The organism is Streptomyces sp. NPDC049541 (genome assembly GCF_044465725.1).
Lineage (GTDB): Bacteria > Actinomycetota > Actinomycetes > Streptomycetales > Streptomycetaceae > Streptomyces.
The window spans coordinates 1-95,848 of the sequence record NZ_JBITLY010000020.1; the positions used below are offsets into that span (position 1 = coordinate 1).

Genomic DNA, 95,848 nt, shown 5'->3' on the forward strand with positions numbered 1-95,848 from the left:
GGGGGCGCCCGCCCCCCCCGCCCGCCCCCCCCCCCCCCCCCCCCCCCCCCCCCCCCGCCCCGGCGGGCGCGGCGGGGGGGGGGGGGGGGGGGCGCCCCCCCCCCCCCCCCCCCCCCCCCCCCCCCCCCCCGCGCTCGTACCACCCCAGATGCCGTGCGGGCACCGTCAGTGGCCTCTGCCCCCGCTCCGTCGGTCCATCGCTCGTAGGGCCTCGGAGACGCGCGTATAGACGCCGGGGCTGCCCGCACGACCGCAGCCACTCCCCCAGGACACGAGTCCGATGAGCTTGCCCTGGGCGACAAGGGGCCCACCGCTGTCCCCCTGGCAGGCGTCGTGGCCACCTCCCGCCTCCCCGGCGCACAGCATGCTCTTGGCCTGGTACATGCCGTCGGCGCTGCCCGGATACGCCTCCTGGCACCGGGCGTCGGGCAGCACGTGCACGCGTGTCGCCCGCAGACTGTGTGCGTAGTCGCCACCGCCGGTGAGATCGCCCCACCCGGAGACGGTCGCGCTGGTACCCGGCTTGTACGCAGGATCGCCGGCGGCCGCCATGGCGATGACCGACCTGCGCGGCAGTGGCTGGGCGAGGGTGAGCACGGCGAAGTCCTCGGCGTTGCTGTCGCTGTCGAAGGCCGGACTCACCTGGACGTCACGTACCGGGATCTCCCGCCCGCGGTCCGAGAGCAGGTCCGTGCGGTTCGCGATGACCTTGAGGTCGTGGACGCGCTCCGGCGGCGCCCCCAGGACGTCCTCGCCCATGCAGTGGGCCGCGGTGAGCACGGTCGTACGGCTGATGGCCACACCGCCGCAGAACTGCCCCGCACGCGTACCCCCGAACCGGTCACGGCTGGAGAGCGCCACCGTCCACGGGCTCTCGGACACATCGATCGGGAAACTCCCTATGACAACGCTGTCGGCGGCCACCGGGGCAGTGGAAAGCAACGGTATTGCGGTCGCCGCGGCCGCAAGGGCCAGCGGCCGGGCCAGCGCCCGGACAAGGGGACGACGCATACGAGCTCCTCACTCTGGGATGTCGTGGGAGCCCCAGAGTGATCCAGCCCGTCACACCCCGCACCTGCGCGACAGCACGAGAAGGCCCGGTCCCCCCGCGCGGGAGGACCGGGCCTTCGATGTCGTACGACGGCGACCTAGTCGAGGTAGTCGCGCAGCACCTGAGAACGCGACGGGTGGCGCAGCTTCGACATGGTCTTGGACTCGATCTGGCGGATGCGCTCGCGCGTGACGCCGTACACCTTGCCGATCTCGTCGAGGGTCTTCGGCTGACCGTCGGTGAGACCGAAGCGCATCGAGACGACGCCCGCCTCGCGCTCGGACAGGGTGTCGAGGACGGAGTGCAGCTGCTCCTGCAGGAGCGTGAAACTGACCGCGTCGGCCGGAACGACCGCCTCGGAGTCCTCGATGAGGTCACCGAACTCGCTGTCGCCGTCCTCGCCCAGCGGGGTGTGCAGGGAGATGGGCTCGCGGCCGTACTTCTGGACCTCGATGACCTTCTCGGGGGTCATGTCGAGTTCCTTGGCCAGCTCCTCCGGGGTGGGCTCACGGCCCAGGTCCTGGAGCATCTGGCGCTGCACGCGCGCGAGCTTGTTGATGACCTCGACCATGTGCACCGGGATACGGATGGTGCGGGCCTGGTCGGCCATGGCGCGGGTGATCGCCTGGCGGATCCACCAGGTGGCGTACGTGGAGAACTTGTAGCCCTTGGTGTAGTCGAACTTCTCGACCGCGCGGATCAGACCGAGGTTGCCCTCCTGGATGAGGTCCAGGAAGAGCATGCCGCGGCCGGTGTAGCGCTTGGCCAGGGAGACCACCAGACGGAGGTTGGCCTCCAGGAGGTGGTTCTTGGCGCGGCGGCCGTCCTCGGCGATGATCTCCAGCTCGCGCTTGAGCTTCGGGGCCAGCTTGTCGGCGTTGGACAGCTTGTCCTCGGCGAACAGGCCCGCCTCGATGCGCTTGGCGAGCTCGACCTCCTGCTCGGCGTTGAGCAGGGGTACCTTGCCGATCTGCTTGAGGTAGTCCTTGACCGGGTCGGCGGTGGCGCCGGCCGCGGCGACCTGCTGGGCCGGCGCGTCGTCCTCGTCCTCGTCGGAGAGCACGAAGCCCGCGCTCTCGGCGCCCTCGGGCTCGTCGGCACCCTTGGGGGTGTCCTCGAGCACCTCGTCCTCGAGGACCTCGGCGTCGTCCTTCTTGGCGCTGGTCTTCTTGGCCGCCGTCTTCTTGGCGACGGTCTTCTTAGCGGGCGCCGTCTTCTTGGCGACCGCCTTCTTCGCAGCGACCTGCTTGGCGTCGTCCTCGACGGGCGTGTCGGCGGCGGGCGCCTCGGGGGCGGCGGTGGCGGTGGCCTTCTTGGCGGTCACCGTCTTCGCCGCGACCGTCTTGGTGGCGGTGCGCTTGGCCGGACTCTTCGCTGCGACGCTCTTTCGGGTGCGCTTGGGCTCCGCGGCACTGACCATCAGCGTCACACCCTCTTCCTCGAGGATCTGGTTGAGGCTGCGCAGTACGTTCTTCCACTGAGTGGCCGGAATCTGGTCAGCTTCGAAGGCCCGACGCACATCGTCGCCGGCGATCTGCCCCTCAGCCTTTCCCCGCTCAATCAGAGCCATGACAGAGACGGACTCGGCGATCTCCGGCGGGAGCGTACGGGATGTGCTGGCCGACACGAACAACCTCTCGGAACGTTGGAAAACGGCTTCCGGCCCCGTCCAGGACGGACAGGAGCCGACCGCCGGCTTGGGGATTGGGCCGACGGCGCGGGCGGGACCGGGAAGATGCACAGCGCCGCAAACGGCGTCCGTATTCCCTCCTCGGCTGTCACCTCTTAGGTCATCGCGCTGTTTCCCCGAGTGTTACGCCTAATCTGCGTGGTCCGAATCACACCCTGTAAGCACTCAAAGGCGATCAGACAGGGACATACAGGGTCACCCGGGGGCGGGATCGGGGCTTTCCCAAGGTCTCCGCGACCCGTGGCGCCGTCGGACCCCGCAGGATCCCGGAGATCCTGCGGGGTCCGACGGAGGCGGTGCGGCGGCCGGGCCATGCCCCAGGAGGGGGAGGCACCTCCCGGCCGCGCCGCCCGCGGGGTGCGGTCAGTGTTCGCGCGGCGCGGGCACCACGCGCTCCACCTCGGGGTGGACGGTCAGCAGTTGGCGCATGGCCGACTCGGCCGCCGCGCCGTCCCCGGTACCGAGGGCGTCGACGATCCTGCCGTGGTGCGCCAGCGACGTCTCGTTCGGCCGGTCGCAGCCGGTCACCGGGCCGCCGGAGACCTGGAGGGCGGCCGAGACGATCCCGGAGAGGTGCTCCAGCATCCGATTGCCCGCAACCTGGATCAGCAGGGAGTGGAACTCGGCGTCGGCGCGGGAGAAGGTGATGGCATCACCCTGCCCCATGGCGTGGCCCATGATCTCCACCATGTCGGCGAGCCGCTGCTGGACGTCCTCGCGCCCGTGCCCGGCGGCGAGGCGGGCGGCGAGCGGTTCGATGGTCCAGCGCAGTTCGCTCAGCTCGCGACGCTGATCGTCGCGCTGCGGCCCGAAGGCGCGCCATTCGATGATGTCGGGATCGAGCAGGTTCCAGTCACTGACCGGGCGCACACGCGTACCGACGTTCGGGCGAGCGCTGACCAGGCCCTTGGCCTCCAGGACCCGGAGCGACTCACGGACGACGGTGCGGGAGACCTCGAAACGCTGGCCGATCTCCTCGGGCACCAGCGGACGGTCGGCGCCCAGATCGCCGGAGACGATCATCTGGCCCAGCTGCTGGACGAGTTGGCCGTGCAGCCCGCGTCCGCGGCTGCCCGCGGCGCGCCGGCCCACGCGGCCCAGCTCCGGGTCCGCGCTCTCCCAGGCGGGGGCTCCGACGCGGTCGACCACATGGGCCTCGGCGTAGGGGTAGCGGTCGAGATCGCCCGGGCCGGCCAGACCGGAGTCGGCGGAGCGGGCGGCGGTCATCATGGTGTGCGCAAGGGTACTCACGGATCCTTTGTCGGCGCCGTCTCCAACTCCCTTGAGGTCTTTGGTGAAAAGCACACGAAAGGGTGATCGCTCACCCCGTCGCAATTGACGCCTTATCGGAAAGAAATGGGCTTTCCCCAGGGAGTTGCGCACAGGGGAGGACGAAAGCGCGCGGACGGCTGTCATCGGACCCTGCTGCGCAGGGTGGTGAGCAGATACGCGCAGAGCAGAGCGGTCAGCGACAACGTCAGGGCGCCGCCGACGGGTTGGGCGATCACCCTCGCCGCGGCCCACAGATAGCGCTCTCCCCCGAAGGGCCACTGCAGCAGGAACACCTCGTGCAACCGCAACGGAAGCCCGGCCGCCATCCGCACGGACGATCCCGCCAAGGCCTTCTGTACGAGCGGAACGACGACGACCGGTACGGAGATCACGGCCGCGAGTCCTGCCGTGGTGGACCGGAAGACGCCCGCGGCCAGTACTCCGGCCCAGGCACATCCGACGACGAGACCGAGCCAACTCGCGCTCAGCGAGAGCCAGTCCATGGGAACTTGCATGAGCTCCCGTCCGTAGACGATGTAGAGCACCTCGGCGTCGCAGCCGACCGTGAGGAAGGCCAGCATCAGGGCGGTGACCGTGGCGACGAGGAGTTTCGCGGCGAGCAGCCCCAGCCGACGGGGCACGGTGCCGCGATCCGCCGCGAGCGCGGGATGGCGGAACTCGTCGCCGAAGGCCAGCGCGCCGAGGAGTCCCGCACCGAGCGCGGCGGGCGGCAGCGGCAGCTCGCGCGGCCACGCGGCCAGCAGGCGCGCCTGTGGGGTGTGCCCGAACCGGGCCAGGAGGACGGCGGCGAGGGCGGAGACGACGAGTACGACGGCCCCGGTGACGAACCCGGTGCCGATGCCGGCGGCGCGACGGATTTCGTAGCGCAGGGGACGCAGGGGGCTGGGAGCAGGACGGACGGAGATGGGGGGCGGCAGGGAGGGCGGGCTGTCGAGGGCGCCTGCTTCAGCGGGGCGCACGGCCGGCGCCGGGGCGCGCCCCGGCGTCACAGATGACTGGGGCGCGTGGACGGGTGCCTTCAGCACGGCGACCTCACCGGGCGCGTCAGCCGGGGACCGCGGTTCGGGGGCTTCGCAGGACGCATCGGCCGGAGTCGGGGAGGCCGGTTCGGCGCCTCCCTGCCCGGGCGCGTCGGCCGGGGTCGAGCGGTGCGCTGCCGCGTCGGGCCCGAGGGCCCCGTCCGGGGCGGGTGGCTCGTCCGGCACCAGCGGCTCGTCGGCGGATTCCGGCCCGTCGACCGGGGATTCCACCGCTCCGGGCCCCATGTCACCGATCTCGTCGGCGAGTTGGTGTACGAGGATGCCGTGGCGGAACGCGGTCTCTCCGACCTCGGCACAACTACTGCCGTAGACGGAGAGACGGTTGCCGCCCTCGTGCACGACTTCGACGGAGCGATGGCCGGTGCGGGCTTCCTTGGTGAGCAGGGCAGCGAGGCGCACGACGTGCGGGCTGCGGACGGCGACGCGGGGGCGCAGCCGGGTGCGGGAGAAGTCCTCCGCGTCCTGGTCGGCGACAATCTTGCCCCGCTCCAGCGTGACGACCCGGTGGGCGCTGCGCGCGGCCTCCTTGGGGTCGGCCGTGGTGAGCAGGACGGTACCGCCCTGAGCGGCGTGCGCGTGCAGCATGCCGTACAGCCAGCGGGCCTCGCGGGGGGAGAGACCGCCGGCGGGTTCGTCGAGCACGAGCGTGTGCGGGTCGGACAGCAGGGCGCAGGCGAGGCCGAGGCGGAGGTCCATGCCGCGCGAGAGGGTGCCGAGGCGTTCGTCACGCAGGCTGACGAGGCCGACCACCTCGAGGACCTCGTCGGCGCGGCGGGCCGGAACTCCTGCCGCGGCGCACAGCATGCGGAGATGGCCACGGACGGTACGGGCCGGATGCCCGGGTACATCACCCAGGAGCACGCCGACTTCGCGCGCCGGATGGGCGATGCGGTGCAAGGGGCGGCCCTTGAAGTAGGTGATGCCACGGCCCTGTTGGAGTTCGAGCATGAGTTTGAGTGCGGTCGTCTTGCCCGCCCCCGGCGCGCCGAGCAGCGCGGTGACACGGCCTGCGCGCACGTCGAAGGAGACGTCGTCGACCGCGGGCGGAAGCTCCTTGCGGGGATTGCTGGTCAATCCGTAGGCCTGGATCACCTGAAGCAAGATAGCGCGCTATGTCCGATTTTTCGGGTATAGCGCGGCCCGCTCCGCAGGCCGTGACCATCCGCCCGGCACCGTGCCGTCACACTTCGGGGCGCAGCATCGGGGGGTTGAGCAGTGTGGCGCCGCCGGCCCGGAACAACTGGGCGGGGCGGCCGCCCTGGCGTGTGGTGGTCCCGCCGGTGGGGACGAGGAACCCGGGTGTGCCCGTCACCTTGCGGTGGAAGTTGCGCGGGTCGAGGGCCACGCCCCACACCGCCTCGTAGACGCGGCGCAGCTCGCCGACGGTGAACTCGGTGGGGCAGAACGCCGTGGCGAGGGACGAGTACTCGATCTTGGAGCGGGCACGCTCCACGCCGTCGGACAAAATCTGGGCGTGGTCGAAGGCGAGCGGGGCCACCGGTTCGCCGTCCCGGCCGTAACCGCCCTGCTGCAGCAGTTCCTCGACCGGCGCCCAGCGCGCATTGCTGGCGTCGCCGCCCGCTCGGGGTGCGGGCAGGTCGGGGGCGAGTGCCAGGTGCGCGACGCTGACCACGCGCATCCGCGGGTCCCGCTTGGGGTCTCCGTAAGTCGCGAGTTGTTCCAGGTGGGCGCCGTTGTCCTGGGCGGGAGCGGCCGGGTCGTGGGCGCGCAGCCCGGTCTCCTCGGCCAGCTCGCGTGCGGCTGCCTGTGCCAGATCCTCGTCGGCCCGTACGAAGCCGCCGGGGAGCGCCCAGCGCCCCTGGAACGGTGGTTCGCCCCTGCGTACCGCCAGCGCGCACAGGGCATGCCGACGCACGGTCAGCACGACCAGGTCCACGGTGACGGCGAAGGGCGGAAATGCTGACGGGTCGTAGGGCATGCGGCGATCATAGTCGTCTGCCTGACGATAAACACTCCTTTCGTCGGCCGCTTCGACGGCTGATCCACTTCGGTCCGGTATGAGCCGCACCCCCTGGTTCCGGCTGCTGTGCGGTGGTACGTCGCCCCAGGTCACACTCCCAATTGCAGCCCGTCGGCAGCCTCCTCGACCATGGCGAGGCCGAGGCGGCTGACCCGTACGGAGAAGGGAGCCCCGGCGATGCGAAGTCCCCTCAGGACGATCTCGCCCAGGGGGGCGCTGTGCATGGGCCGCAGCGTGATCGTCCCGGCCGGAGCGTCCGGACGGATACCCGCGGGAGTCACCAGCAGCAGCACACCGGCGGCCGCCGCGGTGGCGGCCGGACGACAGGCCGCCGGGTGCGGGAGGGGAGCGCTCCCGGCGGTGCGCTGCTCCCCCGCGTACATCTCGGGCAGCCGGTACCCGAAGCTCTCGGCCGCCGCCAGGGCACCCCTCAGCAGCGAACCCGCCTCCTTCTCGTAGCCAGCGGCGGCCAGGCCTGCGACGGCGATCGCTGTCTCGTGGACCCGCACGGCACCGCTGCGATGGCCGAACGGGTTGTAGCCGGCTTCCTTCACGCCCAGTCCGCGCAGCCCCCAGCCCGAGTCCATCCCCGGCCCGCCGAGCAAGCGGGCGAGCTGTTCGGTCTGCACCTTGTCGAGCAGCCCGGGGGCCTGCTCGCCCCCGCCGAGCAGGCCGGTGTCGAGGAGGTGGGCGGCGGCAGCCCCCAGGTACGGCAGCGGGGTGCCGTCGGGGGCGCGAGCGGCGGCCGGCCTGCCGCCACCGCGGTCGTCGACCCAGAAGTCCTCCCTGAACTCCGCCCGCAGCATCTGGGCCCACTGCCGCAGCTCGGCGCCGCCCGGCCTCCCGCAGCCATCGAGCAGATCGGCGCCCAGCAGGGCCGCACGGTGGGCGTGGGCCTGCGTCTCGCAGCGGACGGGACCGCCGGGATGCGGGTCACTCAGGTAGGTGCCCTCGCCGACGGTCGTCCGCAGCCAGGCCAGACAGCGCTCGGCCGCCGGCAGCAGTTCCTCCGTCTCGGCCTCGGGAAGGCCCCAGTGGCGGGCCTCCGCGAGGAGCGCGGGGAAGAGCAGCGTGGCTTCCGCGCCGGTACAGCCGGGTGGCAGATGGATGCCCGCGTCCCGTCGCGGCCCGGGGATCATGCCCGACTGCGGCCCGGCGCCCCGCAGTTGGGTGCGCGCGAGGGTACGCAGCGTGCCTGCGGCGAGCCGGGTACCGAGAGGCAGCGTCATCCGTGCCGCCGCCAGTGCCTCGGCCGGGGCCGGACCGCAGCGCCAGGGGGCTCCTGCCGCGAGTTGCATGTCCAAAGGGTGGTCGGGGTCGCGCAGCAGAAGGGCATGGAGGTCCTCGACGCTCGTCCTCAGCAGCGGCTGGACCCTGGGGTCGTCACCGGACCCCCTGGCGGCGGCAAGAGGGCTCGTGGCCGTGCGGCGCACGGCCCGGACAGGGCCCGCACCGTCCGGCCGTACCCGCAGCTCCACGCTGGTGCTGCCGCCGGGGGACAGCTCGAACTCCCAGCGCAGCAACCCTGCGGAGGCCAGTGCGTCCGCGGGCGGCGGATCTGCCGTGACCGAGGAGTGCCCGGTGGTGCCGGACCAGCGCAGGCCCGAGTCGTGGACACTGGCGGGCAGTTCGGGCCCAGCGGTGCCGGACGCGATGGCCCCCAGGTCGGCCAGGTCCGTGCCGAGGGCGACTTCGAGAGGCACACGCAGGGGGCGCCGGGCCGCACTGTGCAAGGTGATGCGCTCCGTCCCGTCCGCGTGGCGAATCCGCTCGACGACGAGGTCCGGGTCCGGACCGGAGTGCGGCGAGGCGCGCAGCGTGCCCACGAAGCGGGCCCGGTCGGCCGAGGTCATCCGGGCCTGCACCGCCAGCGGTTCGCGCCCGGCCACGCGGACCTGGCAACGGGAGAGCACGCGTCGGCCCGCCCGGTAGAACCCTTCCAGCCCCTGACCGGTCATCTGCCCGTCCTCGGACGAGATGGCGAGGCCCGGGAGTGCGACGCAGATCATGGCGGTGTGCGTGGACGGCAGTTCGGCGGACCGGCGGGGCGTAGGCGGCGTTGCGGTTCGGGACGGTGGGGTCGCTCCTGGGTGCGAGAAGGTGGATGGGCGGGGCGTCTGACCGGGGGGTGGGGGCAGGATCCGGCCCTGGCCCGGGGGTGACGGCAGTGCGTGTGACCGGCCGGTGAGTGGCTCGGAGGGCCGGGTCGGGTCGGCCGACCCGGGTGGGGGCTGATCCGGGGTCGTCGGCCCGGGCGCACAATGGTCCGGCTCGGTCGGCTCGGGTGCCCAGCGCCCGGGGTCGTGCGGGCGCACGCCGGTGAGGCCCTGCTCGGTCGAACTGCCAGGGAGTCGGTCCTGACAGGTCGCCCCGATGGCGGGCCCGGGTCGTTCCGTCGCCCCGGGCGGGTACCAGTCCTGTCCGCCCGGGGCAGAGGCGTGCGTGCTGCCGGCCGCGGACCAGGCGTCGTACCGGGCGGCACGGTCCGCGTGGGTCGGCAGGGGGGCGCCCGCCCCGGGAGACCGCGTGGTCCGGCTTGCGCCGGAAGAGTCGTCGCCGGCAGCGGAGGGCGGAGTCGGCTGATGCATGGGGCGGCTTCTTCTGCGCTCGGTGCACCTCGGGCGTATGCGGCGCCGGGTGAGAGGATCCGGACGGACGTTCACTGTGTGGCGGCCCCACCCATCCGGGCGTTCCGCCACTCAGGTGAACGGAAGGGCAGTCCTCCGGGTCACGCCCGCGACGGGCCCGCCCGGATGGTCGGCGGCGACGCTGATCAACACCGGCGAAGTCTGGCTGCGGCGTGCGGAGCGTCCCACAGTCGGCGTCGGTCCGCACGCTCCGACCATCGCTCGCCTCACACCTGCTCACGGCTGCTCCTCTGTGCCGTCGCTTCCGGGACGCAGGCCTTCGGGACACTGGTCCCGGCGCGTGGCGCCCTTCCCTGGGGTACGCGGGCGGGTGCGACCAGTCCGTGCGGAGCCGGGGCGGGTGCCGCTTGCCACTGCCGTCCGCGGGCGGGACGCTCGTGCCACTCCCCCGGCCTTCCGCGCTCGCCGAGCGGGAGTGGCTGCGGACCGTGCCGCTGGAGCGGACACGGCGTCGCGGGCGGGAAGTCTCTTCCGACACCGGATCCGGCACCGATTGCGACACAGGTTCCGACTCCGATCCCGAGACCGATTGCGCTCCCGAGACCGATTGCGCTCCCGAGACCGATTGCGAGACCGATTGCGACACCGGCTCCGACTCGACGTCCTGGACCGTCACCGGCTCTGCGGTTCCCGCTTTGCCGTGCGACTGCTCGACTGCCGTCCGCCCCCGGTCCTGTCGCTCCGCTCGCAGGCAGCGGCGGATCGACTCCGGGTCCAGCCCTTCGTTGCAGGCCTGGTGCAGCAGGCGGGCGAAGAGGTAATCCGGGTCCGCGCCCAGGGCCATGGCAAGGGCTTCCCGGGCCTCCAGGTCGTCACCCGTGGACCAGGCGACCCAACCGGCCAGTGTCAGCGGTGCCGCCGCGTGTTCGCCGTAGGGGCCGACGCACCTGCGGGCCAGGGCCCGCCAGAGCCGGAGTGCGAGCGCGGCCTCCTCGCCCTCCATCCACTCGGCCGCGCGGTCCCGGGTCGCACGGTCCTGCAGGCCGAGAATCAGGGTCGCGGCTTCGTCGTGTGCGAGCAGTTCGTCGTCGCGGAGGTCCGCCGTGAGGGTGCCGGACACGGGCGGTGCGCCCGCAAGCCGGCGCATGATCTGCGCGGACAGCTCCAGTGTCTCCTCGGCGACACCCTCGCGACCGGCGCCGTCGAGGATCCTGGGGACCAACGCCATGCTCGCGGCATCCAGGGCACTCTCCTGCTCCAGGGCGGCAACAGTCTCCCAGGGCAGCAGCCTGGCCCGCAGCTCCCGCAGAGTGCCCCGCACCTGCAGGCCGGCGTACGTGGCAGCGGCGGCCAGCACTGAGGTGCCGGGCAGGCCCATGGGGAGGCCTTCGGGCGGACAGCACGCCTCGTTCCCACAGCAGTACGACCAGAAGCGGCCGTCCGAGATGCACAGCGCCTCGATCACCGGCACATCGAGCTGTCCGCACTCGACGCGCAGTTTCTGGGCCAGCGGGCGCAACCGCTTCATGACCTGCCGACCCGTTTCGCCCTTCGCCGGTTCCTGGCAGAGGTACGCGACCATCTGTTCGGGCCGGGCGCCCCTGCGCTCGCTGCCGGTGACCAGCCCGTGGGCCAACTGCTGGGCGACGGAAGCCCAGTCGTCCGCACTCGCCGGAATGCCGAGCCGGGCACGGCCGCCGAAACGGCCGCGGCCGTCCCGGTCGTGCAGGGCGACCAGGACGATGCTGTCCTCGGGCCGGTACCCCAGCAGATAGGGCAGGGCATCGGCCAGTTCGGCCGGGGTGCGCAGCGTGACCTGGTGCTCGGGGCCATGGCTGTCGTAGGCGGTGCAGTCGACGTGGTCCGGGCGGCCCGGGCGCTCCTCGTGCGCGTCTTGTGCACCGTGCTCGACCTGCGCGTCGCGCCCGCGGCGGTCGTCCGAAGCGGCCGGGCCGACGTGCTTGTCCCGTCGGCCGGGTTCGCCGGGTCCGTCGTTGCGCTCGGCGCCTTCACGTCCGGTGGCCTTGCCGTTTTCAGGGGATCCAGTGGTTTCGCCGTGGTTCGTCATGCGCCGACGATCTCGCGGATGGCGAGATTCCGGTTTGCCCTGTGGATAAGTCGGGCCAGGGACACGTCAAGAGCCTCTCTCCTCCACAGGCCTGGCCGGGCTTGTCGGTGGCGTCCTGTTTGATGGGATGCATGGAGCACACGAGCAACGCGGAACTCCGGGCGGCCGCGGACGCGGTCCTCGCCCGCCTCGTCGGGGACGCCACGGGCGCGGCCCGGCTGCGCGAGGACCAGTGGCTGGCGATCGAGGCGCTGGTCGCCGACAGACGCCGGGCGCTCGTCGTGCAGCGCACGGGCTGGGGCAAGTCCGCGGTCTACTTCGTGGCGACGTCGCTGCTGCGGGCCAGGGGCAGCGGGCCCACCGTCATCGTCTCCCCGTTGCTCGCGCTGATGCGCAACCAGGTCGAGGCGGCAGCCCGGGCCGGCATCCACGCACGGACGATCAACTCCTCGAACACCGAGGAATGGGACACCGTTCAGGACGAGATCGCCGCGGGTGAGGTCGACGTCCTGCTGGTCAGCCCGGAGCGCCTCAACAACCCGGACTTCCGGGATCAGGTGCTGCCCCGGCTCGCCGCCGCCACCGGGCTCCTGGTGGTGGACGAGGCCCACTGCATCTCCGACTGGGGGCACGATTTCCGTCCGGACTACCGGCGGCTGCGCACGATGCTCGGTGATCTGCCGCCGGGTGTCCCGGTGCTCGCGACCACTGCCACCGCCAACGCGCGCGTGACCGCCGACGTCGCCGAGCAGCTCGGCACCGGGGGTTCGTCGGACGCCCTGGTACTGCGGGGCCCGTTGGACCGGGAGAGCCTGAGCCTGGGCGTGCTGCGGCTGCCGGACGCCGCACATCGCATGGCCTGGCTCGCCGACCACCTCGGCGAGTTGCCGGGATCCGGGATCATCTACACGCTCACCGTGGCCGCCGCTGAGGAGGTCACCGCTTTCCTGCGGCACCGCGGTCACACGGTCGCCTCCTACACGGGCCGGACCGAGAACGCCGACCGGCAGCAGGCTGAGGACGATCTCCTCGCCAACAGGGTGAAGGCCCTGGTCGCCACGTCCGCGCTCGGCATGGGGTACGACAAGCCGGATCTCGGATTCGTGGTGCACCTCGGCTCGCCGTCCTCGCCCATCGCCTACTACCAGCAGGTGGGCCGCGCCGGACGCGGGGTCGAACACGCCGAGGTGCTCCTGCTGCCGGGGAAGGAGGACGAGGCCATCTGGGAGTACTTCGCATCGCTCGCCTTCCCGCCGGAAGACCTGGTGCGCCGCGCTCTCGACGTCATCGCGCGCGCGGACAAGCCCTTGTCGCTGCCCGCCCTGGAGCCCTTGGTGGAGCTGCGCCGCTCCCGTCTGGAGACCATGCTCAAGGTGCTCGACGTGGACGGGGCGGTCAAGCGGGTCAAGGGCGGCTGGATCGCAACGGGGCAGCCGTGGACGTACGAGGCGGAGCGGTACGAGTGGGTCGCGCGGCAGCGCAGGGCCGAGCAGCAGGCGATGCGGGAGTACTCCTCGACGACCGACTGCCGCATGGAGTTCCTGCAGCGCCAGCTGGACGACGAGGGCGCCAAGCCCTGTGGCCGCTGCGACAACTGCGCGGGCGCGCGTTTCACCACGGACATGTCCACGACCGCACTGGACGCGGCACGTGTCGATCTCGGCCGGGCGGGCGTCGAGGTGGAGCCACGCCGTATGTGGCCGACCGGCCTGCCGGCGATCGGCGTCGACCTCAAGGGACGCATCCCGGTCGGTGAACAGGCCGCTCCCGGGCGGGCCTTGGGGCGGCTGTCGGACATCGGCTGGGGCAACCGGCTGCGGCCGATGCTGACGCCCCAGGCCGCCGACGGTCCCGTGCCGGACGACGTGGCGAAGGCCGTTGTGGGCGTGCTCGCCGACTGGGCCAAGGGGCCAGAGGGATGGGCCCCGGGGGTGGCCGACCCGCAGCCGCGCCCGGTGGGTGTGGTCACCGTCTCCTCGCGCACGCGCCCCGAGTTGATCAACTCCCTGGGCGCGCGTATCGCGGAGGTCGGCAGGCTGCCCTTGCTCGGCTCCGTGGACTACGCGAGCGACGCGGCCCATGTCGCCCGGAGCAACAGTGCACAGCGCCTGAAGGCATTGGCCGGCACGCTGACCGTGCCGCCCGCCCTCGCCGCCGCTCTCGCCGAGACGGCGGGTCCGGTCCTCCTCGTGGACGACTTCACCGAGACCGGCTGGACGCTCGCGGTCGCGGCCCGCCTGCTCCGACGTGCCGGTGCACAGGGGGTGTTGCCCCTCGTCCTGGCCGTCCAGGGCTGACCGCGGCACGGCACGCCGCCAAGCAGCCGCGCCTTGAACCCCGCCATCCCAACGGTGCTCGAACTCGAGGTGAACGGTCGGCACATGCGTCGTGACGCAACGTACTGGGTAGGGATATAAACCGCACACCACCGTGTTTCGGTCAGTGGCCCCAATTGCTCGTTGCCGCATCCAAGTTCGACAGGAAGAATTGAACTCCGCTCCCCGCACGGCTCGTCCGTGGTCCGGTAGGGCTCTGCTGCGGCGTGCGCTCCCCTGAACATGACCCCGCCCCCAGTGTGGGCGCGTAGCCGAAGGGAGGACCGTGACCTTCGGATTCGCTCCGTCCTCGGCGGCATCCACGTCGACGTCTGCCGACCTGTCCGCCGCATCCGCCAGCCCTCTCACCCGCATGCTCGAACCCGCGGAGTGGGCCGCCGCCGGAATTCCTCTGCTGCGCAATCCCCGCGAGGTCGTCAGCGGACTCCATTCCCGGCATCACCCAAGGCCCGCGACCGCGGTGGTGGCCGTCCTCGACCCGGACGAACGCGTGTGCGCGAGCGCCTCGTTCACTCGCCGCCCGGCTCCCGCCGACGGCTGGATGTTCCGCAACACGCTGCTTGCGCAGCTTCGCCGGGTCATCCCGCACGACCTGCGGCGCCGCACACCGGTGCGTACCGCGGTTCTGCTCTACTGCCGTGAGGGCGACGCGCGTTGGACAGAGGAGGACGGCGCATGGATGTGGGGCCTGCGTGACGCGTGCACTCTGCACGGGCTGCGCTGCGGGGCGTACATCACGCTGACCCGGGACGGCTGGCAGGTGCTCGGGGAGGGCCGTGGCGGGCGCCGCCCCAACGCGGACTCCTCACCGGAACCCTTCGGCATATCCGAGGCGCCGCCTCCGCTGCCCCGCACCGGTGGTGCCGCCTCGGAGGTCCTGCGCCGCGCCGCGGCCCGCTGAGAACACCGACGGGTCACGCCCGACCGACCAGCAAGCTCCCTTCGTACGCCGGCTACGCAGCGCACCGAACGAGGGGAGTTGCACACACGCCGGTCAGGACTGCCCGTCGGTACTCCGAGCAATCACCGCCGCATGCCTTGGGAGACGTTCGCTCCCAGCACGGCAAGAGCCTGCCCAGTGCGCCGACACTACCCCCGTCCGTCACACCACAGGAGCAGGAGGAAGCGCGCGCACCGGGCGTCCCGGCCGTATCTGCGCACGCGGAGACGCCCGCTGTGCCGATGCCCCCACAGCGGCGTCCTCGTCGCTCCGGTGTACCCGTGGACGTACCGGAACAGGCTCAGACGCCCGCGCCCAGCACCGAGTTGATCTGCTGCGGGTCGCCGCAGACGATCAACAGGGCTCCGGCCCGGGTGAGGGCCAGCGGAAGGGCGGAGGCGGCTGCCGCGTCGGAGCCGCCGTTGACGGCGACCACGACCACGGGGCGTGAGGCTGCGCGACCGGCGACAGAGGCGTCCGCGTAGAAGACGTCGTCGCCCGCGTCGTGCTGCGCCCAGTAGGAGGCTTCGCCGAAGGACAGCTCGTGGGCGGCCCACGGGTGCTGTTCACCGGTGGTGATCACCAGTACCTCACCGGGGGCGCGACCCGAGTCCAGAAGCAGGTCCACGGCTTCCTCGGCGGCGTCGAGTGCGCCCTCCGCCGAGGCCGGGATCAGCTGGATCTGCGGGGTGGCCGAAGCAGTGGCGGCAGGGGCGGCCGGGACCGAGGGTCCGGGCGTGGCCACGGCCACGTCACGCGACGCGCGCTGCACCGGCGGCGTGGGCCGGAGCGGACCAGGACGACCGGGACGCGGCGGAGCCGCGGGACGGGGACCGGGTACGGGACGGGGGGTCGGCGCGATGCGGCCGCTGGCCGGCGTGGCGCGGGGACCCTGGGCACTCTCGTGAATCTGAGGCTCCTCGGGAATGAGAGGCATGGGCTGATATTTATCAAACGTTGGTGCGGCTCGCGTCGGCGGGTGGCACATGAGCGCGAGCGGATTCGTCAGAAGTCGAAGCCGAGCTGACCCTCGATTTCCGGAACGCCTCCGTCCGCCCAACTGCGGACCTTCTTGAGATGTCGCCACTGGGGCAGCGCATCAAGATACGCCCACGACAACCGGTGGTACGGGGTGGGGCCCCGCTCCGCCAGTGCGGCCTTGTGCACGGGCGACGGATACCCGGCGTTGTCCGCAAAACCGAAGTCTGCATGGTCGATACCCAGTTCGGCCATCATTTTGTCGCGCTGAACCTTGGCGATCACCGAGGCCGCCGCAACCGCCACGCACGACCGGTCACCCTTGATGACCGTACGGACCTGCCAGGGCGAGCCCAGATAGTCGTGCTTGCCGTCGAGGATCACCGCGTCGGGACGGACCGGCAGAGCCTCCAGGGCGCGGCCCGCCGCCAGGCGCAGTGCCGCGGTCATACCCAGCTCGTCGATCTCCTCCGGCGAGGCGTGCCCCAGTGCGTAGGAGGTCACCCACTTCTGCAGTTCCACGGCAAGAACGGTGCGCCGCTTGACGGTGAGCAGCTTGGAGTCGGTGAGGCCCTCGGGAGGCCGACGCAGTCCCGTGATCGCCGCGCAGACGGTGACGGGGCCGGCCCACGCACCGCGCCCCACCTCGTCGACACCGGCAATGATCTTCGCTCCGGTCGTGGCGCGAAGGGAGCGCTCGATGGTGTGAGTAGGTGGTTCGTACGGCATGGCGCCCTCAGCCTACGCCCCGCGGATCATCCGGCGACACCCCGGCTCCCCCTCCCGCTCCAGGACGGCGGCTCCCCGCACTCAGTCGACGCCCGGTCGCAGCAGCGGAACCATCAACTGGTCGATCATCTCCTCGAGATCACGATCCTCCCATTCGCTTCCGCGTAGCTTGGAGCGGTACATCATCATGGCCGGGATGGCATCGAAGACATAGCTGTTCGCCGCGTCGGGCCGCACCTCATTCCGGTCTATTCCACGCGTGATGACCTCGCGAAGCAGCTTGATGGTGGGCTCCACGATCCCGTCGAAGATCACGCCATGAAAGCGCACGGCCTGAATGGGGTCGCATTCGTGAATCACGGAGCGGACCGCGAAACCGGATCGCGAGAACATCGCCTCACGCGCCTGCCGGCACAGCGCGAGCAGATCTTCACGCACGCTGCCGAGATCGGGCGCCTCCTCTATGCGCGGGAGCCCGGCCTGCAGTGCGTCAGCGACGAGATCCTCCTTGGACGGCCAGCGCCGGTAGACGGCGGCCTTGCCGGTCTGAGCGCCGGCGGCGACGCCCTCCATGGTGAGGCCGCTCCAGCCGACAGTGCTGAGCTGTTCCAGGGCGGCATCGAGGATCGCGCGTTCGAGCACGGCGCCACGCCGACGGAGGGAGGCCGCCTGAGCGGGGGCGGCCGTCCAGCGCGAAGTAACCATCTGCGTATCTCCAGCGAGCAGGGGGAGCGGAGTTTTCGGGGAAGGGAAGAGCGCCAGGTGGCAGGAGCGGGGGATTCGCCACACGACACCAATTTAAGTGAACGCTTGCGTTCACTATCGGGGACTCACTACGGTTGGCGCGACAGTGAACGCGAGCGTTCACTAACGCATTTGTGGGGGACCCATAGTGACAACCTCTCAGTTGATCAAGGAACAGAAGCCAGGTGCGGCTCGCCGGGAAGGGCATCCCGGCATTGCGCTCGCAGTCATCGCGGCCTGCCAACTCATGGTGGTACTCGACGCGACGATTGTGAACATCGCGCTCCCGCACATTCAAGACGCTCTGAAGTTCAGCACGACCGACCTCACCTGGGTCGTCAGCGCCTACACGCTCACCTTCGGCGGCCTGCTGCTGCTGGGCGGCCGCGCCGGTGACATCCTCGGCCGCCGCCGGGTCTTCATGACCGGCATCGTGCTGTTCACCGTCGCCTCGCTGCTCGGCGGACTCGCCCAGGAGCCCTGGCAGTTGCTGGCCGCGCGCGTCCTGCAGGGCATGGGTGGCGCGATTGCGTCGCCCACCGCGTTGGCGCTCATCACCACCACGTTCCCCGAAGGCCCCGAGCGCAACCGGGCGTTCGGCGTCTTCGCCGCGGTCTCCGCGGGTGGCGGCGCGATCGGTCTGCTGGCCGGCGGCATGCTCACCGAGTGGCTCAACTGGCGCTGGGTGTTCTTCGTCAACCTGCCGATCGGCATTCTGATCACCCTGCTCGCGCCGCTCTACATCAGCGAGTCCGAACGGCATACGGGCCGCTTCGACATCGCCGGTGCCGTGACCTCGACGGCGGGCATGGCCTCCCTCGTCTACGGCTTCATCCGCGCAGCGGACGACGGCTGGCGGGACGGGCTGGCCATCGGCTCCTTCGGCGCCGCCGTGGTCCTGCTGGTGGCCTTCGCGCTCATCGAGTCCCGGGCCAAGGAGCCGATCACTCCGCTGCGGATGTTCGCCGACCGCAACCGCTCCGGAACATACGTGATCATGTTGAGCCTGGCCGCGGCGATGTTCGGGATGTTCTTCTACATCGTTCTCTTCGTGCAGAACGTGCTGGGGTACAGCCCGATCCGGGCCGGTCTCGCGTTTCTGCCGGTGACCGTCGTGATCGCGCTCGGCGCAGGGCTGTCCCAGCGGTTCCTGCCGGTGCTCGGGCCCAAGCCGTTCATGCTCACCGGCTCGGCTCTCGCGGTGATCGGACTGGCCTGGCAGACCCTCATCAGCTCCGGCAGCTCGTATGCCGGCGGAGTGCTCGGTCCGATGCTGGTCTTCGGCTTCGGCATGGGTCTGAACTTCGTGACGCTGACGGTCACAGCGGTCTCCGGTGTCGCCCAGCACGAGGCGGGTGCGGCCTCCGGACTGCTCAACGCCACGCAGCAGGTGGGTGGTTCGCTCGGCCTGTCCATTCTGACGACGGTGTTCGGGTCGGCCAGCAAGGACGAGGCACAGAAGCAGCTGCCGAAGTTCCTCGCGGGCGGTTCGGCGCAGCAGAAGGCGGAGTTCGCCAAGACGCACCAGCTGCCCGGAACCTGGGGACACGAGGTGCTCGCCCGAGGAATTTCCATGGGCTTCGTGGCGGCCGCGGCCATGGCCGTACTCGCCTTCGGCACCGCCTGGTTCGTGATCCGGGTCCGCAAGAGCGACCTGGAAGCACTCGCCGGCACGGCGGGAGCGACGGTCGGCTGACACAACCGCTCCCGCATGGGGCCGCGGAGGTCCGGACCGAGTCCGGGGGACCGACGGCGAGGACGTCGGTCCGGCCCTCCGCACACGTTCCGCAGGGCACAGCAAGCTCAGGGCGGAAAGCACCGCCCACACGATCAGGAACTGCACGACCACCCCCGGACGTTTCGCACGTCAGCATCCGTTCCTGCGCCACACGGCTGATGTCACCACAACGGACGCACGGTCACGCAGAGTTCCCGGTGAACACAGAGAGTTTTCAGTGGCGTCTCCGGGCAAGCTGCACAGGCCCGCGGAGGGTTCAGAGCGACGGTGTCCGGACGGTCGGCAGCCAGTCCGGCAGTGGCTCCGTCCGCCCTTCCCACTCGGCAGGTGGCAGGCCGCCCGTCCCGGCGGCGAGCACCCCGCCCACGATGGCGCAGGTGGTGTCCACGTCACCACCGACCTGCGCGGTCGTCCAGAACGCCTCGTCGAAGTCGCCGAGGGCCCGCGCGGCCGACCAGAGCGCGAAGGGGACTGTGTCATGGGCGGACGTACGCCGTCCGCAGCCCAGTACGGCCGCCACGGTGCCCGCGTCGGCGTAGTCGAGCATGTCCCGTGCGCGCCGCAGGCCCGCGCCGACGGCGCTCTTCGGGACGAGTGCGACGACTCCGTCGAGGAGCGCCTCCGGGCTCGGCGGCCCGCCGGGGGCGGCGACCAGCGCGGCGGCCGCCGCAACCGCCATGGAGCCGACGACGGCCTCGCGGTGCTGGTGTGTGGGGTACGCGGAGATCTCCGCCTGATGCGTCGCCTGCTCCGGGTCGTCCGCGTACCAGGCGCCCAAGGGGGCGATCCGCATGGCCGCTCCGTTGCCCCAGGAACCCTGTCCGTTGAAGAGCTCGGCGGCCAGCTCGCGCCAGTCCCCGCCCTCTCGAACCAGCCGCAGCAGACGGTTGACCGCGGGACCGTACCCCCGGTCGAAGTCATGGTGCTGGGCGAAGGACTGCGCCAGGGCGTCCTGGTCGATGCGGTGGTGGGCGGCCAGGACCGCGACCACGGAGCAGGCCATCTCCGTGTCGTCGGTCCACTGCCAGGGGCCCGGCGGCAGCTCGCGGCGCTTCAGCAGCGGATAGTTCGCCGGCACGAAGAACTGCGAGCCCAGTGCATCCCCCACCGCCAGTCCACGCAGGCTGGCCAGGGCGCGGTCCAGGCGCCCGTCGGAAGAGGTGTCAGAGGTCATCGCTCTGCCACTCTATCCGGTGATCCCGTACGGTTCTGGATCTCGCCAGCGTTCGAAAGGCCGGTCAAGTACGTACTTGCCGTCGTCCCCGAGAACGAGCATCCGCATCTCCGCGTTCCCCGGATTCGACAGCGACTCGAATTCCGCGACCGTCCAGTGGAACCAGCGCATGCAGAACAGCCGCATGGCCAGGCCGTGGGTCACCAGCAGCACGTTGGACGGGTGGTCGGGGGCTTCGAAGCTGCGGTACAGGCTCTCCAGGAAGCCGCCGACCCGGTCGTACACGTCGGCGCCGGACTCCCCCTGGGCGAAGCGGTAGAAGAAGTGGCCGTACGCGTCCCGGTAGGCCTTCTGGAGTCGCACGTCGTCGCGGTCCTGCCAGTTGCCCCAGTCCTGCTCGCGCAGCCGGGGCTCCTCCCGCACCCGTATGAGTTCGGGGTCGAGATGGAAGGCGCGCAGGGTCTCGTGCGTGCGGCGGTACGGCGACACGTACACGCTGACGCGCTCGCGGCCGAAGACCTCGCGCAACCGCTTGCCGGTCTCCTCGGCCTGCTGCCAGCCCCGCTCGGTCAGTGCGAGCGCATGGTCGGGCTCCCGCTCGTAAACGGTGTCATCAACATTGCCCGTTGACTCTCCGTGCCGGACAAGGACGATGCGCCGTGGTCGTGCCATGCCAAAACCCTAGATCGGGTGACGGCCGATCGAGCACTCGTACGGCCTCCATACGGCGTAGGTCACACACTTCCTGCACCACTGGCCACGCCAAGCCGCTCGAATAACGCGTCCAATTTCCAAACCGAAAGCGTCAGACCGTCCAGGTAGGCTCCAGCTCAATGATGTCGCCCGTGAGGGCCGCCACGTCCGCCTCCGTCTGGGCCCGCAGGGCGAGCCGCTCCACGCGCTCCGTGCGGTACTTGCCATGTTCGGCCGCCGACCGCCACATGGACAGCACCAGGAACTCGTGGCCCGGCGCCTCGCCGAACAGGCCCCTGATCATGCCGGGAGAGCCGGCCATGGCCGGGTTCCAGACCTTCTCCTGCATCAGCGTGAAGTGCTCGGCCCGTTCCTCGTGCACTCGGCAGAGCGCGACCCGCAGCAGGTCCGCGTCCGTGAACCGCGGTTCGAAGCCGGTCTTCACGTCGAAGCGGTAGTCGAAGAGCTTGACCTGGGCATCCTTGAAAGTGCCCGACTGGGCCGCCGCAAGCCGATCATGGGAACGGGCCATGAAGGAGTCGTAGAAGGCACGGCTCTCCCAGAAGGCAAAGATGTGGGCCACTCCTGTGCGTCCCCGGCTCCAGCCACCGCCTTGTCCCCGAAACCCCGGCTCCCCCAGAAGCCCCGCCCACTTTCGCTGCCCCCGCTCGAAGCCGCGGCGGTCCACCACGGTGCAGCGAATCCACTTGACCAGCACCGCGCCATGGTAAGGCCACGGAGCGTGGCGTCGGTCACGCTCCGGTGGACAGCTCCGGCGCACACCTCCACGCGCGCGTGGCAGGATGGACAACAGGCCCAGTCCGTAGCGCAGTTCGGGCCGGACAGGGGCACACGGGGAGACGGGGAAGGGGAGGTCCGGTGACCGGCATCAACAAGGGGATCCGCAAGGTCGAGGTCGCGCTCAAGTGGGACCCCAGTCCGGCGGGACAGGCGGCCACCGATCTCGACATCGTCGCCGCCACCTATCCGGCGGACGACGCGTACGGCGATCCCGCCTATGTGGTGCACTTCGACAGCCGTTCCCCGGACGGCACGATCTACCTCAACCGGGACAGCAAGGACGGCAAGGGCTTCGGCTGGGACGAGGTCATGACGCTGGAGCTGGAGCGGCTCAGCGAGCGGTACGCGCGCGTGGTGGTCGGCGTCGTCATCCAGCAGCGCACGGCGCACCGGACCTTCGTCGGCGTGATCAACCCTGGGCTGCGCATAAGGGAGGGCTACACCGTCCTGGCCGAGGACGACTTCGGCGACGTCCTCGGGGCCACGGCGGCGACCGTCGGGGAGTTCATACGCGACGAGTCCGGCGAATGGACGTTTCGTCCCGGGGTCCACGGCTTCGAGGACGACCCGGCGTCGTTCACCAGGGACATGGGCCGGGCGCACCAGCCCTGACGTCGGTCAGCGGGCGGTCCATCCCGGGACCGTCGGCAGCACCTTCTCGGCGACGCGGAACAGGGCCATATCGTCGGGCGTGGCGAAGTCCTGGCGCCAGATGGCGACTTCGAAGTAGCCGCCGCCGTCCTTGGCGTCCCGGGCGACCAGCAGGCTGCGAGCGATACCGCCAGGACCGCTCTCGGCCTTGCCGCCTCCGAGGTTGAAGCTCAGGGCGATGGTCCGGTCCGAGTAGAGGACCGCCGGATGTCCGAGCACCGTCTTCTTCTCCGCGCCGGTGCCCAGCAGGTCGGCCATGTCGGCCACGCCGAGATCGTCGTCGGATGCCGAGAGCCTCAGGGAGTACGTCTTCAGGTCGACGTTTGCCTCGGGGGTGGTGGTTTTCGTGCCGTCGGCCGAGGTGATCGTGCTCTCGTTGCCGTCGGCGGTCTCCGCCTTCTCGTCCGGTGTGCCGAGCAGCGCGGGCAGGTCCGGGCGGTTGAGCGCCGTGCAGAGCCGGGCCCCCGAGACCGGCTTCGACGGCTTGCTGTCGTGGGTGGTCGTGCAGGTGGCCGGCCCGCGGTCGGCGGACGCCTTCGAGTCCAGGTCCAGCGCCCACAGGAGCCCTGCGAGGCCCCCGACCACCACGATCGCGGCGATCACCTGAGCCGCCACGTTGATGGGCTTCCCAGGCTCACTCGTTGCTCTTTTGGAGTCGGCGAAATCGTCGACCATGTCCCCCACGTTCCCCACCCTGTCGTTCGCGCCGGTCATGCGCGGGGGGAGCCTAGCCTGTGATCGCCCTGCCGGGGAACAAGTTTTCGCATCGGAGTGAAAACGCCGAGGGCGGCGGAGCCGTGAAACGCTCCGCCGCCCTCGACCGCTGGTTCCGTACCGGCGTCAGCTGCAACCGCTGGTCGAGCCGCAGCCCTCGCAGATGTAGCAGGAGCCGGCCCGCTGCATCTTCGTACCGCAGGAGAAGCACAGCGGGGCGTCGGCCTGGATGCCCAGCTGCATCTCCACCAGCTCGGCGCTGGTGTGGGCCTGCTTCGGGGCGGGCTTGGCCGCCTCGACCTCGGCACGCGGCGTGGCGACGGCCTTGAGCTCCTGGGTGCGCGGGGCCGACTGGGCGAGGCCCTCGACGTCCACCTCGTCCTCGGAGGGCTCGTACGACCCGGTCTCCAGGTGACGCTGGCGCTCCTCGGCGGAGTGGATGCCAAGGGCGGAGCGCGTCTCGAACGGCAGGAAGTCCAGCGCCAGGCGGCGGAAGATGTAGTCGACGATCGACTGCGCCATCCGCACGTCCGGGTCGTCCGTCATACCGGCCGGCTCGAAGCGCATGTTGGTGAACTTCGAGACGTACGTCTCCAGCGGCACCCCGTACTGGAGGCCGACGGAGACGGCGATGGAGAAGGCGTCCATCATGCCCGCGAGAGTCGAGCCCTGCTTGGACATCTTCAGGAAGACCTCGCCGAGACCGTCGTCCGGGTAGGAGTTGGCGGTCATGTAGCCCTCGGCGCCGCCGACCGTGAAGGACGTCGTGATGCCGGGACGGCCCTTGGGCAGACGCTTGCGGACCGGGCGGTACTCGATGACCTTCTCGACCGTCTCGCGGATGGCCGCCTCGGCCTTCTCCGTGACCTCGGCCTTCTCCTTCTCCTTGGTCTTGGCGGAGAGGGGCTGGCCGACCTTGCAGTTGTCGCGGTAGATGGCGAGCGCCTTGACGCCCATCTTCCAGGCCTCGAAGTAGATCTCCTCGACCTCCTCGACGGTCGCCGACTCCGGCATGTTGACCGTCTTGGACAGGGCGCCGGAGATCCACGGCTGGATCGCGGCCATCATGCGGACGTGGCCCATCGCGGAGATGGAGCGCTCGCCCATGGCGCAGTCGAACACCTCGTAGTGCTCGTGCTTGAGGCCCGGGGCGTCGACGACATTGCCGTGCTCGGCGATGTGGGCGACGATCGCCTCGATCTGCTCCTCCTGGTAGCCCAGGCGGCGCAGGGCCTGCGGGACCGTGCCGTTGACGATCTGCATCGAGCCGCCGCCGACCAGCTTCTTGAACTTGACCAGGGCGAGGTCGGGCTCAAGGCCGGTGGTGTCGCAGGACATCGCCAGACCGATGGTGCCGGTCGGGGCGATGACCGACGCCTGGGAGTTGCGGAAACCGTTCTTCTCGCCGAGGCGCAGCACGTCCTGCCAGGCCTCCGTGGCGGCGGCCCAGACCGGCGTGTCCAGGTCGTCCATGCGGACGGCCACGGCGTTGGCGTCGGCGTGCTGCTTCATGACGCGGTTGTGGGCGCTGGCGTTGCGGGCGTAACCGTCGTACGGGCCGACGACCGCGGCGAGTTCGGCGGAGCGCTTGTACGACGTGCCGGTCATCAGGGAGGTGATGGCACCGGCGAGGGCGCGGCCGCCGTCGGAGTCGTAGGCGTGGCCGGTCGCCATCAGCAGGGCACCGAGGTTGGCGTAACCGATGCCGAGCTGGCGGAACGCGCGCGTGTTCTCACCGATCTTCTGCGTCGGGAAGTCCGCGAAGCAGATGGAGATGTCCATCGCGGTGATGACGAGCTCGACGACCTTCGCGAAGCGCTCGACCTCGAAGGACTGGTTGCCCTTGCCGTCGTCCTTGAGGAACTTCATCAGGTTCAGCGAGGCCAGGTTGCAGGACGTGTTGTCCAGGTGCATGTACTCGCTGCAGGGGTTCGAGCCGTTGATACGGCCGGACTCCGGGCAGGTGTGCCAGTGGTTGATGGTGTCGTCGTACTGGATGCCCGGGTCGGCGCAGGCCCAGGCGGCCTCGGCCATCTTGCGGAACAGGGCCTTGGCGTCGACCTCCTCGATGACCTCGCCGGTCATCCGCGCGCGCAGGCCGAACTTGCCGCCCTGCTCGACCGCCTTCATGAACTCGTCGTTCACACGGACCGAGTTGTTGGCGTTCTGGTACTGGACGGAGGTGATGTCCTCGCCACCGAGGTCCATGTCGAAGCCCGCGTCGCGCAGGGCGCGGATCTTCTCCTCTTCCTTCACCTTGGTCTCGATGAAGTCCTCGATGTCGGGGTGGTCGACGTCGAGGATGACCATCTTGGCGGCTCGGCGGGTGGCGCCACCGGACTTGATGGTGCCGGCGGACGCGTCGGCGCCGCGCATGAAGGAGACCGGGCCGGAGGCGTTGCCGCCCGAGGACAGCAGCTCCTTGGAGGAGCGGATGCGGGAGAGGTTCAGGCCGGCGCCGGAGCCGCCCTTGAAGATCATGCCCTCTTCCTTGTACCAGTCGAGGATCGACTCCATGGAGTCGTCGACGGCCAGGATGAAGCAGGCGGAGACCTGCTGGGGCTGCGGGGTGCCCACGTTGAACCACACGGGGCTGTTGAAGCTGAAGATCTGGTGCAGGAGGGCGTACGCCAGCTCGTGCTCGAAGATCTCGGCGTCGGCGGGCGAGGCGAAGTACTTGTAGTCCTCACCGGCCTTCCGGTACGTCTTCACGATGCGGTCGATGAGCTGCTTCAGGCTCACCTCGCGCTGCGGGGTGCCGACGGCACCGCGGAAGTACTTGCTGGTGACGATGTTGACCGCGTTCACCGACCAGAAGTCGGGGAACTCGACGCCGCGCTGCTCGAAGTTGACCGAGCCGTCGCGCCAGTTGGTCATGACGACGTCACGGCGCTCCCAGGCCACCTCGTCGTACGGGTGCACGCCGGGGGTGGTGTGGATGCGCTCGATACGCAGTCCCTTGGTCGCCTTGGTGCCCTTGGCGCGGGAACTCCGTGCCGGACCGCTCGCCGTCTCTGTCATGCCGCCTCCCTGTACGGGCTGAAACGCCCTGAAGTGCCCCGATGTTCCCGTGGCACGGTGTTGTGTCTGGTGTTGCGGGCATCTCGCGCTGCCACCCGCAACGGGTCTTCGATGGCCGCCGTCCGGCCGGAATCGGGACCTCCGCCCGGTTCCGGCCCGCCGATCAGTCGGCGGCGTGGGCGGGCTCTGGGACCTGAGCAGTCCCTCCGGGCCCGCGGTCTTCTTCCTGGCCCCCCGCGACAGAGTCCTCGCGGTCGTCGTTGTCCGCGGCGACGGGTCGCCTCTCCTCCCTGAGTTCCGCGATCGCGGCCTCGAAGTCCTCGAGCGAGTCGAATGCCCGGTAGACGGAGGCGAACCGCAGATACGCGACGAGGTCGAGCTCCTGCAACGGGCCGAGTATGGCCAGCCCCACGTCGTGGGTGGTCAGTTCGGCGCTTCCGGTGGCCCGCACCGCCTCCTCGACCCGCTGGCCGAGCTGGGCGAGTGCGTCCTCGGTGACAGGCCGCCCTTGGCATGCCTTGCGCACACCATTGATGACCTTGGTACGACTGAAAGGCTCGGTGACTCCGGACCGCTTGACCACCATGAGCGAGCACGTCTCCACGGTCGTGAAACGACGGGAGCAGTCCGGACACTGGCGGCGCCTGCGGATCGACGTGCCGTCGTCGGTCGTACGACTGTCGACGACACGGCTGTCGGGGTGCCTGCAGAAGGGGCAGTGCATGAACTCCCAACCCTCCTCACAGCAGACTCAATAGCCTCGCTGGGCCTCATGGGCCCCTCGAAGCAGCCCCAAGCATAGGCGATCGCCAGGAGCCTGAAGACCCGGGGGACCACAACTTCTGGGCTGCTGCCGCAATCCAACCACTACATGTGGGGATTGGCCCATGCATGCACTCCCTGCGCGCGTGTCGCGCACGTATTGGCAGGTGCCATGCGACCGGTGCGGCGCACCGGATCCGCGGGTGCACAGCCGTACCGTTACGGCAGATGCGGAGATACCGTGGGCGCCGCAGGGAGGCGACGTGGGGCTCCCGCAGAGATGGAGACCTGTGCCCGGTTGACGGAATGCCGGATGGCAGACTGGGGCAGGAACCCACGAGGTCAGCACCCCGGCGGTGAAGAGTACAACAATGGGCCCTTTTGTCCGCCGGATGCCGCGTTAGCCATACACCCAGACACATGATCAAGTACGGCGATCCACGTTTTTTCACTCGAACGTGTGTTTGGCGCAACCTTTCGAAAGCAACTACCGTTGTCCAGCAGGGAGACCATCGAGAGGGGCCGACGTGACCACCACCGCAGACAGTGCCACCATCACTGCCCAGGACCGCTCCCAGGGCCGACTCGAGCCGGTGCATGCGATGAACGAAGCCGTGAATCCCGAGGGGCCCAAGCGCTCCCTGCCGGGCCGACCTCCAGGCATCCGGGCGGACAGCTCGGGCCTCACCGACCGGCAGCGCCGGGTGATCGAGGTCATCAGGGACTCCGTACAGCGGCGCGGCTACCCGCCGTCGATGCGGGAGATCGGCCAGGCGGTCGGCCTCTCCAGCACCTCCTCGGTCGCACACCAGCTGATGGCACTGGAGCGCAAGGGCTTCCTGCGCCGCGACCCGCACCGCCCGCGCGCGTACGAGGTGCGCGGCTCCGACCAGGGTGCCTCCGTGCAGCCCACGGACACCGCCGGCAAGCCCGCCGCGTCGTACGTCCCGCTGGTCGGCCGCATCGCCGCGGGTGGCCCGATCCTCGCCGAGGAGTCGGTCGAAGACGTCTTCCCTCTCCCCCGCCAGCTGGTCGGTGACGGCGAGCTGTTCGTGCTGAAGGTCGTCGGCGACTCCATGATCGAGGCCGCGATCTGCGACGGCGACTGGGTCACGGTGCGCCGCCAGCCGGTCGCCGAGAACGGCGACATCGTCGCGGCCATGCTGGAAGGCGAAGCCACCGTCAAGCGCTTCAAGCGCGAGGACGGCCACGTCTGGCTCCTCCCGCACAACGCGGCGTACGAGCCGATCCCCGGCGACGACGCGACCATCCTCGGCAAGGTGGTGGCAGTGCTGCGGCGCGTATGACGGCTGCGGCGGGCGGTCCGTACGGAACCACCCTCTGACCGGGCCCCGGGACCCCTGCGCCGGTTCCGGGGCCCTGTGCTGCCCGGCCCCCGCGAGCGGGTGTCTTGCGCATGGGGGTTTGGTGTGTCGCGGCGGAGCGACACACCAAACCCTCGCTCATTCGACCTCTGACTTCTTCGCCGCGGCGTCGATCGCCGCCAGCGACTTCCGGACCTGGTTACGGTCCGTCGTGTACCAGAAGTCCGGCAGTGACGCCTTGAGATAGCTGCCGTAGCGCGCCGTGGCCAGTCGTTGGTCGAGTACGGCGACCACCCCGCGGTCCCCCGAGGCCCGTACGAGGCGGCCGGCACCCTGGGCCATGAGCAGCGCGGCGTGTGTGGCCGCGACTGCCATGAAGCCGTTGCCCCCGGCACCCTCCACCGCCTTCTGGCGGGCGCTCATCAGCGGGTCGTCCGGGCGTGGGAAGGGGATCTTGTCCATGACGACCAGCTGGCAGCTGGGGCCGGGGACGTCGACGCCCTGCCAGAGTGACAGCGTGCCGAACAGGCAGGTCTCCGGGTCAGCGGCGAAATTCTTGATCAGCTCGCCGAGCGTCTCCTCGCCCTGGAGGAGGATCGGGAACTCGGGGATCCGGGAGCGCAGTTCCTCCGCGGCGAGCTGAGCGGCGCGCATGGAGGAGAAGAGGCCGAGGGTGCGGCCTCCGGCGGCCTGGATCAACTCCGTCAGCTCGTCCAGCATGTCCGCGCGGTCGCCGTCCCGCGCCGGGCGCGACAGATGCTTGGCGACATAGAGGATGCCCTGCCTGGGGTAGTCGAAGGGCGAGCCGACGTCGACGCCCTTCCACTGCGGGAGGTCCTCGCCCTCGGTGCCTTCCGGTGCGAGACCGAGGGAGGCACCGACGCCGTTGAAGTCGCCGCCCAGCTTCAGCGTCGCGGAGGTCAGGACGACTGAGCGGTCCGCGAAGAGCTTCTCCCTCAGGAGCCCCGACACGGACATGGGGGCGACGCGGAGGGAGGCTCCGAAGCGGTCGTGGCGCTCGTACCAGACGACGTCCCACTCGGAGCCGTTCGTGATGCGCTCCGCCACGTCGTGCACCGTCTCCACGGAGGCCAGCGCCTGCTTGCGGACCGCGTCCTCGTCCTGGACCGACTTGTCCCGGGTCGCTCCGATCCCGGAGATCACCGTGCGGCAGGCGTCGCGCAGCGCCATGAGGGCGTACCCCAGGTCCTCCGGGATCTCCTCCAGACGGCCCGGCAGGGCCAGCTCCATCAGCCGCTCGAAGCCCTCCGCGGCGGTCTGGAGCTGGTCGGCGGCCTTCTCGTTGACCAGTTTCGCGGCGCGCCGGACCGCACGGTTGACCTGGCCGGGCGTGAGTTCGCCGGTGGCCACTCCGGTGACCCGCGAGACCAGCTCGTGCGCCTCGTCGACGATCAGCACCTCGTGCTGCGGGAGGACCGGGGCGCCCTCGATGGCGTCGATCGCGAGCAGCGCGTGGTTGGTGACGACCACCTCGGCGAGCTTGGCACGCTCGCGGGCCATCTCGGCGAAGCACTCGGCGCCGTACGCGCACTTCGTGGCACCCAGGCACTCCCGGGAGGAGACCGAGACCTGCGCCCAGGCCCGGTCGGAGACGCCGGGTGTGAGGTTGTCGCGATCGCCGGTCTCGGTCTCGTCCGACCACTCGCGCAGTCGCAGCAGGTCCTGGCCCAGCTTGCTGGTGGGCGCGGCCGCCTCGAACTGGTCGAACAGCCCCTCCTCCTCGTCCTGCGGGACACCCTCGTGGAGCCGGTGCAGGCACAGGTAGTTCGATCTGCCCTTCAGCATGGCGAACTCCGGGCGGCGGCGCAGCAGGGGGTGCAGCGCATCGACGGTGCGCGGCAGATCCCGCTCGACGAGCTGGCGCTGCAGGGCGAGGGTGGCCGTCGCCACGACGACACGCTCCCCGTGCGCGAGCGCGGGCACGAGGTAGCCCAGCGACTTTCCGGTGCCGGTGCCGGCCTGGACCAGCAGATGGGAACCGTCGTCGATCGCCTCCGCGACGGCTTCGGCCATGGTCACCTGGCCGGGGCGCTCCGTACCGCCGACGGCAGTGACGGCAGCGTGCAGGAGTTCGGGGAGTGAGGGCTTCGTCATAGCGCGACCACCCTACGACCCGGCACTGACAAACGGGTGATCACGACGGGGACGAAGGGCGGGATCAAGACCGGCTGCTCCTCGGATGAGGGTGGGAGTGGATCGCTCGGGAAGATCGGCTCGGGTGCCCTCGGGACCGTCGCCGTGGGAAACCGGACGCAGGGCGCGGGAACCGGATCGGCTCGGGCGGTGTACCAGAAGTGATGCTGCTGCGACACGGAGTCACAGCAGATCGCGCAGGGACCGGTCTCGGATCATGAGGGCGGCCCGCTTGGCGGGCAGGTCGACCTCGGCGGCGAACCGGAAGCCGGCGCTCAGAAAGGCAGCGATGGAGGGGGTGTTGCGAAGGTCGGGTTCCGCGATGACGCGTGCGCAGGCGGGCCGCTTGTCCAGGGCGAGGTCGGCCGCGGCTCTGAGCAGGGTGCTGCCGAGCTTGCGGCCTCGGTCGGCGACTCCGCCGATGAGGAGGTGCAGTCCGGTGTCGTGAGGCCGAGCGGGATAGTGGCGGGCCAGCGGGTCGAGGTCCGCGCGGTAGATCTCCCAGTAGCTCATCGGGATGCCCTCCAGCACACCGAGGCAGGGAACACTGCGTCCGTCGCCGCAGAGCTGGGCCCGCAGATGGCTCTCGGTCACGGTTGGAGGGCCGGCCAGCTCCCAGAACTCCGCGACGGCAGGGTCGTTCATCCAGCGGCTGATCAGCGGTAGGTCCCGCTCGACCTGCACGGGGACGAGGTGGAACACACCCGCGGGTGTGACGACCGGCCCCCAGTCGGCCACACGGTCGAGGAGGTCGTCATCGGCTCTGGTGACGGAGACGGGCGGTGCCGGATCCTCGCACCGGCTTCGTGGCTCCTCGGAGCCCGTTTCCGCTGCGAAGAGTGCAAGCAGTTCGTCGGGCAGCCGCAGGTCCAGTGTGTCCTCGTTGTCCGTGCCCGGACCGGTGCTGCTCTCGGCCGCAACGGGGCTCGGGTCGGCGCCGGGCTCAGTGCCGGGGACGGTGGCTGCGTGTGCGCTGGCGTCGGTGGGAGGCACGGCGCCGCTCCTCTCAGAAGACGGGATGGGGCATGTTCCTCAGAAGAAAGGGGTGTTGACGGAGATCGGCGGTGGCTTTCAGAAATGCAGGGGGTTGGCGATGGTGACGTAGACGGACTGGGTGTCGACCGGGCCGACGAGTTCGTCGAGGCCATGCAGGCGGGTCAGCAGGTTGGCCTTGCAGCGCAGGACGGGTGAGTCCAAGAGGTGGGCAGGCAGTGAAGTGCGCAACCGGGCAGGGCCGGAGGCGACGTCGCTCAGGAAGTGGCGGAAGGCGGCGAGCAGCAGCTGTTCGTCGGCGAGGCGCTGGGAGCCGAAGGCACCGATGAGGCCGAGCACGTTGTTGATCGCCAGGTAGTAGGCGAAACGCTCGTCGGTGACCTCGTCGGAGACGAAGGTGTCGCTGTGCTCGCCGATACCGGGCAGCCGGGCGTCGAGCTGGGTGCGTCGGGACTCCCGGAAGTAGTAGCCCTGGTTGTCGCGGTAGCGGCCGCCGGCGGGCCAGCCGTCGACGTCCAGCAGGAGCAGCGTGTTCTGTTGATGCGCCTCCAGGGCGATCCCCGCCTCCGCGTCCAGCCACAGTACGGGGCGGACGACCTGCTGGAGATAGCGCAGGAACCACTCGACGGCAACGGCCGCACGGGGACGACCGGTTCGGCCCGCAAGGCGCGTGACCACCGTGGCCAGCCGGGACTGCAGGGGCGGCGGGCCGTCGTCCTGCGGGCGGCGTGCTGCGCCCGCCGAGTTGCTGCCCGTCGCGGCCTGCGGTCGGGGCGAGACGAGGCCGGCGATGCAGGAGACGTCGTCGGACGGGCTGAACGGGTTGTGGCGGATCATCACGTCGAGGCCGGCCACGGGGCTGCCGTCCGTGCCGTCGACCGCGAGCCAGGCCGGGTCGCGAACGATGTCGAACCCGGGGTGGGCAGCCTGCCACTGCCTGGACAGGCCGCTGCGCAGCAGGCGGTGGACCTCGGCACCCCGGTGCAGCTCCTTGCGGAGGTTCTCGCGGCGGGAGTTGGTGATCCGAAGGCCGAGGGACAGCTTGAGCATGGCAGGGGAGCCGGGCCGGTGCACGGTGCGTACGGACGAGGTGGGGTGCCAGGGTGAGCCGTGCGCCCCGAGGTCACGGAGGAGCCCGGCATCGAACAGGGGCGAGATGTCGGCGCGTTGCCGCACCTCGCGCAGCTGCCAGGGGTGCAAGGGCAGGGCTGCGTAGCCCTCGGGCAGCGTCAGCCCGGCTTCGGCGAGCCGTGCCATGAGCCGGGGTGCGGGGACGGGACGGCCGCGCTCGGTCCACGCGGAGTCGCAGGCAAGTAGAGAAGGGGCGACAGCCAGCCAGTGCAGAGGGAAGGAGCCGCGCAACTCGGGTGAGTACGCTCGCGCCTCGGCCTCGGAGAGTCCTTCGCGGCTCTTGGGAGTGGGATGCAGCGGGTGGCCGAGTACGAGTGCCTGCTCGGCAGCTAGGAAGAGGTCGGGTCCGTCGGAGGGGCGCTCCCGGCGCTCGCGGATGAAGGTGACGGTACGGCGGAGGGAGTCGGCGACGCGGGCGACGAGGTCCGGGCCGGCTGCGGAGGCGACGGGGGCGGGGGCCGACGTCTGGACGGTCTCGGGACTGCAGGCGCCGCCGGTCACGGGTGGGGCGGCCGTGTCGTTGCCACGGTCACGCGTTTCCCTGGCCAGCAGTGCGGCGACGGTGACCGCGTCGACCGGTCGGGAAGGTGCGGGGGCGGTGGCGAGGAAGGGGAGACCGAATCGGTGCCAGCCCGTCGGGGACCAGTAGTGGACGGGGACGAGGAGGGCCGTGCCGCTGGCGGGCAGGGGGATACGGAGGGTGCCGTACTCGGGGGCGTGGAGGCCGGCTTCGCGCACCCAGCAGCGCAGCAGGTTCTCGACCGCCGCGGCCTCGGCTGCGGTGTGCGGATCGGGGTGCTCGAGGAGATCGGCGGTGGGCTGCCGCGGGCTCTCGGCGACGGGGGCTTTGCGCTGCTCCGGAACCCGCTCCGAAGAGCGAACGTCCCCCGGGGTCCCAGCCCCGGCCGAAGCCCTGGCCGGCCTCTGTTCCCACTCTCGCTCCGCGCCCCGCCCCGGTTCCGGTTCTGGTTCCCGTGCAGCCGCTCGTCCCTGCTGACGATGCGCTGACGGGGTCGCCCGTGCAGGTGGAAGCTGTTGCGAGGGCGGTGCTTCGGAGGAGCCTCGCTCGGTCGCGTGGGTGCGGGCTTCGGATGCAGGGGTGGGGTTCACGGCGGTCCTCGTGGGTGGTTCTGGTTCGCGCGGTGACGAACCTGGGCCTTACTGCGCTACCGGCGAAGTGGAGGTATGGGCGTCCGTCCTGGCTTCAAGAAGTTCGAGGCGTTCAGGGGATGCGCGTCGTGCGCCAGGCCTGGACGTCGGTGTCGGCAACACGGACGGGCGGGCACGCATCAGGTGCCGTGGTGGCCCGCCCGCTCGGCGCGCTCGCCCTGACGTCGGCGCTGAGGGTCGGGGCCGTGGTGCCGTCGTATTCCAGGGGGTCGGCCGGAGCGGTCGCGGGCCGCCGTTGCCACGGCATCGGCGAGTCGGTCCAACACGGCAGCCGCTTGTTCGTCGCTGATGGTCAGTGGCGGGAGCAGCCGCACGACGCTTCCGTGGCGGCCTCCCACTTCGACGATGAGGCCACGTCGCAGGCACTCCCGCTGGACGGCGGCCGCGAGTTCGGGATCGGCCGGGCGCGGGCCGCCGACGCGGGAATCCGGCACCGCCGCCGGAGTCGTCCCAAGGTTGAGGGGCTCGCAATCCGTCGAGCGACCGGTCCCGCCCGCGCGACGACTGCGCTCCAACCTCTCGGTCTCCCAACTCGGCCCGATGGAACCGCCGTCCAGCCCGCTGGACGTACCAGGGGTCAAGTCCAGTCCCCCGCGCGCTGCGTGATCCCCCTCCGCGTCCACGAACTCCAGCCCGATCATCAGCCCCCGCCCCCGCACATCCCCGACACAGGGAAACTCCCGTGCCAGCGAGCGGAGTTGGGCGAGCATGCGGGAGCCGAGGGTGGCCGCTCGCTCGGCGAGCCGGTTTTCTCGGACGTAGGCCAGGGTGGCCGTCCCTGCGGCCATGGCGAGTTGGTTGCCGCGGAAGGTGCCCGCATGGGCGCCGGGCTCCCAGACGTCCAGGTCCTCGCGGTAGACCACCACGGCCAGGGGGAGGCTGCCGCCGATGGCCTTGGAGAGGACCATCACATCAGGGGTGATGGCACTGTGCTCCACCGCCCAGAAGGCACCGGTCCGTCCCACCCCCGTCTGGACCTCGTCGGCGATCAGCGGGATGGAGCGGGCCGCTGTGATCGTTCGCATGCGCCGCATCCACTCGTCCGGCGCGGGGATCACTCCGCCCTCACCCTGGACGGGTTCGAGGATCATCCCAGCGGGACGACGCACCCCCGACTTGGGGTCGTCGAGGACCGACTCGGTCCAGTGTGCGGCGAGTTCGGCGCCGCGGGGCCCGCCGACTCCGAAGGGGCAGCGGTAGTCCTGGGGATAGGGAAGGCGGGCGACTCGTACGTCCGAGGCGTCCCCGGACGCTTCCAGGGCTCCGGCGGTCATGCCGTGGTAGGCGCCCGTGAAGGCCAGCAGTCCGGTGCGGCCGGTCGCGGTGCGGACGAGCTTCAGCGCGGCCTCCACCGCGTCGGTGCCCGCCGGCCCGCAGAACTGCACGCGCGCGTGGTCGGCGAGGCCGCGCGGCAGGGTGTGGAACAGCTCGGTGACGAAGGCGTCCTTGACGGGGGTCGCCAGGTCGAGGATGTGCAGCGGGGCACCCGAGTCGAGGACTTCGCGGATGGCCTCCAGCACCACGGGGTGGTTGTGGCCGAGGGCGAGCGTCCCGGCTCCGGAGAGGCAGTCGAGGTAGCGGCGGCCGTCGGCACCCTCGATGGTCAGCCCCCGGGCCCGGACGGGCACGATCGGCAGGGCACGCGCATAGGTGCGCGCGGCCGACTCGCGTGCCGACTGCCGCCGTAGGATCCCTTCGTGCGCGGACCGGCCGGTCGGGGACACCTCACCGGCGGCACACCGTCCAAGAGTCCCCTCGGACGTACTCCCGCCGCATGCAGACTCGGCCACGACTCCCTGTCCTCCCACCGGGGAACCGCACACGGACAGCAGAACCCCCACCGGTACCAACCCCCCACCGCTCACCGGGTTACGGGTTGCCTCAAGATCCTTTCCGTGACGGAACCGTTGCCGTTCCGTCGGAAGTCCCCCACAGCGAGCGCATAGTGTGTGGTGCCGTTCCGAGAAGCCGTGAAGGCACGTGGGATCACCTGCTTCGAGCGTGGGTTCACGACCGCAGCACCCGATTTGTTCAGTTCATCCCAGGGGGAGTCAGCGCATGCGATCCATCAGGCCGTCCGTCACCGTTCGCCGGGAGAGGGGTGCCCGCCGCAGAACCTCCCCCGTTCTGGCCGCCGTTGCCCTCGCATCGGCGCTGGCGCTCACCGCCACCGCCTGCAACTCGGGCGACGACAAGGCCGACGGTCAGGCCTCCGCCTCCGCGAGCGACACCGGCAGCAGCGGCGACGGCAAGATCAAGATCCCGGACGACATCAAGAACAAGCTCAAAGAGCACGGGTTCGACCTCGACAAGTGGAAGCACGGGGCCTGGAAGAACTGGAACAAGGACGACTGGCTGCGCGAGGCCGACGAGTTCATCAACCCGATCATCAAGGGTCTGTGGAATCCGGACCGGATGCGGAAGGCCAACGACCCGGACAAGGGCGTCGACGAGAACGACCTCTCCGGTGACCAGGGCGTGACCGACCCCACGCCGGCGCCCGTGGAGGCGAGGGCCGTGGCGCCTACGTACCACGCCAACGCGGCGGCGTCCGGGAAGGTGTTCTTCGACTCCCCCGAGGGCACGATGGTCTGCTCGGCGACGGTCGTGGAGGACCCGGCCCACCCCGGCAAGTCGAATCTCGTGTGGACGGCGGGCCACTGTGTGCACGCCGGCAAGAACGGCGGCTGGTACCGCAACATCGCGTTCGTCCCGTCGTACAACAACGCGGGCAGGTCGGCCGCCCAGCTGCAGAACGCCACCAGGGAGCAGGCCGCTCCGTACGGCGTCTGGTGGGGCGACTGGGCGCAGACCTCTCAGCAGTGGATCGAGAAGGGCGGCGAGACGGGCGGTGACGGTGCCTCCTACGACTACGCCGTCATCCATGTGACGCCGGAGAAGGGCGGCAATGGCAAGTCGCTGGAGGAGACGGTCGGTTCGGCGCTGCCTGTCGACTTCAACGCTCCGGCCGTGCCGAAGGTTCCCAGCATCACCGCGACGGGTTATCCGGCCGCCCCGCCGTTCGACGGCCAGAAGATGTTCCAGTGCACGGACCGGCCGGGAAGGTTGTCGATCAACGCTTCGGACCCGACGATGTACCGCATCGGCTGCACGATGACCGGCGGTTCCTCCGGCGGCGGCTGGGTCGCGACCGGCTCGGACGGCAAGCCGGCGCTGGTGTCCAACACCTCGATCGGCCCGGTGACTTCAGGCTGGCTGGCCGGACCGCGGCTGGGTGCTGTGGCCAAGGGTGTGTACGACTCGGTGAGCAAGAAGTTCGCCGGTCAGTAGAGCTGCTCGTGCTGAAGGCCCGCCCGGTGAGGGGGCGGGCCTTCAGCGATTCTCGATCCAGCGGTGATCCGGTCTGCGGCTCAGACCGCCGGAGCCGGGACATACGGCGCGAGGTCCGCCGCCAGTTCCTCGTGCACCCGCACCTTGAGCAGGGTGCCCTCCGGGGTGTGCTCCTCGGAGATCACCTCACCCTCGTCGTGTGCACGGGCGACCAGCTTGCCGTGGGTGTACGGCACCAGCGCCTCGATCTCGACGGAGGGCCTGGGCAGCTCGTTGTCGATGAGCGCGAGCAGCTCCTGGATGCCCTTGCCGGTGCGGGCCGAGACGGCGATGGAGCGCTTCTCGATCCGCAAGAGCCGCTGAAGGGTCAGCGGGTCGGCCGCGTCCGCCTTGTTGATCACGACGATCTCGGGTACGTCGGTGGCGCCGACGTCCCTGATCACCTCGCGCACCGCGGCCAGCTGCTCCTCCGGCGCCGGGTGCGAGCCGTCCACCACGTGCAGGATCAGGTCGGACTCACCGACCTCCTCCATGGTGGAGCGGAACGCCTCGACCAGGTGGTGCGGCAGGTGCCGGACAAAACCGACCGTGTCGGCCAGCGTGTACAGACGGCCGCTCGGGGTCTCCGCCCGGCGGACGGTCGGGTCCAGGGTCGCGAACAGGGCGTTCTCGACCAGGACGCCGGCGCCGGTCAGGCGGTTGAGCAGGGAGGACTTGCCGGCGTTGGTGTAGCCCGCGATGGCGACGGACGGCACCTTGTTGCGCTTGCGCTCCTGGCGCTTGATCTCGCGGCCGGTCTTCATCTCCGCGATCTCCCGGCGCATCTTCGCCATCTTCTCGCGGATCCGTCGACGGTCCGTCTCGATCTTGGTCTCACCGGGACCACGGGTGGCGAGGCCGCCGCCCTTGCCACCGCCCATCTGCCGGGACAGCGACTGACCCCAGCCGCGCAGCCTCGGCAGCATGTACTGCATCTGTGCGAGCGCGACCTGCGCCTTGCCCTCTCGGGACTTGGCGTGCTGGGCGAAGATGTCGAGGATCAGGGCCGTACGGTCGATGACCTTGACCTTGACCACGTCTTCGAGGTGGATGAGCTGGCCCGGGCTGAGCTCGCCGTCGCAGATGACGGTGTCCGCGCCCGTTTCGAGAACGATGTCCCGCAGCTCGTAGGCCTTGCCGGAGCCGATGTAGGTGGCCGCGTCGGGCTTGTCACGACGCTGGATCACACCGTCGAGCACGAGGGCGCCCGCGGTCTCCGCGAGGGCGGCGAGCTCCGCGAGGGAGTTCTCCGAGTCCTGCACGGTCCCCGTGGTCCAGACGCCGACGAGCACGACGCGCTCCAGGCGGAGCTGGCGGTACTCGACCTCGGTGACGTCCTCGAGCTCGGTGGAGAGGCCCGCCACACGGCGCAGAGCCGCGCGCTCGGAGCGGTCGAACTGGTCGCCGTCCCGCTCTCCGTCGATCTCGTGGCTCCAGGCGACGTCCTCTTCCATCAGGGCATCGGCCCGAAGCCGCTCGGGGTAGGTGTGCGCGAAGCGCTCAGTGTCCTGGGAAGGGGATGAAGAGGAGGTCATTGGATCCTTACGTCGATGGGGATTCCGGTACGGCGATCGCGAGAGCGGTCACTGTGGTCAACGTACGGGTACCCCGCGAGATTCCCCGCGACCCGTGCCGCCGACCCGAAGATGGTCGCACGGCACGGCCCGTCCGGTCATCGCCTTATTTCGCGGATTTCACGGCCTTCGCACCGGGTGCCGCCGGCTTCCAGTCCGGGTGACCGGGCATCGGCGGGGTCTTCTTGCCGTACAGCCAGCCTTCGAAGAAGCCGCTCAGGTCGCGCCCGGAGATCCGGGAGGCGAGCCGTTCGAAGTCGGCGGTGGTGGCCGTACCGTCGCGGTGGAGGCTCACCCAGGACCTTTCCAGATGCTCGAAGGCGGGGCGGCCGATCTCCTGGCGCAGGGCGTAGAGCACGAGCGCGGCGCCGTCGTAGACGTTGGGCCGGAAGATGCTGATCTTCTGGCCGGGGTCGGGCGCCTTGGGTGCGGCCGGCGGGCCACCGGCGGCGCGCCAGCCGTCGGAGGCGGCGTACGCGGCCTTCATGCGCGTCTCCATGGGCTTGTGTCCCACCTCCTCCGCGTACAGCGCCTCGTACCACGTGGCGTGCCCTTCGTTGAGCCACAGGTCGGACCAGGTCTGCGGGCTGACGCTGTCGCCGAACCACTGGTGGGACAGCTCATGCACCATGATCGACTCGACGTACCACTTGGGGTAGGTGTGGCCGGTGAACAGCTCGCTCTCGAAGAGCGAGAGCGTCTGGGTCTCGAGTTCGAAGCCGGTGGACGCCTGTGCCATGAGCAGGCCGTACGTCTCGAAGGGGTAGTGGCCGACCTTGCTCTCCATCCAGGCGATCTGGTCGGGGGTCTTGGCGAGCCACGGTTCGAGTTCCTTGACGTCCTTGGTGGGCACGACGTCGCGCATGGGCAGGTGGTGCGGCCCGGTGCGGTGCAGCACGGTGGAGCGGCCGACGGACACCTGGGTGAGCTCGGTGGCCATGGGGTGCCGGGTGCGATACGTCCAGGTGGTCGACTTGGGGCCGCGCTCCACACCGGTCGGCAGGCCGTTGGCCACCGCTGTGTAGTCGTTGGGGGCGGTGATCCGGATGGTGAACAGCGCCTTGTCGGAGGGGTGGTCGTTGCAGGGGAACACCAGGTGCGCGGCATCGGCCTGGTTGGCCATGGCGAGCCCGTCCTGGGTGCGCACCCAGCCGCCGTCCTGGTCCTTGGCGGCCACGGGTTCGCTGGTGTGCCGCACGGTGATCCGCGTCCAGGTGCCCTGGGGCAGCGGCCTGGCGGGCGTGACGACGAGGTCTTCACCCGCGCTGGCGAACGTGGCCGGCTCACCGTTGACCTGGACCGATTCGACCGTGCCATGTGCGAAGTCGAGGTTCAGCCGGTCCAGGTCCGCGGTCGTCGAGGCGTTGATCGTGGTGACGGCCTGGAGGGGCTTGCTGTTGGTGCCGGGATAGGTGAAGGACAGGTCGTACGACTGCACGTCGTATCCGGGGTTGCCGAGGTCCGGGTAGAGGCGGTCGCCGATGCCCAGGGGAGTCGGGGGCGAGCTCGCGGCCAGGAGGCAGACGGAGACGGCGGAGGCGAGCAGCGCGGTCGCCTTCAGGCGGCCGGCGGGGCGGCGGAACCGAGCCGCGGTGCCGGGACGCGGGCCGTGCGGTCGTGGGGCCTGGGAGCGCGGGGTGAGCAGCATGGATCACGGCTATCAGCGCGCGCGTGCCCGACGGCGACGACTCGCGTTCGGCCCACCCGAATGGGTAGGTCGGGTGCAGGTGTGCGGCTCTGGCGCCGTGGGGCGCGCGGCCCGGCGCTCACCCGCCCGGCGTCTGCGCCCGGCTCACGTCGTAGACCCCCGGCACATTGCGCATCGCCCGCATCAGGGCCGGCAGGTGGGCCGCGTCCGGAAGCTGGAGGGTGTACGTGTGGCGGACGCGCTGCTGGGTGGGAGGCTCGACCGTGGCGGACACGATCTCGGCGCCTTCGAGGGCCATGGCCTCCGTCAGGTCCGCCAGCAGATGGGGGCGGACGAACGATTCGGCGAGCAGCGTGACCCGGCACTCGGTGGTGTCCCCCCAGCGCACGTCGACCTCCGCGCGCCCCCCGCTCTTCATGCGCTCCACGGCGGTGCACTCGACACGGTGGACGGTGACCACACCGCCCCGCACGGCGAAGCCGGTGACCTCGTCGGGCGGTACGGGTGTGCAGCAGCCGGCGAGGCGTACGGTCGCGCCGGGCTGGTCGACCGTGATGTCGGCGGTGGTGGGACGTGAGCTCAGTTGCTCCGCCGCGGGCCGGAGGGCGACCGAGGGCTCCTCGTCGGTCTCCTGCGCCGCTTCCTGCGCCCCCTCGTGCGTCGGGTGGGCCGCGAGCCACCGCTGGATGGCGATACGGGCGGCGGGCGTGTGGGCGTGCTCCAGCCACTCCCTGGAGGGCTCGGAGGCCGGGTCCTGGCCCATGAGGAGCTGGACGGTGTCGCCGTCCCGCAGAACGGTGCTCAGCGTCGCCAGGCGGCCGTTGACGCGGGCGCCGATGCACGCGTGCGCGTCCTCGCCGTACTGGGCGTACGCGGCGTCCACGCAGGTGGCGCCCTCGGGCAGCCCGAGGGTGCCGCCGTCGGGTCGGAAGACGGTGATCTCGCGATCCTGGGCGAGGTCCTCGCGGAGGGTGGACCAGAACGTGTCCGGGTCGGGCGCGGCCTCCTGCCAGTCGAGGAGGCGGGAGAGCCAGCCCGGGCGGGTGGGGTCGACGCGCTCGCCGTCGGCCGGAGCGTTCTCCTCAGGAGGCGGGGCGTAGGGATTGCCGAGCGCGACGACGCCGGCCTCGGCGACCTTGTGCATCTGGTGGGTGCGGATGAGGACTTCGGCGACCTGGCCGTCCGCACGGGCGACCGCGGTGTGCAGGGACTGGTACAGGTTGAACTTGGGGACGGCGATGAAGTCCTTGAACTCCGAGACGACGGGCGTCATACAGGTGTGCAGTTCGCCGAGGACGCCGTAACAGTCCGCATCCTCGTTCACCAGTACCAGCAGGCGGCCGAAGTCGCAGCCGCGCAACTGGCCGCGCTTGCGGGCGACGCGGTGCACGGAGACGAAGTGCCGTGGCCGGATGACGACTTCGGCCGGGATGTCGGCCTCGCGCAGCACGCCTCGCACCTCGTCGGCGATCTCGGCGAGCGGGTCGTCGGCACGGGAGGCGTTGTCGACGATCAACTCCCTTGTGTGCTCGTACTCTTCGGGATGGAGAATCGCGAAGACCAGGTCCTCCAGCTCGGTCTTCAGCGCCTGGACGCCGAGCCGCTCGGCGAGCGGGATGAGGACGTCGCGGGTGACCTTGGCGATGCGGGCCTGTTTCTCGGGCCGCATCACGCCGAGGGTGCGCATGTTGTGCAGCCGGTCGGCGAGTTTGATCGACATCACGCGGACGTCGCTGCCGGTGGCGACGAGCATCTTGCGGAAGGTCTCGGGTTCGGCGGCGGCGCCGTAGTCGACCTTCTCCAGTTTCGTGACGCCGTCGACGAGATAGCGGACCTCCGAACCGAACTCCTCGCCGACCTGATCGAGGGTCACGTCCGTGTCCTCGACGGTGTCGTGGAGCAGAGAGGCCGTCAAGGTCGTGGTCTCCGCGCCGAGTTCGGCGAGGATCAGCGTCACGGCGAGCGGGTGCGTGATGTACGGCTCGCCGCTCTTGCGCATCTGGCCGCGGTGCGAGGACTCGGCCAGCACGTAGGCGCGGCGCAGGGGTTCGAGGTCGGCGCTCGGGTAGTGGGCGCGGTGGGCGTCGACGACATGGCTGATGGCACTGGGCAGCCGGTCACGGGAGGCGGGGCCGAGCAGGGCGGCACGGCCGAGGCGGCGCAGGTCGATCCGCGCCCGCCAGCGCGCCGCCGGGCCTGTTACCGGACCTGGGGTCGCGGGATTCGTCGCCTCCGCACTCATGGGCACCTCCGGCTGCGTGGACCGGCGGACGGGGTGCCCCATGGCGGACACGGCTCAGGGGATGGCAACGGTCCCCCGTCCGGGCCGGTGCTTGATGCTACCGAGCCCATCACGTGCGGCTGACCGCCTCTCGCCGAGCGTGAAACGGATCACCCATTCGAGCGAAGGTCTGCAGGTTTACGGTTTCGCGCCATGCGACAGGGAGCCGCCCGTGATTTCGAACGCGCAGTCGTCGCCCCGGAGCAACTCCCGTACACCGCCCGGCACACAGGCCTCGGAATCCCAGCGCCATCCTGCTCAGCGAACGAATGTTTCCAGCCACTCGGAGTCGATCTCGCCCTCGGCGACGATCACTGCGGGGCCGGTCATCTCGATCTCGCCGTCGGGCTGTTCGGTGATGACAAGGGTCCCGCCGGGCACGTCGACGGTGTACGTCACCGGGCTCCCGGTGACGGCCGGGTCGGCGCCGTCCCGGCGGGCGGCGGCCACGGCGACGGCGCACGCGCCCGTGCCGCACGAGCGGGTCTCGCCGGCGCCGCGCTCGTACACGCGCAGCGCGACGTGCCGGGGGCCGCGGTCGACCACGAACTCCACGTTCACCCCGTCCGGGTAAGCGGAGGCCGGGCTGAACGGCGGCGGCGCGTACAGGTTTCCGGCGTGCGCGAGGTCGTCGACGAAAGCGACCGCGTGCGGGTTGCCCATGTTCACGTTCCGCGCGGGCCAGCTGCGCTCGCCGACGGTCACCGTGACGTCCCCTTCGGGGAGGCGCGCCCTGCCCATGCCGACAGTGATGTCGCCCTCGGCGGAGCCGCTGCCGGATGCGGTCTTTGCGATGTGCACGCTCTTCACGCCCCCGCGTGTGGCCACCGCGAGGTCGCCCTCGGCGACGTGCCCGGCGCGCTGGAGGTAGTGCGCGAACACCCGCACGCCGTTGCCGCACATCTCCGCGATCGAGCCGTCGCCGTTGCGGTAGTCCATGAACCACTCGGCCTCGGCCGCCATGTGCCGCGCCTCGGGGTGCGCGGCGGACCGCACCACGTGCAGCAGGCCGTCACCGCCGATGCCCGCGCGGCGGTCGCACAGGGCGGCGACGGCGGCCGGGGGCAGGTCGATGGAGTTCTCGGGGTCCGGCACGATCACGAAGTCGTTCTCCGTGCCGTGGCCCTTGAGGAAGGCGATGCGGGTCATTCTTCGATGGTATGTGACGGTCGTTGTCCGGCTGCGGGCCGGTCGGGGCTGGTCGCGGCCACGCGGCGGGGCCGCATGGCGACACAGCCTCGCGCGCCTGGAAACCTCAGCGCAGCCTTGCTACGCGCCATACCGCCAGCACCACGACCGCGGCCACCACCACTACGTACGCCAGGACGACCCGCCAGTCGGGGCGACGCCCGGAGCCCCTCGGGGGGAGCCCGGGGCCCGTGTAACCCACCCGGCGGGCGGCCATCATGCCCCAGCCGGCCGCGCAGGAGCAGATCAGCAGTCCCAGCATGGCGATCACGGCCCCGCTGTCGCCGAAGTCGAAGGCGAGCGGGAAGGCGAACATCAAAGAGCCGAGCGCGGCGAGGGCCACGATGGGGGCGAGCTGCCAGATGCGCAGGCGGCGCTGCGGGCGCAGCTCGACCTCGACCTCGGGGCCACCGGCGAACATCTCCTCCGGCTCGGGGCCGTCGGCCGTCACACCGCCCTGCGTGTCGTCGGGCCCGTCGGGGCTCAGACGGTTCTCGTCCTGCTCCGGCTCACCGCTCTCGACGGTGAGGGGCTCGGTGCCTTGTGCAGTGTCGCGAGGGCCGGCCTCCATCGCCACGCGCCCTCCCAACTAGGACTCCACTTGGTCGATCGAAGCTCGATGATGGCACGGCACCGGATGCCGGAACGGCGGCCGGAGCGTCCCGATGCCATGACGTGATCAGGCTGTAACCGGTCGTTCGACCAACGCCAGTGCGCGCTGCGGAAGTTCTGTGAGATCCGCCGCAGCCCCGCTCAACCAGTGCACACGGGGGTCGCGCCGGAACCAGGAATCCTGCCGGCGCGCGAAGCGCTTGGTGGCGCGCACGGTCTCGACCCGCGCCTCCTCCTCGGTGCACTCCCCGGCCAGCGCCGCGAGCACCTGCTGGTAGCCGAGCGCGCGAGCCGCCGTACGGCCCTCACGCAGGCCCTGCGCCTCCAGCGCACGCACCTCGTCCACGAGCCCGGCGTCCCACATCCGGTCGACCCGGCGGGCGATGCGCTCGTCGAGTTCGGGGCGGGCCACGTCGACGCCGATCTGGACGGTGTCGTAGACCGAGTCATGGCCGGGCAGATTGGCGGTGAAGGGCTGACCGGTGATCTCGATCACTTCGAGGGCCCGGACGATACGGCGGCCGTTGCTGGGCAGGATCGCCTGCGCCGCCTCGGGGTCCGCGGCGGCGAGTCTGGCGTGCAGCGCTCCGGAGCCGCGCAGCGCGAGCTCCCCCTCGAGCCGGGCCCTGACCTGGGGGTCGGTGCCGGGGAACTCCAGGTTGTCGACGGCCCCGCGGACGTACAGGCCGGAGCCGCCGACCAGGATCGGCCAGCGGCCTTCCGCGAGCAGGGCGTCGATCTTGGCGCGGGCCAGCTTCTGGTACTCGGCGACCGACGCCGTGACCGTCACGTCCCAGATGTCGAGGAGGTGGTGCGGAATGCCGCCGCGCTCCTCGGGCGTCAGTTTGGCGGTGCCGATGTCCATCCCGCGGTAGAGCTGCATGGAGTCGGCATTGACGACCTCGCCTCCGAGCTGCCGGGCGAGGAAAACGCCCAGATCGGACTTTCCGGCCGCGGTCGGTCCGACGACGGCGATGACTCGGGGGGCGGGGGGTGCGCTGCTCACCGCACCAGTCTCGCAAACCTCGAGGGCACTCCTCGAACGAGTTACGTGACGGCACGGGTGCCGGGTCGTTGCCCGTTGCGAGGCTCTCGCCGCCGGTTTCGGGGGGCGGCGACCCGGGCGGCGCAAACGGACGCACCGGACGACGCGGGATTTCGCCCGCACGAGTAACGTATGGAGTGGATATGGGCGTTTTCGCACGACTTCTGCGGAGGTCGAAGGCTACGGAGGAGGCGTCAACCGCCGAGGCTCAGGCCGACACACCGACGGCCGAGCCCGCGGCGGAGGAGACGGCAGAGGCGAAGGGGTCGGCCGAGGCCGAGGAGCAGGCGGAGGGCGAACCGGAGGCACGGGAGGCCGCCGAGACCGCCTCCGGCGAGGCCGTCGAGATCCCCAAGCAGCAGTCCGCCGAGGAGGCGGCAGACCGGGACGCCGGCGAGGACGCCCGCACGTAACCGCCCCGGGCCCGAGCAAGCCGCAGGGGCGTGCCGAGCCCGGGAACGACGGAAGGTGGACCATGGGCCTCCTGAACAACCTGAAGGCCAAGCTCAACCCGGCCAAGGACAAGGTCTCCGACCTCGCGCAGCAGCACGGGGACAGGATCACGCACGGTCTCGACAAGGCCGCGAAGGTCGTCGACGAGAAGACCAAGGGCAAGTACAGCGACAAGATCCACACCGGGACGGGCAAGGCCAAGGGCGCCATGGACCGACTCGCGCACAAGAACGACACGGGACCAGGCGGTGGCACGACCGCACCGCCCGAGTCCCCGCCGCCTGCTTCCTGAACTGCACGGCACACCGACGGACGGCCGCGGGGCCCTAGGGCTCCCGGCCGTCCGCCGTTCACCCCGCGCCTCTACGACCAGGTAGCGACCAGGTAGCCCACACCGTACGGCGCGTCCTCATACAGCAGCGCGCCCGCGAGGTCCGTGCCCTCGGCCGCGCCCGCGAGGACCTGCCAGCAAGCCCGGCCTGATGCCTTCAGCTCGGACGCCAGCTCGGTGTCCAGCGCCTTGAGGGCCGCCACGTCCGCCGCTCCCAGCGCACGCGCGACCCCCGCGTCGAAGGGCGCCGCGCGCTCGTCGAGGTAACCGGGGGCCTTGAGCGTGCGGCAGGCACTGGCGTCGCCCATGACCAGCAGCGCCACCCGCTCGGGTCCGGCGGTGATTTCCCTTCCGGTTTGAATACACCGCTCGGCCGCCAGAGGTTCCCCCACAGCGAGTCCCTCGATCGGGGCGTGGGACCAGCCGGTGCGCTGCAGCAGCCACGCGGCCACCGCCAGCGAGGGTGGAAGCGACCGCTCCGAGGCCGCCGGAGCCGGGACTTCGGACTCGGCATGCTCCGCCCTGCCGAGCCGCACGTCCACGTCGACGCCGAACCCGCGGAAGGAGCCACGCGTGCCCTCGGGATACGTCCTCAGGCCGGTCTGCTCCGCGGGACCGACGACGACGAGCCGGTCGGGGCGGGCGGCCGCGAGCACACCGACCGCGTCCGTGCACGCGGCACGAGCCACGTCCATCTCGGCGGCGGCACCCGCGGCGACCTCGGGCACGAGCAGCGGCGGGCAGGGACAGACTGCGGCGACGACAAGCATGATCGGCAGGGTAACCCCGCCGCCCGGCGGCGGACACCGCGCCGAGCGGAGCGGTCAGTCGCAGCCGCAGACACTCCCCGTCGCCACCGGCAGCGGTTCCGGGACGCCGATCTTCGGCAGGCCCAACAGGACGCCCGTGGGCTTCGCCGCCTCTGCCGCGTTGCGCTTCTCCCAGGCGTCCCCCGCGCGCGTTCGGCGCACGTCGAGGACGGCTCCCTCGGCCAGGAGGTGGTGCGGGGCGGCGTACGTTATCTCGACCGTGACCACGTCGCCGGGCCGCACCTCCTGCTCCGGCTTGGTGAAGTGGACCAGGCGGTTGTCCGGGGCGCGGCCGGAGAGGCGGTGGGTGGCGCCGTCCTTGCGGCCCTCACCCTCGGCGACCATCAGCTCCAGGGTGCGGCCGACCTGCTTCTTGTTCTCCTCCCAGGAGATCTCCTCCTGGAGGGCGACGAGACGCTCGTAACGCGCCTGGACGACCTCCTTCGGGATCTGGTTCTCCATGGTCGCGGCCGGGGTGCCGGGGCGCTTGGAGTACTGGAAGGTGAAGGCCTGCGCGAACCGCGCCTCACGGACGACGTGCAGGGTCTGCTCGAAGTCCTCCTCCGTCTCGCCGGGGAAGCCCACGATGATGTCGGTGGTGATCGCGGCGTGCGGGATCGCGGCCCGTACCTTCTCGATGATCCCGAGGTAGCGGTCCTGCCGGTAGGAGCGGCGCATCGCCTTCAGGATCGTGTCCGAGCCGGACTGCAGCGGCATGTGCAGCTGCGGCATGACGTTCGGGGTCTCGGCCATCGCCGCGATCACGTCGTCGGTGAAGTCGCGCGGGTGCGGGGAGGTGAAACGGACGCGCTCCAGGCCCTCGATCTTGCCGCAGGCCCGCAGGAGCTTGCTGAAGGCCTCGCGGTCGCCGATGTCGGAGCCGTACGCGTTGACGTTCTGCCCGAGCAGCGTGATCTCGGAGACGCCCTCGGCGACCAGGGCCTCGATCTCGGCGAGGATGTCGCCGGTACGGCGGTCCTTCTCCTTGCCGCGCAGGGCCGGGACGATGCAGAAGGTGCAGGTGTTGTTGCAGCCGACGGAGATCGACACCCAGGCCGCGTACGCGCTCTCGCGGCGCGTCGGCAGGGTGGAGGGGAACGCCTCCAGGGACTCGGCGATCTCGACCTGGGCCTCTTCCTGCACGCGCGCGCGTTCCAGCAGCACCGGGAGCTTGCCGATGTTGTGCGTGCCGAAGACGACGTCCACCCAGGGCGCCTTCTTCACGATGGTGTCCTGGTCCTTCTGCGCGAGGCAGCCGCCGACCGCGATCTGCATCCCGGGCCGCGAGGCCTTCTTCGGGGCGAGGCGGCCGAGGTTGCCGTACAGCCGGTTGTCGGCGTTCTCACGGACGGCGCAGGTGTTGAAGACGACGACGTCGGCGTCGCCGTCGGAGCCCTCGGGCGCCCGCACGTACCCGGCCTCTTCGAGCAGCCCGGACAATCGCTCGGAATCGTGGACGTTCATCTGGCACCCGTAGGTGCGCACTTCGTAGGTCTTCACGCCCACTGCCTGGCTCCGGTCGATGCTGCTCATGTGACAAGGGTAGGCGGTGCCGGAAGTGTCTCCCGCCGCCCTGTGGACAACCGGGGGCTCAGGGCTCGATGAGGCCCGCGCGGATCGCGTAGCGGGTGAGTTCCAGGCGGTCGCGCATGCCCAGCTTGTGCAGCAGGTTCGCGCGGTGGCGCTCGACCGTCTTCGTGCTGATGAAGAGCAGTTCGCCGATCTCCTTCGAGGTGTGGCCCTCGGCGACCAGTTTGAGGATCTCCTCCTCGCGCTCGGTGACCGGCCGCGCGGGCAGATCGTCGCCCCGGCGCAGGCGGTCCAGCCAGGAGCGCACGAGGGCCCGCTCCGCGCCCGGGTACACGAACGGCTCGTCGCGCACCGCCGCCCGGCAGGCCCCGACCAGGTCGCGGTCGGCGGCGGACTTGAGGACGTAGCCGCTGGCTCCGGCCCTGAGGGCCTCGAAGAAGTACTCCTCGTTGTCGTACATGGTGAGCATGAGGATGCGCAGGCCGGGCTGGCGTCGGGAGAGTTCACGGGCCGCCTGGAGGCCCGTCATCCGGGGCATGGCGATGTCCAGGACGGCCAGGTCGACGTCACGCGCGCGTGCCAGCCCGACCGCCTCCGCCCCGTCCCCGGCCTCGGCCACCACGGTCAGATCGGGCTCGCCGTCCAGGATGAGCCGCACGCCCTGGCGTACGAGCGCATGGTCGTCTGCGAGCAGCACACGCGCGTGGGGCGCCATCAGTGGCCTCCGGTGGTGACGGGTACGCGCAGCCGCACATCGGTGCCGTCCTCGGGCCCGGGCGCTAGCGAAAGGTCGGCTGCTATGAGCAACGCGCGTTCGCGCATGCCGCGGATTCCGGCGCCCTCGGGGGCCGTACCGAGGCCCTTGCCGTTGTCGCGCACGAGGAGTTCGACGCCGTCCGTGACCGGCCGGAGGCGGACCTCGGCGCGGTCGGCGCCGGCGTGCCGGGCCGTGTTGGTGAGTCCTTCCTGGGCCACGCGGTAGATCACCAGCTCCGACTCCTGGGTCAACGGGGGCAGGTCGCCGGTGATGCGGTGGCGCACCGTCAGCCCGTGGGTGGTGAATTCGGCGGCGAGTGAGCGCAGGGCGCTGACCAGGCCGAGTTCCTCCAGGACGCCGGGGCGCAGCCGACGGGCGATACGGCGGATCTCGTCCAGACCTGCCCTGGTCGCCTCCTGCGCCTGGCCCACCTCCCCGCGCAGTTCCTCGGGTGCGCGGTCGGCGACCCGCTTGAGCTGGAGGAGGACGGCGGTCAGGGTCTGGCCCACCTCGTCGTGGAGCTCGCGGGCGATGCGCTGCCGCTCGCGCTCCTGAGCGGACAGAGCGCGGGCCGCTCCGGCCGCGCGTTCACTCTCCAGCCGGTCGAGCATCGTGTTGTACGTCGTGATCAGCTCGGCCGCCTCCGCCGGACCGGCGACGACCGCTCGGGCGCCGGGACGCAGCAGGTCCGCGGCCGCCATGGCCCGGCCGAGCCGCCGTAGCGGAGCAAGTCCGAGCCGCAGCACGATCGCGTTGCCTGCCAGCAGCGCGGCCAGGCCCACCACGACGACCAGCGCCTCGGCCGGCAGGACGGGGGTCGACACGGTGACCGGGCCCAGCAGCAGGGCGGCGGCCGCGACCAGGCCCATGGCGTTGAGGGAGAAGATCCGCCAGAACAGTGACACGGTCCTCCCCGGTTCCGCAGATGCTCCCGATGTGGCTCCGGCCAGCCTCGCCGTCCGCCCCCGGCCGCGTATATCCGTGACGTCACCCATGTCGCCACCGTACGGGCGGATGGCAGCATGCGAAGCGGCCGGGTTGATCACCGGCAGACCACGACCACGCCGCCAGGACAAAGGGAGAAACGTGTCTGCGCCACGACTGAGGGCGACGCCGCTGCCGGGCATCGGGGTCCGGTACGACCTGGTGACCCGCGACCAACGCCAACTGTCGGTGGTGGCACACCGCGACGGCGCGCGCACGGTGAATGTGTACCGGGCCGACGACCCCGACTCCTGTGCCCAGTCGCTGCGGCTGTCCGGCTCCGAGGCGGGCGCGCTGATCGACGCGCTGAAGCCGTCCCACCACAGCGCGAGCCTGCTCTACGCCTCCGATCTGGGGCTGGTGGCCGAGCGGATCGAGCTGGCCGCGGCCTCGCGCTGGAACGGGCGGGTGCTGGGCGACACGCGGATGCGGACCGAGACGGGTGCGTCGGTGGTGGCGGTGCTGCGCCGGGCCGAGGCGATTCCGTCGCCGGCGCCGGACTTCCGGCTGGCGGGCGGTGACATCGTGATCGTCGTCGGCACGCGCGAGGGTGTCGACGCCGCCGCGGCGATACTCGGGCGGGAGTGAACCGGTGCATTCCGCGGTGTTGTTGATCGAGTTCGGTTCCATCCTGCTCGGCCTCGGCCTGCTCGGCCGGGCCGCCGCCCGCTTTCAGCTCTCCCCCATTCCGCTGTACCTGCTGGCCGGACTGGCCTTCGGCGAGGGAGGGCTGCTGCCGCTGGGGGCGAGCGAGGAGTTCGTCGCCATCGGCGCCGAGATCGGCGTCATCCTGCTGCTGTTGATGCTGGGCCTGGAGTACACGGCCGGTGACCTGGTCACCAACCTGAAGGCGCACTATCCGTCGGGCCTGGTCGACTGTGCGCTCAACGCCGTGCCGGGCGCGGTCGCGGCGCTGCTGCTGGGCTGGGGGCCGGTGGCCGCCGTGGTACTGGCCGGAGTCACCTGGATCTCGTCGTCCGGGGTGATCGCGAAGGTGCTCGGTGATCTGGGCCGGGTGGGCAACCGGGAGACTCCGGTGATCCTCAGCGTGCTCGTGCTGGAGGACCTGGCGATGGCGGTGTACCTGCCCATCGTGACCGCGCTGGTGGCCGGCGCCGGGCTGCTGGCCGGGAGTGTGACGCTGGCGGTGGCGCTGGGGGCAGCGGGGCTGGTCCTGTTCGTGGCCGTGCGCTACGGGCGGGTCATCTCGCGGTTCGTCTCCAGTGACGACCCGGAGAAGCTGCTGCTGGTCGTGCTGGGACTGACGATCCTGGTGGCGGGCGTCGCGCAGCAACTCCAGGTGTCGGCGGCCGTCGGTGCCTTCCTGGTGGGTATCGCACTGTCCGGGGAGGTCGCGGAAGGCGCCCAGACCCTGCTCAGCCCCTTGCGCGACCTGTTCGCCGCGGTGTTCTTCGTGTTCTTCGGGCTGCACACCGACCCGGCGAGCATCCCGCCCGTCCTGCTGCCCGCCCTGGCGCTGGCCCTGCTCACCGCGGCGGCGAAGATCGCCACCGGCTACTGGGCGGCGCGCCGGGCCGGGATCTCCGTCAAGGGCCGCTGGCGCGCGGGCGGCGCCCTCGTGGCACGCGGCGAGTTCTCGATCGTCATCGCCGGGCTGGCGGTGAGCGCCGGCATCGAGCCGTCCCTGGGCCCACTGGCCACGGCATACGTTCTCATCCTGGTCGTCCTCGGCCCCCTCACCGCCCGCTACACCGAGCCTCTGGCACGGCGCCTGAGCGAGCGCCGGAAGGCCCGTACGAATCCCCCGGAACCCGAAAGGGCGAGCGTGACGGCGGGTGAACGCCGGGCCTGAGTGCAGGGCCGGCGCGGGCTCAATCGCCGCCGTGGGTCGATCGGCCGGTGGACAGCGCCGTCGACGGCGGCTGCGGGAGCGCATGAACGCCGGACCGCTCACGGACGGCGCCAGGCGCAGCCGCCGTGGATGGCGGCACGGCCCTGGCCGCCTGGCAGTTGTCGACGTCGCGGGCAAGCTGCCGCATGACCAGGCCACCGTCGCGGTCGATCGGGCGATGGGCGGCTGACTGCCCGTCGACCCGCCGGTGCGCGAGGGCCAGCTCGCCGGACACCCATGCAGGCGAAGGACGGCGTCGCCGGCAAGTTGCCGCATGACTCGCCCGCCGTCACGGGCCGACCGATGACCGGCTGACGGCGCCGCTGTCCCGCCGGTGCCAGAACGCAAGCACCCAGGACACCCATGAAGGCAATTGACTGCGTCGCGGGCAAGCTGCCGCACGACTCACTGCTGTCGCGGACCGACCGGCCGAGGGGCGGCTGACGGCGCGCCGCCGACCCGCCGATGCGCAAACGCACACCCACCGAACAAGGGGGACCCATGGGGCGACTGCCAACCTCGTCGACGGCCGCCGCACGAATCACCCGCCGTCGCCGGACTATGGGCCGATGGACAGGCTGACGGTCCGGGCGACGGGCATCTGCGGGAACGCACGCAGCACCGGCCCCCTCGGGGCGACTGCCAGCCTCGTCGACAGACCACCGCAAGGCTCCCGCGCCGCCGCGCACCCCCAGCCGCTGGACGGCAGCCCCGCCCCGAGGCTGATGCGTCGCCGCTCGCCCATCAGCCGGGGGGACCGTGAACAGGGCCGTCGGCGGTAGTGCGGCAAGGCCTCATGTGCCGTCGGGCGCCCACCCCTGTCGGCGCAGTACCGCCGACACGTCCGGGGCCTCGTAGTGGTCGCCCTTGAGGACCTTGCCGTCCGCGCGGCGGGTGACCAGGCCGTCGGGGCCCAGCTTGGTCATGTTGGAGCGGTGGATCTCGGCGATCACCGCGTCCAGGTCGATGCCGTGAACGAGGGCGGTGCCGTAGGCCACGTAGACGACGTCGGCCAGTTCGTGGGCGAGCCTGTCGAGCGGGCCCGTGACCGAGACCTCGGCGACCTCCGCGGCCTCCTCCGCGAGCAGTTCTCCGCGGTGGGCGGCCAGCGAGGGCGCGACCTCGGTGGGCGTACTGCGGGCGTCGAGCCCGACGGCGAGGTGGAATTGACGAACCAGGTCGGCGGGCGATGAGCTCATACGGCGACTGTATCGACCGCCACTGACAACGTCCGTTCGTGATCCCGTTGTGACCCCTGCCCCGGTCAGCAGCCCTGGTCAGCACCGCGTTCCGGCTGGCAGGATCCCTGGCATGTCCAAGATGTTCCCCCGGATCGGCAGACGCCGGGCCCTGCAGGGCGCGGCTGCCGGCTTCGTCGCCTTCGGGTTGCTGCTGTGGTGGCTGCTGCCCCTGGGTGAGGCCCCTCCGAGCGGAACGATCACGATCAGCACGGGAACGCAGGCCGGGGTGTACCACCAGTACGGCAAGCTGCTGCGCACCGCGCTCGACAAGGACATGCCGGACCTGAAGGTGAAGCTGCTGACCAGCGACGGCTCTCAGGAGAACGTCAGGCGGGTGGCCACCGGCAAGGCCGACTTCGCCATTGCCGCGGCCGACGCGGTCGAAACGTACAAGCTCGCGGCCCACAACCCCGGTGCCGACCAACTGCGTGGTGTCGCCCGCCTGTACGACGACTATGTGCAGCTCATCGTCCCTCGCGACTCACCCATCACGTCCGTCGCGGACCTCAGGGGCAAGCGGGTGGCCATAGGACCGCCCAGCTCGGGTGTACGCCTGATCGCCGACCGGGTGCTCAAGGCGGCCGGCATCGACGCGGTCAAGGACATCACGCCGTTCTCCGACGGCATCGACACCGGGCCGGGCCAGCTCAAGCAGGGCAAAATCGACGCGTTCTTCTGGTCGGGCGGGCTGCCCACGGAGGGGCTGCAGAAGCTCGCCGACACCTTCACCTTCCGGTTCGTGCCGATCACGCCCCGCCTCGTCGCTGATCTGCACGGCCATGACCGTGCCGCCCGCTACTACCGCGCCACGAACATGCCGGAGTCCGCCTACCCCAGCATCCAGGGAGGGTTCGCCGTGCCTACGCTGGCCGTGTCCAACCTGCTGATGACACGCAAGGACATGGACCCGCGGCTCACCGAGTGGATGACCCGCACCGTGATCAGGAGCCGGGACGGCATCGGCACGAAGGTCCACTCCGCCCAGCTCGTCGACCTGCGCACCGCGATCTACACCGATCCCCTGGCCCTGCACGAGGGCGCCCGCCGCTACTACCGCTCCGTCAAGCCGTAGTACCGCCGTCAGACCGCAGGGCTGTTCCTCGGCACGGACACCGTCACCGTGAGCCCGTGCGGCTCGTTGCGGCCGTACGAGATCGAGCCGCCGCCCGCGGCGAGCAGCGTGCGCGAGATGGACAGGCCGAGACCGGAGCCCTTGATGTTCTGGTGGCGGCTGCTGCGCCAGAAGCGGTCACCGACGCGGGCGAGTTCCTCGTCGGTCAGACCGGGGCCGTTGTCGGTGACCACGACCGTCGAGGTGTCACCGTCGGCCGCGACCGTGACCTCGACGCACTCGTCCTTCGGTGTGAACTTGACCGCGTTGTCGATCACCGCGTCCAGCGCGCTGGAGAGCGTGACCGGATCGGCCCAGGCAGTGGTCGGCGGGCAATTCCCCACCAGCCGTACCCCCTTGGCCTGGGCGGTCGGCGTCCAGGCCGCGACGCGCTCGGCGGTCAGCGCGCCGATGTCGGTGATCCGCAGGTCGGCCTCGGTGTGCTCGGCCAGGGCCAGGTCGAGCAGGTCGTCGAGGACCTCCGCGAGGCGCTTGCCCTCGGTGCGGACCGATGCGATCTCCTCATTGTCCTCCGGCAGTTCGAGAGCGAGCAGTTCGATGCGCAGCAGCAGCGCCGCGAGGGGGTTGCGCAGCTGGTGCGAGGCGTCGGCGACGAAGGCGCGCTGCTGCTCCAGTACGTCCTCGACGTTGTCCGCCATCTCGTTGAACGAATGGGCCAGGCGCCGGAGTTCCGGCGGACCGCCGGCCGCCGCCACCCGGGACTTCAGACGACCGCTCGCGATCGCGTGAGTGGTGGCGTCCAGCACCCGTACCGGCCTGAGCACCCAGCCGGTCAGCCGCAGCGCGGCGCCGACGGCCAGCAGCATCGCGGCGATCTCACCCACGCCGATGACCAGCCAGCCGTGCAGGATCCGCGAACGCAGCGCCCCGGTGGGCGAGTCGGTGACCACGACCGCCACGACATCGCCGTCCCGGATGACCGGTGAGGCGACGACCAGACGGTTGCGCTGCCACGGCCACACCTGCTTGGGGTCGTGGCTGCGGCGGCTGAGCAGGGCCTCGGCGAAGGCGTCGCGCACCTCGCCCTGGTCGGGGAGGTAGAAGTCCTGCGGCGCCTGGGCCATGGGGATGTCGGTCCGGCAGAACACCCCGGCCCGGATGCCGTAGACGCCGTAGTAGCTGGCGAGTTCACTGCGCAGCGTCTCCAGCCGCTCGTCCGTGGACGTGCGCGTGGAACTGCACGCGTCGGTGACGAACTGGGCCAGGGACGCGAAGCGCGCCGTGTCGTCGATCCGGTCGACGACGACCTTCTGCTGCTGGGCGGAGGCCACGCTCACGGCGAGCGGGATACCGAGGGCGAGCAGCACGGCCGCCATCAGGACGATCAGCAGCGGAAGAAGACGAGTACGCACCCGTGCACGCTACGAGGACGGGGCGACAAGCCGGTAACCGACGCCGCGTACGGTCTCGATCAGGGCCGGCATGCGCAGCTTGGCGCGCAGGGACGCGACGTGCACCTCCAGGGTGCGTCCGGTCCCCTCCCAGCTGGTGCGCCACACCTCGCTGATGATCTGCTCCCGGCGGAAGACGACCCCGGGGCGCTGCGCGAGGAGGGCGAGGAGATCGAACTCCTTGCGGGTCAGTTGGACAACCGAACCGTCCACGCTGACCTGCCGGGTGGGCAGTTCGATCAGCATGGACCCGAGGCGCAGCTCGTGGTCGCCGGCCGCCCCGGCGTCGTCGTGGATGCTGCGCCGGCTGACGGCGTGGATACGGGCGAGCAGTTCCCCGGTGTCGTACGGCTTCACCACGTAGTCGTCGGCGCCGAGGTTGAGGCCGTGGATGCGGGAGCGCACGTCGGAGCGTGCGGTGACCATGATCACCGGGGTGCTGGTGCGCTTGCGGATCTTGCCGCAGACCTCGTAGCCGTCCTGGTCGGGCAGGCCCAGGTCGAGCAGGACGACGCCGAAGCCGTCGCCCTCCGGAACGAGTGCCTGGAGAGCTTCCTCGCCGCTGCGCGCGTGCGTGACGTCGAAACCGTGCCGCGCCAGAACCGCAGAAAGAGCGGCGGCGACATGGTTGTCGTCCTCGACGAGGAGCAGTCTCATCCGGGCCTCCTTCGGTTCATCGGCCGTACGATCAGAATGGGTACAAAACGCCTGGCACGCGCGTGTGCACCAAGGCAGTCACGCTGATGGACGAGTACGCCGTCAAGTGGGTTCCGGTTGCGGACCGCTTTAGTTACCCGGCCGATACCGGCCCTCGCGCAACTGCTACGACATGTGTCCGATTGCTATCAGATCGTGATGCTCAGATTCCCCTCAGATGTAATGACGCTGGTGGAACGGGGTTACTACTGTCCTGCGAAACCGAGGAGGACGGAGCCCGATAGCGATGACCGAAGTATCGGTGGCCAAGGAAGATGTGGCCGCGACCGGCGAACTGGTCGTCCTGAAGAGCGTCAACAAGCACTTCGGCGCGTTGCACGTACTCCAGGACATCGACCTGACGATCGCCCGCGGCGAGGTCGTCGTGGTCATCGGGCCCTCCGGGTCCGGTAAGTCCACCCTGTGCCGCACCATCAACCGCCTGGAGACAGTCGACTCGGGCTCGATCACGATCGACGGCAAGGCGCTGCCCCAGGAGGGCAAGGAGCTGGCCCGGCTGCGCGCCGACGTCGGCATGGTCTTCCAGTCCTTCAACCTCTTCGCGCACAAGACCGTGCTCGAGAACGTGATGCTGGGCCAGATCAAGGTCCGCAAGGCCGACAAGAAGAAGGCCGAGGAGAAGGCCCGGGCCCTGCTCGACCGGGTCGGCGTGGCCAGCCAGGCGGACAAGTACCCCGCTCAGCTCTCCGGCGGCCAGCAGCAGCGCGTCGCCATCGCGCGGGCGCTGGCCATGGACCCGAAGGTCATGCTCTTCGACGAGCCGACGTCGGCTCTCGACCCGGAGATGATCAACGAGGTCCTCGAGGTCATGCAGCAGCTCGCCCGCGACGGCATGACCATGATCGTCGTCACCCATGAGATGGGCTTCGCACGATCGGCTGCAAACCGCGTGGTCTTCATGGCGGACGGCCGAATCGTCGAGGAGGCTGCGCCCGACCAGTTCTTCAGCAATCCGCGCAGCGACCGCGCCAAGGACTTCCTGTCGAAGATCCTTCACCACTGACGGTTCGCCCCGCTCAGCCGGCCACCGCCGGCCCCTCTCTCTTCACCAGCCAAAGGATGTTCACCATGAAGCTCCGCAAGGTCACCGCCGCATCGGCCGCCGTGCTCGCCCTCGCTGTGGGTGCCACGGCTTGTGGGTCGAACAACAGCAACAGCAACAGCAACAGCAGTTCGTCCGGCGGCGGCAAGAAGATCAAGATCGGCATCAAGTACGACCAGCCCGGCATCGGCCTGAAGGAACCGAATGGCACCTTCTCCGGCTTCGACGTGGACGTGGCGACCTACGTGGCCGGCAAGCTCGGCTACAAGCCGAACCAGATCGATTTCGTCGAGACCAAGAGCGCCGACCGCGAGAACGCGCTGCAGCGCGGCGACGTCAAGTTCATCGTTGCCTCGTACTCGATCACCGACGAGCGCAAGCAGAAGGTCGACTTCGCCGGCCCGTACTTCCTGGCTCACCAGGACCTGCTGGTCAAGAAGGACTCGAAGATCACCAAGGGCACGGACCTCAACGGCAAGAAGCTGTGCTCCGTGACCGGCTCCACCTCGGCGCAGAAGATTGTGAAGATCGCCCCCAAGGTCAACCTCAAGGAGAACAGCGGCTACTCGGAGTGCGTCGCCAGCCTCCAGAGCGGGGCCGTGGACGCGCTGACCACCGACGACTCGATCCTCGCGGGCTACGCCGCGCAGAGCCAGTACAAGGGCCAGTTCAAGCTTCTCGGGCTCAAGCTCAGCAACGAGAACTACGGCATCGGTGTGAAGAAGGGTGACACGGCGACCCTCAACAAGATCAACGACGCTCTGAAGTCCATGGTCAGCGACGGCACCTGGAAGAAGGACGTCGAGAAGAACTTCGGCCCGGCCCAGTACAAGTACGAGCCCGCCCCGAAGATCGGCGTCATCGTCCAGTAATCCAGGAAACCGCAGCCAACGCAGGGTTCCACAGGGGCGCGCCGTCGCCCGCCGCGATCACGGCGGCGGCGCGCCACGCCCTCCTCGTACGCCACAGACCCGGAAGCGCGGGAGATCGTGTTCGACTTTCTTCATGGTTATGACGTCCTAGGGGCGTTCTGGATGACGGTGAAACTCACCGCCCTCTCCGCTGTCGGCTCCCTGGTATGGGGCACCCTGCTGGCCGGGATGCGGGTCAGCCCGGTCCCGCTGATGCGCGGGTTCGGCACCGCCTACGTCAACATCGTCCGGAACATCCCCCTGACGGTCATCATCGTCTTCAACTCGCTCGGTCTCGCCGACATCTTCGGCGTGACGCTGGGCGCTTCCGACTTCAAGATCCAGGGCTTCAGGCTGGCGGTGCTCGGCTTCATCGCCTACACCTCTGCCTTTGTCTGTGAGGCGCTGCGCTCCGGCATCAACACCGTGCCGCTCGGGCAGGCCGAGGCGGCCCGCGCCATCGGGCTGAGCTTCAGCCAGACCCTCCGGCTCATCGTGCTGCCGCAGGCATTCCGTGCGGTCATCGGCCCGCTGGCCAACGTGCTGATCGCGCTGACCAAGAACACCACCGTGGCGGCCGCGATCGGCGTGGCCGAGGCCGCCGCACTGATGAAGACGATGATCGAGAACGAGGCTCAGACGCTGCTCATCGGCGCGGTCTTCGCCTTCGGTTTCGTGGTTCTGACCCTTCCCACCGGCCTCATCCTCGGCTGGCTGGGCAAGCGACTGGCGGTGAAGCGATGACCTCGGTCCTCTACGACGCCCCCGGCCCCCGGGCCAAGCGGCGCAACGTCCTCTTCTCGGTGGTCTTCGTCGCCCTGCTCGCCCTCCTGGCGTGGTGGGTCTGGCGGACGATGGACGACAAGGGCCAGCTGAAGTGGGCCCTGTGGAAGCCGTACACCACGTCCGAAGCGTGGACGACGTATCTGCTGCCCGGCCTCGGCAACACCCTGAAGGCCGCCGCGCTCTCCATGATCATCGCCCTCCCGTTGGGCGCGTTCTTCGGCATCTCGCGCATGTCCGACCACCGGTGGGTGCGGGTGCCGGCCGGAGTGGTGGTCGAGTTCTTCCGCTCGATCCCAGTGCTCCTGCTGATGCTGTTCGCGAACGAGTTCTACTCCCGCTACACGAACGTCACCACGGACGACCGGCCCCTGTACGCAGTCGTCACCGGCCTGGTGCTCTACAACGCCTCGGTCCTCGCCGAGATCGTCCGGGCCGGCATCCTGGCGCTCCCCAAGGGGCAGACGGAAGCCGCGTACGCGATCGGCCTGCGCAAGGGCCAGACGATGACCAGCATCCTGCTCCCGCAGGCGGTGACGGCCATGCTGCCGGCCATCGTCAGCCAGCTGGTGGTCATCGTGAAGGACACCGCGCTGGGCGGCGTCATGATCGGCTACGCGGAGCTGCTCAGCGCACGCAGCACCTTCGCGGCGAACTACGCCAACGTCATCCAGAGCTTCGTCGGCGTGGCGATCATCTTCATCGTGGTCAACTTCCTCCTCACCAGCTTCGCGAGCTGGCTGGAGCGCAGGCTGCGGCGCAGCAAGAAGAGCACGGGCGCGGTCCTCGGTGAGGACACGGTGGAAGTCAACCCCGCCGCGATCGCCGGCACCTACGGGACCGGCGACGGCGTGGGCGGCGGCTTCGGCGGCGGCTTCGGCGGCGTCTGATGATCAGTCAACTCGTCTGACCCGCACGGAGGCAGTGGCATGATCGCCACTGCCTCCGTCGCTTGACGCAAACCCCGCCAATGGGTTGCATACGTTCTGTGATCGTGCACCCTGCTCCAACTTCCTGTTCACATACGTCCGTCAGGACGCCGCCACGAGCAGGGGGCGCCGCGCCGTGGACCCGGTGATCATCGTCGGCGCGGGGCCCGTCGGACTCACGCTCGCCCTGGCGTTGGCGCGCCAGGAAGTGCCTTGCGTCGTGCTGGACGAGGGGCCGGGCAAGGACGAACCGCGCCCCGCGCGCACCGTGGTCCTGCGCGAGGACACCGCCGCCCTGATGGAGCGGCTGAGCGGACGTCCGCTCGTGCAGTACGGGGCCCGTTGGGCCGGATGGCGGTCGATGCGGCGCAAGCAGGTGATGCGCGAGATCACGTTCGGCGGCGACGAACCCGCCCCGCTGCACCTCGCCCAGCATGTCCTGACCGGCGCCCTGCGCGCCGCCCTGGCCACCGAGCCGCTCGTCGAGGTGGCCGTTGACAGCCGCCTCGACACCGTCGAACAGGAGGCCTCCGGGGTCACCGCCCACACCCGCGGCCCGAGGGGCACCTGGTGGCGCGGCAGTTACCTGGTCGGCTGCGACGGCCCGCGCTCCACCGTGCGCAAACTCCAGGACATCCGCTTCCCGGGCCGTACGGCGGTGGAGCGACACGCCGTGGCCGCCCTGCGCACGGAACTTCCGTGGGCGAACGAAGCGTTGCTCCACCGGATGCCGCCCTGGCGGACGTCCGGGCCCTCGGCCGGGGAGGTGACCGCCCGCCCCCTCCCGGACGGCGTGTGGCGCCTGGACTGGCTGCTGCCGCCGGGCAAGGACCTGGTCACGCCCGAGCTGCTGCTCGCCCGTATCCGGGAGACCCTGGCCGGCTGGACAGGGGGCCCGACTCCGCCGTACGAGCTCCTCGACACCGGAGTCCACACGGTCCACCACCGGCTGGCCCGCCGCTGGCGGGTCCGCCGGGTCTTCCTCGCCGGGGACGCGGCGCACCTGCTCGGCGCGCTGGGCGCGCAGGGCCTCGACGAAGGACTCAGGGACGCCGACAACCTGGCCTGGAAGCTGGCCCTCGCCTGGCACCACGGGCCGCACGAGGCACTGCTCGACAGCTACCAGGCGGAGCGGCGCGGGGTCGTCGCGGGCCGACTGCGCGCAGCCGACCAGGCCCTGCCGCTGCTGCGCGGCGGCGGAGGGCTGCGCGCCTACGTGCCCGGCTCGGCCCGCGGCCACGACACGCTGCTCACGGACGGTCATCTGGGGCGCGGAACACTCGGCGCGGTGGGGGCGTACGCCGCCTCCCCGCTCGCACCCCAGCACCTCGAGGCCGAGGTCCCCGTGGCCACGGCGCCCGGCGAGCCGGTCACCGATGTGCGAGTCACCGCGGAGGACGGCACTTTCGTACAGCTGCGGGACCGGCTCGGACGCGGAGCCCTGCTGGTGGTGCTGGTCGCGCCGGGCACGGCGGTGTGGGACCGCAAGCACTGGATGACCGCGGGGATCATGCCCCGGCTGGCAGCCGCGGTGGCCGCGCTGCCGCACCCCGCCGAACTGCTGGTCGCGGAGAGCTACCCCGGCGCGGCGGCCCACACCGTATTGCTGGTACGCCCGGACGGCCACCTGGTCACGGCCCTGGGCGGAGTACGGCCGGCCGAGCTCTACTCGGCGGCGGAGGCGACGCTGGGAGGGCCGGCGAAGGCCGAGGCCACGGCTGGCGCACCCTCGAAGTGAACCTACTCACCGTCACCCTGTGGTCCACATAGTGACGGTGAGTTGACCGCTCGGACCGGCAATGGTGTACTCCGGTACGTGACCGACACCTATGTGCGCCTGTGGCGGAGGGTCCATATGGACCTCGTCCGCTATGCGGGCTGCGTGTGTCGTCCGTCCTGCTGAATTCGCATCCCCTCTTCCCGCGCGCGCCTTCCAGTGCTGCCGCGCGCCCCCCGCGAACGCTTCTCCAGGACGGTGCCACGTGTCTGTCTCCCCTTCTGCCCCTCCCTCTGCCGTCGCAGCTGTCCAGGCTCCGACACAGGCGGACCTCCTCGACTTCGTACGGCGTACGGCCGCGGACGCCGAGCTGATCGCCTCACTCCCGCTCGACCCCGAGGGCCGCACCTGGGTGCGTCTGGAGGGGCCCGGCGGCAGCGAGGCCTGGCTGATCGGCTGGCCGCCCGGCACGGGCACCGGCTGGCACGACCACGCCGAGTCCGTCGGCGCCTTCGTGACGGCGTCCGGGGAGCTCAGGGAGAACTCGCTCGCCGCCCGGCTGCCCGCCGACGGCTGGAAGACCCTGGAGCTCACCGACGGTGTGGACCGGGAGCGTGAGCTGCCGGCCGGCAAGGGCCGTGCCTTCGGCCGCCACCATGTCCACGAGGTGCTCAACCAGTCCACCGACCAACACGCGATCTCCGTCCACGCCTACTACCCGCCCCTGCCGCAGATCCGCCGCTACAGCCGCGTGGGCCAGGTCCTGCGCCTGGAGCAGGTCGAGCGCCCGGAGGACTGGCAGTGAGCGGCGACGGTCCGGTCGGCGGGCCGGCGGGCGGTGCGGGCGCACAGCCCGTCGGTATCGACGAGTTGCTGGAGCGCGTGCGCAGTGGCTACGAGCGGATCGAGCCGAAGGAGGCTTACGACGCTGCTCGCGCCGACGACGCACTCCTGGTCGACATCCGATACGCCGCCTTGCGCGAGCGGGACGGTCTGATCCCGGGCGCTCTGGTCGTCGAGCGCAACGAACTGGAGTGGCGCCTCGACCCGCAGGGCAGCCACCGCGTGCCCGAGGCCACGAGTCATGACGTGCGGGTCGTGGTGATCTGCAACGAGGGCTATGCGTCGAGCCTCGCGGTGGCATCGCTGCACGGTTTGGGGCTGGGACGGGCCACCGATCTGGTCGGCGGATTCCAGGCGTGGAAGGCGGCGGGGCTGCCGGTGACGTCATAGGCGGTCGGTGATCGCTCTGCGCCGACGCCGGTACGCCGTAGCCGTCCGACATGGCTTCGATGCGGACGACGACAGCACGGACAAGGAGTCACCGCACCGCACACGTTCGACCGTCACGCCGTACTGAGCGCGGCACCCATCCCGGAGGCCACGCCTCCACGACTCCTGCCCGTCAGAACCCCTCGTCCCCGAGGAATTCCGTGTCCTCCCCCTCCTCCTCCAGCGCCTGCCGGACCACCCGCAGCGCCATGCCCTCGGAGTAGCCCTTGCGGGCGAGCATGCCCGCAAGGCGGCGCAGGCGCTTGTCACGGTCGAGGCCGCGTGTGGAGCGCAGCTTGCGGGCGACGAGTTCGCGCGCGGTCGTCTCCTCCTGCTCCGAGTCGAGCTGGGACACGGCCGCGTCGATCAGCGTGGAGTCGACGCCCTTGGTCCGCAGCTCCTGGGCCAGTGCCCGCCGGGCGAGTCCCCGGCCGTGGTGCCGGGACTCCACCCAGGCGTCCGCGAACGCGCTGTCGTTGATCAGCCCGACTTCCTCGAACCGTGACAGCACCTCCTCGGCGGCCTCGTCCGGGATCTCCCGCTTGCGCAGGGCGTCGGCGAGCTGCTTGCGCGTGCGCGGGGTCCCGGTGAGCAGGCGCAGGCAGATCGCCCGTGCCCGCTCCACCGGGTCCCCCGAGGACTCTTCCTGCTCGGCCCTCGACGAGGAGGCGGAGCCCCCGTCCTCACCGGACGGCTCGCCGCGGCGCCGCTGTGGGCGCCCGCGGGAGCCGCCCGCTCCACGGCCCCGGCCGCCACGGTGCGAACCACCACTGGACGAGCCGAAACCATCCGGTCCCCCGTCGTCCGGCCACTCGCTGCCGCCCGGCTCGTCGCCGTACGACCCCCCGGTGCCGTACGCCGTCGTGCCGCGTGACCTCGCGCGCTCTTGTCCCCCCTGCGCGCCGTACCCGGCATCGGCCTCGTACACATCGCCGTCCGGCCCGGCAAGAGCCGCGTCGCCTCTCCCGTCCCGGCCTCGCGGAGGGTCCGGGTAGGCGTACTCGGCCCAGTCCGTTCGCCGTGTCATACGTCAGCTCTTGGCAGCCGGAGCCTTGGTCTTGGCCGCCTTGGCCGCAGGAGCAGGCACCGCCTTCGCGGCCTCGTCCGCGGTGGTGGAGACGGCGGCGTCCGCGCCCGGCTCAGCGGTGGGCTCTTCCGGACGCACTCCGACGCCCAGCTTCTCCTTGATCTTCTTTTCGATCTCGTTGGCCAGGTCGGGGTTGTCCTTCAGGAAGTTGCGCGCGTTCTCCTTGCCCTGACCGAGCTGGTCGCCCTCGTACGTGTACCAGGCGCCGGCCTTGCGGACGAAGCCGTGCTCCACGCCCATGTCGATCAGGCCGCCCTCGCGGCTGATGCCCTGGCCATAGAGGATGTCGAACTCGGCCTGCTTGAAGGGCGGGGCGACCTTGTTCTTGACGACCTTGCAGCGGGTGCGGTTGCCGACCGCCTCGGTGCCGTCCTTCAGGGTCTCGATGCGGCGGATGTCGATGCGCACCGAGGCGTAGAACTTCAGCGCCCGGCCACCGGTCGTGGTCTCCGGGGAGCCGAACATCACGCCGATCTTCTCGCGGAGCTGGTTGATGAAGATCGCGGTGGTCTTGGACTGGTTGAGCGCGCTGGTGATCTTCCGCAGGGCCTGGCTCATCAGACGGGCCTGGAGGCCGACGTGGCTGTCGCCCATCTCGCCCTCGATCTCCGCGCGTGGGACGAGCGCGGCGACGGAGTCGATGACGATGAGGTCGAGGGCGCCGGAGCGGACCAGCATGTCCACGATCTCCAGGGCCTGCTCGCCGTTGTCCGGCTGGGAGAGGATCAGGTTGTCGATGTCGACGCCGAGCTTCTTCGCGTACTCGGGGTCGAGGGCGTGCTCCGCGTCCACGAAGGCGACCTGGCCGCCTGCCTTCTGCGCGTTCGCCACCGCGTGCAGGGTCAGGGTCGTCTTACCGGAGGACTCCGGGCCGTACACCTCCACGACACGGCCACGCGGCAGGCCGCCGACGCCCAGGGCGACGTCGAGTGCGGTCGACCCGGTGGGGATGACCTCGATGGGCTCGTTCGGCCGCTCGCCGAGGCGCATCACGGCGCCCTTGCCGAACTGCCGTTCAATCTGTGCGAGCGCGGCGTCGAGCGCCTTCTCGCGGTCGGTTCCTGCCATGGGTTCCACCCGGTTTGCTTGAGTCGATCGCTTCACGTCAAAGACGCTAACGCCTGCCACTGACAATGCGCCCCGACGCCCGTCCGGCCTGTGGATAACTCGGGTACATCTCCGTCAAAACCACGGCGAATTACCCGTCGAGAGCCTCGCCGGAGCCTCCATAAGAATGGATGTTCGATTTTCGTGTCAAGCGCACCATGCGACACCTCCGACCCTACGTCCGCGGTCCTGCAACGGGCCGGACTGCGAGCCGTAAGGCCGCCGTTCGTGCCTGCGTCCGGTCCGACTGCTCCCTGCGGCGTACGGCGCTGCACGGGGTAAGCCTGCCCGCGGTGCTCGTCCTGCCGGTGCCGGCGCGGCTGCTGTCCGGCACGTCCTGGAGCGAGCCGGCCCGGCGGCGGATCGTGGCGGCGGCGACCGGTTGCTACGGAGCTGCCGCCATCGGCACCGGGGTGTGGGCCGTCCTCACGTATTGAGCCGTATGTGCCCGCCCATCGGGCCGTACGGGCTGAGCCGGTTGTGCCGCCCATCGGGCCGTATGTGCTTAGCAGGCTGCGCCCGCCCATCAGGCCGCGCCTCAGGAAGAGGTCCCCTCCCCGGCCTCCACCGCTTCGTCCTGAACCACCCCCGGCCGCCGTATCCACCACTGCCTCGCGCGCGTGAGCAGACCCGGCCCCGAACCCCCTCTCCGGTGGCCGTGGACGCGGGGGTCGTCCGTGACGGCGTACCGCTTCACGTACGCCCCCAGGAACGCCTGCAGCGTGGCGACGGCGGGGATGGCGATCAGCGCGCCGACGGCGCCGAGGAGCGCGGTGCCGGCGATGACCGAACCGAAGGCCACGGCGGGATGGATGTCGACGGTCTTCGCGGTCAGCTTGGGCTGCAGCATGTAGTTCTCGAACTGCTGGTAGACCACGACGAAGATCAGCACCCACAGCGCGTACCAGGGATCGACGGTGAAGGCGATCAGCATGGGCAGGGCACCCGCGAGGTAGGTGCCGATGGTCGGGATGAACTGGGAGACCAGGCCCACCCAGACGCCGAGCACGGGCGCGTAGGGCACACCGAGGATCTGCAGCAGGATGTAGTGCGCTATGCCGGAGATGAGCGCCATCAGGCCGCGGGAGTAGATGTAGCCGCCGGTCTTGTCGACGGCGATCTCCCAGGCACGCAGCACCTCGGCCTGGCGCGCGGGCGGCAGTACGGAGCAGATCGCGCGCCGCAGCCGCGGGCCGTCCGCCGCGAAGTAGAACGAGAACAGCACGATCGTCAGCAACTGGAAGAGACCGCCGATGACCTGCGCGGACACGTCCAGCACACCGGTGGCGCTGTTCTGCACGTAGTTGCGCAGCCAGTTGGAGCGGAGCAGGCCCTCCTGGACGTCGACGCGTCTGAGCTCGGTGTGGAAGTGCGTGTTGACCCAGTTGATGACGGAGTCGAGGTAGTTCGGGAACTCCTCGACGATCTTGATGATCTGGCCCGCGAGCATGGAACCGAGCAAGGTCACGAAGCCCGCCGCCATGATCATTACGGCGAGGAAGACGAGGCCCGTGGCCAGCCCCCTGCGTAGGCCGCGCGAGGCCATCCAGCTCACGGCGGGCTCGATGGCCAGAGCCAGGAAGAACGCGATGAGAATGTTGATCAGCAGGCCGGTGAGCTGATGGAACGCCCAAGTGCCCAGTTGGAAGGCCGCGTAGAGGGCGAGGACGAGCACCACGGCGCGCGGCAGCCAGCGCGGCATACGGACGCTCGGCCCGGCGGCGTCGGCCGGGGGCCTGCCGGGCGGCGTCGTGCCGAGCGGGGATGCGTGCTGGGCCGTCTGCCCTATCTCGTCAGTGGGTGCCACGGATCAAGTCTCGCCCACTGGTCTGACAATCAACGACCGTCCTGCGATCTTCATGACCGATCAGTGTTTCTCCCGCGGAACGTCCATGACCGTGCAGACCACGCGCCACACGTCCTTGGCATCCCAGCCGGCGTCCAGCGCTCCGTTCACCGTGCGACCACCGAGCTCCGTCATCACGTGGTCGCGTGCGAAGGTGTCGGCGTATCCCGGACCGAAGTGATCCGCCATCCGCTGCCAGAAGACCGTCAACCGCATGACTCCAGTATCCCGCCCCTGAGGGTGGGCCTGAGCCGGGACCCCTTGCCGAGACCGCTTTCCGCCCTACGGTCTGACGCATGTCCGAAACAGGAGCTTCCCCACTCCCTGCCTCGCCCCCGGCACGCTCCCCGCTCTTCCGCGCGGAGCACTTCGTCTGGCTCACCGCGCGCGTGCTGGAACAGCGCCTCTTCGCGTACCACTTCCTGAACGGGGGCGCCGACCCGGTGGAGACCGCGCTGGACGCGTACCGCAACGAGGACGGCGGGTACGGCCACGCGCTGGAGCCCGATCTGCGCGGCCCGGTCAGTCAGCCGCTGCACACGGTGCACGCGCTGCGTGTGCTGGATGCCATCGGGCGCTGTGGTGGACAGCGGGTGGAGCGCGTGTGCCGCTATCTGACGGCCGTGTCCACGACGGACGGTGCCCTGCCGGCGATCCGTCCCAGCCAGCGCGGCTATCCGGCGGCCCCTTTCATGCCGATCGTCGACGACCCGCCCAGCGAGCTCCTCACCACGGGCCCGGTGGTGGGCCTGTTGCACCGCAACGAGGTGTGGCACGCGTGGCTGTTCAGGGCCACGGACTTCTGCTGGCATGCGGTCGAGTCGCTCGAGACGTCCCACCCCTACGAGATCGAGGCCGCCGTGGCCTTCCTGGACTCCGCTCCCGATCGCCCGCGCGCGGAGGCGGCTGCGGACCGCCTCGGGCGCCTGGTGCGCGAACACCGGCTCGTGGCTCTGGAGCCCGACCGCCTCCACACCTACCCGGTCGCCCTCGGCTACGCGCCCGGTGAGCACCACTTCCCGCACGACTACGCCAAGACGCCGAGTTCTCTGGCACGCGCGTGGTTCACGGATGCCGAGATGACGCGCTCCCTCGACTTCCTCGCGGACGCGCAGCACGAGGACGGCGGCTGGCCCTCCCGCCGGCACCGGTGGGCGCCGGGCACCGCCCTGGAGACTCGCCCCATGGCGACGATCGAGGCGCTGCACACCCTCAGGGCGCACGGGCGTCCCATCGGCTGACGCGGACGCCGTCACCCGCCCATGGCGCGCACTCCGGCGGTCACCACGACGGCCGCCGCCACGACGAGCAGGAACGGGGCGCGCAGGATCAGCGCCACGACGGCTGCGGCGAGCCCTGCAACCCGCGCGTCGAGGAGCAGGGCGTGCCCGTCGGCGAAGGTCTGCTGGGCCGTGAGGGCGGCGAGCAGGGCCACCGGCAACAGTGCGGCCAGACGCCGGACGAGCGGCTTCTCGAGCGCGTCCGTGGGTACGAGCAGTCCGGCGAGCTTGGCGGCGTAACAGCCGAAGGCGGTCGCGCCGATCGCGATCCACGTGTTCAACGGTCCTCCTCCGGTACGTCGTTCTCGTGTGCTTCCTTGGGTGTCGGGCCCCGGCGGCGGCCCTCCAGGCAGAGAACGGCGGGCGCTGCCAGGGCGGCCACCAGGACAGGCACTCCGGCGGGCAGCACGGGCAGCAGAGCGAGCCCCAGAAGGAGGGCGAGGCCGGCCACCGCGCGCTCGGTGGTGGTCTTGAGCATCGGCGCGAGCAGAGCGAGGAAAACGGCCGGCCCGGCGGCGTCGAGGCCCCATGCGTCGGTGTCCCCGACGGTGTCTGCGCCCAGTGCGCCGAGGAACGTGGTGAGGTTCCACAGCAGGTACAGACTGAGCCCGGTCACGGCGAACCCGATGCGCGTGCCCCGCCGAGTGGGCTGCGCCAGCGCGACCGCGGTCGTCTCGTCGATGATCCACTGGGCGGCGAACGGCCGCACCGCGCGCGGGAGGGCAAGCAACTGGGACAGACGGAGCCCGTAGAAGGCGTTGCGCACCCCCAGGAAGAAGGCGCCCGCCGCTGCCGTGAGCGGATTGCCGCCGGCCGCGAGCGCCCCCACGAGGGCGAACTGGGACGCACCGGTGAACACCAGGAGGCTGAGCGCGCAGGTCTGCGGCAGCGTGAGCCCGCTGCCGGCCGAGGTCACCCCGAAGGCGAAGCCGGACAGTCCTACGGCGACGCCGACTCCGAGCGCATCCCGAACGACGGCGGAGTCCGCTTTCCCTCCGCCTTCCGGACGTTTGCCTGCGAGAGCTGTTTCTTCTGCCACGCGCCCGACGGTAGAAGCAGTCACGCTCGCGCGTCTTGTACGTTCCTGCGCTCACGCCGGTACGCCCCAGGGGGCACACCGACGATCCGGGTGAAGTGGCGGTTCAGGTGCGGCTGATCGGTGAACCCGACGACGGCGGCAGCCTCCGCGGGCGTCGTACCGGCGTCCAGCAGCCGCCGCGCCCGCCGTACCCGCGCGTCCGTGAGCCAGGCATGCGGCGGCATCCCGTAGGCGTCCCGGAACGCCCGCAGCAAAGCGAACGGACTGGTGCCGAGATCGGCCGCAAGCCTCTCCAGGGTCGGAGGCCCGGCCAGCCGCTCCTCCAGCACGGCACGCGCGCGTGCCGCGATCCGGGCACCCGCCGTCCGCACCTCCCGCTGCGGCAACGACCCACCGTTGAGGCGCAGCAGCCTCGTCACTGCGACCCGCAGCAGCGTGTCAGCGGCCAGGGCATTGCCGTCCTCCGCGGCACGCAGCACCTGATGCACAAGTCCCACGGTGTACGGATCGTCGAGCACCGGTCTGACGAACCCGGGCGTCCCCCGGATGAACGTGGTCTCGGCCGCGATCTGGGCCACCACCTCCGGCGACGGATACACGGCCCCGTACCGCCACCCCTCGGGCACACCGGCCCGCCCCGTGTGCGGGGTGTCCGGATTGACCAGCGCAAGCGCCCCCGCCCCCGCGTACTGATCGGCTCCGCGATGGTGAAAGACCTCGACCCCGTCGGCGATGGCAGCGATGACGAAGTGCTCGTGGGTATGCCGCACGAACTCCTTGCGGATATACCGGGCCCGCAGCAGATCAACCCCGGGCAACTCGGCGTACTGCCAGTGCCGAGCCAATTCCTTACCCGACCCCGCCATACGCCAATTCTCCGCCAGGCCGATGCAAGGCAGCCCCGACGCCCCCCACGCAACCCGCAGCCGCCGACGCACAGAAGCGGGTCGCGGCGGTGCGCAGCCCGCCGCTTACCTGGCACCACCACCGGCCCGCTCAGGCACCAGGCGGACGAACAGCGGGCGGCGGGCTGGCCGCACCGCCGCGCCCCCGACCCGCAACGGACCGAATCGCGCCCGGCCCCAGCCCAGCGCAGCGAACCTGCAGGCCAGAGCCATTGTCAGTGGCCGGGTGCAGGATGGACGCATGGTCAGCTCCGCACACCGAGCCCTCGACGGCTTCTCCCCCGCGACCCGCGGCTGGTTCACGGGGGCCTTCTCCGCGCCCACCGCGGCCCAGGCGGGCGCGTGGCAGGCCATCAGAGAGGGCTCGGACGTGCTGGTGGTCGCCCCCACCGGCTCCGGCAAGACTCTGGCCGCGTTCCTCGCCGCTCTGGACCAGCTGGCCTCCACACCGCCGCCCGCCGACCCCAGGAAGCGCTGCCGCGTGCTGTACGTGTCGCCGCTCAAGGCCCTCGCGGTCGACGTCGAGCGCAACCTCCGCAGCCCCCTGACCGGTATCCGCCAGGAATCCGTGCGCCGGGGCCTGCCCGAGCCCGAGGTGAAGGTGGGCATCCGCTCCGGCGACACCCCGGCCGCCGAGCGCCGCGCCCTGTCCACCCGCCCCCCGGACATCCTGATCACCACCCCGGAGTCCCTGTTCCTGATGCTGACGTCGGCCACGCGCGACGCGCTGACCGGCATCGAGACGGTGATCCTCGACGAGGTGCACGCGGTGGCGGGCACCAAGCGCGGCGCGCATCTCGCGCTCTCCCTGGAGCGACTGGACGAGATCCTGCCGAAGCCGGCCCGCCGCATCGGTCTCTCGGCGACGGTCCGCCCGGTCGACGAGATCGCGCGGTACCTCTCTCCGCGCCGCAAGGTGGAGATCGTCCAGCCGAAGTCGGGCAAGGAGTTCGACCTCTCGGTCGTCGTCCCGGTCGAGGACCTGGGAGAGCTGGGCGGCTCCCCGGTCGCCGACGGATCGGAGGGCACGGAGCGCCCGTCGATCTGGCCGCATGTCGAGGAGCGGATCACCGACCTCGTCCAGGCCCACCGCTCCACGATCGTGTTCGCCAACTCCCGTCGCCTCGCGGAGCGCCTGTGCAACAGGCTCAACGAGATCGCGTACGAGCGGGCCACGGGCGAGACCCTGGACGAGCACCACGCCCCGGCCGAGCTCATGGGCGGCTCCGGAGCGGCGCAGGGCGCACCGCCCGTCATCGCCCGCGCCCACCACGGCTCGGTCTCCAAGGAGCAGCGCGCCCTCGTCGAGGAGGACCTCAAGGCGGGCCGCCTGCCCGCCGTGGTCGCCACCTCCAGCCTCGAGCTGGGCATCGACATGGGTGCCGTGGACCTCGTCGTCCAAGTGGAGTCCCCGCCGTCCGTCGCCTCCGGTCTGCAGCGGGTGGGCCGCGCGGGACACCAAGTGGGCGCGGTCTCCACCGGCGTGGTCTTCCCCAAGTACCGAGGCGACCTCGTCCAGGCGGCGGTGGTCACCGAACGCATGCGCACCGGCTCCATCGAGTCCCTGAAGGTCCCCGCCAACCCCCTGGACGTCCTGGCGCAGCAACTGGTGGCGATGACGGCCCTGGACACCTGGCAGGTCGACGACCTGCTCGCAACGGTCCGCCGGGCCGCGCCCTTCGCCTCACTCCCGGAGTCGGCGTTCACAGCGGTCCTCGACATGCTCGCGGGCCGCTATCCGTCCGACGCGTTCGCCGAGCTGCGCCCGCGCGTGGTGTGGGACCGCGTCACCGGCACGGTCACCGGCCGCCCCGGCGCCCAGCGTCTCGCCGTCACCTCCGGCGGCACCATCCCCGACCGCGGGCTCTTCGGGGTCTTCCTCGCCGGAGCCGACCCCAAGAAGGGCGGCGGCCGGGTCGGCGAGCTCGACGAGGAGATGGTCTACGAGTCACGCGTGGGCGATGTCTTCACCCTGGGCACCAGCTCCTGGCGGATCGAGGACATCACCCGCGACCGCGTCCTGGTCTCCCCCGCTCCGGGCGTACCGGGCCGGCTCCCCTTCTGGAAGGGCGACCAGCTCGGCCGCCCGCTCGAACTGGGCCGCGCGGTCGGCCAGTTCCTGCGCGAGGTCGGTTCGCTGCCCAAGGAGGACGCCCGGCTGCGCCTTCTGGCGGCCGGCCTGGACGCCTGGGCCGCGGACAACGTCCTGTCCTATCTGGACGAGCAACGCGAGGCCTGCGGCCATGTCCCGGACGACCGAACCATCGTCGTGGAGCGCTTCCGCGACGAGCTCGGCGACTGGCGGGTCGTCGTCCACTCGCCCTTCGGCGCCCAGGTGCACGCGCCGTGGGCACTCGCCCTCGGCGCCAAGCTCTCCGAGCGGTACGGCATGGACGCCCAGGTCATGCATGCCGACGACGGCATCGTGCTGCGCCTCCCGGATGCCGACCTCATGGGCCTGGACCTGCTCGACCAGGAGCCGATGAAGGCGGGCACGGAGTACGACGCCGACCAGGCACCCGTCGGCGCCGCGGACGTCGTCTTCGACAAGGGCGAGGTCGACCAGGTGGTCACCGACCAGGTGGGCAGCTCCGCCTTGTTCGCGTCCCGCTTCCGCGAGTGCGCGGCCCGCGCGCTGCTGCTGCCGCGCCGCAACCCGGGCAAGCGCACCCCGTTGTGGCAGCAGCGCCAGCGCGCCTCCCAACTGCTCCAGGTGGCCAGCGAGTTCGGCTCTTTCCCGATCGTCCTGGAAGCGGTCCGCGAGTGCCTCCAGGACGTCTTCGACGTCCCCGGCCTCGTCGAGCTGATGGGCGACCTGGAGTCCCGCAAGGTACGCCTGGTCGAGGTCACCACCCCCGAGCCCTCCCCCTTCGCCCGCTCCCTCCTCTTCGGATACGTCGCCCAGTTCCTCTACGAGGGGGATTCGCCGCTCGCAGAGCGTCGCGCCGCCGCGCTGTCCCTGGACTCGCGGCTGCTGGCCGAGCTGCTGGGCCAGGCGGAGCTGCGCGAACTGCTCGACGCCGAGGTGCTGACCGAGCTGGAGCGGGAGCTCCAGTGGCTCACCGAGGACCGGCGCGTCAAGGACGCCGAGGGTGTCGCCGACCTGCTGCGTCTGCTCGGCCCGTTGACCGACGCGGAGCTGGCCGAGCGCGGCGCCGAGCCGCAGTGGGCGCAGGAGCTCGCCCGCGCCCGCCGCGCGATCAAGGTCCGCGTCGCCGGCGCGGACCACTGGGCGGCGATCGAGGACGCGGGCCGCCTGCGCGACGCCCTCGGCACAGCCCTGCCGGTCGGTGTCCCGGAGGCTTTCACGGAGCCGGTGAAGGACCCCCTCGGCGACCTCCTCGCCCGCTACGCCCGCACCCACGGCCCCTTCACATCGGCCACCGCGGCGGCCCGCTTCGGCCTGGGCGTGGCCGTGACGGAGGGCGCCCTGCAGCGCCTCGCGGCGAACGGCCGTGTCGTGCAGGGCGAGTTCCATCCGGCGGGCATCGGCCAGGAGTGGTGCGACGCGGCAGTGCTGCGCCGACTGCGCCGCCGTTCCCTGGCCGCGCTGCGGCACGAGCTGGAACCGGTGGCACCGGCCGCGCTCGCCCAGTTCCTGCCGCAGTGGCAGCACATCGGCAAGGGACACGGCTTGCGCGGTGTCGACGGACTGGTGCGTGCCGTCGAGCAGTTGCAAGGCGCATCCGTGCCGGCCTCGGCCCTGGAGAAGCTGGTGCTGCCGTCCCGTGTCGTCAACTACACGCCCGCGATGCTCGACGAGCTCACCGCCGCCGGAGAGGTCGTCTGGGCCGGCGCAGGCGCCCTTCCTGGCAAGGACGGCTGGGTCTCCCTCTATCTGGCGGACGCTGCTCCCCTGCTCCAGCCCCCGCCGCACCCGCTGGAGCTGACCGCGCTCCACCAGTCCGTACTGGACGCCCTCTCCGGGGGCTACGGACTGTTCTTCCGCCAGATCGCCGACCAGGTCCGCGCGACCACCCACCCCGACGCCACCGATCCCCAACTCGCCGACACCGTCTGGGACCTGGCCTGGTCCGGACACCTCACGAACGACACACTGGCCCCCATGCGCTCCCTGCTGGGCTCGGGCCGCACCGCGGGCTCCACGGCCCACCGCGCCAAGCGCAGCGTCCCCCGCGGGCGTTACGGCTCCCTGACCGCCGCGGCCCGCCCCGCCTCCCGCAGCGGCCCGCCGACCGTCGCCGGCCGCTGGTCGCTGCTCCCGGCACGGGAGGCGGACCCGACGGTGCGCGCGCACGCCGTCGCCCGCACCCTCCTGGACCGGCACGGCGTGGTCACCCGGGGCGCCGTCTCCGCGGAAGGCATCGAGGGCGGCTTCTCGGCGACGTACCGCATCCTGTCCGCCTTCGAGGAGAGCGGCCAGGCACGGCGCGGCTATGTGGTGGAGGGGCTCGGCGCGGCCCAGTTCGCGATGGACGGCGCGGTGGACCGCCTGCGCGCGGTGTCCAACGCCCGCGACCGCGGGGAAACCCTGCCGCAGCCCGCGGCCGGCGGCACGCCGAGCGGACACCCCGCCGACCCCTTCGGCTCGTCCCACGCCTTCACCGCGCCCGGCGACCCGAGCGCCGGAACGCCCCACGGCCACACACCCCACAGCTCCGACGATCCCGACACCTTCGACTGGGCGGCAGGCTTCGACTCGGGGAGCGGCACCGCCCGGAGCGGGGGCCGTGACGGCCGGGGCCGGCCCGAGTTCGACATCACCGGCTTCGAGGACGACTTCGACCTCCCGCCCGCCCGCGCCTCACGGGACGAGTACGTCTCGCCCCGCGACTTCGCGTCCCCAGGCGCAGACGGCCCCGGAAGCGGCCCCGGCTCGTACGGCTCCGCTTTCCCCGATCGGCGCCCCCGCCCCACTCCCGACTCCCGAGCCGTCGTCCTCGCCGCAGCCGATCCGGCGAACGCGTACGGCGCGGCGCTGCCCTGGCCGGAGCCCCCGACCGGCGCGGGGCACAAGCCGGGGCGCAAGGCGGGCTCCCTGGTGGTCCTCGTCGACGGTGAGCTGACGCTCTACATGGAGCGCGGCGGCAAGACGCTGCTGGCCTGGCCCGCCGACCCGGGAGGCACCGCCATCGAGGACCCCCGTCTGCAGGCAGCGGCACAGGCTCTGGCCGCCGCTGCCAAAGCGGGCTCCCTCGGCACGGTCACGGTGGAGCGGGTCAACGGCGCCTCGGCCCTGACGTCCCCCATCGGCACTCTTCTGGAAGGAGCAGGCTTCATCGCGACCCCGCGGGGCCTGCGGCTGCGGGCGTGACCGCAAGGGCCACGCTCTCCGGGCCCGCGAGCGCCCGCCCGTGACACCCTTGACCCATGCCCGAAGGAGACACGGTCTGGCAGACGGCGAGACGCCTGCACGACGCCCTCGCCGGCAAGGTGCTGATCCGTAGCGACTTCAGGGTGCCCCAGTACGCCACGACCGATCTCACGGGCCGCACCGTCCTGGACGTCACCCCGCGCGGCAAGCACCTCCTGACGCGTATCGAGGGCGGCCTGACGCTCCACTCCCATCTGCGAATGGACGGCTCCTGGAAGGTGTACGGGAACGGCATGCGCTGGACCGGCGGCCCGTCCCACCAGATCCGCGTGATCCTGAGCAACGCCGACCGCACAGCAGTCGGCTACCGCCTCCCCGTCCTGGACCTCCTGCGCACCGCCGACGAACAGCGCGCCGTCGGCCACCTCGGCCCCGACCTCCTCGGCCCGGACTGGGACCCGCAGCAGGCGCTGGCCAACCTCCTCTCCGACCCCGCCCGCCCCCTCGGCGAGGCCCTCCCGGACCAGCGCAACCTCGCCGGCATCGGCAATGTCTACAAGAGCGAGCTCTGCTTCCTGCTCGGCGTCACCCCCTGGCTCCCCGTCGGGGCGCTGCCCGCCGACCGCGCGGCGAAGCTGCCCGCGCTCGCCAAGAAGCTCCTCGAGGCCAACCGCGACCGCCCGGTCCGCACCACGACGGGCCGCCGCGGCCAGGACCTGTTCGTGTACGGCCGCGCACCCCGCCCCTGCCTGCGCTGTCACACCTCCGTCCGCGTGGCCGACCAGGGCGACGGCTCCCGCGAACGCCCCACCTACTGGTGCCCGAACTGCCAGAGGGGACCGGCACCGAGTACCGCGCCGCCCCGCGGAACTCCACGCCGTACCACTAATTGACGACCCGTCAGAAACCCCCGTACCGTCCCTTCATGCCCGTCAAGGCGTACGACCTCACCGGACGCACCGCATTCGTCACCGGAGCGGCCGGCGGCATCGGCCGCGCCTCGGCCGTGCTGCTCGCCGAAGCCGGCGCCACGGTCCACTGCGCCGACCGCGACGAACAGGGCCTGCACGAAACGGCGACCCTGATCAAGGACGGCGGCGGCACCGCCCGTGTCCACCACCTCGACGTCACCGACCGGGACCGGCTCAGACAGGCCGTCGAGTCCTGCGAGCGCCTGGACGTGATGGCCGCGGTCGCCGGCATCATGCACAGCAGCCCGGTCCTGGAGACGCGGGACGAGGACCTCGACCGGGTGCTGAGCGTGAACTTCAAGGGAGTGCTGTACTCCTGCCAGGAGGCCGCCCGTCTGATGCTGGACCGGAAGACCGGCGGCAGCATCATCACCATGGCCTCCGGCGCCGTCGACACCGGCCGTCCCGGCCTGCTCTGCTACGGCGCGGCCAAAGCGGCCGTCGTCCAGCTGACGAAGACCCTGGCGAACGAGGTCGGCCGGCACGGGATCCGGGTCAACGCGGTCGCCCCCGGCTGGATCCGCACCCCCATGACCGACCGCCATGAAGCCGAGGCACAGGCGCAGACCGAGGCGCTGATGGCCCGGATGTCACCGCTGGGCCAGGTCGGCGAACCGGAGGACGTCGCTCACGCCGTGCTGTATCTGGCCTGTGACGCCTCGTCGTTCACGACGGGCCAGATCCTGCGTCCGAACGGCGGGGTGGCGATGCCGTGGTGACGCGGCCCGTCCGCCAGGCCACCCGCCACCGCCCTGCCGCCACGGCGTCCGTGGCCCGCCCCTTCGGCACACAGTGCACCGGCAGCAGACCCAGCCCCCAGCCCCCGGCAGCGACCGCCCCCTCCAGCACACCGGCCCCCGGCGCGAACGCAAGCCGCAGCACCGCCCACCACCACAGCACCCCTAGCCCGAGAAACGCCCCCCAGTGCACTGTCGGCCGTGCCATGGACGCCACCTCCGGCCCCGAAGCTAGACCGCCGCCACCGCCCCGGAAAGGGCGCACCGACGGCACACGGGCGCAACGCATCGCAGGCATCCACCATGACCGCCCCGGACCACACCGGCAAACGGACCGTACAGTTGTTCGACCCTCTGGTGACACGAAAACCCCGACCGCACCTCCCCAGTTCTCCCTGGAGAAGCCCCGGCCGGGGCCTTGCACGTGCACGTCGGCTCAAGCCACGCGCGTGAACCTCACGCGGCGACCACGTCCACCGCCTCGGCGGGCGCCTTGATGGTCACCCGTTCCGGTGGCACACCGGTCACCGAAACGGAACCCAGCATCGGACGAACCGGCGCGGGCACAGGCTCGGTGGCCGCAGCAGACTGGGCCAGCTCGGCGAGGGCGAGCTCGTCGCTCACTTCTCGCATGAGCTCGGACATCCGTACGTCCAGCGCGTCGCAGATCGCGGAGAGCAGTTCGGAGGAAGCCTCCTTCTGCCCCCGCTCCACCTCGGAGAGATAGCCGAGTGAGACTCGGGCGGACGAGGAGACTTCGCGCAGAGTACGGCCCTGGCGCTGGCGCTGCCGACGCAGCACGTCACCCAGCAGGCGACGGAGCAGAATCATCGGTGGCTCCCTCCTCGGACCGCGTAGCCGCATCCTTCACGCCCCACCGTACCGCCTCGCGCTGCGGCCGTGCGGGGAGCGATGTCGTGTTCACTCAGGGCTGCAAACATCAAAACCCCCCGTTCTGTTCCGTATCCTGTGCCAGCTCATTCCCGGACTGTTCGCTCGCAAGCTCCCTCAGGAGCAGTGCGAGTACGCTCCGTACACTCTCCATACGAATTTCCGCGCGGTCGCCGTTCAACCGCAGTGCCTCGACTTTTCCGCCACCGGCGGAACCGGAATCCGCTCCGAAGGGCCCGTCCACAGCCACGAAAACCGTCCCGACGGGCTTCCCGTCCTGCGGTTCCGGGCCCGCGACACCGGTTGTCGCGATGCCCCAGTCGGCGCCCAGCGCCTTGCGCACGCCGACCGCCATCTGGGCCGCGACCTGCGGGTCCACCGCTCCGCGCTGTGCCAGCAGGGTGTCGTCGACGCCCAAGATCTCGTGCTTCAGCTCGGTGGCGTAGGCGGTCACCGAGCCGCGGAACGCCTTGGACGCTCCTGGGGCGGCTGTGATTTCCGCCGCAACCAGCCCGCCCGTGAGCGACTCGGCGACCGCGAGGGTCTCGCCCCTCACCGTCAGTAGTCGTACGACGTCGGCGGCCGGAGAATTCACGCTTCCGTCTCCTCCGACGCGGCCTTGCGCTCGGCGATTCCCCGCCTGCGCAGCACAATGGCCTGTCTTACATAGTCGAGTCCGGTCGCCACGGTCAGCACGACCGCCGCCGCCATCACCCAGAACCTCAGGGTGGCCAGCCAGCCCGTGAGCGCCAGGACGTACATCCCCACCGCCACGCCCTGGGTGAGCGTCTTCAGCTTGCCGCCACGGCTCGCCGGGATGACGCCGTACCGGATGACGAGGAAACGCAGCAGCGTGATCCCCAGTTCCCGGCCCAGGATGACGATCGTCACCCACCACGGCAGGTCGCCCAGCGAGGAGAGACAGATAAGCGCCGCCCCCATGATCGCCTTGTCGGCGATGGGGTCGGCGATCTTGCCGAAGTCGGTGACGAGGTCGTAGGTGCGCGCCAGATGACCGTCGAAGAGGTCCGTGATCATGGCGATGGCGAAGGCGGCCCAGGCGAAAGAGCGCCATGCCGGGTCGTACCCTCCGTCGGCCAGCATAAGGGCGACGAAGCCTGGCACGAGGAGCAGCCGGAGCATGGTGAGCAGGTTGGCGACGTTCCAGACGCTGGCCTGGTTGACGGCTGCGGCGGCCAGCTTCCCGCCCCTCGGGGACTTCGCCCCGGTCTGCCGGTCGGAGGCGGCGGGGCCGGCCGACGAGGAATCCGCCGGGGAGGAGCCGTTCGCCGCCGATGCCGGTACTCCGGTCATCTGCCCGCCTCCTCACTACACCCGAGCGAGCCCGTCAGCGGCTCGGCCACCAGGTCGACACCTTCCGTACCGACCACCTTCGCCTCGACCATACGGCCGACGCTCAGACCTTCGCCGCTCGTGAGCAGCACCTGGCCGTCCGTCTCCGGCGCCTGGTGCGCCCCGCGGCCGTACACGCCCTCCTCGTCCACGGACTCCACGAGCACGTGCACGGTCTCGCCCAGGCGCTCCTCGGCCCGTTGCGAGACGAGCTCCTCGGCCAGCCGGGAGACACGTGCCAGTCGCTCCGCGACGACGTCCTCGGCCAGCTTGTTGTCGTACGACGCGGCCTCCGTGCCCTCCTCGTCGGAGTAGCCGAAGACGCCGATGGCATCCAGCCGCGCGCCGTTCAGGAACCGCTCCAGCTCCGCCAGGTCGTCCGCGCTCTCGCCCGGGAAGCCCACGATGAAGTTGGAGCGCACGCCCGCCTGGGGGGCCTTGCTCCGGATGGTGTCGAGCAGCTCCAGGAAGCGGTCGGTGTCACCGAAGCGGCGCATCGCCCGCAGCACACCGGGAGCGGAGTGCTGGAAGGACAGGTCGAAGTACGGGGCGACCTTCGGCGTCGAGGTCAGGACGTCGATCAGCCCGGGACGCATCTCGGCCGGCTGGAGGTAGCTCACGCGCACCCGCTCCAGGCCGTCCACCTCGGCGAGCTCCGGCAGGAGCGACTCCAGCAGACGGATGTCGCCGAGGTCCTTGCCGTACGAAGTGTTGTTCTCGGAGACCAGCATGATCTCCTTGACGCCCTGCTCGGCCAGCCACCGCGTCTCGTTCAGGACGTCGCTCGGGCGGCGGGAGATGAACGAGCCGCGGAAGGACGGGATGGCGCAGAAGGAGCAGCGGCGGTCGCAGCCGGAGGCGAGCTTCACCGAGGCGACCGGGGAGCCGCCCAGCCGGCGGCGCAGGGGCGCACGGGGGCCGGAGGCGGGCGCCAGGCCCTCCGGGAGGTCCGCCGGGCCGTGCCCGGGCAGCGCGACCTCGGTCGCGGACTCCTGGCGCTTTGCGGGGCTGATCGGCAGCAGCTTGCGCCGGTCCCGCGGGGTGTGGGAGGCGTGGATGCCGCCGTTCAGGATGGTCTGCAGTCGGTCGGAGATGTCCGCGTAGTCGTCGAAGCCGAGTACGCCGTCGGCCTCGGGGAGGGCCTCGGCGAGCTCCTTGCCGTACCGCTCGGCCATGCAGCCCACCGCCACGACGGCCTGGGTTCTGCTGTGGCCCTTGAGGTCGTTGGCCTCCAGGAGGGCGTCGACGGAGTCCTTCTTGGCGGCCTCGACGAAGCCACAGGTGTTGACGACGGCGACGTCCGCTTCCGCGGCGTCCTCCACGAGGTCCCAGCCGTCCGCCTCCAAGCGGCCTGCGAGCTCCTCCGAGTCCACCTCGTTACGGGCGCAGCCAAGGGTGACGAGTGCGACGGTACGGCGTTCAGGCATGCGCTCAAGACTACTTCGTCCCACCGACAGCCCACGTCGACGGGGTTGGCCGATCTTGGCCAACCCCGTATGAGCCCTGTCCCTCCGGCAGCCGACTGTCAGCCCGCCTGCGGGTCACCCTTGGTGTACGTGAGGCGCTCCACCGCACCGGACTGGAAGTTGTCGTCGATCTTCTTGCCGTTGACGTAGAGCTGGATCGCGCCCGCGTCGCCGAGGACGAGGTTGATCTTCTCGCTGTCCTGGAAGGTCTTGGAGTCGCCCTGCTTGAGGAGCCCGTCGAAGAGCAGCCGGCCGTTGTGGTCCTTGGCCGAGATCCAGCTGCGGCCGTTGGCGGCGCTGACCTGCACGGTCACCTTGTCCTGGGGCGCGGCCGCGATGGCGCTGTCCGAGGGGTTGGACTTCGGGATGTCGGACTTGGTGCTCTTGGGCGTGGGCGAGGCCGGCTTGCTGGTCGAGGGCGTGGATCCCTCGGCGACCTGGGTCTTCGCGCCGCTGTCGTCGCCGCCCTTGAAGGCAGTGAAGCCGACGAAGCCGATCACGGCGACGATCGCGGCGACCATGGCCGCGGTCCAGTTGGGCCCGCGCCGCTCGGGGCGGATGCGTTCCGCCTCGAAGAGGGGGGCCGCGGGGGTCGGCGCGGGGCGGCCGCCGTGCTGGGCGTCGTACTGCGCGAGCAGCGGGGCCGGATCGAGGTGGACAGCCTTGGCCAGGGTCCGGATGTGGCCGCGGGCGTAGACGTCGCCGCCGCAGGGGGCGAAGTCGTCGGCCTCGATGGCGTGCACGATGGCGATGCGGACCCGGGTGGCGTTGGTGACGTCGTCGACGGTCAGCCCGGCCGCGATACGTGCCTGCCGGAGGGCATGGCCGATGGAGCGGTGGGCTTCCGCGCGATCGTCTTCGAACGGACGCTCGTCTTCAGGGGAGTTGCCGATGGACACGGGGGCGCCTTTCGAGCGTTTAAGCCACCTGTGCTGGAGGTTCAGTCTATGGGGGGTGCGAAAGGGTGGGGCAACCGGGCGGTCGGACTTTGTAGCCCATCGGAATGGCCGGACACGCCGATGGTGGGTGCGCGATGGTCGCCTCCCTCAACTTGACGTACGGGAACGGGAAACGGTTGCTCAATGATCCCTTACGGGTGAGTCACGATCGGACATCGGTGGCCCTCCCGCGCGAGCCTCTTCTCAAGCCTCCCCGCGGATCACCGCGAGCACGCCGTCCAGCTCGTCAGCCTTCACAAGAACGTCACGAGCTTTCGACCCTTCGCTCGGCCCGACGATGCCCCTGGACTCCATGAGGTCCATGAGCCGCCCGGCCTTGGCGAAGCCGACGCGCAGCTTGCGCTGAAGCATGGACGTCGACCCGAACTGCGTGGAGACCACCAGCTCGGCGGCCTGGCAGAGCAGGTCGAGGTCGTCGCCGATCTCCTCGTCGATCTCCTTCTTCTGCTTGGTGCCCACGGTGACGTCGTCGCGGAAGACGGGCGCCATCTGGTCCTTGCAGTGCCGGACGATCGCCGCGACCTCCTCCTCGGTCACGAAGGCGCCCTGCATACGGGTCGGCTTGCTCGCACCCATCGGCAGGAACAGCCCGTCGCCCTTGCCGATCAGCTTCTCGGCACCGGGCTGGTCGAGGATGACACGGCTGTCGGCGAGCGAGGAGGTGGCGAACGCGAGCCGCGAGGGCACGTTCGCCTTGATCAGGCCGGTGACGACGTCGACCGAGGGCCGCTGCGTGGCGAGCACCAGGTGGATACCGGCCGCGCGCGCGAGCTGCGTGATGCGCACGATCGCGTCCTCGACGTCCCGCGGCGCCACCATCATCAGGTCGGCGAGCTCGTCGACGATCACCAGCAGATACGGATACGGCTGCAGCTCCCGCTCGCTGCCCTCGGGCAGCTGCACCTTGCCGTTGCGGATGGCCTCGTTGAAGTCGTCGATGTGCCGGAATCCGAACGCCGCCAGGTCGTCGTACCTGAGGTCCATCTCCCGTACGACCCACTGGAGCGCCTCGGCGGCCCGCTTCGGATTGGTGATGATCGGCGTGATCAGGTGCGGGATGCCCTCGTAGGCGGTCAGCTCGACCCGCTTGGGGTCGACGAGGACCATACGGACGTCCTCGGGAGTTGCGCGGACCATGATCGACGTGATCAAGCAGTTGATGCACGACGATTTACCGGAACCGGTCGCTCCGGCCACGAGGACGTGCGGCATCTTCGCGAGGTTGGCCATCACATAGCCGCCCTCGACGTCCTTGCCGAGCGCGACCAGCATCGGATGGTCGTCCTCGGCCGCCGCCGCCAGGCGCAGCACGTCTCCGAGGTTGACCATCTCGCGGTCGGTGTTCGGGATTTCGATGCCGACCGCGGACTTGCCGGGGATCGGGCTGATGATCCGCACGTCCGGGCTGGCGACGGCGTACGCGATGTTCTTGGTCAGCGCGGTGATCCGCTCGACCTTCACCGCGGGGCCGAGCTCGACCTCGTAGCGCGTGACCGTCGGCCCGCGGGTGAAGCCGGTGACGGCGGCGTCGACCTTGAACTCGGTGAAGACGTTGGTGAGTGACGCGACCACGGCGTCGTTGGCGGCGCTGCGCGCCTTGCCGGGGCCGCCGCGCGTGAGGAGGTCGAGGGAAGGCAGCGAGTAGGTGATGTCGCCGGACAGCTGAAGCTGCTCGGCGCGCGCAGGCAGGTCGCTCGGCGCCTCCGGGGCGGGCTTGGTGAGGTCGGCGACCTCGACCTTCAGCTTCTCCTGCTTGGGGCGCGCGGCCGGCACGGCCTTCGGTGCCGCCGGTGCGGGAGTCGGTGTGCTCTCCTCGCGGTCCCCGACGCTCACCCCCTGGGTGAGATCGGCGACGATCGGCGAGGGCGGCATCCCGTGCAGGACGGCGCCGTCGAGCGCGGCGGCCGCAGCCGCCGCGACGTCCACGGCGTCCATGGGGCGCTGCATGTCGGGCTGCGGCACCGCCGACCTGCGCGGGCGGCCACGGCGCCGCGAGAGGGCCTCCTGCTCCGCGCCGTCGGGGTCGTACGACTCGGGGGCCGGACCACGCCTGCGCGTGCGCGCGGGCAGCGCCTCACGCCACTGCTCGTCGTAGCGCTGATCGTCATCGGTGAACTCGTCCTCCTCCGGATCGTGGAGGACGCCGAGCTTCACGCCGAGCAGCCGCAGCCGCTGCGGAATGGCGTTGACGGGAGTCGCCGTGACGACGAGCAGACCGAAGATCGTCAGCAGCACGAGCAGGGGTACGGCGAGGACCTCGCCCATCGTGTACGTCAGCGGGGTCGCCGCCGCCCAGCCGATGAGGCCGCCGGCATCCCTGATCGCCTGCATGCCGTCGCTGCGGGCGGGCGCTCCGCAGGCGATGTGGACCTGGCCGAGCACACCGATGACGAGCGCGGACAGGCCGATCACGATGCGGCCGTTGGCCTCGGGCTGCTCGGGGTGGCGGATGAAGCGCACGGCGATGACCGCCAGCAGTATCGGCACGAGCAGGTCGAGGCGGCCGAAGGCGCCGGTCACCAGGATCTCGACGAGGTCGCCGACGGGCCCGCGCAGATCGGCCCAGGTGCCCGCGGCCACGATGAGCGCGATGGCGAGCAGCAGCAGGGCGACACCGTCCTTGCGGTGGGCCGGGTCGAGGTTCTTGGCGCCGTTCCCTATGCCGCGGAAGACGGCGCCGACGGCGTGCGCGACACCGAGCCAGAGGGCGCGGACGAGCTTGTAGACACCCCCGGTCGGGTTCGGCGCAGGCTTCGGCGGTGGCGCCGACTTCTTCGCCGCGGCTTTCCTGGCCGGGGCCTTCTTCGCCGGGGCCTTTTTCGCAGCGGCCTTCTTCGCCGGAGCCGCCGCCTTCTTCGCAGGCTGCTTCTTGGCAGCGGAGGGACGTGAGGCCATAGAGGCGAGGTTACCGGTGGAGGAGACAGCGGACACGTGTGCCTACTGCTTCACCCGTTCGTGTCGCCCTGAAGCGGGCGCGGAACTGACGCGTCCTCATGGACAACTGGTCCGCGCCCAGAAGTCAGTTCTGCGAGGACACCGAGGACGCGCTGCCCGCGCCCGGTTCCAAGGCGTCCAGCGCCCGCCGCAACCCCGTGAGTTTGCGTTCGAGATGGGCCGCGGTCGCCACGGCCGCCGCATCCGCCGACTCGTCGTCGAGCTGCTTCGACAGCGCCTCGGCCTGCTCCTCGACCGCCGCGAGCCGCGCCGACAGCTCGGCGAGCAGGCTGGCGGGCTCCTTGGCCTCGCCGACCGCGGTCTTGCCGCCGCCGCCCTCCAACTGGAGCCGCAGCAGCGCCGCCTGCTCCCGCAGCTGGCAGTTCTTCATGTACAGCTCGACGAAGACCGAGACCTTGGCGCGCAGCACCCACGGGTCGAACGGCTTGGAGATGTAGTCCACCGCGCCGGCCGCATACCCACGGAAGGTGTGATGCGGACCGTGGTTGATCGCGGTGAGGAAGATGATCGGGATGTCCCGGGTCCGCTCTCGCCGCTTGATGTGCGCGGCGGTTTCGAAACCGTCCATTCCCGGCATCTGGACGTCCAGCAGAATGACCGCGAAGTCGTCCGTGAGCAGTGCTTTGAGCGCTTCCTCCCCGGACGATGCCCGCACCAGCGTCTGATCGAGCGCAGAGAGGATGGCCTCCAGCGCAAGCAGATTCTCCGGCCGGTCATCGACCAGGAGGATCTTGGCCTTCTGCACCATGGCCCGCCCTCCTCGCCCCGGATGTGCACCGGGCGCCGCCCCTGGGGACGACTCCCTTTCGCCGCCCGTCCTTGTGCCGGTCATCGTAGCCGCACCCCGCCCGTCGCCACACCCTGTCACCGCGATGTCACTGTGCACGTAGCAGAAACGTAGCGGGAGACCAGAAGGTTCCCCGAATCCCGTACTTCTACACGGCTTCGCGCACACTGAGTCAGCAACTCCGCGTGAACATCGATGGTTCCCGTCACTCCCCCCGCATCCACTGCTCCATCACCGACAGCAGGTGATCGGGATCGACCGGCTTCGTCACGTAGTCGGAGGCACCCGACTCGATGGCCTTCTCCCGGTCGCCCTTCATGGCCTTCGCGGTCAGCGCGATGATCGGCAGGCCCGCGAACTGCGGCATCCTGCGGATCGCCGTGGTCGTCGCGTAGCCGTCCATCTCGGGCATCATGATGTCCATCAGGACGACCGCGACGTCGTCGTGCTGTTCCAGGACCTCGATGCCCTCGCGGCCGTTCTCCGCGTACAGCACGGACAGCCCGTGCTGCTCGAGCACGCTGGTGAGCGCGAAGACGTTGCGGATGTCGTCGTCGACGATCAGCACCTTCTGGCCGCCGAACCGGATGCCGCGCTGCACCTGCGGTGCCTCGTCCTGCTCGGCTGCCGACCACGGCTCCTGAGTCGCCAGACGCTGGTCGGCGTCGAGGCCGTGCCTGCGGCGGCGCCTGAAGAGCGCGGCGGCGCCGTTCTGCGTCTCCCGGTACGACTTCACCTCGGCCGGCGTCTCGATCTCCGCATCGGACAGATGAGCGAGGTCCGAGGCGGCCACCAGGTCGCCGGCGTTCAAGGCGGGCAGGGCCTGCTGGTAGCCCTGCGGCGGCAGTTCGCTGGGGTGCAGCGGCAAATACAGCGTGAACGTCGAGCCGCGTCCCGGCTCGCTCTGCGCATGGATCTCACCGCCGAGCAGCTGCGCGATCTCCCGCGAGATCGACAGCCCCAGGCCGGTACCGCCGTACTTGCGGCTCGTCGTGCCGTCCGCCTGCTTGAACGCCTCGAAGATCACGCGCATCTTGCTGGCGGCGATACCGATACCGGTGTCGGTCACCGAGAACGCGATCAGGTCCGCGTCCGGATCGCTCATCGACCCGGCCTCCAGCAACTGCTCCCGGATCGCCGGCGGCACGTCACGGCCGGCCGGCCGGATGACCAGCTCCACGGCCCCGGAGTCGGTGAACTTCACCGCGTTGGACAGCAGGTTCCGCAGCACCTGCAGCAGCCGCTGTTCATCGGTGTGCAGCGTGGCGGGCAGCTCCGGCGACACCCGTACGGACAGGTCGAGGCCCTTCTCCGCGGTCAGCGGCCGGAAGGTGGCCTCCACGTAGTCGACGAGCTGGACGAGCGCGATACGCGTCGGGGAGACATCCATCTTGCCCGCCTCGACCTTGGACAGGTCGAGGATGTCGTTGATCAGCTGAAGCAGGTCCGATCCGGCGCCGTGGATGGTCTCGGCGAACTCGACCTGCTTCGGGGTGAGGTTGGAGTCCGCGTTGTCGGCGAGCAACTTGGCCAGGATCAGCAGCGAGTTGAGCGGTGTGCGCAGCTCGTGCGACATGTTGGCGAGGAACTCGCTCTTGTAGCGCATCGATACGGCGAGTTGCTCGGCGCGCTCCTCCAGGACCTGCCGCGCCTCCTCGATCTCGGTGTTCTTGACCTCGATGTCGCGGTTCTGCTGGGCCAGCAGCTCGGCCTTCTCCTCGAGTTCGGCGTTGGACGCCTGGAGGGCCTTCTGCCGGTTCTCCAACTCGGCCGAGCGCTCACGGAGTTGCTCGGTCAGCTCCTGCGACTGCTTCAGCAACTGCTCCGTCTTGGTGTTGACGGAGATCGTGTTGACGCTGGTCGCGATCATCTCGGCGATCTGGTTGAGGAAGTCCTTCTGGATCTGCGTGAAGGGATTGAAGGAGGCCAGCTCGATGACACCGAGCACCTTGCCCTCGAACAGCACCGGAAGGACGATCACTTGCGCGGGCGGCGCCTCGCCGAGGCCGGAGGAGATCTTCAGGTAGCCGCTGGGCGCGTTCTCCACGAGGATCGTGCGCTTCTCCTCGGCGGCCGTCCCGATCAGCGCCTCGCCCGGCCGGAACGACGTCGGCATGGAGCCCATCGAGTAGCCGTACGACCCCAGCATGCGCAGTTCGTACGCGTCCTCGCTCTCGGCGTTCAGGTCCTTGCCGTCCATCAGCGGCATGGCCACGAAGAACGCGCCGTGCTGTGCCGAGACCACCGGCGTCAGCTCGCTCATGATCAGGGAGGCCACGTCCTGCAGATCGCGGCGGCCCTGCATCAGCGCCGAGATACGGGCGAGGTTGCCCTTCAGCCAGTCCTGCTCCTTGTTGGCGATCGTGGTGTCGCGCAGGTTGGCGATCATCTTGTTGATGTAGTCCTGGAGCTCCTGGATCTCGCCTGACGCATCGACGTCGATCTTCAGGTTCAGGTCGCCGCGGGTCACCGCGGTCGCCACGCGCGCGATGGCGCGCACCTGCCGGGTAAGGTTTCCTGCCATTTCGTTCACGGACTCGGTGAGGTCGCGCCAGGTGCCGTCGACGTCACGCACGCGTGCCTGACCGCCCAGCTGTCCTTCCGTGCCCACCTCACGGGCGACTCGGGTGACCTCCTCGGCGAAGCTGGACAGCTGGTCGACCATCGTGTTGATCGTCGTCTTGAGCTCGAGGATCTCGCCGCGGGCGTCAATGTCGATCTTCTTGGTCAGGTCGCCCTTCGCGATGGCCGTGGTGACCATGGCGATGTTGCGCACCTGACCGGTCAGGTTGGACGCCATGCCGTTCACCGAATCGGTGAGGTCCTTCCAGGTGCCCGCCACTCCCGGCACATGCGCCTGACCGCCCAGGATGCCGTCCGTGCCCACCTCGCGGGCCACCTTCGTGACCTGATCGGCGAACGAACTCAGCGTCTTCACCATCGTGTTGAAGGTGTCGGCAAGCTGCTGCACCTCGCCGCGCGCCTCGATCGTCACCGTACGCGTCAGGTCGCCGTTGGCGACGGCCGCCGCGACCTGGGAGATGTTGCGCACCTGCATGGTCAGGTTCTTGGCCATCAGGTTCACGTTGCCGCTGAGGTCCTTCCAGATGCCCGTGACACCCGGAACGTGCGCCTGGCCGCCCAGGATGCCCTCGGTGCCCACCTCACGGGCCACCCGGGTCACCTGCTCGGCGAAGCTGGACAGCTGGTCGACCATGGTGTTGACCGTCGTGACGAGCTCGAGAATCTCACCCTTCGCGTCAACAGTGATCTTCTTGGACAGGTCGCCCTTGGCGACCGCGGTCGTGACCTCGGCGATGTTGCGCACCTGGATGGTCAGGTTGTTCGCCATGAAGTTCACGGACTGGGTGAGGTCCTTCCAGGTGCCGGAGACACCCTGCACCTCGGCCTGACCGCCGAGCTGCCCCTCCGTGCCCACCTCACGGGCGACCCTGGTGACCTCCTCCGCGAACGACGACAGCTGGTCAACCATCGTGTTCAGGGTGTTCTTCAGCTCCAGGATCTCCCCGCGCGCGTCCACGGTGATCTTCTGGGAGAGGTCACCGCGGGCGACCGCGGTGGCGACCTGGGCGATGTTGCGCACCTGGGCCGTAAGGTTTCCTGCCATTCCGTTCACTGAGTCGGTCAGGTCCCGCCACACGCCTGCCACGCCGGGCACCTGCGCCTGACCGCCCAGACGGCCCTCGGTGCCCACCTCGCGGGCCACCCGGGTCACCTGGTCGGCGAAGCCGGAAAGCTGGTCGACCATCGTGTTGATGGTGTTCTTCAGCTCCAGGATCTCCCCGCGCGCGTCCACGTCGATCTTCTGCGACAGGTCGCCCTGGGCGACCGCGGTGGTCACCTGCGCGATGTTGCGCACCTGAGCGGTCAGGTTGCCGGCCATGCCGTTGACGGAGTCGGTGAGCTCCTTCCACGTACCGGCCACACCCGGTACGACCGCCTGGCCACCCAGCCGACCCTCCGTGCCCACGTCTCGGGCCATCCGCGTCACCTGGTCGGCGAAGGACGACAGCTGGTCCACCATCGTGTTCACGGTGTTCTTCAGCTGGAGCATCTCGCCGGAGACGTCCACGGTGACCTTCTGCGACAGATCACCGTTGGCGACCGCCGTCGTCACCTGGGCGATGTTGCGCACCTGCCCGGTGAGGTTGCGGAATGCGGTGTTGACCGAGTCGGTCAGGTCCTTCCAGGTGCCGGCCGCGCCCGGCACCTGCGCCTGTCCGCCCAGCTCACCCTCGACACCGACCTCACGTGCCACGCGGGTGACCTCGGAACCGAACGACGACAGCTGGTCCACCATGCCGTTGACGGTGTTCTTCAGCTCGAGCATCTCGCCGGCCACGTCGACGGTGACCTTCTGGGAGAGGTCGCCGTTGGCGACCGCCGTGGTGACGGCCGCGATGTCCCTCACCTGAATGGTCAGATTCCGGAACACCGTGTTGACCGAGTCCGTCAGGTCCTTCCACGTACCCGCCGCGCCCGGCACGTTCGCCTGGCCGCCCAGCTGTCCCGCGGCGCCGACCTCGTTGGCCACACGCGTGACCTCGTCCGCGAAGATCCGCAGCGTCTCCGTCATCTGGTTGATCGTGTCCGCGAGCTGCGCGACCTCGCCGCGTGCGGAGACGGTGACCTTCTGCGACAGGTCACCGTTGGCGACCGCCGTGGTGACCTGGGCGATTCCACGCACCTGGGCCGTCAGGTTGCCGGCCATCAGGTTCACCGAATCGGTGAGGTCCTTCCACACGCCGGCCACGCCCGGCACCTGCGCCTGCCCGCCGAGCTCGCCCTCGGTGCCCACCTCGCGCGCGACTCGCGTCACCTCGGAGGAGAAGGACGACAGCTGGTCCACCATCGTGTTGACGGTGTTCTTCAGCTCCAGCATTTCGCCCGCGACATGAACGGTGACCTTCCGCGACAGATCACCCTTGGCCACCGCGGTCGTCACCAGGGCGATGTCCCGCACCTGGGCCGTCAGCCGGTACGCCATCGTGTTGACGGAGTCCGTGAGGTCCTTCCACGAACCCGACATGCCACGCACGCGTGCCTGCCCGCCCAGCTTGCCCTCGGTGCCCACCTCGCTGGCCACACGCGTGACCTCGTCGGTGAAGGTCGACAGCTGGTCGACAAGGTTGTTTACAGTCCGCCCGACCTTGAGGAACTCCCCGCGCAGCGGATGGCCGGTCCCGTCCGGCGCCTGCGTCCGCAGCTCCATACGGGGCGAGAGATCGCCCTCCGCGACCGCGGACAGCACCCGGCCGACCTCGGAGACGGGCCGTACGAGGTCGTCCACGAGCGCGTTGGACGCCTCGATGGCGGTCACCCAGGAGCCCTCGTAGGCGCCCGTCTCCAGCCGTTCGGTGAGCTTGCCCTCACGGCCCACCATGCGCCGTACCCGCGACAGCTCACCCGTCAGATGGAGATTCCGGTCGGCCACCTCGTTGAAGACCGCCGCGATCTCCGACATCACGCCGTCTCCGGACACCGTGAGCCGCTTGCGGAAGTTCCCGTCGCGCATCGCCACGAGAGCCGCCAGCAGCCTGTTCAGAGAAGCCGTGTCCACTGCGGTCGTCCCGCCGCGCGGTTTGCGCTGGTTGTTCAGGGACTGTCCGCCTTTCGCGCGCGTCTTAGTGCCCCGCGTCGCTGCGCCAGACTCCACTGTGTCCCTCCCGCAGGGGTCGACCGTTACTGCTGTGCTCCGGTACTGCCGCTGACGTACCAGTTACTGCTGACTGTTTCTGCCCGTGTACCAGGCCGCACCACGGGCTGCTGCCCACTGCACGCGGAAGCCACTCGGCCTGTCCGGACCTTCACAAGAAGCTTGCCCAGTGTTTCACCCTGCCTGAACCCGGCCATAACAGTTCGGCAGCTTCGCACATCGTCCGCACACCCTCTGGGCGGAAACACTGCAGACCGGCATCCGCATGGCCGTCGAAGGTAAGTAACCTTGCATGCGGCTGTCCAGCCGCGCCGGTCCGTCCGGCCTGGGCGGTGGCACGAGAACGAGCGGGCATCGGAGGGGCGGCCGCACACATGACCACCGGACTGATCCCGGGGGGACAGCCCCCGGACCCCCGGCCGACGGGCGGTCTGCCGCATCAGCGGCACGAGCCGGTCGGCCAGGCAGCCCTGCCCGTCGACAACCGGCCGAGGAGTTCTGTGATCACCGCGCGCGCGGCCGCCAGCTTCGAGCCCGTCGGACGATCGGTAGCGACCGCCCGCTCCTTCGTCCGCGACACCCTCCAGGGCTGGGGCTTCGCCGACATCGTCGACGACGCCGTGGTCCTCACCAGCGAGCTGGTCACCAACGCCGTCGTCCACGCGGGCACCTCCGCGGACGTCCTGTGTCTGCGCAGCGACGAAGGCGTACGGATCGAGGTGGCCGACCGGTACCCGGAGCGCGAGATCCCTCTCCAGGGTCACCCCGTCAACATGGGCAGCCCGGACCGCGAGGGCGGCCGCGGGCTCCAGCTGTGCGCCGCACTCGCGGCCCGCTGGGGTGTCGAGTACACGCCCACCCACAAACAGGTCTGGTTCCAGCTCGACCTCCCCGAGCGCGCCGTGGGAACCCGCGCCGCCGGCCCGTCCCTCCCCCCCGACCTCCTCCCCCTCGCCGACGGGCGGGTCCGCGTCGCGGTCGTCCAGATCGACCGCGGCGGCACCATCACTTCGTGGAACGAGGACGCAGAGGAGCTCTTCGGTTACCCCGCCGAACAGGTGATCGGAAAGCCCCTTACCGATCTCGCCGCGTGGCCGCACACCCCGGGCACCAGCACCGGCATCGCCGAGGCCCTCCAGCTCTCCCGCTGGGAGGGCAGCTACGGCATAAGGGGCGCCAACGGCCGCGTCACCCCCGTGTACGCCTCCCACCTCCGAGTCCGCGACACGGGCGGTGAGCCGTCCACCGTGTGCCTCCTCGTCCGGGACCACGAACGGGCCGTCCTGCAGACCCCGCTGCGCATCCCGGCCTCCGACACGGCACCCACCGTCGACGGCCAGAGCACCGACCCCTTCGAGGTGTTCATCGGCTCTCCGGCCCCGGACGACCTCGACGGCCTCCTCCAGCGCACGGTGGAACGCGCCCGCGACATGCTCGACGCCGACTCCGCCTTCCTGCTGCTCGCGACCGACGACGAGACGGAGCTGGAGGTACGCGCCTCCACCGGCCTGCCCTCCGCTCGGCAGCGCTTCGCGCGCGTGCCCGTCGAGGCAGGCCCCGGCCGCTACGGCTCGGCCCGCATGCCCGCCGTCCACGACGACCTCACGGCCGTGCCGGGCGCCGTCCCGCTCCTCAGTGGCACGGGCATGCGCTCGGTCGTCACGGTCCCCCTGAAGGTCGAGGGCCGCCTCACCGGCTCCCTCGGCGTGGCGGCCGAGAGCCCCGGCAGATACTCGAACGAGGAAGCCCTGCGCCTCCAATTCGCCGCCGACCGCATCGCGTTGGCCGTCGAGTCGGCCCGCCTCGGCGAACTGGAACGCCTGCGCCGAGGCTCACTCAGCTTCCTCGTCGAGGCCTCCGACCTCCTGGCAGGCACCCTGGACCGCGACCAGACCCTGGCCCTGATGGCCCAGATGACGGTCCCCACCCTCGCCACCTGGTGTGCCGTCTACACGATCGCCGACCAGGCCTCCGAGCCGTATCTGTCGTACGTCCTGCACGAGGACGAGGAGCTGATCGACGGCATCAAGGCGCTGCTGTCGAAGGTCCCGCCGCCCGACCCGGTACCGACCCCAGGCGCCCGTGTCTGGTCCGCCCCCGGTGAGGTCGCCCACCGGGCAGCCCTCCGCAGCTCCATGCGGAGCCTGGGCCTGACCGGCGGCCCGACCCACCAGATGGCCTCGGGCATCGGCCCCACGCTCGCCACCGCCTCCGCGGTCGGCGGCGAAACCGTCGTACTCCCCTTGGTGGCACGCAACCGAGTCATCGGCATGCTGACCCTCGGCAAGCCCACCGACGAACACTTCCGCCAGGAGATCCTGGAACTGGCCGAGGACCTGAGCCGACGGGCCGCCCTGGCCCTCGACAACGCCCGCCTGTACTCGGAGCGCACGGCCATCAGCCAGTCCCTCCAGCGCAGCCTCCTGCCCCCAGAACTCCCGGAGATCGACGGCGTGGAGGTCGAGGTCATCTATCGCGCGGCCGGCGAGGGCAACGAGGTCGGCGGCGACTTCTACGACCTCTTCCCGATCAGCGACGGCGCCTACGGCTTCGCCATCGGCGACGTCTGCGGTACGGGCCCCAACGCGGCGGCGGTCACGGGCCTGGCCCGGCACGCGCTCCGTCTCCTGGCCCGCGAGGGCCTCAGCGGCCCGGCGGTCCTGGAGCGACTGAACTCAGCGATCCTCGACGAGGGCGCCCGCAGCCGCTTCCTGACCCTCCTGTACGGCGAGCTGCGGCCGCAGGAGGACGGCAGTGCCGAACTGAAGGTGGTCTGCGCCGGCCACCCCCTCCCGCTCCGTCTGCGCCAGGACGGCACGGTCGAACCGGCCGCCGAGCCGCAGCCGCTCCTGGGTGTCATGGAGGATCTGGAGCTCTACGAGCAGACGGTCACCCTCGACCCGGGCGACGTCCTCCTGTGCGTCACCGACGGCGTCACCGAGCGCCGTGAGGGCACCCGCATGCTCGGCGACGACGGCCTCACCGACGTCCTGACCACCTGCACCGGCCTGACGGCGGGAGCGGTTGCTGCGCGCATCATGCGCGCCGTGGAACGCTTTGCGTCCGACGCCCCGTCCGACGACATGGCGATCCTGGCGATGCGGGTCCCGGGCCTCCACAAGGACTGAGGGACCCACACACACGAAAAAAAGGCCCCGCCCAATTGGGCGGGGCCTTTCGTGCTGGAGCCCCCAAACGGAATCGAACCGTTGACCTTCTCCTTACCATGGAGACGCTCTGCCGACTGAGCTATAGGGGCCTGTCACCCTGAGGAGTTTTCCCCGCGGCAACGGAATAGATCATACCCCGAACAGACACGTGCTCCCAACCATGTCGTGCAGTGCCGACCGCCGTTCAGAAAGCAGGCTGAAGCAATCCGCCCAGTGCATTGCACGCGCCCACGATCCGCTGCATGTCCCGCTTGGTCAATGCGGCGTCGACAGGAAGCGCGAGGGTCTCGTCGGCGGCCCGCTCGGTCTCCGGCAGCGACACGCACCGGCGGAATTCCGGCAACCGGTGCACAGGCGTCTTCACCGGCACCCGGCACTCAACTCCCCTGGCGCGTACGGCCCGAGCGAAGGCATCCCGATCCGGCCGACCGTTCCCCGGCACCCGCACCACGTACTGCTGATAGGTGTGCCCGTCACCGCCGTCGGGTGTCCGCACACCCCTCAACTTGGCGTCTAGATAGGCGGCCCGCTCCCTGCGCTGAGCAACTTCGTCGTACGGCACCTCGGACTCCCCGTGCTCCAGCACCAGAAGCCCGTGCCGCTGGCCCACCCCGTGCAGCCGCGCGATGTCGGCCGGCCGGCCGAAGCGGTGTACGACAACGACCGCCGCCGTCCGGGGAGTTATGGCTGCTTCGACAGCGGCCGGGTCGAGGCAGTACGTCAGCGGATCTATGTCGGCGAACACCGGCAGCGCGCCGGCGAGGGCGACGGCCCCGGCGACCTCGGAGTTCCCGAAGGCCGGCACGACGACCTCGTCACCGACTCCGACGCCGGCGGCCCTGAGCATTGCAGCAGTACCCATGCTTCGGATGGTTGTTGCGCAACGTGAACTTCAAGTGACGGAGAACAAAAAAGGGTTGGACCCCGAACCGAAGTTCAGGATCCAACCCTTTGAATAATTGTTCGGCGGCGTCCTACTCTCCCACAGGGTCCCCCCTGCAGTACCATCGGCGCTGTAAGGCTTAGCTTCCGGGTTCGGAATGTAACCG

74 protein-coding genes, 1 tRNA gene, 1 rRNA gene and 2 pseudogenes are annotated in these 95,848 nt (G+C 70.4%); 25 read left to right on the top strand and 53 right to left on the bottom strand.

Annotated elements, in window-relative coordinates; all coding sequences use genetic code 11:
• Positions 1–165 precede the first annotated feature (165 nt).
• The 7 genes and pseudogenes from ACIBW9_RS41045 to ACIBW9_RS41075 form a co-directional block, all read right to left on the bottom strand.
• Positions 166–1,011, bottom strand: a complete 846-nt coding sequence (locus tag ACIBW9_RS41045; RefSeq protein ID WP_398963521.1) for a serine protease — start codon at positions 1,009–1,011, stop codon at positions 166–168.
• 137 nt (positions 1,012–1,148) lie between these two features.
• Positions 1,149–2,678, bottom strand: coding sequence for an RNA polymerase sigma factor (locus tag ACIBW9_RS41050; protein WP_398963523.1), 1,530 nt, complete (start codon positions 2,676–2,678; stop codon positions 1,149–1,151).
• A 426-nt stretch (positions 2,679–3,104) separates the two neighbouring features.
• Positions 3,105–3,992, bottom strand: coding sequence for a FadR/GntR family transcriptional regulator (locus ACIBW9_RS41055; protein WP_398963526.1), 888 nt, complete (start codon positions 3,990–3,992; stop codon positions 3,105–3,107).
• 161 nt (positions 3,993–4,153) lie between these two features.
• Positions 4,154–6,166 carry an ATP-binding cassette domain-containing protein gene (locus ACIBW9_RS41060; protein WP_398963529.1) on the bottom strand — a complete coding sequence of 671 codons (2,013 nt, stop codon included), beginning with the start codon at positions 6,164–6,166 and terminating at the stop codon, positions 4,154–4,156.
• Positions 6,167–6,254: 88 nt separating this feature from the next.
• Positions 6,255–7,013, bottom strand: a complete 759-nt coding sequence (locus ACIBW9_RS41065) for an NUDIX domain-containing protein (protein ID WP_398963531.1) — start codon at positions 7,011–7,013, stop codon at positions 6,255–6,257.
• A gap of 131 nt (positions 7,014–7,144) precedes the next feature.
• Positions 7,145–9,064 (bottom strand): glycogen debranching N-terminal domain-containing protein, encoded by a 1,920-nt coding sequence (locus tag ACIBW9_RS41070; RefSeq protein ID WP_398963534.1) that lies wholly within the window; start codon positions 9,062–9,064, stop codon positions 7,145–7,147.
• 855 nt (positions 9,065–9,919) lie between these two features.
• Positions 9,920–11,711, bottom strand: a pseudogene (locus ACIBW9_RS41075) (DUF4192 domain-containing protein).
• Between the two features lie 131 nt (positions 11,712–11,842).
• Here ACIBW9_RS41075 and ACIBW9_RS41080 point away from each other — a divergent pair.
• Both ACIBW9_RS41080 and ACIBW9_RS41085 read left to right on the top strand, forming a co-directional pair.
• Positions 11,843–14,008 carry a RecQ family ATP-dependent DNA helicase gene (locus ACIBW9_RS41080; RefSeq protein WP_398963537.1) on the top strand — a complete coding sequence of 722 codons (2,166 nt, stop codon included), beginning with the start codon at positions 11,843–11,845 and terminating at the stop codon, positions 14,006–14,008.
• 304 nt (positions 14,009–14,312) lie between these two features.
• Positions 14,313–14,948, top strand: a complete 636-nt coding sequence (locus tag ACIBW9_RS41085) for a hypothetical protein (protein ID WP_398963539.1) — start codon at positions 14,313–14,315, stop codon at positions 14,946–14,948.
• 340 nt (positions 14,949–15,288) lie between these two features.
• Here ACIBW9_RS41085 and ACIBW9_RS41090 read toward each other — a convergent pair whose 3' ends face one another.
• From ACIBW9_RS41090 to ACIBW9_RS41100, 3 genes are all read right to left on the bottom strand, one after another.
• Positions 15,289–15,924, bottom strand: a complete 636-nt coding sequence (locus ACIBW9_RS41090; protein ID WP_398963542.1) for a hypothetical protein — start codon at positions 15,922–15,924, stop codon at positions 15,289–15,291.
• Positions 15,925–15,992: 68 nt separating this feature from the next.
• Positions 15,993–16,694: a ribonuclease HII gene (locus tag ACIBW9_RS41095; RefSeq protein WP_398963545.1), complete on the bottom strand. Its 702-nt coding sequence runs from the start codon at positions 16,692–16,694 to the stop codon at positions 15,993–15,995.
• Between the two features lie 81 nt (positions 16,695–16,775).
• A complete protein-coding gene (locus ACIBW9_RS41100; RefSeq protein WP_398963548.1) occupies positions 16,776–17,399 on the bottom strand; it encodes a TetR/AcrR family transcriptional regulator in 624 nt (207 codons plus the stop codon).
• Positions 17,400–17,586: 187 nt separating this feature from the next.
• Between ACIBW9_RS41100 and ACIBW9_RS41105 the strand changes: the two genes are divergently transcribed.
• Positions 17,587–19,134 (top strand): MFS transporter, encoded by a 1,548-nt coding sequence (locus ACIBW9_RS41105; RefSeq protein ID WP_398963551.1) that lies wholly within the window; start codon positions 17,587–17,589, stop codon positions 19,132–19,134.
• 298 nt (positions 19,135–19,432) lie between these two features.
• Here ACIBW9_RS41105 and ACIBW9_RS41110 read toward each other — a convergent pair whose 3' ends face one another.
• From ACIBW9_RS41110 to ACIBW9_RS41120, 3 genes are all read right to left on the bottom strand, one after another.
• On the bottom strand, positions 19,433–20,350 hold the full coding sequence (locus ACIBW9_RS41110; RefSeq protein ID WP_398963554.1) for an ADP-ribosylglycohydrolase family protein: 918 nt from the start codon (positions 20,348–20,350) through the stop codon (positions 19,433–19,435).
• A gap of 12 nt (positions 20,351–20,362) precedes the next feature.
• Complete coding sequence (locus tag ACIBW9_RS41115) at positions 20,363–21,022, bottom strand: histidine phosphatase family protein (RefSeq protein WP_344401721.1); 660 nt, start codon at positions 21,020–21,022, stop codon at positions 20,363–20,365.
• Between the two features lie 133 nt (positions 21,023–21,155).
• Positions 21,156–21,761, bottom strand: a complete 606-nt coding sequence (locus ACIBW9_RS41120) for a YdbC family protein (RefSeq protein WP_099931779.1) — start codon at positions 21,759–21,761, stop codon at positions 21,156–21,158.
• A 161-nt stretch (positions 21,762–21,922) separates the two neighbouring features.
• On the opposite strand from ACIBW9_RS41120, the gene ACIBW9_RS41125 reads away from it, so the two are divergent.
• Positions 21,923–22,456, top strand: coding sequence for a TerD family protein (locus tag ACIBW9_RS41125; RefSeq protein ID WP_398963559.1), 534 nt, complete (start codon positions 21,923–21,925; stop codon positions 22,454–22,456).
• Between the two features lie 6 nt (positions 22,457–22,462).
• Here the strand turns inward: ACIBW9_RS41125 and ACIBW9_RS41130 are convergent, their stop codons facing one another.
• The 3 genes from ACIBW9_RS41130 to nrdR all read right to left on the bottom strand — a co-directional run bounded on the left by ACIBW9_RS41130 (position 22,463) and on the right by nrdR (position 26,954).
• Positions 22,463–23,209 (bottom strand): DUF6215 domain-containing protein, encoded by a 747-nt coding sequence (locus tag ACIBW9_RS41130; protein WP_398963562.1) that lies wholly within the window; start codon positions 23,207–23,209, stop codon positions 22,463–22,465.
• Between the two features lie 126 nt (positions 23,210–23,335).
• Complete coding sequence (locus ACIBW9_RS41135; RefSeq protein WP_398963565.1) at positions 23,336–26,230, bottom strand: vitamin B12-dependent ribonucleotide reductase; 2,895 nt, start codon at positions 26,228–26,230, stop codon at positions 23,336–23,338.
• A gap of 163 nt (positions 26,231–26,393) precedes the next feature.
• A complete protein-coding gene (gene nrdR, locus ACIBW9_RS41140) occupies positions 26,394–26,954 on the bottom strand; it encodes a transcriptional regulator NrdR (protein ID WP_398963567.1) in 561 nt (186 codons plus the stop codon).
• 565 nt (positions 26,955–27,519) lie between these two features.
• Here nrdR and lexA point away from each other — a divergent pair.
• On the top strand, positions 27,520–28,299 hold the full coding sequence (lexA, locus tag ACIBW9_RS41145; protein WP_115909488.1) for a transcriptional repressor LexA: 780 nt from the start codon (positions 27,520–27,522) through the stop codon (positions 28,297–28,299).
• Positions 28,300–28,455: 156 nt separating this feature from the next.
• Here lexA and ACIBW9_RS41150 read toward each other — a convergent pair whose 3' ends face one another.
• The 4 genes from ACIBW9_RS41150 to ACIBW9_RS41165 all read right to left on the bottom strand — a co-directional run bounded on the left by ACIBW9_RS41150 (position 28,456) and on the right by ACIBW9_RS41165 (position 35,489).
• Complete coding sequence (locus ACIBW9_RS41150; RefSeq protein WP_398963570.1) at positions 28,456–30,432, bottom strand: ATP-dependent DNA helicase; 1,977 nt, start codon at positions 30,430–30,432, stop codon at positions 28,456–28,458.
• 222 nt (positions 30,433–30,654) lie between these two features.
• A complete protein-coding gene (locus tag ACIBW9_RS41155) occupies positions 30,655–31,464 on the bottom strand; it encodes a GNAT family N-acetyltransferase (RefSeq protein ID WP_398963572.1) in 810 nt (269 codons plus the stop codon).
• 78 nt (positions 31,465–31,542) lie between these two features.
• Positions 31,543–33,705 (bottom strand): IucA/IucC family protein, encoded by a 2,163-nt coding sequence (locus tag ACIBW9_RS41160; RefSeq protein WP_398963575.1) that lies wholly within the window; start codon positions 33,703–33,705, stop codon positions 31,543–31,545.
• Between the two features lie 179 nt (positions 33,706–33,884).
• Positions 33,885–35,489 carry a diaminobutyrate--2-oxoglutarate transaminase family protein gene (locus ACIBW9_RS41165; protein ID WP_398963578.1) on the bottom strand — a complete coding sequence of 535 codons (1,605 nt, stop codon included), beginning with the start codon at positions 35,487–35,489 and terminating at the stop codon, positions 33,885–33,887.
• A 334-nt stretch (positions 35,490–35,823) separates the two neighbouring features.
• Between ACIBW9_RS41165 and ACIBW9_RS41170 the strand changes: the two genes are divergently transcribed.
• The gene (locus tag ACIBW9_RS41170) at positions 35,824–37,056 is read left to right on the top strand and encodes a trypsin-like serine peptidase (RefSeq protein WP_398963580.1); all 1,233 of its coding nucleotides are present in this window, start codon (positions 35,824–35,826) and stop codon (positions 37,054–37,056) included.
• Between the two features lie 80 nt (positions 37,057–37,136).
• Here the strand turns inward: ACIBW9_RS41170 and hflX are convergent, their stop codons facing one another.
• From hflX to miaA, 6 genes are all read right to left on the bottom strand, one after another.
• Positions 37,137–38,630 (bottom strand): GTPase HflX, encoded by a 1,494-nt coding sequence (gene hflX, locus ACIBW9_RS41175; protein ID WP_389085614.1) that lies wholly within the window; start codon positions 38,628–38,630, stop codon positions 37,137–37,139.
• Positions 38,631–38,775: 145 nt separating this feature from the next.
• A complete protein-coding gene (locus ACIBW9_RS41180) occupies positions 38,776–40,317 on the bottom strand; it encodes a M1 family metallopeptidase (protein WP_398963585.1) in 1,542 nt (513 codons plus the stop codon).
• A gap of 118 nt (positions 40,318–40,435) precedes the next feature.
• Positions 40,436–42,559, bottom strand: coding sequence for a RelA/SpoT family protein (locus ACIBW9_RS41185; RefSeq protein WP_398963587.1), 2,124 nt, complete (start codon positions 42,557–42,559; stop codon positions 40,436–40,438).
• A 297-nt stretch (positions 42,560–42,856) separates the two neighbouring features.
• Positions 42,857–43,747: a diaminopimelate epimerase gene (gene dapF, locus ACIBW9_RS41190; RefSeq protein WP_398963590.1), complete on the bottom strand. Its 891-nt coding sequence runs from the start codon at positions 43,745–43,747 to the stop codon at positions 42,857–42,859.
• Positions 43,748–43,853: 106 nt separating this feature from the next.
• Positions 43,854–44,357: a hypothetical protein gene (locus ACIBW9_RS41195; RefSeq protein WP_398963710.1), complete on the bottom strand. Its 504-nt coding sequence runs from the start codon at positions 44,355–44,357 to the stop codon at positions 43,854–43,856.
• Between the two features lie 108 nt (positions 44,358–44,465).
• The gene (gene miaA, locus ACIBW9_RS41200; RefSeq protein ID WP_398963593.1) at positions 44,466–45,404 is read right to left on the bottom strand and encodes a tRNA (adenosine(37)-N6)-dimethylallyltransferase MiaA; all 939 of its coding nucleotides are present in this window, start codon (positions 45,402–45,404) and stop codon (positions 44,466–44,468) included.
• Between the two features lie 182 nt (positions 45,405–45,586).
• On the opposite strand from miaA, the gene ACIBW9_RS41205 reads away from it, so the two are divergent.
• Both ACIBW9_RS41205 and ACIBW9_RS41210 read left to right on the top strand, forming a co-directional pair.
• Positions 45,587–45,856, top strand: a complete 270-nt coding sequence (locus tag ACIBW9_RS41205) for a hypothetical protein (protein WP_398963596.1) — start codon at positions 45,587–45,589, stop codon at positions 45,854–45,856.
• Between the two features lie 62 nt (positions 45,857–45,918).
• The gene (locus ACIBW9_RS41210) at positions 45,919–46,188 is read left to right on the top strand and encodes an antitoxin (RefSeq protein ID WP_398963598.1); all 270 of its coding nucleotides are present in this window, start codon (positions 45,919–45,921) and stop codon (positions 46,186–46,188) included.
• 71 nt (positions 46,189–46,259) lie between these two features.
• On the opposite strand, the gene ACIBW9_RS41215 is transcribed toward ACIBW9_RS41210, so the two are convergent.
• The 4 genes from ACIBW9_RS41215 to ACIBW9_RS41230 are packed head-to-tail and all read right to left on the bottom strand — an operon-like array spanning position 46,260 to position 50,228.
• Complete coding sequence (locus tag ACIBW9_RS41215; protein WP_398963601.1) at positions 46,260–46,997, bottom strand: class III extradiol dioxygenase subunit B-like domain-containing protein; 738 nt, start codon at positions 46,995–46,997, stop codon at positions 46,260–46,262.
• 54 nt (positions 46,998–47,051) lie between these two features.
• Complete coding sequence (gene miaB / locus ACIBW9_RS41220) at positions 47,052–48,569, bottom strand: tRNA (N6-isopentenyl adenosine(37)-C2)-methylthiotransferase MiaB (protein ID WP_398963604.1); 1,518 nt, start codon at positions 48,567–48,569, stop codon at positions 47,052–47,054.
• A gap of 58 nt (positions 48,570–48,627) precedes the next feature.
• Positions 48,628–49,281 (bottom strand): response regulator, encoded by a 654-nt coding sequence (locus tag ACIBW9_RS41225; RefSeq protein ID WP_398963607.1) that lies wholly within the window; start codon positions 49,279–49,281, stop codon positions 48,628–48,630.
• The gene (locus ACIBW9_RS41230) at positions 49,281–50,228 is read right to left on the bottom strand and encodes a sensor histidine kinase (RefSeq protein ID WP_398963609.1); all 948 of its coding nucleotides are present in this window, start codon (positions 50,226–50,228) and stop codon (positions 49,281–49,283) included. The genes ACIBW9_RS41225 and ACIBW9_RS41230 overlap by 1 nt, the downstream gene beginning before the upstream one ends.
• Positions 50,229–50,409: 181 nt before the next feature.
• Between ACIBW9_RS41230 and ACIBW9_RS41235 the strand changes: the two genes are divergently transcribed.
• Entirely contained in the window at positions 50,410–50,895 is a 486-nt protein-coding gene (locus ACIBW9_RS41235; protein ID WP_398963611.1) for a cation:proton antiporter regulatory subunit, read from the top strand.
• A gap of 4 nt (positions 50,896–50,899) precedes the next feature.
• The gene (locus ACIBW9_RS41240; RefSeq protein WP_398963613.1) at positions 50,900–52,120 is read left to right on the top strand and encodes a cation:proton antiporter; all 1,221 of its coding nucleotides are present in this window, start codon (positions 50,900–50,902) and stop codon (positions 52,118–52,120) included.
• A gap of 19 nt (positions 52,121–52,139) precedes the next feature.
• On the opposite strand, the gene ACIBW9_RS41245 is transcribed toward ACIBW9_RS41240, so the two are convergent.
• Positions 52,140–52,394 (bottom strand): hypothetical protein, encoded by a 255-nt coding sequence (locus tag ACIBW9_RS41245; RefSeq protein WP_398963615.1) that lies wholly within the window; start codon positions 52,392–52,394, stop codon positions 52,140–52,142.
• Positions 52,395–52,953: 559 nt separating this feature from the next.
• Entirely contained in the window at positions 52,954–53,358 is a 405-nt protein-coding gene (locus ACIBW9_RS41250) for a MazG nucleotide pyrophosphohydrolase domain-containing protein (protein WP_398963618.1), read from the bottom strand.
• 112 nt (positions 53,359–53,470) lie between these two features.
• Here ACIBW9_RS41250 and ACIBW9_RS41255 point away from each other — a divergent pair, with 112 nt between their 5' ends.
• A complete protein-coding gene (locus ACIBW9_RS41255) occupies positions 53,471–54,472 on the top strand; it encodes a TAXI family TRAP transporter solute-binding subunit (RefSeq protein WP_398963620.1) in 1,002 nt (333 codons plus the stop codon).
• Positions 54,473–54,480: 8 nt separating this feature from the next.
• On the opposite strand, the gene ACIBW9_RS41260 is transcribed toward ACIBW9_RS41255, so the two are convergent.
• Both ACIBW9_RS41260 and ACIBW9_RS41265 read right to left on the bottom strand, forming a co-directional pair.
• Positions 54,481–55,884 carry a sensor histidine kinase gene (locus ACIBW9_RS41260; RefSeq protein WP_398963622.1) on the bottom strand — a complete coding sequence of 468 codons (1,404 nt, stop codon included), beginning with the start codon at positions 55,882–55,884 and terminating at the stop codon, positions 54,481–54,483.
• Between the two features lie 9 nt (positions 55,885–55,893).
• A complete protein-coding gene (locus ACIBW9_RS41265) occupies positions 55,894–56,580 on the bottom strand; it encodes a response regulator transcription factor (RefSeq protein WP_398963625.1) in 687 nt (228 codons plus the stop codon).
• 286 nt (positions 56,581–56,866) lie between these two features.
• On the opposite strand from ACIBW9_RS41265, the gene ACIBW9_RS41270 reads away from it, so the two are divergent.
• From ACIBW9_RS41270 to ACIBW9_RS41305, 8 genes are all read left to right on the top strand, one after another.
• Complete coding sequence (locus ACIBW9_RS41270; protein ID WP_398963628.1) at positions 56,867–57,643, top strand: amino acid ABC transporter ATP-binding protein; 777 nt, start codon at positions 56,867–56,869, stop codon at positions 57,641–57,643.
• 65 nt (positions 57,644–57,708) lie between these two features.
• Positions 57,709–58,554, top strand: coding sequence for a glutamate ABC transporter substrate-binding protein (locus ACIBW9_RS41275; protein ID WP_398963631.1), 846 nt, complete (start codon positions 57,709–57,711; stop codon positions 58,552–58,554).
• A gap of 117 nt (positions 58,555–58,671) precedes the next feature.
• The gene (locus ACIBW9_RS41280) at positions 58,672–59,337 is read left to right on the top strand and encodes an amino acid ABC transporter permease (RefSeq protein ID WP_398963634.1); all 666 of its coding nucleotides are present in this window, start codon (positions 58,672–58,674) and stop codon (positions 59,335–59,337) included.
• Positions 59,334–60,266, top strand: a complete 933-nt coding sequence (locus ACIBW9_RS41285; protein ID WP_398963637.1) for an amino acid ABC transporter permease — start codon at positions 59,334–59,336, stop codon at positions 60,264–60,266. The genes ACIBW9_RS41280 and ACIBW9_RS41285 overlap by 4 nt, the downstream gene beginning before the upstream one ends.
• Positions 60,267–60,441: 175 nt before the next feature.
• Positions 60,442–62,043: an FAD-dependent monooxygenase gene (locus ACIBW9_RS41290; RefSeq protein ID WP_398963640.1), complete on the top strand. Its 1,602-nt coding sequence runs from the start codon at positions 60,442–60,444 to the stop codon at positions 62,041–62,043.
• Positions 62,044–62,160: 117 nt separating this feature from the next.
• Entirely contained in the window at positions 62,161–62,208 is a 48-nt protein-coding gene (locus tag ACIBW9_RS41295; protein WP_309506048.1) for a hypothetical protein, read from the top strand.
• 79 nt (positions 62,209–62,287) lie between these two features.
• Entirely contained in the window at positions 62,288–62,827 is a 540-nt protein-coding gene (locus tag ACIBW9_RS41300; protein ID WP_398963643.1) for a cysteine dioxygenase, read from the top strand.
• Complete coding sequence (locus ACIBW9_RS41305) at positions 62,824–63,255, top strand: rhodanese-like domain-containing protein (RefSeq protein WP_398963646.1); 432 nt, start codon at positions 62,824–62,826, stop codon at positions 63,253–63,255. Before ACIBW9_RS41300 ends, ACIBW9_RS41305 begins: the two co-directional genes overlap by 4 nt.
• Positions 63,256–63,427: 172 nt before the next feature.
• Here ACIBW9_RS41305 and recX read toward each other — a convergent pair whose 3' ends face one another.
• A complete protein-coding gene (gene recX / locus ACIBW9_RS41310; protein ID WP_398963649.1) occupies positions 63,428–64,321 on the bottom strand; it encodes a recombination regulator RecX in 894 nt (297 codons plus the stop codon).
• Positions 64,322–64,324: 3 nt separating this feature from the next.
• On the bottom strand, positions 64,325–65,449 hold the full coding sequence (gene recA, locus ACIBW9_RS41315) for a recombinase RecA (RefSeq protein ID WP_398963653.1): 1,125 nt from the start codon (positions 65,447–65,449) through the stop codon (positions 64,325–64,327).
• Positions 65,450–65,781: 332 nt separating this feature from the next.
• On the opposite strand from recA, the gene ACIBW9_RS41320 reads away from it, so the two are divergent.
• Positions 65,782–65,925, top strand: coding sequence for a hypothetical protein (locus ACIBW9_RS41320; protein ID WP_398963656.1), 144 nt, complete (start codon positions 65,782–65,784; stop codon positions 65,923–65,925).
• A 101-nt stretch (positions 65,926–66,026) separates the two neighbouring features.
• On the opposite strand, the gene ACIBW9_RS41325 is transcribed toward ACIBW9_RS41320, so the two are convergent.
• Entirely contained in the window at positions 66,027–67,295 is a 1,269-nt protein-coding gene (locus ACIBW9_RS41325) for an AI-2E family transporter (RefSeq protein WP_398963659.1), read from the bottom strand.
• 60 nt (positions 67,296–67,355) lie between these two features.
• Entirely contained in the window at positions 67,356–67,550 is a 195-nt protein-coding gene (locus ACIBW9_RS41330) for a DUF3046 domain-containing protein (protein ID WP_398963662.1), read from the bottom strand.
• Between the two features lie 80 nt (positions 67,551–67,630).
• Between ACIBW9_RS41330 and ACIBW9_RS41335 the strand changes: the two genes are divergently transcribed.
• Complete coding sequence (locus ACIBW9_RS41335) at positions 67,631–68,575, top strand: hypothetical protein (protein ID WP_398963665.1); 945 nt, start codon at positions 67,631–67,633, stop codon at positions 68,573–68,575.
• An 11-nt stretch (positions 68,576–68,586) separates the two neighbouring features.
• On the opposite strand, the gene ACIBW9_RS41340 is transcribed toward ACIBW9_RS41335, so the two are convergent.
• The 3 genes and pseudogenes from ACIBW9_RS41340 to ACIBW9_RS41350 all read right to left on the bottom strand — a co-directional run bounded on the left by ACIBW9_RS41340 (position 68,587) and on the right by ACIBW9_RS41350 (position 70,519).
• Positions 68,587–68,895 (bottom strand): AzlD domain-containing protein, encoded by a 309-nt coding sequence (locus tag ACIBW9_RS41340; RefSeq protein ID WP_398963668.1) that lies wholly within the window; start codon positions 68,893–68,895, stop codon positions 68,587–68,589.
• On the bottom strand, positions 68,892–69,653 hold the full coding sequence (locus ACIBW9_RS41345; RefSeq protein ID WP_398963671.1) for an AzlC family ABC transporter permease: 762 nt from the start codon (positions 69,651–69,653) through the stop codon (positions 68,892–68,894). The genes ACIBW9_RS41340 and ACIBW9_RS41345 overlap by 4 nt, the downstream gene beginning before the upstream one ends.
• Positions 69,554–70,519: pseudogene (locus ACIBW9_RS41350) on the bottom strand (AraC family transcriptional regulator). Before ACIBW9_RS41350 ends, ACIBW9_RS41345 begins: the two are co-directional and overlap by 100 nt.
• A gap of 280 nt (positions 70,520–70,799) precedes the next feature.
• Here ACIBW9_RS41350 and ACIBW9_RS41355 point away from each other — a divergent pair.
• From ACIBW9_RS41355 to ACIBW9_RS41365, 3 genes are read left to right on the top strand one after another with little or no spacing between them, the layout of a single operon-like run.
• Complete coding sequence (locus tag ACIBW9_RS41355; protein WP_398963674.1) at positions 70,800–75,833, top strand: ATP-dependent helicase; 5,034 nt, start codon at positions 70,800–70,802, stop codon at positions 75,831–75,833.
• 56 nt (positions 75,834–75,889) lie between these two features.
• Positions 75,890–76,726 (top strand): DNA-formamidopyrimidine glycosylase family protein, encoded by an 837-nt coding sequence (locus ACIBW9_RS41360; RefSeq protein ID WP_398963677.1) that lies wholly within the window; start codon positions 75,890–75,892, stop codon positions 76,724–76,726.
• Between the two features lie 32 nt (positions 76,727–76,758).
• A complete protein-coding gene (locus ACIBW9_RS41365; RefSeq protein WP_398963680.1) occupies positions 76,759–77,523 on the top strand; it encodes an SDR family NAD(P)-dependent oxidoreductase in 765 nt (254 codons plus the stop codon).
• Here ACIBW9_RS41365 and ACIBW9_RS41370 read toward each other — a convergent pair.
• The 9 genes from ACIBW9_RS41370 to ACIBW9_RS41410 form a co-directional block, all read right to left on the bottom strand.
• Entirely contained in the window at positions 77,471–77,749 is a 279-nt protein-coding gene (locus ACIBW9_RS41370) for a hypothetical protein (protein WP_398963683.1), read from the bottom strand. The genes ACIBW9_RS41365 and ACIBW9_RS41370 overlap by 53 nt on opposite strands.
• 248 nt (positions 77,750–77,997) lie before the next feature.
• Positions 77,998–78,372 (bottom strand): helix-turn-helix domain-containing protein, encoded by a 375-nt coding sequence (locus tag ACIBW9_RS41375; RefSeq protein ID WP_030947329.1) that lies wholly within the window; start codon positions 78,370–78,372, stop codon positions 77,998–78,000.
• Positions 78,373–78,481: 109 nt separating this feature from the next.
• Positions 78,482–79,027, bottom strand: a complete 546-nt coding sequence (locus ACIBW9_RS41380; RefSeq protein WP_398963688.1) for a CinA family protein — start codon at positions 79,025–79,027, stop codon at positions 78,482–78,484.
• Positions 79,024–79,746, bottom strand: coding sequence for a CDP-diacylglycerol--glycerol-3-phosphate 3-phosphatidyltransferase (pgsA, locus tag ACIBW9_RS41385; RefSeq protein WP_398963691.1), 723 nt, complete (start codon positions 79,744–79,746; stop codon positions 79,024–79,026). Before pgsA ends, ACIBW9_RS41380 begins: the two co-directional genes overlap by 4 nt.
• Positions 79,743–81,212 (bottom strand): 30S ribosomal protein S12 methylthiotransferase RimO, encoded by a 1,470-nt coding sequence (gene rimO / locus ACIBW9_RS41390; protein WP_398963694.1) that lies wholly within the window; start codon positions 81,210–81,212, stop codon positions 79,743–79,745. Before rimO ends, pgsA begins: the two co-directional genes overlap by 4 nt.
• Before the next feature lie 98 nt (positions 81,213–81,310).
• A complete protein-coding gene (locus ACIBW9_RS41395) occupies positions 81,311–82,150 on the bottom strand; it encodes a helix-turn-helix domain-containing protein (protein ID WP_398963697.1) in 840 nt (279 codons plus the stop codon).
• Between the two features lie 243 nt (positions 82,151–82,393).
• Entirely contained in the window at positions 82,394–85,105 is a 2,712-nt protein-coding gene (locus ACIBW9_RS41400) for a DNA translocase FtsK (RefSeq protein ID WP_398963700.1), read from the bottom strand.
• Between the two features lie 124 nt (positions 85,106–85,229).
• Positions 85,230–85,913, bottom strand: a complete 684-nt coding sequence (locus tag ACIBW9_RS41405; protein WP_266961369.1) for a response regulator — start codon at positions 85,911–85,913, stop codon at positions 85,230–85,232.
• Between the two features lie 244 nt (positions 85,914–86,157).
• Positions 86,158–91,629: a HAMP domain-containing protein gene (locus tag ACIBW9_RS41410; protein WP_398963704.1), complete on the bottom strand. Its 5,472-nt coding sequence runs from the start codon at positions 91,627–91,629 to the stop codon at positions 86,158–86,160.
• Between the two features lie 374 nt (positions 91,630–92,003).
• Here ACIBW9_RS41410 and ACIBW9_RS41415 point away from each other — a divergent pair, with 374 nt between their 5' ends.
• A complete protein-coding gene (locus ACIBW9_RS41415; protein ID WP_398963707.1) occupies positions 92,004–94,757 on the top strand; it encodes a SpoIIE family protein phosphatase in 2,754 nt (917 codons plus the stop codon).
• Positions 94,758–94,812: 55 nt separating this feature from the next.
• Here ACIBW9_RS41415 and ACIBW9_RS41420 read toward each other — a convergent pair.
• The 3 genes from ACIBW9_RS41420 to rrf all read right to left on the bottom strand — a co-directional run.
• Positions 94,813–94,888: transfer RNA gene (locus tag ACIBW9_RS41420), tRNA-Thr, on the bottom strand.
• Positions 94,889–94,983: 95 nt separating this feature from the next.
• Positions 94,984–95,646 (bottom strand): DegT/DnrJ/EryC1/StrS family aminotransferase, encoded by a 663-nt coding sequence (locus tag ACIBW9_RS41425; RefSeq protein ID WP_398963714.1) that lies wholly within the window; start codon positions 95,644–95,646, stop codon positions 94,984–94,986.
• A 114-nt stretch (positions 95,647–95,760) separates the two neighbouring features.
• A 5S ribosomal RNA gene (rrf, locus tag ACIBW9_RS41430) occupies positions 95,761–95,848 on the bottom strand; the annotation flags it as partial.

Excerpts from the sequence above, each read along its gene's own strand:
- ACIBW9_RS41045 (WP_398963521.1), bottom strand. The coding sequence starts at position 1,011 with ATGCGTCGTCCCCTTGTCCGGGCGCTGGCCCGGCCGCTGGCCCTTGCG.
- ACIBW9_RS41065 (WP_398963531.1), bottom strand. The coding sequence starts at position 7,013 with ATGCCCTACGACCCGTCAGCATTTCCGCCCTTCGCCGTCACCGTGGAC.
- ACIBW9_RS41070 (WP_398963534.1), bottom strand. The coding sequence starts at position 9,064 with ATGATCTGCGTCGCACTCCCGGGCCTCGCCATCTCGTCCGAGGACGGG.
- ACIBW9_RS41080 (WP_398963537.1), top strand. The coding sequence starts at position 11,843 with ATGGAGCACACGAGCAACGCGGAACTCCGGGCGGCCGCGGACGCGGTC.
- ACIBW9_RS41090 (WP_398963542.1), bottom strand. The coding sequence starts at position 15,924 with ATGCCTCTCATTCCCGAGGAGCCTCAGATTCACGAGAGTGCCCAGGGT.
- ACIBW9_RS41095 (WP_398963545.1), bottom strand. The coding sequence starts at position 16,694 with ATGCCGTACGAACCACCTACTCACACCATCGAGCGCTCCCTTCGCGCC.
- ACIBW9_RS41100 (WP_398963548.1), bottom strand. The coding sequence starts at position 17,399 with ATGGTTACTTCGCGCTGGACGGCCGCCCCCGCTCAGGCGGCCTCCCTC.
- ACIBW9_RS41110 (WP_398963554.1), bottom strand. The coding sequence starts at position 20,350 with ATGACCTCTGACACCTCTTCCGACGGGCGCCTGGACCGCGCCCTGGCC.
- ACIBW9_RS41115 (WP_344401721.1), bottom strand. The coding sequence starts at position 21,022 with ATGGCACGACCACGGCGCATCGTCCTTGTCCGGCACGGAGAGTCAACG.
- ACIBW9_RS41130 (WP_398963562.1), bottom strand. The coding sequence starts at position 23,209 with ATGACCGGCGCGAACGACAGGGTGGGGAACGTGGGGGACATGGTCGAC.
- ACIBW9_RS41135 (WP_398963565.1), bottom strand. The coding sequence starts at position 26,230 with ATGACAGAGACGGCGAGCGGTCCGGCACGGAGTTCCCGCGCCAAGGGC.
- nrdR (WP_398963567.1), bottom strand. The coding sequence starts at position 26,954 with ATGCACTGCCCCTTCTGCAGGCACCCCGACAGCCGTGTCGTCGACAGT.
- ACIBW9_RS41150 (WP_398963570.1), bottom strand. The coding sequence starts at position 30,432 with ATGACGAAGCCCTCACTCCCCGAACTCCTGCACGCTGCCGTCACTGCC.
- ACIBW9_RS41170 (WP_398963580.1), top strand. The coding sequence starts at position 35,824 with ATGCGATCCATCAGGCCGTCCGTCACCGTTCGCCGGGAGAGGGGTGCC.
- hflX (WP_389085614.1), bottom strand. The coding sequence starts at position 38,630 with ATGACCTCCTCTTCATCCCCTTCCCAGGACACTGAGCGCTTCGCGCAC.
- ACIBW9_RS41180 (WP_398963585.1), bottom strand. The coding sequence starts at position 40,317 with ATGCTGCTCACCCCGCGCTCCCAGGCCCCACGACCGCACGGCCCGCGT.
- ACIBW9_RS41185 (WP_398963587.1), bottom strand. The coding sequence starts at position 42,559 with ATGAGTGCGGAGGCGACGAATCCCGCGACCCCAGGTCCGGTAACAGGC.
- dapF (WP_398963590.1), bottom strand. The coding sequence starts at position 43,747 with ATGACCCGCATCGCCTTCCTCAAGGGCCACGGCACGGAGAACGACTTC.
- ACIBW9_RS41195 (WP_398963710.1), bottom strand. The coding sequence starts at position 44,357 with ATGGAGGCCGGCCCTCGCGACACTGCACAAGGCACCGAGCCCCTCACC.
- ACIBW9_RS41205 (WP_398963596.1), top strand. The coding sequence starts at position 45,587 with ATGGGCGTTTTCGCACGACTTCTGCGGAGGTCGAAGGCTACGGAGGAG.
- ACIBW9_RS41210 (WP_398963598.1), top strand. The coding sequence starts at position 45,919 with ATGGGCCTCCTGAACAACCTGAAGGCCAAGCTCAACCCGGCCAAGGAC.
- ACIBW9_RS41215 (WP_398963601.1), bottom strand. The coding sequence starts at position 46,997 with ATGCTTGTCGTCGCCGCAGTCTGTCCCTGCCCGCCGCTGCTCGTGCCC.
- miaB (WP_398963604.1), bottom strand. The coding sequence starts at position 48,569 with ATGAGCAGCATCGACCGGAGCCAGGCAGTGGGCGTGAAGACCTACGAA.
- ACIBW9_RS41225 (WP_398963607.1), bottom strand. The coding sequence starts at position 49,281 with ATGGCGCCCCACGCGCGTGTGCTGCTCGCAGACGACCATGCGCTCGTA.
- ACIBW9_RS41250 (WP_398963618.1), bottom strand. The coding sequence starts at position 53,358 with ATGAGCTCATCGCCCGCCGACCTGGTTCGTCAATTCCACCTCGCCGTC.
- ACIBW9_RS41255 (WP_398963620.1), top strand. The coding sequence starts at position 53,471 with ATGTCCAAGATGTTCCCCCGGATCGGCAGACGCCGGGCCCTGCAGGGC.
- ACIBW9_RS41265 (WP_398963625.1), bottom strand. The coding sequence starts at position 56,580 with ATGAGACTGCTCCTCGTCGAGGACGACAACCATGTCGCCGCCGCTCTT.
- ACIBW9_RS41270 (WP_398963628.1), top strand. The coding sequence starts at position 56,867 with ATGACCGAAGTATCGGTGGCCAAGGAAGATGTGGCCGCGACCGGCGAA.
- ACIBW9_RS41275 (WP_398963631.1), top strand. The coding sequence starts at position 57,709 with ATGAAGCTCCGCAAGGTCACCGCCGCATCGGCCGCCGTGCTCGCCCTC.
- ACIBW9_RS41285 (WP_398963637.1), top strand. The coding sequence starts at position 59,334 with ATGACCTCGGTCCTCTACGACGCCCCCGGCCCCCGGGCCAAGCGGCGC.
- recX (WP_398963649.1), bottom strand. The coding sequence starts at position 64,321 with ATGACACGGCGAACGGACTGGGCCGAGTACGCCTACCCGGACCCTCCG.
- recA (WP_398963653.1), bottom strand. The coding sequence starts at position 65,449 with ATGGCAGGAACCGACCGCGAGAAGGCGCTCGACGCCGCGCTCGCACAG.
- ACIBW9_RS41330 (WP_398963662.1), bottom strand. The coding sequence starts at position 67,550 with ATGCGGTTGACGGTCTTCTGGCAGCGGATGGCGGATCACTTCGGTCCG.
- ACIBW9_RS41335 (WP_398963665.1), top strand. The coding sequence starts at position 67,631 with ATGTCCGAAACAGGAGCTTCCCCACTCCCTGCCTCGCCCCCGGCACGC.
- ACIBW9_RS41355 (WP_398963674.1), top strand. The coding sequence starts at position 70,800 with ATGGTCAGCTCCGCACACCGAGCCCTCGACGGCTTCTCCCCCGCGACC.
- ACIBW9_RS41360 (WP_398963677.1), top strand. The coding sequence starts at position 75,890 with ATGCCCGAAGGAGACACGGTCTGGCAGACGGCGAGACGCCTGCACGAC.
- ACIBW9_RS41365 (WP_398963680.1), top strand. The coding sequence starts at position 76,759 with ATGCCCGTCAAGGCGTACGACCTCACCGGACGCACCGCATTCGTCACC.
- ACIBW9_RS41370 (WP_398963683.1), bottom strand. The coding sequence starts at position 77,749 with ATGGCACGGCCGACAGTGCACTGGGGGGCGTTTCTCGGGCTAGGGGTG.
- ACIBW9_RS41375 (WP_030947329.1), bottom strand. The coding sequence starts at position 78,372 with ATGATTCTGCTCCGTCGCCTGCTGGGTGACGTGCTGCGTCGGCAGCGC.
- pgsA (WP_398963691.1), bottom strand. The coding sequence starts at position 79,746 with ATGACCGGAGTACCGGCATCGGCGGCGAACGGCTCCTCCCCGGCGGAT.
- rimO (WP_398963694.1), bottom strand. The coding sequence starts at position 81,212 with ATGCCTGAACGCCGTACCGTCGCACTCGTCACCCTTGGCTGCGCCCGT.
- ACIBW9_RS41400 (WP_398963700.1), bottom strand. The coding sequence starts at position 85,105 with ATGGCCTCACGTCCCTCCGCTGCCAAGAAGCAGCCTGCGAAGAAGGCG.
- ACIBW9_RS41405 (WP_266961369.1), bottom strand. The coding sequence starts at position 85,913 with ATGGTGCAGAAGGCCAAGATCCTCCTGGTCGATGACCGGCCGGAGAAT.
- ACIBW9_RS41415 (WP_398963707.1), top strand. The coding sequence starts at position 92,004 with ATGACCACCGGACTGATCCCGGGGGGACAGCCCCCGGACCCCCGGCCG.
- ACIBW9_RS41425 (WP_398963714.1), bottom strand. The coding sequence starts at position 95,646 with ATGCTCAGGGCCGCCGGCGTCGGAGTCGGTGACGAGGTCGTCGTGCCG.